Source organism: Rhodococcus tukisamuensis NBRC 100609 (assembly GCF_001894985.1).
Classification (GTDB): domain Bacteria; phylum Actinomycetota; class Actinomycetes; order Mycobacteriales; family Mycobacteriaceae; genus Rhodococcus_G; species Rhodococcus_G tukisamuensis.
In genome coordinates, this window is record NZ_BCXG01000001.1 from 1 (window position 1) to 113,267 (window position 113,267).

General features: G+C 70.1%; 106 protein-coding genes and 3 pseudogenes (1 of these 109 running past the window's edge). 64 read left to right on the forward strand and 45 right to left on the reverse strand.

All coding sequences use genetic code 11. From position 1 onward, the window contains the following. Window positions 1–44: 44 nt before the first annotated feature. Window positions 45–1,541 carry a DHA2 family efflux MFS transporter permease subunit gene (locus tag RT2_RS00005; protein ID WP_072842479.1) on the reverse strand — a complete coding sequence of 499 codons (1,497 nt, stop codon included), beginning with the start codon at window positions 1,539–1,541 and terminating at the stop codon, window positions 45–47. Between the two features lie 227 nt (window positions 1,542–1,768). On the opposite strand from RT2_RS00005, the gene RT2_RS00010 reads away from it, so the two are divergent. Next, a complete protein-coding gene (locus RT2_RS00010) occupies window positions 1,769–2,434 on the forward strand; it encodes a TetR/AcrR family transcriptional regulator (RefSeq protein ID WP_072842480.1) in 666 nt (221 codons plus the stop codon). 28 nt (window positions 2,435–2,462) lie between these two features. Here RT2_RS00010 and RT2_RS00015 read toward each other — a convergent pair whose 3' ends face one another. Together RT2_RS00015 and RT2_RS00020 are read right to left on the reverse strand one after the other, a co-directional pair. After that, window positions 2,463–3,806 carry a hypothetical protein gene (locus RT2_RS00015; protein ID WP_072842481.1) on the reverse strand — a complete coding sequence of 448 codons (1,344 nt, stop codon included), beginning with the start codon at window positions 3,804–3,806 and terminating at the stop codon, window positions 2,463–2,465. Continuing rightward, entirely contained in the window at window positions 3,803–5,200 is a 1,398-nt protein-coding gene (locus RT2_RS00020; RefSeq protein WP_072842482.1) for a hypothetical protein, read from the reverse strand. The genes RT2_RS00015 and RT2_RS00020 overlap by 4 nt, the downstream gene beginning before the upstream one ends. 101 nt (window positions 5,201–5,301) lie before the next feature. Here RT2_RS00020 and RT2_RS00025 point away from each other — a divergent pair, with 101 nt between their 5' ends. Further along, on the forward strand, window positions 5,302–6,054 hold the full coding sequence (locus RT2_RS00025; protein WP_072842804.1) for an isocitrate lyase/PEP mutase family protein: 753 nt from the start codon (window positions 5,302–5,304) through the stop codon (window positions 6,052–6,054). 54 nt (window positions 6,055–6,108) lie between these two features. Here the strand turns inward: RT2_RS00025 and RT2_RS00030 are convergent, their stop codons facing one another. Both RT2_RS00030 and RT2_RS00035 read right to left on the reverse strand, forming a co-directional pair. Beyond that, window positions 6,109–8,310 (reverse strand): AAA family ATPase, encoded by a 2,202-nt coding sequence (locus tag RT2_RS00030; protein WP_072842483.1) that lies wholly within the window; start codon window positions 8,308–8,310, stop codon window positions 6,109–6,111. Between the two features lie 19 nt (window positions 8,311–8,329). Continuing rightward, the gene (locus tag RT2_RS00035) at window positions 8,330–9,436 is read right to left on the reverse strand and encodes an alpha/beta hydrolase family protein (RefSeq protein WP_083576971.1); all 1,107 of its coding nucleotides are present in this window, start codon (window positions 9,434–9,436) and stop codon (window positions 8,330–8,332) included. A 640-nt stretch (window positions 9,437–10,076) separates the two neighbouring features. Here RT2_RS00035 and RT2_RS26770 point away from each other — a divergent pair. The 4 genes and pseudogenes from RT2_RS26770 to RT2_RS00050 all read left to right on the forward strand — a co-directional run. Continuing rightward, window positions 10,077–10,268, forward strand: a pseudogene (locus tag RT2_RS26770) (PaaX domain-containing protein, C- domain protein); the annotation flags it as partial. A 3-nt stretch (window positions 10,269–10,271) separates the two neighbouring features. Continuing rightward, window positions 10,272–10,799 carry a hypothetical protein gene (locus RT2_RS00040; protein ID WP_245709312.1) on the forward strand — a complete coding sequence of 176 codons (528 nt, stop codon included), beginning with the start codon at window positions 10,272–10,274 and terminating at the stop codon, window positions 10,797–10,799. A gap of 67 nt (window positions 10,800–10,866) precedes the next feature. Next, entirely contained in the window at window positions 10,867–12,495 is a 1,629-nt protein-coding gene (locus tag RT2_RS00045; RefSeq protein WP_072842485.1) for an acyl-CoA dehydrogenase family protein, read from the forward strand. Window positions 12,496–12,530: 35 nt separating this feature from the next. After that, the gene (locus RT2_RS00050) at window positions 12,531–14,039 is read left to right on the forward strand and encodes an acyl-CoA synthetase (protein ID WP_072842486.1); all 1,509 of its coding nucleotides are present in this window, start codon (window positions 12,531–12,533) and stop codon (window positions 14,037–14,039) included. 173 nt (window positions 14,040–14,212) lie between these two features. Here the strand turns inward: RT2_RS00050 and RT2_RS00055 are convergent. The 6 genes and pseudogenes from RT2_RS00055 to RT2_RS00080 form a co-directional block, all read right to left on the reverse strand. Beyond that, a pseudogene (locus tag RT2_RS00055) lies at window positions 14,213–14,455 on the reverse strand (DDE-type integrase/transposase/recombinase); the annotation flags it as partial. Window positions 14,456–15,178: 723 nt separating this feature from the next. Beyond that, window positions 15,179–15,973, reverse strand: a complete 795-nt coding sequence (locus RT2_RS00060; protein WP_072842806.1) for a CDP-alcohol phosphatidyltransferase family protein — start codon at window positions 15,971–15,973, stop codon at window positions 15,179–15,181. 47 nt (window positions 15,974–16,020) lie between these two features. After that, the gene (locus tag RT2_RS00065) at window positions 16,021–16,734 is read right to left on the reverse strand and encodes a phosphatidylserine decarboxylase (protein WP_072842487.1); all 714 of its coding nucleotides are present in this window, start codon (window positions 16,732–16,734) and stop codon (window positions 16,021–16,023) included. Window positions 16,735–16,803: 69 nt separating this feature from the next. Next, a complete protein-coding gene (locus RT2_RS00070) occupies window positions 16,804–16,986 on the reverse strand; it encodes a hypothetical protein (RefSeq protein WP_072842488.1) in 183 nt (60 codons plus the stop codon). 78 nt (window positions 16,987–17,064) lie between these two features. Then, a complete protein-coding gene (locus RT2_RS00075) occupies window positions 17,065–17,691 on the reverse strand; it encodes a response regulator (RefSeq protein ID WP_072842489.1) in 627 nt (208 codons plus the stop codon). Further along, complete coding sequence (locus RT2_RS00080; protein ID WP_072842490.1) at window positions 17,688–18,878, reverse strand: sensor histidine kinase; 1,191 nt, start codon at window positions 18,876–18,878, stop codon at window positions 17,688–17,690. The genes RT2_RS00075 and RT2_RS00080 overlap by 4 nt, the downstream gene beginning before the upstream one ends. Before the next feature lie 184 nt (window positions 18,879–19,062). Here RT2_RS00080 and RT2_RS00085 point away from each other — a divergent pair, with 184 nt between their 5' ends. Continuing rightward, window positions 19,063–19,653: a GlcG/HbpS family heme-binding protein gene (locus RT2_RS00085; protein WP_072842491.1), complete on the forward strand. Its 591-nt coding sequence runs from the start codon at window positions 19,063–19,065 to the stop codon at window positions 19,651–19,653. A 2-nt stretch (window positions 19,654–19,655) separates the two neighbouring features. Continuing rightward, window positions 19,656–20,426 carry an ankyrin repeat domain-containing protein gene (locus RT2_RS00090; RefSeq protein WP_083576972.1) on the forward strand — a complete coding sequence of 257 codons (771 nt, stop codon included), beginning with the start codon at window positions 19,656–19,658 and terminating at the stop codon, window positions 20,424–20,426. Between the two features lie 3 nt (window positions 20,427–20,429). Here RT2_RS00090 and RT2_RS00095 read toward each other — a convergent pair whose 3' ends face one another. Then, a complete protein-coding gene (locus tag RT2_RS00095) occupies window positions 20,430–20,900 on the reverse strand; it encodes an SRPBCC family protein (RefSeq protein ID WP_072842492.1) in 471 nt (156 codons plus the stop codon). A 162-nt stretch (window positions 20,901–21,062) separates the two neighbouring features. Between RT2_RS00095 and RT2_RS00100 the strand changes: the two genes are divergently transcribed. From RT2_RS00100 to RT2_RS00140, 9 genes are all read left to right on the forward strand, one after another. After that, entirely contained in the window at window positions 21,063–21,242 is a 180-nt protein-coding gene (locus RT2_RS00100; RefSeq protein ID WP_072842493.1) for a hypothetical protein, read from the forward strand. Window positions 21,243–21,327: 85 nt separating this feature from the next. After that, a complete protein-coding gene (locus RT2_RS00105) occupies window positions 21,328–21,675 on the forward strand; it encodes a GntR family transcriptional regulator (protein WP_072842494.1) in 348 nt (115 codons plus the stop codon). Beyond that, window positions 21,672–22,676 carry a hypothetical protein gene (locus RT2_RS00110; RefSeq protein ID WP_072842495.1) on the forward strand — a complete coding sequence of 335 codons (1,005 nt, stop codon included), beginning with the start codon at window positions 21,672–21,674 and terminating at the stop codon, window positions 22,674–22,676. Before RT2_RS00105 ends, RT2_RS00110 begins: the two co-directional genes overlap by 4 nt. A gap of 88 nt (window positions 22,677–22,764) precedes the next feature. Beyond that, window positions 22,765–23,556, forward strand: coding sequence for an HAD-IIA family hydrolase (locus RT2_RS00115; RefSeq protein WP_072842808.1), 792 nt, complete (start codon window positions 22,765–22,767; stop codon window positions 23,554–23,556). A gap of 204 nt (window positions 23,557–23,760) precedes the next feature. Further along, window positions 23,761–24,231 (forward strand): DUF6764 family protein, encoded by a 471-nt coding sequence (locus RT2_RS00120; RefSeq protein ID WP_072842809.1) that lies wholly within the window; start codon window positions 23,761–23,763, stop codon window positions 24,229–24,231. Window positions 24,232–24,476: 245 nt separating this feature from the next. Continuing rightward, on the forward strand, window positions 24,477–26,102 hold the full coding sequence (groL, locus tag RT2_RS00125; RefSeq protein ID WP_072842496.1) for a chaperonin GroEL: 1,626 nt from the start codon (window positions 24,477–24,479) through the stop codon (window positions 26,100–26,102). 301 nt (window positions 26,103–26,403) lie between these two features. Then, complete coding sequence (locus RT2_RS00130; RefSeq protein WP_072842497.1) at window positions 26,404–27,447, forward strand: alpha/beta hydrolase; 1,044 nt, start codon at window positions 26,404–26,406, stop codon at window positions 27,445–27,447. A gap of 127 nt (window positions 27,448–27,574) precedes the next feature. Then, complete coding sequence (locus RT2_RS00135) at window positions 27,575–28,279, forward strand: TetR/AcrR family transcriptional regulator (protein WP_072842498.1); 705 nt, start codon at window positions 27,575–27,577, stop codon at window positions 28,277–28,279. A 161-nt stretch (window positions 28,280–28,440) separates the two neighbouring features. Then, the gene (locus tag RT2_RS00140; RefSeq protein ID WP_072842499.1) at window positions 28,441–29,775 is read left to right on the forward strand and encodes an anaerobic C4-dicarboxylate transporter family protein; all 1,335 of its coding nucleotides are present in this window, start codon (window positions 28,441–28,443) and stop codon (window positions 29,773–29,775) included. A 20-nt stretch (window positions 29,776–29,795) separates the two neighbouring features. Here the strand turns inward: RT2_RS00140 and RT2_RS00145 are convergent, their stop codons facing one another. Then, complete coding sequence (locus RT2_RS00145; RefSeq protein ID WP_072842500.1) at window positions 29,796–30,908, reverse strand: N-formylglutamate amidohydrolase; 1,113 nt, start codon at window positions 30,906–30,908, stop codon at window positions 29,796–29,798. 46 nt (window positions 30,909–30,954) lie between these two features. On the opposite strand from RT2_RS00145, the gene RT2_RS00150 reads away from it, so the two are divergent. Both RT2_RS00150 and RT2_RS00155 read left to right on the forward strand, forming a co-directional pair. Further along, window positions 30,955–31,788 (forward strand): alpha/beta hydrolase family protein, encoded by an 834-nt coding sequence (locus tag RT2_RS00150; RefSeq protein ID WP_072842501.1) that lies wholly within the window; start codon window positions 30,955–30,957, stop codon window positions 31,786–31,788. Between the two features lie 12 nt (window positions 31,789–31,800). Continuing rightward, window positions 31,801–34,197, forward strand: a complete 2,397-nt coding sequence (locus RT2_RS00155; protein WP_072842502.1) for a serine/threonine-protein kinase — start codon at window positions 31,801–31,803, stop codon at window positions 34,195–34,197. Between the two features lie 236 nt (window positions 34,198–34,433). On the opposite strand, the pseudogene RT2_RS26245 reads toward RT2_RS00155, so the two are convergent. Continuing rightward, window positions 34,434–34,622: pseudogene (locus RT2_RS26245) on the reverse strand (three-helix bundle dimerization domain-containing protein); the annotation flags it as partial. Window positions 34,623–34,793: 171 nt separating this feature from the next. Between RT2_RS26245 and RT2_RS00165 the strand changes: the two are divergent. The 4 genes from RT2_RS00165 (at window position 34,794) to RT2_RS00180 (ending at window position 40,665) form a co-directional block, all read left to right on the forward strand. Further along, entirely contained in the window at window positions 34,794–35,192 is a 399-nt protein-coding gene (locus tag RT2_RS00165; RefSeq protein ID WP_072842810.1) for a DUF7144 family membrane protein, read from the forward strand. A 114-nt stretch (window positions 35,193–35,306) separates the two neighbouring features. Next, window positions 35,307–36,122: a polyphosphate kinase 2 gene (ppk2, locus tag RT2_RS00170; protein ID WP_072842503.1), complete on the forward strand. Its 816-nt coding sequence runs from the start codon at window positions 35,307–35,309 to the stop codon at window positions 36,120–36,122. A gap of 28 nt (window positions 36,123–36,150) precedes the next feature. Next, the gene (locus RT2_RS00175) at window positions 36,151–38,946 is read left to right on the forward strand and encodes a cation-translocating P-type ATPase (protein ID WP_083576973.1); all 2,796 of its coding nucleotides are present in this window, start codon (window positions 36,151–36,153) and stop codon (window positions 38,944–38,946) included. Window positions 38,947–38,955: 9 nt separating this feature from the next. After that, window positions 38,956–40,665: a SulP family inorganic anion transporter gene (locus RT2_RS00180; protein WP_072842504.1), complete on the forward strand. Its 1,710-nt coding sequence runs from the start codon at window positions 38,956–38,958 to the stop codon at window positions 40,663–40,665. 21 nt (window positions 40,666–40,686) lie between these two features. Here the strand turns inward: RT2_RS00180 and RT2_RS00185 are convergent, their stop codons facing one another. Continuing rightward, the gene (locus tag RT2_RS00185; RefSeq protein WP_072842505.1) at window positions 40,687–42,045 is read right to left on the reverse strand and encodes a diacylglycerol/lipid kinase family protein; all 1,359 of its coding nucleotides are present in this window, start codon (window positions 42,043–42,045) and stop codon (window positions 40,687–40,689) included. A gap of 136 nt (window positions 42,046–42,181) precedes the next feature. Continuing rightward, entirely contained in the window at window positions 42,182–44,209 is a 2,028-nt protein-coding gene (locus RT2_RS00190) for a prolyl oligopeptidase family serine peptidase (protein WP_072842506.1), read from the reverse strand. A gap of 36 nt (window positions 44,210–44,245) precedes the next feature. On the opposite strand from RT2_RS00190, the gene RT2_RS00195 reads away from it, so the two are divergent. After that, complete coding sequence (locus RT2_RS00195) at window positions 44,246–45,232, forward strand: dipeptidase (protein ID WP_072842507.1); 987 nt, start codon at window positions 44,246–44,248, stop codon at window positions 45,230–45,232. Window positions 45,233–45,281: 49 nt separating this feature from the next. Next, window positions 45,282–46,691: a dihydrolipoyl dehydrogenase gene (gene lpdA / locus RT2_RS00200; protein ID WP_072842508.1), complete on the forward strand. Its 1,410-nt coding sequence runs from the start codon at window positions 45,282–45,284 to the stop codon at window positions 46,689–46,691. 130 nt (window positions 46,692–46,821) lie between these two features. Here lpdA and RT2_RS00205 read toward each other — a convergent pair whose 3' ends face one another. Then, on the reverse strand, window positions 46,822–48,426 hold the full coding sequence (locus RT2_RS00205) for an MFS transporter (RefSeq protein ID WP_072842509.1): 1,605 nt from the start codon (window positions 48,424–48,426) through the stop codon (window positions 46,822–46,824). A gap of 119 nt (window positions 48,427–48,545) precedes the next feature. Here RT2_RS00205 and RT2_RS00210 point away from each other — a divergent pair, with 119 nt between their 5' ends. Then, entirely contained in the window at window positions 48,546–49,121 is a 576-nt protein-coding gene (locus tag RT2_RS00210) for a TetR family transcriptional regulator (RefSeq protein ID WP_072842510.1), read from the forward strand. 42 nt (window positions 49,122–49,163) lie between these two features. Here RT2_RS00210 and atzF read toward each other — a convergent pair whose 3' ends face one another. From atzF to RT2_RS00230, 4 genes are all read right to left on the reverse strand, one after another. Next, complete coding sequence (atzF, locus tag RT2_RS00215) at window positions 49,164–50,903, reverse strand: allophanate hydrolase (RefSeq protein ID WP_072842511.1); 1,740 nt, start codon at window positions 50,901–50,903, stop codon at window positions 49,164–49,166. Continuing rightward, a complete protein-coding gene (uca, locus tag RT2_RS00220) occupies window positions 50,900–54,559 on the reverse strand; it encodes an urea carboxylase (RefSeq protein WP_072842512.1) in 3,660 nt (1,219 codons plus the stop codon). The genes atzF and uca overlap by 4 nt, the downstream gene beginning before the upstream one ends. A 70-nt stretch (window positions 54,560–54,629) precedes the next feature. Next, window positions 54,630–55,160 carry a carboxymuconolactone decarboxylase family protein gene (locus RT2_RS00225; RefSeq protein WP_072842513.1) on the reverse strand — a complete coding sequence of 177 codons (531 nt, stop codon included), beginning with the start codon at window positions 55,158–55,160 and terminating at the stop codon, window positions 54,630–54,632. Window positions 55,161–55,225: 65 nt separating this feature from the next. After that, entirely contained in the window at window positions 55,226–56,026 is an 801-nt protein-coding gene (locus tag RT2_RS00230) for an SDR family NAD(P)-dependent oxidoreductase (protein WP_072842514.1), read from the reverse strand. 221 nt (window positions 56,027–56,247) lie between these two features. Between RT2_RS00230 and RT2_RS00235 the strand changes: the two genes are divergently transcribed. The 4 genes from RT2_RS00235 (at window position 56,248) to RT2_RS00245 (ending at window position 59,548) form a co-directional block, all read left to right on the forward strand. Continuing rightward, window positions 56,248–57,870 (forward strand): long-chain fatty acid--CoA ligase, encoded by a 1,623-nt coding sequence (locus RT2_RS00235; protein WP_072842515.1) that lies wholly within the window; start codon window positions 56,248–56,250, stop codon window positions 57,868–57,870. A 153-nt stretch (window positions 57,871–58,023) separates the two neighbouring features. Then, on the forward strand, window positions 58,024–58,179 hold the full coding sequence (locus RT2_RS25715; RefSeq protein ID WP_092776094.1) for a DUF6131 family protein: 156 nt from the start codon (window positions 58,024–58,026) through the stop codon (window positions 58,177–58,179). Window positions 58,180–58,331: 152 nt separating this feature from the next. Beyond that, window positions 58,332–58,760, forward strand: a complete 429-nt coding sequence (locus RT2_RS00240) for an ATP-binding protein (protein ID WP_072842812.1) — start codon at window positions 58,332–58,334, stop codon at window positions 58,758–58,760. After that, window positions 58,760–59,548 carry a SigB/SigF/SigG family RNA polymerase sigma factor gene (locus RT2_RS00245; protein ID WP_072842516.1) on the forward strand — a complete coding sequence of 263 codons (789 nt, stop codon included), beginning with the start codon at window positions 58,760–58,762 and terminating at the stop codon, window positions 59,546–59,548. Before RT2_RS00240 ends, RT2_RS00245 begins: the two co-directional genes overlap by 1 nt. Before the next feature lie 55 nt (window positions 59,549–59,603). Here the strand turns inward: RT2_RS00245 and RT2_RS00250 are convergent, their stop codons facing one another. The 3 genes from RT2_RS00250 to RT2_RS00260 form a co-directional block, all read right to left on the reverse strand. Beyond that, a complete protein-coding gene (locus RT2_RS00250; RefSeq protein ID WP_072842517.1) occupies window positions 59,604–59,777 on the reverse strand; it encodes a CsbD family protein in 174 nt (57 codons plus the stop codon). Between the two features lie 135 nt (window positions 59,778–59,912). Next, window positions 59,913–60,251, reverse strand: coding sequence for a hypothetical protein (locus RT2_RS00255; protein WP_139191190.1), 339 nt, complete (start codon window positions 60,249–60,251; stop codon window positions 59,913–59,915). Between the two features lie 56 nt (window positions 60,252–60,307). Next, a complete protein-coding gene (locus RT2_RS00260) occupies window positions 60,308–60,769 on the reverse strand; it encodes a hypothetical protein (RefSeq protein WP_072842519.1) in 462 nt (153 codons plus the stop codon). A 435-nt stretch (window positions 60,770–61,204) separates the two neighbouring features. Between RT2_RS00260 and RT2_RS00265 the strand changes: the two genes are divergently transcribed. Both RT2_RS00265 and RT2_RS00270 read left to right on the forward strand, forming a co-directional pair. Then, the gene (locus RT2_RS00265; RefSeq protein ID WP_371851130.1) at window positions 61,205–61,888 is read left to right on the forward strand and encodes a methyltransferase; all 684 of its coding nucleotides are present in this window, start codon (window positions 61,205–61,207) and stop codon (window positions 61,886–61,888) included. Window positions 61,889–61,955: 67 nt separating this feature from the next. Further along, complete coding sequence (locus tag RT2_RS00270) at window positions 61,956–62,117, forward strand: CDGSH iron-sulfur domain-containing protein (RefSeq protein ID WP_072842520.1); 162 nt, start codon at window positions 61,956–61,958, stop codon at window positions 62,115–62,117. Between the two features lie 35 nt (window positions 62,118–62,152). Here the strand turns inward: RT2_RS00270 and RT2_RS00275 are convergent, their stop codons facing one another. Beyond that, window positions 62,153–63,166 carry an iron-containing redox enzyme family protein gene (locus RT2_RS00275; RefSeq protein WP_217635603.1) on the reverse strand — a complete coding sequence of 338 codons (1,014 nt, stop codon included), beginning with the start codon at window positions 63,164–63,166 and terminating at the stop codon, window positions 62,153–62,155. Window positions 63,167–63,555: 389 nt separating this feature from the next. Here RT2_RS00275 and mbp1 point away from each other — a divergent pair, with 389 nt between their 5' ends. Then, window positions 63,556–63,798 (forward strand): microaggregate-binding protein 1, encoded by a 243-nt coding sequence (gene mbp1, locus RT2_RS00280; RefSeq protein WP_072842522.1) that lies wholly within the window; start codon window positions 63,556–63,558, stop codon window positions 63,796–63,798. An 86-nt stretch (window positions 63,799–63,884) separates the two neighbouring features. On the opposite strand, the gene RT2_RS00285 is transcribed toward mbp1, so the two are convergent. Beyond that, the gene (locus RT2_RS00285) at window positions 63,885–64,433 is read right to left on the reverse strand and encodes a TetR/AcrR family transcriptional regulator (RefSeq protein ID WP_072842814.1); all 549 of its coding nucleotides are present in this window, start codon (window positions 64,431–64,433) and stop codon (window positions 63,885–63,887) included. 395 nt (window positions 64,434–64,828) lie between these two features. Between RT2_RS00285 and RT2_RS00290 the strand changes: the two genes are divergently transcribed. Further along, on the forward strand, window positions 64,829–65,239 hold the full coding sequence (locus RT2_RS00290; RefSeq protein WP_169888086.1) for an STAS domain-containing protein: 411 nt from the start codon (window positions 64,829–64,831) through the stop codon (window positions 65,237–65,239). 32 nt (window positions 65,240–65,271) lie between these two features. On the opposite strand, the gene RT2_RS00295 is transcribed toward RT2_RS00290, so the two are convergent. The 6 genes from RT2_RS00295 to urtA are packed head-to-tail and all read right to left on the reverse strand — an operon-like array spanning window position 65,272 to window position 70,783. After that, window positions 65,272–65,973, reverse strand: a complete 702-nt coding sequence (locus RT2_RS00295; RefSeq protein WP_072842524.1) for a GntR family transcriptional regulator — start codon at window positions 65,971–65,973, stop codon at window positions 65,272–65,274. After that, entirely contained in the window at window positions 65,973–66,686 is a 714-nt protein-coding gene (gene urtE / locus RT2_RS00300; protein WP_072842525.1) for an urea ABC transporter ATP-binding subunit UrtE, read from the reverse strand. Before urtE ends, RT2_RS00295 begins: the two co-directional genes overlap by 1 nt. Next, complete coding sequence (gene urtD / locus RT2_RS00305; protein ID WP_072842526.1) at window positions 66,670–67,512, reverse strand: urea ABC transporter ATP-binding protein UrtD; 843 nt, start codon at window positions 67,510–67,512, stop codon at window positions 66,670–66,672. The genes urtE and urtD overlap by 17 nt, the downstream gene beginning before the upstream one ends. Further along, window positions 67,509–68,609: an urea ABC transporter permease subunit UrtC gene (gene urtC / locus RT2_RS00310; RefSeq protein ID WP_072842527.1), complete on the reverse strand. Its 1,101-nt coding sequence runs from the start codon at window positions 68,607–68,609 to the stop codon at window positions 67,509–67,511. The genes urtD and urtC overlap by 4 nt, the downstream gene beginning before the upstream one ends. Further along, complete coding sequence (gene urtB, locus RT2_RS00315) at window positions 68,606–69,490, reverse strand: urea ABC transporter permease subunit UrtB (RefSeq protein ID WP_072842528.1); 885 nt, start codon at window positions 69,488–69,490, stop codon at window positions 68,606–68,608. The genes urtC and urtB overlap by 4 nt, the downstream gene beginning before the upstream one ends. A 39-nt stretch (window positions 69,491–69,529) precedes the next feature. Continuing rightward, a complete protein-coding gene (urtA, locus tag RT2_RS00320; RefSeq protein ID WP_072842529.1) occupies window positions 69,530–70,783 on the reverse strand; it encodes an urea ABC transporter substrate-binding protein in 1,254 nt (417 codons plus the stop codon). Between the two features lie 447 nt (window positions 70,784–71,230). Between urtA and RT2_RS00325 the strand changes: the two genes are divergently transcribed. The 7 genes from RT2_RS00325 to RT2_RS00355 all read left to right on the forward strand — a co-directional run bounded on the left by RT2_RS00325 (window position 71,231) and on the right by RT2_RS00355 (window position 78,482). Continuing rightward, on the forward strand, window positions 71,231–71,986 hold the full coding sequence (locus RT2_RS00325) for a TetR/AcrR family transcriptional regulator (RefSeq protein ID WP_072842530.1): 756 nt from the start codon (window positions 71,231–71,233) through the stop codon (window positions 71,984–71,986). A gap of 204 nt (window positions 71,987–72,190) precedes the next feature. Continuing rightward, window positions 72,191–73,375: an ABC transporter substrate-binding protein gene (locus RT2_RS00330; protein WP_072842531.1), complete on the forward strand. Its 1,185-nt coding sequence runs from the start codon at window positions 72,191–72,193 to the stop codon at window positions 73,373–73,375. A gap of 15 nt (window positions 73,376–73,390) precedes the next feature. Beyond that, complete coding sequence (locus RT2_RS00335) at window positions 73,391–74,266, forward strand: branched-chain amino acid ABC transporter permease (protein ID WP_072842532.1); 876 nt, start codon at window positions 73,391–73,393, stop codon at window positions 74,264–74,266. Next, window positions 74,266–75,321, forward strand: a complete 1,056-nt coding sequence (locus tag RT2_RS00340) for a branched-chain amino acid ABC transporter permease (RefSeq protein ID WP_072842533.1) — start codon at window positions 74,266–74,268, stop codon at window positions 75,319–75,321. Before RT2_RS00335 ends, RT2_RS00340 begins: the two co-directional genes overlap by 1 nt. Beyond that, window positions 75,318–76,121, forward strand: a complete 804-nt coding sequence (locus RT2_RS00345; RefSeq protein WP_245709317.1) for an ABC transporter ATP-binding protein — start codon at window positions 75,318–75,320, stop codon at window positions 76,119–76,121. The genes RT2_RS00340 and RT2_RS00345 overlap by 4 nt, the downstream gene beginning before the upstream one ends. Continuing rightward, window positions 76,118–76,831, forward strand: a complete 714-nt coding sequence (locus tag RT2_RS00350) for an ABC transporter ATP-binding protein (RefSeq protein WP_072842534.1) — start codon at window positions 76,118–76,120, stop codon at window positions 76,829–76,831. The genes RT2_RS00345 and RT2_RS00350 overlap by 4 nt, the downstream gene beginning before the upstream one ends. A gap of 4 nt (window positions 76,832–76,835) precedes the next feature. Further along, window positions 76,836–78,482, forward strand: coding sequence for a class I adenylate-forming enzyme family protein (locus RT2_RS00355; protein ID WP_072842535.1), 1,647 nt, complete (start codon window positions 76,836–76,838; stop codon window positions 78,480–78,482). Window positions 78,483–78,508: 26 nt separating this feature from the next. On the opposite strand, the gene ramB is transcribed toward RT2_RS00355, so the two are convergent. Continuing rightward, the gene (gene ramB / locus RT2_RS00360) at window positions 78,509–79,921 is read right to left on the reverse strand and encodes an acetate metabolism transcriptional regulator RamB (RefSeq protein WP_072842536.1); all 1,413 of its coding nucleotides are present in this window, start codon (window positions 79,919–79,921) and stop codon (window positions 78,509–78,511) included. A 113-nt stretch (window positions 79,922–80,034) separates the two neighbouring features. Here ramB and RT2_RS00365 point away from each other — a divergent pair, with 113 nt between their 5' ends. The 4 genes from RT2_RS00365 to metE all read left to right on the forward strand — a co-directional run bounded on the left by RT2_RS00365 (window position 80,035) and on the right by metE (window position 86,640). After that, complete coding sequence (locus RT2_RS00365) at window positions 80,035–81,336, forward strand: lipase family protein (RefSeq protein ID WP_245709319.1); 1,302 nt, start codon at window positions 80,035–80,037, stop codon at window positions 81,334–81,336. A 496-nt stretch (window positions 81,337–81,832) separates the two neighbouring features. Further along, window positions 81,833–83,122: an isocitrate lyase gene (gene aceA / locus RT2_RS00370; RefSeq protein WP_072842538.1), complete on the forward strand. Its 1,290-nt coding sequence runs from the start codon at window positions 81,833–81,835 to the stop codon at window positions 83,120–83,122. Window positions 83,123–83,291: 169 nt separating this feature from the next. After that, window positions 83,292–84,188 (forward strand): 3-hydroxybutyryl-CoA dehydrogenase, encoded by an 897-nt coding sequence (locus tag RT2_RS00375; protein WP_072842539.1) that lies wholly within the window; start codon window positions 83,292–83,294, stop codon window positions 84,186–84,188. A 157-nt stretch (window positions 84,189–84,345) separates the two neighbouring features. Further along, window positions 84,346–86,640 carry a 5-methyltetrahydropteroyltriglutamate--homocysteine S-methyltransferase gene (metE, locus tag RT2_RS00380; RefSeq protein WP_072842540.1) on the forward strand — a complete coding sequence of 765 codons (2,295 nt, stop codon included), beginning with the start codon at window positions 84,346–84,348 and terminating at the stop codon, window positions 86,638–86,640. A gap of 95 nt (window positions 86,641–86,735) precedes the next feature. On the opposite strand, the gene RT2_RS00385 is transcribed toward metE, so the two are convergent. Beyond that, the gene (locus RT2_RS00385; RefSeq protein WP_072842541.1) at window positions 86,736–88,253 is read right to left on the reverse strand and encodes an endoglycoceramidase I; all 1,518 of its coding nucleotides are present in this window, start codon (window positions 88,251–88,253) and stop codon (window positions 86,736–86,738) included. 192 nt (window positions 88,254–88,445) lie between these two features. Between RT2_RS00385 and RT2_RS00390 the strand changes: the two genes are divergently transcribed. The 3 genes from RT2_RS00390 to RT2_RS00400 all read left to right on the forward strand — a co-directional run bounded on the left by RT2_RS00390 (window position 88,446) and on the right by RT2_RS00400 (window position 90,503). Then, complete coding sequence (locus tag RT2_RS00390; protein ID WP_072842542.1) at window positions 88,446–89,486, forward strand: NAD(P)-dependent alcohol dehydrogenase; 1,041 nt, start codon at window positions 88,446–88,448, stop codon at window positions 89,484–89,486. Window positions 89,487–89,569: 83 nt separating this feature from the next. Then, complete coding sequence (locus RT2_RS00395) at window positions 89,570–90,133, forward strand: type 1 glutamine amidotransferase domain-containing protein (protein WP_072842543.1); 564 nt, start codon at window positions 89,570–89,572, stop codon at window positions 90,131–90,133. A 148-nt stretch (window positions 90,134–90,281) separates the two neighbouring features. Further along, window positions 90,282–90,503, forward strand: a complete 222-nt coding sequence (locus RT2_RS00400; protein ID WP_072842544.1) for a hypothetical protein — start codon at window positions 90,282–90,284, stop codon at window positions 90,501–90,503. A 31-nt stretch (window positions 90,504–90,534) separates the two neighbouring features. On the opposite strand, the gene RT2_RS00405 is transcribed toward RT2_RS00400, so the two are convergent. After that, entirely contained in the window at window positions 90,535–91,398 is an 864-nt protein-coding gene (locus RT2_RS00405) for a polyphosphate kinase 2 family protein (protein WP_072842545.1), read from the reverse strand. 201 nt (window positions 91,399–91,599) lie between these two features. Between RT2_RS00405 and RT2_RS00410 the strand changes: the two genes are divergently transcribed. The 3 genes from RT2_RS00410 (at window position 91,600) to RT2_RS00420 (ending at window position 94,551) form a co-directional block, all read left to right on the forward strand. Further along, window positions 91,600–93,147 carry a flavin-containing monooxygenase gene (locus RT2_RS00410; protein ID WP_083576977.1) on the forward strand — a complete coding sequence of 516 codons (1,548 nt, stop codon included), beginning with the start codon at window positions 91,600–91,602 and terminating at the stop codon, window positions 93,145–93,147. Between the two features lie 106 nt (window positions 93,148–93,253). Continuing rightward, window positions 93,254–93,949: a TetR/AcrR family transcriptional regulator gene (locus tag RT2_RS00415; protein WP_139191191.1), complete on the forward strand. Its 696-nt coding sequence runs from the start codon at window positions 93,254–93,256 to the stop codon at window positions 93,947–93,949. Next, window positions 93,946–94,551 (forward strand): TetR/AcrR family transcriptional regulator, encoded by a 606-nt coding sequence (locus RT2_RS00420; protein ID WP_072842547.1) that lies wholly within the window; start codon window positions 93,946–93,948, stop codon window positions 94,549–94,551. Before RT2_RS00415 ends, RT2_RS00420 begins: the two co-directional genes overlap by 4 nt. Here the strand turns inward: RT2_RS00420 and RT2_RS00425 are convergent. Further along, window positions 94,548–94,907 (reverse strand): DUF4873 domain-containing protein, encoded by a 360-nt coding sequence (locus RT2_RS00425; RefSeq protein ID WP_072842548.1) that lies wholly within the window; start codon window positions 94,905–94,907, stop codon window positions 94,548–94,550. The two genes, RT2_RS00420 and RT2_RS00425, sit on opposite strands and share 4 nt — an antisense overlap. A gap of 48 nt (window positions 94,908–94,955) precedes the next feature. Continuing rightward, entirely contained in the window at window positions 94,956–95,666 is a 711-nt protein-coding gene (locus RT2_RS00430; RefSeq protein ID WP_072842817.1) for a TetR/AcrR family transcriptional regulator, read from the reverse strand. Between the two features lie 260 nt (window positions 95,667–95,926). Here RT2_RS00430 and RT2_RS00435 point away from each other — a divergent pair, with 260 nt between their 5' ends. The 6 genes from RT2_RS00435 to RT2_RS00460 all read left to right on the forward strand — a co-directional run bounded on the left by RT2_RS00435 (window position 95,927) and on the right by RT2_RS00460 (window position 101,139). Beyond that, complete coding sequence (locus tag RT2_RS00435; protein ID WP_072842549.1) at window positions 95,927–97,138, forward strand: DUF445 domain-containing protein; 1,212 nt, start codon at window positions 95,927–95,929, stop codon at window positions 97,136–97,138. A gap of 83 nt (window positions 97,139–97,221) precedes the next feature. After that, window positions 97,222–97,659, forward strand: coding sequence for a helix-turn-helix domain-containing protein (locus RT2_RS00440; RefSeq protein WP_072842550.1), 438 nt, complete (start codon window positions 97,222–97,224; stop codon window positions 97,657–97,659). Beyond that, complete coding sequence (locus RT2_RS00445) at window positions 97,652–98,560, forward strand: heparin-binding hemagglutinin (protein ID WP_072842551.1); 909 nt, start codon at window positions 97,652–97,654, stop codon at window positions 98,558–98,560. Before RT2_RS00440 ends, RT2_RS00445 begins: the two co-directional genes overlap by 8 nt. 87 nt (window positions 98,561–98,647) lie before the next feature. Continuing rightward, on the forward strand, window positions 98,648–98,938 hold the full coding sequence (locus RT2_RS00450) for a DUF2516 family protein (protein WP_092776103.1): 291 nt from the start codon (window positions 98,648–98,650) through the stop codon (window positions 98,936–98,938). A 139-nt stretch (window positions 98,939–99,077) separates the two neighbouring features. After that, window positions 99,078–100,016 carry an AurF N-oxygenase family protein gene (locus RT2_RS00455; protein ID WP_072842553.1) on the forward strand — a complete coding sequence of 313 codons (939 nt, stop codon included), beginning with the start codon at window positions 99,078–99,080 and terminating at the stop codon, window positions 100,014–100,016. A 76-nt stretch (window positions 100,017–100,092) separates the two neighbouring features. After that, the gene (locus tag RT2_RS00460; protein ID WP_072842554.1) at window positions 100,093–101,139 is read left to right on the forward strand and encodes an alpha/beta fold hydrolase; all 1,047 of its coding nucleotides are present in this window, start codon (window positions 100,093–100,095) and stop codon (window positions 101,137–101,139) included. 78 nt (window positions 101,140–101,217) lie between these two features. Here RT2_RS00460 and purU read toward each other — a convergent pair whose 3' ends face one another. From purU to RT2_RS00475, 3 genes are all read right to left on the reverse strand, one after another. Beyond that, window positions 101,218–102,108, reverse strand: coding sequence for a formyltetrahydrofolate deformylase (gene purU / locus RT2_RS00465; RefSeq protein ID WP_072842555.1), 891 nt, complete (start codon window positions 102,106–102,108; stop codon window positions 101,218–101,220). A 76-nt stretch (window positions 102,109–102,184) separates the two neighbouring features. After that, a complete protein-coding gene (locus RT2_RS00470) occupies window positions 102,185–103,009 on the reverse strand; it encodes a class I SAM-dependent methyltransferase (protein WP_072842556.1) in 825 nt (274 codons plus the stop codon). Between the two features lie 27 nt (window positions 103,010–103,036). Further along, complete coding sequence (locus RT2_RS00475) at window positions 103,037–103,555, reverse strand: GNAT family N-acetyltransferase (protein ID WP_072842557.1); 519 nt, start codon at window positions 103,553–103,555, stop codon at window positions 103,037–103,039. A 98-nt stretch (window positions 103,556–103,653) separates the two neighbouring features. Between RT2_RS00475 and deoC the strand changes: the two genes are divergently transcribed. Next, window positions 103,654–104,319 (forward strand): deoxyribose-phosphate aldolase, encoded by a 666-nt coding sequence (gene deoC, locus RT2_RS00480; RefSeq protein WP_072842558.1) that lies wholly within the window; start codon window positions 103,654–103,656, stop codon window positions 104,317–104,319. 72 nt (window positions 104,320–104,391) lie between these two features. Here the strand turns inward: deoC and RT2_RS00485 are convergent, their stop codons facing one another. After that, window positions 104,392–105,165, reverse strand: a complete 774-nt coding sequence (locus tag RT2_RS00485) for an LmeA family phospholipid-binding protein (RefSeq protein ID WP_083576979.1) — start codon at window positions 105,163–105,165, stop codon at window positions 104,392–104,394. Between the two features lie 113 nt (window positions 105,166–105,278). Between RT2_RS00485 and RT2_RS00490 the strand changes: the two genes are divergently transcribed. Continuing rightward, window positions 105,279–105,878: a type IV toxin-antitoxin system AbiEi family antitoxin domain-containing protein gene (locus RT2_RS00490; RefSeq protein ID WP_072842559.1), complete on the forward strand. Its 600-nt coding sequence runs from the start codon at window positions 105,279–105,281 to the stop codon at window positions 105,876–105,878. Window positions 105,879–105,928: 50 nt separating this feature from the next. On the opposite strand, the gene RT2_RS00495 is transcribed toward RT2_RS00490, so the two are convergent. The 4 genes from RT2_RS00495 to RT2_RS00510 form a co-directional block, all read right to left on the reverse strand. After that, window positions 105,929–106,723 (reverse strand): SAM-dependent methyltransferase, encoded by a 795-nt coding sequence (locus RT2_RS00495; protein ID WP_072842560.1) that lies wholly within the window; start codon window positions 106,721–106,723, stop codon window positions 105,929–105,931. Between the two features lie 45 nt (window positions 106,724–106,768). Further along, the gene (locus tag RT2_RS00500; RefSeq protein ID WP_072842561.1) at window positions 106,769–107,269 is read right to left on the reverse strand and encodes a DUF2505 domain-containing protein; all 501 of its coding nucleotides are present in this window, start codon (window positions 107,267–107,269) and stop codon (window positions 106,769–106,771) included. Window positions 107,270–107,352: 83 nt separating this feature from the next. Next, window positions 107,353–107,856 carry a DUF2505 domain-containing protein gene (locus RT2_RS00505; RefSeq protein WP_072842562.1) on the reverse strand — a complete coding sequence of 168 codons (504 nt, stop codon included), beginning with the start codon at window positions 107,854–107,856 and terminating at the stop codon, window positions 107,353–107,355. 81 nt (window positions 107,857–107,937) lie between these two features. Continuing rightward, window positions 107,938–108,441, reverse strand: a complete 504-nt coding sequence (locus tag RT2_RS00510; protein ID WP_072842563.1) for a DUF2505 domain-containing protein — start codon at window positions 108,439–108,441, stop codon at window positions 107,938–107,940. A 43-nt stretch (window positions 108,442–108,484) separates the two neighbouring features. On the opposite strand from RT2_RS00510, the gene RT2_RS00515 reads away from it, so the two are divergent. From RT2_RS00515 to RT2_RS00535, 5 genes are all read left to right on the forward strand, one after another. Further along, window positions 108,485–109,555, forward strand: a complete 1,071-nt coding sequence (locus RT2_RS00515) for a UDP-N-acetylmuramate dehydrogenase (RefSeq protein ID WP_072842564.1) — start codon at window positions 108,485–108,487, stop codon at window positions 109,553–109,555. A gap of 59 nt (window positions 109,556–109,614) precedes the next feature. Continuing rightward, window positions 109,615–110,871: a L,D-transpeptidase gene (locus RT2_RS00520; RefSeq protein WP_092776106.1), complete on the forward strand. Its 1,257-nt coding sequence runs from the start codon at window positions 109,615–109,617 to the stop codon at window positions 110,869–110,871. Window positions 110,872–111,000: 129 nt separating this feature from the next. Beyond that, the gene (locus RT2_RS00525) at window positions 111,001–111,426 is read left to right on the forward strand and encodes a hypothetical protein (RefSeq protein WP_139280371.1); all 426 of its coding nucleotides are present in this window, start codon (window positions 111,001–111,003) and stop codon (window positions 111,424–111,426) included. Between the two features lie 213 nt (window positions 111,427–111,639). Then, window positions 111,640–113,226, forward strand: coding sequence for a hypothetical protein (locus RT2_RS00530; protein WP_072842567.1), 1,587 nt, complete (start codon window positions 111,640–111,642; stop codon window positions 113,224–113,226). Further along, window positions 113,223–113,267, forward strand: the 5' end (the start) of a protein-coding gene (locus tag RT2_RS00535; RefSeq protein ID WP_072842568.1) for an ESX secretion-associated protein EspG. It continues 720 nt past the right edge of the window; the window shows 45 of its 765 coding nt (coding positions 1–45); it begins with the start codon at window positions 113,223–113,225; its stop codon lies beyond the right edge, outside the window. The genes RT2_RS00530 and RT2_RS00535 overlap by 4 nt, the downstream gene beginning before the upstream one ends.

Genomic DNA, 113,267 nt, shown 5'->3' on the forward strand with positions numbered 1-113,267 from the left:
CAACCGGTCTGCGCCGTGGCTGGGCTGCGGCGCGCAGCCCGGGCTCAGTGCGCCATTGCCAGCTGCTGGCCCTCGGCCGGTGCGGGCAGCTTCCCGCCGGGCAGCAGGAACGCCGAGATCACTGCTCCCGCAGTGAAGATCGCGGCCGCCCACCAGAAGGTGGTGGTGTAACTGTGCACCGCGGCCATCGCCATGGTCTGCGGGCCGGGTTCCAGGCCGGTGAGGTAGTCGGTCGCCGCGGTGGCCGCGACCGTGCTCAGCAACGCGGTGCCGATCGAGCCGCCGACCTGTTGCATCGTGTTCACCGTCGCGGAGGCGACGCCGGCGTCCTCCGGTTCGACGCCGGTGATCGCGCCCTGCATGCCGGGTGCGAAGACCATGCCCATGCCGGTGCCGAGCAGGATCAGCCCGGGCAGGATGTGCAGGCCGTAGGTGCTGTCGACGGTGAGCTGGGCGAGCAGCGCCATGCCGAGCGCGGCGACGACGAGCCCGGTGGTGATCAGCAACCGGGGCCCGACCCGCGGCAGCAGCACCCCGGTGGCGGTGGTCGCCGAGACCACCATGCCCGCGACCATCGGCAGGAACGCCAGGCCGGTGACGATCGGGCTGTACTGCAGCACGGTCTGCAGGTAGAAGGTCAGGAACAGGAACACCGCGAACATGCCGGAGCCGGTGACGAACATGGCCAGGTAGGCCCCACCGCGGGTGCGGTCAAGCACGATCCGCAGCGGTAGCAGCGGGTGTGCAACGCGCATCTCGATGACCACGAACACCGCCAACCCGACGACACCCGCCACCAGCCAGGCGATCGTCGCGCTGTTGGACCAGCCGTGCGACTCCGCATGCGAGAAGCCGTAGACGATGCTGAACAGCGCCGCGGACACCGTGATCGTGCCGGGGATGTCGAGGCGGGGCCGGTGCTCGGACTTGTGTGGCGCCATCATCGTCAGGGCGCCGACCAGCGCGACGGCGGCGAAGACGAGGTTCACGTACAGGCTCCAACGCCACGAGGTCCACTCGGTGAGTACCCCGCCGAGCAGCAGTCCCACCGCGCCGCCCGCACCCGCGATCGCGCCGAAGATGCCGAACGCCTTGGCCCGCTCGCCGGGCTCGGTGAAGGTCGTCGCCAGCAGCGACAGCGCCGCGGGTGCGAGCAGGGCGGCGAACACGCCCTGGCCGGCCCGGGCCGCGACCAGCATCGGGAAGTTCACCGCGGCCCCGCCGACCGCGGACATGACGGCGAAGCCGACCAGCCCGATGACGAAGGTGTTGCGGCGGCCGAACAGGTCGCTGAGCCGGCCGCCGAGCAGCAGCAGCGAGCCGAAGGCCAGGGCGTAGGCCGTCACGACCCACTGCCGGTCGCCGTCCGAGAACCCGAGCGACTGCTGCGCCGCGGGCAGGGCGATGTTCACGATGGTGGCGTCCAGCACCACCATCAGCTGTGCCAGCCCGATGACGGCCAGGACGAACCAGCGGAGGCGGTGCTCTCTGGTCTGCTCGCCCCGCCCGGTCTCCAGTGGATCGATCGTGGTGGTGGTCATGGGAACGCCTTCCATGGATTCGGTGGTGCCGGCGTCTGCGAGGGCCAGGCGTCTGATTGCACCGCTGCGTCTGAGTGCCGAGGTTGAAATGGAGGAGTAATCTCCACTTAGGTCACCGTACGCCCAAGCGGAGGAGATGTCTCCACTTAATTTCGGCCTCCTTTTGCGGACTGCCCGAGATGTCGGGTTTCCGGGGCTGGCAGAATCGAGCTACCAGGGATGACAGAATGAGGATCGTGAGCACCGTCACAGCAGGGCGCAGGCTGCGCGCCGACGCCGAACGCAATCGGCGCAAGATTCTCGACGCAGCGGCCGACCTCTTCGCGACCCGTGGCATCGACATCACCCTCGACGACGTCGCCCGGCACGCAAAGGTGGGCGTCGGCACGGTGTACCGGCGCTTCACCTGCAAGCAGGAACTGGTCGACGGGGTCTTCGAGCAGCGCATGGACGACATGGCCGAGGCGGCCGACGCGGCGTTGCTGCAGGAGGACCCATGGGAGGCCCTGGTCGACTTCCTCGCCCTGACCTGCGAGTGGATGTCTCTGAACCGGGGGCTCGGCGACGTCTTCTTCAGCATCGACGACGGTCGCGAGCAGATCGCGTGCGCGCGCAAGCGGATCGGCCCCGCCATCGAGAAGCTCGTCGAGCGGGCCAAGGCCGCGGGCGTGCTGCGCCCCGACCTCGAGGTGAACGACCTGTTCGCGGTCAGCTGCATGGTCGACGCGGTCATCGACTTCGCCCGACCGGTCGCGCCCGAGGCCTGGCGCCGCTACCTGGCGATCATGCTCGACGGCATGCGGGCCGAGGGGTTCGGGCGCTCGGCGCTGGACATCCCCCCGCTGACCGACGAACAGGTCGAGGCGGCCAAGGCCGCGCGGCACTGCTCCTAGTCGGCATTGCCGGTAGTCGATACCGCTCCTAGGCGGCGGAGACCGGCTCGGTTTCCGGGCGCCGCGCCCGCAGGACCCGGAGGGCCACCGCCATGCCGACGACCACCAGGGTCATGACGAGCGCGAGGCCGCGTGGATCCGGGGGAGTGGGCGACATCATGCCGCGCTCGAGCATCGCGACCGGCGACAGGTTGCCCCAGTAGTCGTCGGACTCAGAGCCCTGCCCGGCGACGCTCAGCGCGGTCGGGACGAACAGCACCGACACCCCGACGACGCCGGACGCCGCGGAGGTTCTCGTCGCCGACCCGAGCGCGTAGCCGGCGACAGGGGCCAGCGCGAGGTACCGGATGCCGTCGACAAACCACAGGTCGTTCGTCGCGACCATCCCCAGTGCGGAGATCGCGGCGAGCAGCACCAGTGCCAGTGTGGCCCGCGGCCACCGGAGGCCGACCACCAGACCGACGGCGAGTGTCGCGGCGACGATCGCCACGCCGATCCAGGTCATGCCGGCTCCAGCGATCATCGTCGCGCCCGCGGCCGCCACCGCGGTCGCGGTCAGCAGCAGTTGGCCGTCGCGGCCGTCGAGGCGGTACGCGGCGAACATCACGGCCAGTGCGAACACCGCGAGCGCGGGCACCGCCACCGCCCAGCCGTCGTGATGCGCCACTAACGCGGCATTGGTGCCCAAACCCGCCACCACCACGATCAGTCCCGAGACCACCGCCCGGGACGGCTGCGGCGCAAGTGCATTCGATGCTCGACGCCCCACCATGGCGCCTGCGATCGAGAAGCCCACCGCGGGTAGCAACAGCCACCACGACGGGGCGGCGACCAGGCCGCTCAGCCCGTCCAACGAGTACGCCGTCGAGCCGCTGCCCTCGGACATGGCCGCAGTCTGGGTGATGTCGACCGCGAGCAGGAATGCCGCGAGCGCACCACCGGCGAGCGCGGCCGACGACGACCGATGTCCCGCGGCCGCCACCGCGCAGCCGCCGAGGGCGAGGCCGGCCCCCACACCGGACAGGTACGGCTGCGCGATCACCCATTCCACTTGCTGCACTTGGTCGCTCACCAGTGTCGCCCAGACGATCACCGAGAGGCCAACGAGGGACACCGGCCGGGCCGCCCGGGTGTCGGTGCGGCGGGAGAGGAGTGCCGCAGTCGCGATCGCCAGCACCACGCCGATCGCCGCGGCCAACGGCCGGCTGGTCGCCACCAGTTGCAGCTCGCCTCGGGTCCCGCCGATTGCGTAGCCTGCCGCGACGGGCGCGACCAGCACCCAGCCCGCGGTCGCCGAGACGAGGAAGGCGATGACGACTTCGAGGGCGGTGACCACCCGGCGGTCGACGGCGGTGTCGAGTCGGTTGGTCATGCGGCGTCGGGGGCGTCGGGGGCATCGGGGGCGGGAGCGGTCCGGGGACGGCCGAGGGCTCGAATCCCGAACGCGCAGAAGGCCACCGCGACCAGCAGCACGATGCCGGTGAGCCGGTCGTCGTAGTGCGGGATGGACAGCAGTTCGCGGTCGAGGACGGCGTCCGGGCCCCGGCTCGTCTCGACGCCCGGCAGCGGCTGGTAGCTGCCGCCGAAGACGGTGCGCGTCGTGGGCACCGTCGCGACGGCGTAGAAGACCGTGGACACGAACGGGATCCCGAGTCCCGTCGCGGCCAACGCGGCGGCTCCGGGCGCGGTGGCGCCCAGGGCGAGACCGGCCCCGGCCCCCACCAGCGCCAGTCGCACCAGCAGCAGCGCGCCGCTGTTGCCGAGGTCCGGCCGCAGCGCGGCGAGCAGCGGAACCACCGCCGCCAGCGCGAGTCCGGCGAGCGGGAGCCGCCAGCGCATCGACGCCCGCAGCCCGACCGCGACCGAGAGCACGGCCACCGTCACCGCGACCCACGGGGCCACGCCGAAATCGGCCACCCCGAGTCGCGGCACCCGCAGGTCCGCCAGCACCGGCGTCGCGGCCGCCGCGATCGCCGTGGCGCCCAACAGGAACCGGCCGTCCGGCCCGTCGACCATCCGGGCGCACACCTCCGTCGTCACCAGCACCACCGCGACCGACACCGCGATCACCGCCCACGCGGTGGACCTGGAGGCGTCCACCGGCTGCTGCCCGATCCAGGCCAGCAGCAGCCGGTTCGACACCGCGATCGCGACCGCCGAGGCGAGCGCCACTCGCAGTTCGTGCGCGCCGGCCCGCTGGACCCGGCTGCCCTCGTCCCGGACCACTGCGCAGGCGACCGCGCCCGCCCCGACCGCCGCGAGCAGCCACCAGGACGGCTCGCCGATCACGGACGTGCTGTACGAGACCGCGGCGGACCCGAACACCGGAGCCGCGAGGAACACCACCGTCACGCCGAGGGTCAGCGTCAGCTGGCCCACCCGTCGCCCCCACACCGCCGCCACCGCCGCGCCCAGGATCGCGCCCGCGGCGGCAGTCTTGAGGTAGTGCAGCGCGGTCAGCCCGTCCAGTCCGGCCACCCCCACCACGGCGAACCGGCCACTGACCAGCACCGCAGTACCAGCCGCCATCGTCGCCCACGCCAGCCGCCGCGACCCTCGGTGCTGCAGCAGCAGGTACACCACCACCGCCAGCACCACCCCCATCGCGACGCCGGTCGGCTGCGCGCTGATGTACCGGTCCAGCTCGCGATCGGACGCGGAGACGGACCAGCGCCCGCCCGGCGGGGCGGTGAGGACGAAGGCGGCCAGTGCGCCGCCGAGCAGTGCGGTCAGCGCGGAGAGGGCCGCGCGGGCATCGACAGGCATTTGCCGACGCTAACCGACAGTTGCCGACGGGCGCGCCAATGTCGCGTCGACGCGGCTGGCGTGCCACGATCTTCACGTTCACACACACGCGAGGAGCCGGCATGACATCGATCACCGAAAAGGCCACCACCCTGCTCGGGCTGCACCGCCCCGGCGATCCGGTGATTCTCCCGACCGTGTGGGACGCGTGGTCGGCAGACCTCGCGCAGCAGGCCGGTTTCCAGGCGCTCACCGTCGGCAGCCATCCGGTCGCCAACTCGCTCGGCAAGCCCGACAACGAGGGAATGAGCTTCGGGGAGGTGATGATCCGCGTCGCGCAGATCACCAACGCCGTGGACCTGCCGGTCTCCGTGGACCTCGAGTCGGGCTACGGACTCGACCCCGACACCCTGATCAACGGGCTGATCGAGGTGGGCGCGGTAGGACTGAACATCGAGGACACCGTGCACCGGGAGGGCGGCCGGCTGCGTGAGGCCCAGGAGCACGCGGACCTGGTCGGCGCGCTGCGCCGGTCCGCGGACGCGTCCGGTGTGCACCTCGTCATCAATGCGCGCACCGACCTGTTCCTGAAGCAGGTCGGCGACGAGGCGGACCGCGTGCAGCGCGCCATCGCGCGGCTGACCCTGGCCGCGGAGGCCGGCGCGGACGTGTTGTACCCCGTCGGGTTCCACACCGACGAGGTGCAGCGGCAGTTGACGGCAGCACTGCCGTTGCCGGTCAACGCGATTGCGGATCCGGCCGCCGGCGACCGGACGAAGCTCGCGGACCTCGGCGTCGGCCGGGTCAGCTTCGGTCCGCTGCTGCAGGGCGCCCTGTCCGCGCACGCGACCGCCCTGCTCGCCCGCTGGCAGTAACGCGAGACGGCGCCCGAGTCCGCTGCGTCCCGACCGGGCGCGGGCTCGGACAGGTCAGCGCCGGTCGGCGTAGGCCTGCAGGTGCGCGACCTGCTCGGCGTCGAGCGAGGGCCGCACCGCCTCACGGGCCGCGGCGATGTCGGCGGCGGTCACGTCGGCGGCGTCCACGCTGCGGCGCATGGCGGCCAGCGCGGCCTCCCGCAGCAGCGCCGCGCAGTCCGCGGCGCTGTAGCCCTCCAGGTCGACGGCCAGGGCGTCCAGGTCGACGTCCGACGCGAGCGGTACCGGCCGGCCCGCGGTTCGCAGGATCTCCTTGCGCGCCTCGGCATCCGGCGGCGGCACGAACACCAGGCGCTCGAGGCGTCCGGGGCGCAGCAGCGCGGGATCGATCAGGTCCGGGCGGTTGGTGGCGCCGAGCACCACCACGTCGCGCAGCGGTTCGATACCGTCGAGCTCGGTCAGCAGCGCCGCGACCACCCGATCGCTCACCCCGGAATCGGACGACTGCCCGCGCCGCGGTGCCAGCGCGTCCACCTCGTCGAGGAAGATCAGTGACGGAGCGGAATCGCGTGCGCGCTGGAACAATTCGCGTACCGCCTTCTCCGAGGCGCCGACCCACTTGTCCATCAGTTCGGCACCCTTGACGGCGTGCACGCTCAACTGGCCGGAACTCGCCAGCGCCCGCACCAGGTACGTCTTGCCGCAGCCGGGCGGGCCGTAGAGCAGCACCCCGCGCGGCGGGTCCACCCCGAGCCGGGCGAACGAGTCCGGGTGCTGCAACGGCCACAGCACCGCCTCGGTGAGGGCCTGCTTGGTCTCGACCATGTCGCCGACGTCGTCGAGGGTGACGCTGCCGACCGCAAGCTCCTCGGTGCCGGACCGCGACAGCGGCCGGATCACCTCGAGCGCCCCGACCAGGTCCTCCTGGCGCAGCTCCGGGTCCTCGCCGGTGGTGTTGGCGCGCGAGGCCGCCCGCAGTGCCGCCTCGCGGACCAGGGCGGCGAGATCGGCTGCGACGAACCCCGGTGCGCGTGAGGCGATCTCGGCGAGGGTCAGGTGGCCGGTCGGGACCTTCCGGAGCAGCAGTTCGAGCAGCGCCCGGCGCTGTGCGCCGTCCGGCAGGGCCAGGGTGAGTTCGCGGTCGCAGAGGTCCTGGCCGCGCACCCGGGGGTCGAGCGCGTCCGGGTGCGCGGTGGTGGCAACGAAGGCCACGCCTGCGGTCTGGACGGCCCGTCGAAGTTCGTCGACGATCAGCGTGGACACCGGCTCGGGCGGCGCGGGCAGCAGCGCGTCGATGTCGGTGACCAGCAGTACACCGCCCGCCCCGCCGGCGACCCGCGCGACGGCATCGGTCACTCGCTGCAGGCGGGTGGCGGAGTCGAGCGCGCCGACCGCGGGCCCGTCGAGTTCCGTCACGGCACGGCCGGCCAGGACCGAGCGGGCCAGCGTCGCCTTGCCCACGCCCGCCGGTCCGGTGACGAGCACCCCGAGGTGGGGTGAGGCCCCCAGCGTCCGTAGCAGTTCCGGCTCGTCCAGGGCGAGCGTGAGCCACTCGGTGAGCTTGCCCGCCTGGGCACCCACGCCCACCAGGTCCGCGACGGCGGGCGGCGCGGCCCGGGGAGCTGGACTCGCCGCGGCCGGTGCCGACGCGGCGACGACGGCCGCGATGCCCGCAGGCGCCGCGGCCGGGAGCGCGCCCGCGGCGCCCCATCCGACGGCCGAGTTCGGTTGCACGCTCACCGGACCCGCCGGATCCACCGCGGCGACGGTGAGCAGTTCCGAGGTCCAGGCGACGCCGAAGGTGCGCGAGAGTGACTGGGTCGCACCCGCGGTGGACGTGCCGGGACCGAGGTCGCGGGGCAGCAGCGAGACGGTGTCACCGACGCTGAGCACCTTGCCGAGCAGCGCCTGCCGCAGGGTGGTCTCGGAGATGGACTGCACCGCCAGCGCGGACCCGGTCACGGTCACGGCTCGCGCGCCGTACACGGTCACCGGCGAGATCACCACCCGCGCATCCTCTTTGAGCGCGGCGTTGGACAGCGTGACGTCGTCCAGCAGTGCGGTACCGGTGGGTGTCCCGCGCGGCGCCCGGGCCACCACGGCGGCGGTGCGGCGGGCGCCGATCACGGCGATGCCGTCCCACTCCCGCAGCCCGAGTGCGGCCAGTGCCTCGGGGTGCAGACGCACCACCCCGCGGCGGGCGTCGGCGGCGGACGTGTTCAACCGGGCGGTGAGCGTGAGTTCCGGGGTGGTCACGCGGACCAGCCTAGTGCCGTCAGCCGCCGAGTTGAGCCGACCAGTCGCGCAGTACCGCGGCGAACTCCGTCGACTCCGGCAGCGGCACCAGGACGTCCAGGGTGCTCGGGGGGAACGGGCCGAGTTCGTCGAGGAGGTGGCTCGCGTTGGCGAGGTGCGCGAAGGTGGTGTTCGCGTGCCCGAGGGCTTCGCGCAGGGCCGTCACCTGACCACAGCTGACGTTGAGGTCCTTGTCCGAACAGGTCAGCAGCACCGGGGTGCCGGCGGCGACCGAAGCGGCCAGGTCGACGGGGTCGAGCGCGTCGGCCTCGGCCAGGAATCGCGCGTTCGTCGAGTTCAGCCCGGCCCGGGCGAGGGTGGGATCCTGCTCGGCCGGGACGGTCGCGGTGGTGCGCAGCGACTCGACGCTCGCGCGCAGGCTCGCGCGCACCGCGTCGGCGTCTGCGGCGGGCATCCGGCCGGACCCGACCGCGGCGTCGAGCTGCGTGTGCAGCTGCGCGGACAGCAGGTCCAGGTAGCGCATCGGCAGCGGCGCCAGCAGGCCGAGCCCGCCGTGCCCGATGCCGCGGTGCGCCAGCGCCAGTGCGGTGAGCCCGCCCTCGCTGTGGCCGAGCAGCACCAGCCGTTCGGCGGGCACGCCGGTGCGTTCGGTCAACAGCTCGGCGGCGGCCGCCGCGTGGTCGACCTGGTCGGTGAACCCGTACTCGGCGAGCTGCTCCGGCGTCAGGCCCGCGAGACCGGTCGCGCCCGCTCCGACCTTGTCGAACCGCAGGCTCGCGATGCCCTGCACTGCCAGTCCGTCGGCGATGCGGCGAAGGGTGTCGGAGACGATTCCGGTCTGGTTTCCGTTGCGATCGGTGGGACCGCTGCCGGGCAGCAGCAGGGCGGCCACCCCGGGCTTCGGCTGCGCCGGGGCGCGCAGACTGCCGTGGAAGGTGAGCCCACCCGAGTCGAAGGTCACCTCGGAGTCCTCCCCGACCGGCACGCTCGACGAGCCCGCGTCCGGCGGGGCAGGCAGTGCCGGGGTGGCAGGCGGGATGGCGGCGGCGGGTGCGGCCGTCACCCCCACGAGGGCGAGCACCGGGAGTGCCGCACCGACCAGCCACCGTCGTCGCATAGTTCGCATGGGGCACGACCATATCGGGCGGAACGGACACCGCCCGGCATGGCCTCCAGGGCGTGTCTCCTAGTCGGAGCTGGTCATCGGCGACACGGGTGCGTTCGGTGAGGTCATGCACAGGCGGACCCGTCCGTATCGGCCGCATACCAACGGAAGGCCGAACGTTATGGTGTCTCTCACCCATGGACCGTGTCGATGTCCGCACGTCCCCGGGAACTACACCTGGATCGCGCTCGTCCGGGGCACCCAGGCCGATCCGCAACTGATCGGCCAGGCGGTGGCCGCGACGAAGACCGACAATGCGGGCGCGGAGGCCGTCGAGTGGCGGATCTCGGCGACGGTCCGGTTGCCGCAACGGTGGCGCCGTCGGCGAACGTTGCAGAATAGCCACCATGTTCTTCAGCTGTGCATTTGCGTCTACTGTGATGTGGGTTCCGGACCGACGAAGGCCTGTCGGAGCTTCGGAATCTGGCGCCCATGGAACTGTTGGCCCGTTGACTTGTGCGTCGCCAGTGGCAGCGCCGATCACGTCGCGCCGGAGCTTCGAGCGTCCGGAACGCTTCGCTCATACGCACCATCTCGGAATTTCCGTGGTGCGCAGGAAGCCGAGGCTCCTCCGCGCTCCTTCAATTGAGTTGGTGCTCGGATGATCGACCTTCCAGGACTGACCGCTCGGGGCGTGATCCTCAGTCTCCTCGTCAGCAATCACCCGGCGCGACCGACGTCGGCACAGATCGTGCGTGCCGCAGGTGCGTTCGGCATCAAGGAATCTGCGGCGCGGGTTGCACTGACGCGGCTGGTTTCCGGCGGTGACCTGGAACGCACACCCGACGGGTTTCGATTGAGTGAACCGCTCCTCGAACGCCGTCAGCGCGTGTTGCACGAGGTCGCGCAGGGGACACGGCCGTGGAGCGGCGAGTGGGAGATCGTCGTCGTGGTCGGTACCGGCCGCGACCCCGGTGACCGTGCCTCTCTTCGCACGCGACTTTCGCGACTCCGGCTGGCCGAACTGCGCGAAGGGGTCTGGCTGCGCCCGGCCAACCTGACGCGAGCACTCGACCTGGATGACGCGCCCGTCGAGGTCCTGACCGGGAAACCGGGTCGCGACGCAGGTGAGCTGGTCGCATCTCTCTGGGACCTCCCGGCGTGGGAGTCGGAGTCGCAAAGGCTGCTCGAGTTGATGGAACTGGCCGAGGGCACGGTGGACCGGTTCACCGTCGCCACCGCGATTGTTCGGCATCTTCTCGAGGATCCGGTTCTGCCACAGGAACTTCGGCCCGAGTCGTGGTCGGCGGATCGCGTGCATTCGATGTGGGGCGCGTATCAGGAGGAGTTCGTCTCGATCCCGGAGGTGGACCACTCCACCTGACAAATATTACCCATTGACTTCATCTGTTTCGAATCTGTAATGTTCGAGACAGTCGAAGGAGGCAGTCATGCAGACACACGAGGTGTTCAACCAGTCCGTACCGCTCTACGGCCACAACGTCGCAGACGATGCGACCTTGCTCGAGGGGCTCGCCCGCGAGGGCGCCGAGTGGGCGATCGACGACGTCAGCAGCCTGGGCGCGCTCGCCGGTACCGAGCAGGTTCAGGAGTGGGGTCGACTCGCGAACGAGAATCCGCCGATTCTGAAGCCCTACGATCGTTTCGGCCACCGCATCGACGACATTGAGTTCCACCCGGCATGGCACGAACTGATGTCCACCGCCGTGGCCAACGGGATGCACGGCGCGCCGTGGAGCGATCCCCGCGCCGGAAGCCATGTCGCGCGCGCCGCCAAGTTCTACGTGTGGAGCAACGTCGAGGCCGGCCACACCTGCCCGATCTCGGCGACGTACGCCTCGGTGCCGGCACTGCGAGACACCCCCGAACTCGCGGCAGTCTACGAGCCGCTGTTGTCCAATGCCCTCTACGAGGGCGGACTGAGGTCTCCGCTCGAGAAGCCGGGCCTGCTCGCGACGATGTCGATGACTGAGAAGCAGGGCGGATCCGACATTCGCGCCAACACCACCCGCGCCACCCTCCAGTCGGACGGGTCGTACCGGATCGTCGGCCACAAGTGGTTCACCTCCGCGACGATGGCCGACCTGTTCCTCGTGCTGGCACAGACGGACGCCGGCGTCACCTGTTTCCTCGTGCCTCGGGTCCTCGAGGACGGCACCCGCAACAACGTTCGCCTGATGCGGTTGAAGGACAAGCTGGGTAACCGGTCGAACCCGTCCGCGGAGATCGAGTACGAGAACGCCATCGGGTGGCGCATCGGTGAAGAAGGCCGCGGCGTACCGTCGATCATCAAGATGGTCAACATGACCCGGCTCGATTGCCTGATCGGCGCCGCGTCGGGCATGCGTCGCGGTGTCACCCAGGCGGCACACCACGCCACGCACCGAAAGGCCTTCGGTAGCCATCTCATTGACCAGCCGTTGATGCGCAATGTCCTGGCCGACCTGACGGTGGAGTCGGAGGCAGCGTCGCTGCTGATGATGCGCCTCGCCGGCGCACACGACCGCGCCACGCTCGGGGACGAGGCGGAGTCACGCTTCCTGCGGTTGGCGCTCGCAGTCGGAAAGTACTGGGTGTGCAAGCGGTGGCCGGCCCACGCGGCCGAGGCGATGGAGTGCTTCGGCGGCAACGGCTTCATCGAGGAATCGCAGATGCCACGCCTGTTCCGTGAGTCCCCGCTCAACGGAATCTGGGAGGGCAGCGGCAACGTCGCGGCGCTCGACGTGTTGCGGGCAATGGCCAAGAGCCCGGATACGGTCGATGCGTTCTTCGGCGAGGTCGCGCTCGCCGGACCGGAGCCGAGCATCCAGCGCGCGGTCGGCGAGCTCCGTGCTCAACTGACGAATCTGGCCGACGCTGAAGTTCTGGCGCGCCGCGTGATCGAGCGAATGGCGCTGGTACTACAGGCGTCGCTGCTGGTCCGGTTCGGCAACCCGGCCGTGGCCGACGCATTCATCGCCACCCGTCTGGACGGCGATCGTGGCAGTGTCTACGGCACGCTTCCGGGCGGCGTGGACTTTGCGGCGATCCTTGACCGCGTCACCCCCCAAGGTCGTTGACGGACCTGGTCCGTCCATTTCGAAGGAGTCGATGAATGCAGGGAATCGGTGACTGGGCTTCCCATCGCGCCCAGTTGAGCGGTGACAAGGTCGCGTTCGTGTCTGGTGATCGCTCATGGACCTACCGGGAGTTCGACGACCGCACGAACCGGCTGGCCAACCAGCTACGGGATCGGCTCGGTATCCGGCGGGGAGACCGCATCGCCGCGGTCATACCTACGTCGGTGGATTGTCTCGAGATCCTCTTCGCCGCAGCGAAGCTCGGCGCGATTTTCACCCCGATCAACGTGCGGCTCGCCGCGCCCGAGATCGGCTACGTGCTGGCCGATCTCGGCGCGGACCTGCTCTTCGTGCATGCCGCGTTCACCCAGGCCCGGGAGGCGGTGAACGAACCGGGAGTCTGCGTGCGCGAGATCATTGCGCTCGGCGACGAGTACGACGCCCTTCTCTCCACCGCTGATCCGACGCCGGTGACGTCGATGACGGACCGTCACGACGTGGCAGTGATCATGTACACGTCCGGAACCACTGGCCGCCCCAAGGGCGCAATGATCACCCACGAGAACCTCCGCGCGAACGCGGCCGCCGTAGTCTCGGCATTCGGCCTGCGCTCGTGTGATGTCACCGTGACGGCACTTCCGATGTTCCACATCGGAGGTCTGGGGCTCTACACCCTGCCCTTCATCTACATGGGTGGGCGCAACGTGATCATGCCGTCGTTCGACCCGGTGGCGGTTCTCGACGCCGTCGTCGCCGAACGGGCAACACAACTGCTGCTGGTGCCGACGATGTGGCAAGCCATCATGGATGTCCCGGACTTGGAAAGCTACGACCTGTCCTCGTTGGAATGTGCCCTCACCTCCGGCGCACCGGCACCGGCCTCGGTCCTGGATTTCCTCGCTCGCAGCGGAATTCCCTTCCGCGAGGGGTTCGGGATGACGGAGTGTTCGCCGTCGGTCGCCTTGCTCGATTCCGAGTACGTCCGCGAGAAGGCGGGTTCGATCGGGCGGCCGCTGTTCGGGATCGAAACCCGGCTGGTCGACGAACTGGACAGGGACGTGCCGGTGGGCACCGTCGGCGAACTGCTTGTGCGCGCCGACAATGTGTTCGCGGGCTACTGGATGCGCCCCGACGAGACCGCGCGCGCACTTCGTGACGGCTGGTTCCACACCGGGGACATGGGCTTCTCCGACGAGGAAGGCTTCCTCACCCTCGTCGACCGGAAGAAGGACATGCTCATCAGCGGCGGCGAGAACGTCTACTCCAGGGAGGTCGAGCTTGCGATTTCCAGGATGCCCGAGATCCGCGATGTGGCGGTGGTCGGTGCAGCGCACGAGAAGTGGGGCGAGACACCTGTCGCCTTCGTCGTTCTGAAGGAGGGGGAGTCGGCGACAGCCGATGAGGTGATCGCATTCACCCGGCAGCGCTTGGCGGGATTCAAGACGCCGACCCGAGTCGAGTTCATCGAGACGCTACCGACGACGGCCACCGGGAAGATCCAGAAGAACGCGCTCCGCGATCGCCTCCTCGGGGGATCGCACTGAGCAGGAGCACCATCAGCAGGGAATGACGACTGGTCGTCCGGCGATTGCCTTGAATCGCTGGGCGATCAGTCGTCATTCACATCAGGGCAGTAGGTAGGGTTGCCGCGCGGACTTCTTCGCCGGCGTGACGCCTGGTGCGGCCTCGATAGGGCACAGGCGCCCTCGTCGGTCCAGTGCGGTTTGATGAACTTCTGCCGGATTCCGTGCTCAGCGCAGACCGCCCGGAGCGACCACCGGTGGGCCCAGGCGTTGTCGGTCATCAGCCGCTCGATTCTCGTGATGCCGTGACTGGCGAAGTAGTCGATCGCGCGGAGCAGGAAACCCGCACAGGTGGAGCCCTTTTCGCCCGGGAGGACCTCCGAGTAGGCGAGCCGGGAGTGTTCGTCGACGAGCGAGTGGGCGTAGTCGAACCCCACCTTCCTCGAGTAGCCCCGTATCCGGTGCCGACGGAGGTTCCTGCTCTGACGGGTTGGCGACGGCACGGGCGGCGATGACGCTCGCAGCTTCGGAAACCTGATTTCGAGGTGGTATAGCCGACCCAACCCGGAGGCGCTGAGTGGCCACGACGAGATCATCTCCATCGCCGCCACCGGACGCCAAAGCACCTCGGCCGATCTCAGCGTGATGCCACCGGCTCCGCACCAGTCGCAACCTGCAGGCCTCCGCCCCACGAACAGAAGGCTCAGGAGTCCATTGACGATCGGACGTCCCGCGCCCGATGAGTCACCAGGTCACCACGATGCCGCTTGCGAGACGGCCAGCTGTCATCTTGGTTCAGACAGTTTCGGTTTCGGACAAGACGTGGCCAATTTGGATGGCGGACGGCTTCATCGGGTCAAAGGCGATGTCCTCGTCGGCGTACGGGCCGTGCAGGGTCGTCGCTGGTGACCTTGCAGTCGCGGGTGCCGGGCTCGAGCGTGACTTCGAGGAGCTGCCTCCCCGTCGACGACCGTACCCGGTACGAACGGAACTGGGGCCGCCGCTGCGTTCTGGGACCGCGACAACACCTTCTTCGCGGGCGAGTACAGCGACCTGCCGGCGGTGGGTGCATCACTGCAACCACCACCGGCCCCGCGCCGGGGTCGGGGTCTCTCGCTGTTCGGCTGTGTCGGTGTCCGAAACGGTGCCAGGAACTACACCTAGCGCGGGCGCCGCAGGCCGAGCCGGGCCGCGGAGCGACCGGGCCGGACCCCGTCGGGTGCCCGACGGATGGCACGGCGCTCGGCCGGCTTGACGTCCCACACCTCGGGCCGGGCGGCGACCCAGCGCTTGGAGCGGACGGCGAACGGGATGTGCGCCAGGTACGCGGCCACCAGCACGATCAGCAGCACGTACGGGTAGGTGATCAGCGCCGCCGCGGTCAGCGCGACGCCGATCAGCAGCAGCGCCGCCATCCGGCGGGGGACCGAGAAGGTCTTCATCGCCAGGGTCGGGATCCGGCTGACGATCAGCGCCGCCGACAGCACGGTCCACACGGCCACCGCCCAGAACGACGACCACCAGCCGTCGCCCCACTGCTGGTACGCCGCGATCGGTGCCAGGGCGATCAGGGCTCCCGCGGGCGCGGGCACCCCGACGAAGAACTCGCTGGTGTAGGCCGGCGCGGTGTCGTCGTCGAGCAGCGTGTTGAACCGGGCCAGTCGCAGCACGATGCTCACCGCGTAGACGAGCGCGACGATCCAACCGGCGTTGGTGCCGTCGAGGAGCGTCACGTAGAGCACCAGCGCGGGGGCGACACCGAAGGAGATGGCGTCGGACAGCGAGTCCAGCTCGGCGCCGATCTTGGTGGTGGCGTCGAGCATCCGGGCGATGCGTCCGTCGAGCGAGTCCAGCACCGCCGCCGCCCCGATCATCGCCAGCGACGAGCCGAGGTCGCCGTCCAGCGCGAACTTGACCGACGACAGGCCGGCGCACAGGGCCAGGATCGTCAGCATGCTCGGCAGCAGCAGCAGCCCGCTGGTGGCGACGCGGCGGGGCCCGTTCACGGAAGCTGGGCGAGGACAGTCTCGGCGCCGACGGCGCGCTGTCCCCGCTCGACCATCAGGGTGGTGCCCTCCGGGAAGTAGGTGTCGACCCGCGAGCCGAACCGGATCAGCCCGTAGGTGTCGCCGATCGGCAGTCGGTCGCCGACCTTGGCGTCACACACGATCCGGCGCGCGAGGAGCCCGGCGATCTGCACGACGGCGATCTCGTGGCCGCCCGAGGTGCGCAGCAGCATCGAGTTGCGCTCGTTGGCGTCGCTGGCCTCGGCGAGGTCGGCGGAGAGGAACTTGCCCGCCTTGTGCACGACGGCGAGGACCTCTCCCGCGACGGGGCTGCGCTGCACGTGCACGTCGAGCACGGACAGGAAGATGCTCACCCGCGGCACCGGGTTCGCACCCATGTTCAGCTCGGCGGGCGGCACCGCGGTGTCGACCAGCGCGACCTCGCCGTCGGCGGGGGAGACCACGACGTTCGCGCGGTTCGGCGGGACCCGGTGCGGGTGCCGGAAGAAGGCGGCGCTGGCGCCCGCGGCGGCGAGCGCCGTGCGGCGGACCCACCGGTGCCGGCGCGCGAGTGCGGCGACGGCGAGCGGGGTGAGCACGAACGGCAGGCCGGCCGGGTGCAGCGGCGGAATCGTGCTACGGACCAGGTCGGCGACGTGCGCGAGGCCGGTCGGTTGCGGTGTACCAAGCGGGGTGGGTCGGCGGGCCACGGGCTCCTCTTACTGTTCGGTGACTGCATCTTCCCCCGGCGGCTACAGCCGCCCGCGGATCACCACAGGCTAGCGGAGGTCAGGGCCTCCGGGGACCCCGCTGCGCTGTCGGGAACCGGTCGGCGGGTCCCCGTCGGGCCCGACCTGCTCCCACAGCGTCGCGAAGGCCGCCCGGGCGCCGGCTCGGTCGCCCACGGTCGCCAACTGCTGCGCGGCCGTGATCGCGGTCATGATCGGGTCCGGTTCGTTCATCTCTAGTGCCTTCCGTCGGATCGGACCCCGACGGTAGGACGGGACACCGACAGGCGGGGTCGGGCGGTGTTCGAGCGTTCAGCGGATCCCGTCGCGGCGTAGTGCGGCCGACACGGCGCCCGCCCTGCTGTCCACGCCGAGCTTGGCGTAGATGTGCGCCAGGTGCGTCTTCACCGTGGCCTCGCTGATGAACAGCCGCCTGCCCAGTTCCTTGTTGGTCAGGCCCTCGGCGAGCAGGGTGAGCAGTTCCGCCTCGCGTGCGGTGAGCGCCTCGTCGGGCCGGCGCATCTGGTGCAGCAGCCGGGCGGCAACCGGCGGGGACAGCACGCTCTGGCCGGCGACCGCGCCCCGGACGGCCCCGAAGATCTCCGGTGGGGTCGAGTCCTTGAGCAGGTAGCCGATGGCGCCGGCGTCGACGGCGCGGACCACGTCGGCGTCAGTGTCGTAGGTGGTGAACACCAGCACCGGCAGGTCGGGGTGCGCCGCCCGGATCCGCCGGATCGCCTCGATGCCGTCGATCCCCGCGCCCAGGGAGAGGTCCATCATCACCAGGTCCGGTACCTGCTCCGCGACCGTCGCGACGGCCTGCTCGCCGGACTCGGCCTCGGCGGTCACCTCGATGTCGGGCTGCGAGTCCAGCAGTGCCCGCAGGCCCGCGCGCACCACCAGATGGTCGTCGACCAGCAGCACGGTGATCGTGCTCATCGCGCGCCGCCCGCCGGGATCAGCGCGGCGACGACGGTGCCCTCGCCGGGGGCACTCTCCACGGTGAGGGTGCCGCCCAGCGACTCCGCCCGCTGCCGCATCGCGTGCAGGCCGAACCCGCCCGCCGCGGAGGCCGGTGCCACCTCGTTCACCGCGAAGCCGCGGCCGTCGTCGAACACGTCCAGGGCGACGGACTCCGGCAGGTAGGTCAGGGTCACCCCCAGAGTCTGCGCGTTCGCGTGACGTTTCACGTTCGCGGCCGCGCTCTGGGTGATCCGGAGCAGCGCGTGCCCGACCTCCGGGGGCAGCGGGACCGGCGTGCCGATCACCTGCAGCCGCGCCGACGGAAAGTAGCCGCGGGCCGCGTCGAGCAGGACGGCGTCGAGGGGCCGGGCCTCGAGGTCCGGCGAGGCCAGGTAGTGCACGAGGTTCCGGGTCTCGGCCAGGTTCGCGCGCAGGGCGGCGGTGGCGATCGCGACCTCCTCGCGGGCCTCGGAGCCGGGTCGGTCCCATTGTTCGGCAGCGGCCTCGAGGTGTAGCAGGCTGCTGGTCAGGCCCTGCGTGACGGTGTCGTGGATCTCCCGGGCCAGCCGGTCCCGTTCGGCGCGCACCCCCGTGTCCCGTTCGGTCTCGGCGAGCCGGGTCTTCGCCTCGGCGACCTGCTCGAGCAGTCGAACCCGCTCGCGGCTGTCCCGTTCGATCTGGCCGTACGCGATCACCACGAGCGCGCCGGTGCAGATCGGGCCGATCAGCACGGCCCACTCGGTCCGGCCGCTGAAGTTGAAGAAGGCGACGCTGGTGACCACGGCGAGCGCCGCAACGATCAGGTACGCCGTCCTGTTCGAGAACGCGCGGGTGCAGAGGAAGAACATCGGGAAGGCGCACCACGCGAAGCTCGGCGCCAGCCACACCAGCACCGCCCAGGTGGTCAGCACCGGCCACACCCAGGGCTGCCAGACGGCGGCCCGGCGGGACAGGAGCACGGTGACGGCGTAGAGCGCGGCCAGCGCGACGATCAGGGCGGCGACGATGACGAACCGGCCGCTGACGCCGTGATAGGTCAGGTACCGGGCGGTCGAGGTCGCCAGCAGGACGTAGAACGAGACGTGGATCGCGACATCGATCGGTCCGCGGAGGTCCCGGTCGGCCGGGACCTGGTCGCCGTCGACGGTGACAGGACTGGACATCGGCTCGATGCTACGGAGCGGGCGCCGTCGCCGGATCGGCCATTCGGATGATCTCCTCGCCCCCGGACGGCCGATCGGGAGGCAGACGTCGGCCCGATGCGGGCGGGAGGTGCCGGCGGCGAGGCTGGAATCCGTCAGCCCGACTGCGCACGGTCGGTCGCACCGCTACCGAAAGGCCCCCACGATGAACACTTCCCGCCGACTGCCCAAGACCCTCGCCGTCATCGTTCCGCTGGCGGCGATCCTCGCCACCGCCGCGTGCGGAAGTGGCATCGAGGAGAAGGTGGCCTCGGCCTCCCCGGTCGCAACCGCTGCTGCCCCGGCGCAGGCTCCCGGCGGCCAGGCCGCGAAGGGCACGGCGACCGCGAACCGGTTGACCGTCGGAGCCGCGGGCACGGCCGCGCAGGCCGCACTCGCGAAGTGCCAGGCCGACGGACTCGGCTTCGTCACCGTGGCCGTGGTGGACCGCAACGGCAACGTGCAGGCGATGCTGCGCGGCGACAACGCGGCCCAGCACACCGTCGAGGCAGCTCGCCAGAAGGGTTACACGGCAGCGGCTTTCGGTGCCAACACCAGCGACCTGGCCGGTCGCGCCAAGGGCGACGGCGCCACCGTCGCGGACCTGGACGGCACCCTGTTCCTGCCGGGCGGCGTCTCCGTGAAGGCGGGCAACGCCTCCATCGCGGGCATCGGCGTGGGCGGGGCCCCGGACGGGATGGCCGATCAGGCCTGCGCAGCGGCCGGTCTCGACGCCATCGCGGGATCGTTGGGCTAGGGATGAACGCTCAGACGAGGCGGGTGGCGGCCGCCGTCGTCCTCACCGCTGCGGTGGCCGCGTGCGCCGCGTGCGGCGGCCCGGACCCGGCGGTGGGCGCGTCGCCGCCCACCGCCCCGGTCCCCGCGGCCTCGCCGGAGTCCGTGCCCGAGCCCGTGCCCGTGCCCGTGCCCGTCTCGACCCCGGAGCTGGAGCGGGCGCTGTTCGTGGCGGTGCGGGCGGACGATGCCGACGCGGTGCGCGCGGCGTTGGCCGGCGGCGCGGCGCTCGAGGCCCGCGGGGACGGTGGCCGGACCCCACTGGTGGCCGCGGCGAAGTCGAACTCGGTGAACGCGGCCCGGGTGCTCGTGGCGGAGGGGGCCGACGTGAACGCGAAGGACGACCTGGAGGACTCGGCATTCCTGTACGCCGGCGCCGAGGGCCTCGACGAGATCCTCGCGCTGACGCTGGCGCACGGTGCCGACGTGAGCGACACCAACAGGTTCGGCGGCACGGCGCTGATCCCGGCCGCCGAGCACGGCCACGTCGAGACGGTGCGCACCCTGATCCGCGCCGGCGTCCCGGTCGACCATGTCAACGAGCCGGGCTGGACCGCACTGCTCGAGGCGGTGGTCTACGGCGACGGGTCGGCCCGCTACCAGGATGTGGTCGGGCAGTTGCTCGCGGCGGGCGCCGACCGGTCGATCGCGGACGCGGACGGCCGGACCGCGCTGCAACACGCGCAGCGCCGCGGCCAGGAGGACGTCGCGGCGCTGCTGCGGGAGGGACGTTGACGGTCAGCGCGCGGCGGGGGCCTTCGACTCGACCTCGGACTTGATCCGGGCGAGGGTGGTGTTCATGCCCTTGATCATGTCCTGCTCGAACCCGGCGGTACCGCCCATCATCTTGTCGACCAGGAACGACGAGATCTTGGTGGTGCCCGTGGGGGCCTCGCGGCGCTCGGTCAGGGTGGTGCCGTTCTCCGTGGGGGTCAGCTCGTAGGTCCAGATGGTGTGGTTCTCCACGACGCGCCACGCGATGGCCTCGTTCGGCTCGAAGCGGGTGACCTTCGAGGAGGTCGGCCACACCAGCAGGCCCTTCTTGTTGACGTTGAACGTCTTGGTGCCCTGCCTGACCTCGCCGCCGAACACCCGCATCATCCGGCACTGGGGGCTCCACTCGCCCATCCGCTTCAGGTCCGAGACCACCGACCAGACCGCGGCGGGCGAGGCGTCGATGTGGATGCTGGCTTCGAGGGTGTTCGTCACTGGCTCTGTCTCCGGTTTCGTCGAATTAGTGAAACTGTGCGTAACGCGTATCTTGCCCGATCTCGCCGATGCGTCAAGGGTCGTCGGCGCGTCCGGGGCGGAGCGTGTAATGCCGGGGGGACGACGGGCGATGAACAGGGTATCCACGTCAAGTCAGACCCGATGCGCACCGGAGTGATCGTCGTGAAGATCCCAGACGTCAGGCGACATGCTCGCGACCAGGCCGTTCCGATCCTGCGGTCGGCGCGTTTGAAGGGCCGCCCAGAGTCCTGGCCGAGCGAGAAACTCGAGCGACTGCTGACCCCGCACGAGATCGACGCCATCAGTCACGGCCGCTTCTGAGCCCTCCCTGTGGTTCGGGGAGGGGTTGGAGTCTCGGCGGCTACCCAACTTGTTCTATTAAGGCTAGAACTATAGTGTGATTGTCGTGCTCATCCGCATAGACCAGTCCGCGGCCACACCGCTCTTCGAGCAGGTGGCCGCGAGTGTCCGTCGTGCCATTGCCGACGGTTCCGCCGCTCCCGGTGAACGCCTGCCCGGCGCCCGGGACCTCGCCGCCTCGCTGGACCTCAACGTGCACACCGTGCTGCGCGGGTACCAGTTGCTGCGCGACGAGGGCCTGATCGATCTGAGGCGCGGGCGCGGCGCGGTGGTCGCCGCCGGTGCCACGCGGGGCCGGCTGCAGGAGGCGGTCCGGGAACTGGTCGCCGAGGCGCGCCGGCACGGGATGAGCGCACCCGAACTCATGGAGCTCGTAGACAAGGAGATGGCATGACCACATCGGCATCGGCCACGCAGCGGGTCTCGTGGCCGCGCGCGCTGGCCGCGGCGCTGGTGCCGCCCGTCGTCGTCGCGGCGGGCGCGTCCGCGGTGATCGCGGGGGCGGCGGGGGAGCTCCCCGACCCGGTCGCGGTGCACTTCGGCGTCGATCTGAAGGCCGACGGCTTCGCCGCGCTCGACACGGTCCGGTGGGCCCCGCTGCTCGGGGTGGCGGTCGCCGCGCTGCTCGTCGTCATCCAGCTCGCGATCACCCGGCGGGACGAGCGCACGGCTCGGGTCGCGGTCACGCTCGGCGCCGGGGTCGGCGGCTTCGTCGCCGCACTGGCCGCGTCGACCGTCCTGCCTCAGCGTGGGCTCACCGATGCCGCGCAGGCTTCGGCGGGTCTCGGCGCGATGCTGCTGGCCGCGGTCGTCGGGCTGGCTGCCGCGGGTGCCGGTTACGCGGCGATGCCCAGGCCGCGTGCGGCCGCGGCCGTCGCGCCGCCGCCGGTCGACGCGCCACGAATTCCCTTGGGCGACACCGAACAGGTCAGTTGGTCCGGCTCGGCCGTCATGCCTTGGTGGCTGGCCGTCGTGGCGGTGCTGGTGCCGATGGCCGTGGTGCTGGTCGTCGCGGGCTTCTCAGTCGGCTCGATGTGGCTGGTGCTCGGTCTGGTGGCCCTGGCCGCGTTGTTGACGGCACTGCTGCTCGCCCCGGTGCGGGTGGTCGTCGACGCCCACGGGCTGCAAGCCCGGTCTCCGGTCGCGGTCAGGCGGATCCGGATCCCGCTGGCGGAGGTCGCCGAGGCGGAGGCCGTCCGGGTGGGCCTGATCAACGGGTTCGGCAGCTTCGGCTACCGCGTCGGTCCCGCCGGCACCGGGCTGATCGTGCGCCCGGGCGCGGCGCTGCGGGTGACCCGCGGCGACGGCTCCCGGTTCACGGTGACCGTCGACGGCGCCGACCAGGCGGCGGCGGTGCTCAACGCGCTGGCCGCGCAGGGGCGCGTCCCGCACTGACGCCCGCGGCCGGCGAGGCGTCGTCTGCCGCTTGCCGGACCCGGGCGCGGGGGACATGGTGGAACCGGGCGTCGGAAGGGGTGTCGCGATGACCGGCAACGGGGAACTCGAGGGCGTGCTGTTCGACATCGACGGGGTGCTGGTCACCTCGTGGCGGCCGCTCGCCGGCGCCGCCGCGGCGCTGGACGCGGTCCGGGACCGCGGGCTCGGACGCGCCTTCCTCACCAACACCACCTCCCGCACCCGGGCGGAGATCGCCCGCGCGCTGCGGGACTGCGGCCTGGCGGTGCGCGACGAGGAGATCGTCACCGCGGCCGCGCTCACCGCGCAGTACCTGCGCCGCACCCATCCCGGGGCGCGCTGCCTGCTCGTCAACCACGGCGACATCGCCGCGGACCTGGCCGACATCGAACTCGACGACCGGCGCCCCGAGGTGGTGGTGCTCGGCGGTGCCGGGCCGGAGTTCGACCACCGCACGCTGAGCCGGGTGGTGGAGCTGATGCAGGACGGGGTCCCGGTGGTCGCGATGCAGGGTGGCCTGACCTGGGCGACGGACGACGGCCTGCGCATTGACACCGGCGCCTACCTGCCCGGGCTGGAGGCGGCAGGCGGCGCGGCCGTGACGGTGATCGGCAAGCCGGAGGCGGCCGGGTTCGTCGCGGCCGCCGAGTTGACGGGCAGCGAGGTCGGGCGCACCGTGATGATCGGCGACGACCTGCGCAGCGACGTGCTGGCCGCACAGTCCGCCGGACTGACCGGAATCCTGGTGCGGACCGGCAAGTTCCGGCCCGCGGTTCTCGAGGCCGCGCCCGCCGCCCCGGACCACATCCTCGACTCGGTGGCGGACCTGCCCGCGCTGCTGGACGAGCTGTCCGGCTGACGGGATTGCGTGCCCGGACGCGACGTGCGCGGCCGGCCTTGCGGGTCCGCCGCAAACCGCAACGAAATCGATACCCGGCGCGCGGAAAGTTTGGGTACCGTCGCCCACGTGTGCGCCGGAGCGCCGGCGCAGCAGACCGAACACTTCTGAAGGAGATCCGTGCCGACTTCGTTCCGCAACCGTTCCCTGTTCCGTTCCCTCGTCATGCGGGCCGGAGCGTCGATGGCGGTCGGGGCCGCGATCGTGGGAGGTGTCGTCGTCGCCGGTTCGGGCGTCGCGTCCGCCGCGCAGGTCAACTGCGTGTCGCCGCCGTCCGCGAACGACATCCGGGTGATCGGCGACGCGAGTTGCGGCGCGACCGCCACCGGCACCGGGATCGCCAACTCCGGCGCGACCGACAGCGGTACCGCGGTCAGCGTGTCCGACGGCGGTTCGGCGACCACCTTCGCCACCGGCTTCGGCGTCGCGCTGGCCGGGTCGAAGGGCGCCGGGCAGTCCTACGCGTACTCCATCGGCGGCGGCATCTCGCGTGCGCACGCGGAGAACGGGCAGACCACCGTCGCCCTCGCCGGCTGGGGCAGCGGAGCCACCGCCCAGGCCGACGGGGTCAACTGCGTGGGTCCGCTCTCCTTCGCGATCAACCTGAACACGGGTGCGGCCTGCGCGATGCGCTAGTCCCGGCGTCGCCGGTTCGGTGCCCGTGACCTTGCACTCGCCACCCCCGAGTGCTAAAAATGCACTTGGCACTCGCGACACGTGAGTGCCAGGTCGGGACGGTGAGACTGGGATCCATCGACACCCCTGGTCGTCCGTCGCGGGCACCGAGCCTGGCCATTGCGCAGACATCGCCCTGCGTGAAATGAGACGACCCGACGAGCGGTCGCCTTGTGTGTCACCCCAATCCGGAGGATCACTTCGCAATGGCAAAGATCATCGCGTTCGACGAAGAGGCCCGTCGCGGTCTCGAGCGAGGCCTCAACGCCCTCGCCGACGCTGTCAAGGTGACGTTGGGCCCCAAGGGTCGCAATGTCGTGCTCGAGAAGAAGTGGGGTGCCCCCACGATCACCAACGACGGTGTGTCCATCGCCAAGGAGATCGAGCTCGACGATCCCTACGAGAAGATCGGCGCCGAGCTCGTCAAGGAGGTCGCCAAGAAGACGGACGACGTCGCTGGCGACGGCACCACCACCGCCACCGTGCTCGCCCAGGCTCTCGTCCGTGAGGGTCTGCGCAACGTTGCCGCGGGAGCCAACCCGCTCGGCCTCAAGCGCGGCATCGAGAAGGCCGTCGAGGCCGTCACCGTCCGCCTGCTCGACACCGCCAAGGAGATCGACACCAAGGAGCAGATCGCTGCTACCGCTGGTATCTCCGCAGGCGACTCGTCCATCGGTGAGCTCATCGCCGAGGCCATGGACAAGGTCGGCAAGGAAGGCGTCATCACGGTCGAGGAGTCCAACACCTTCGGCCTGCAGCTCGAGCTCACCGAGGGCATGCGCTTCGACAAGGGCTACATCTCGGCGTACTTCGCCACCGATGCAGAGCGTCAGGAAGCCGTCCTCGAGGACGCGTACATCCTGCTCGTGAGCTCCAAGATCTCCACCGTCAAGGACCTGCTGCCGCTGCTGGAGAAGGTCATCCAGTCCGGCAAGCCGTTGGTCATCATCGCCGAGGACGTCGAGGGCGAAGCCCTGTCCACGCTGGTGGTCAACAAGATCCGTGGCACCTTCAAGTCCGTGGCCGTCAAGGCCCCCGGCTTCGGTGACCGTCGCAAGGCGCAGCTCGCCGACATCGCCATCCTCACGGGTGGCGAGGTCATCAGCGAAGAGGTCGGCCTCTCCCTCGAGACCGCCGGACTCGAGCTGCTCGGCCAGGCCCGCAAGGTCGTCATCACCAAGGACGAGACCACCATCGTCGAGGGTGCCGGCGACGCCGACGCCATCGCCGGTCGCGTCAACCAGATCCGCGCCGAGATCGAGGCGTCGGACTCGGACTACGACCGCGAGAAGCTGCAGGAGCGCCTGGCCAAGCTGGCCGGTGGCGTTGCAGTGATCAAGGCCGGAGCCGCGACCGAGGTCGAGCTCAAGGAGCGCAAGCACCGCATCGAAGATGCCGTGCGCAACGCCAAGGCTGCCGTCGAGGAGGGCATCGTCGCCGGCGGCGGCGTGGCCCTGCTGCAGGCCGCTCCGGCTCTCGACGACCTCAAGCTCGAGGGCGACGAGGCCACCGGCGCGAACATCGTGCGCGTTGCGCTCGAGGCTCCGCTCAAGCAGATCGCGTTCAACGCGGGCCTCGAGCCCGGTGTTGTCGCCGAGAAGGTGCGCAACCTGCCCGCCGGCCACGGCCTCAACGCCGCGACCAACGAGTACGGCGACCTGCTCGCCGCCGGCATCAACGACCCGGTCAAGGTCACCCGCTCGGCGCTGCAGAACGCGGCTTCCATCGCGGCCCTGTTCCTGACCACCGAGGCCGTTGTCGCCGACAAGCCCGAGAAGGCCGGTGCGCCCGCGGGCGACCCGACCGGTGGCATGGGCGGCATGGACTTCTGAGTCCGTTCCCTCACGTCCGGGGCCCGGGTCGCCTGTTCTGCAGGCTGCCCGGGCCCCGTCGTGTCGGTGGGCCGAGTCGGCCCGGATTGTGACATTGTCGATCCGAGGCCGCTGGACCTGCGCCAATGGTCAAGGAATTGACCATTTTCTCGAATCGCTGGACACCGCGGCGCCGCGCGGGTGAAACTATCGGCGCGAGAGCTCACAACGGTTCCCCTGCAGAGCGGCGGGAACCGTTGGTGCTGTATACAGAGTTATCGAGTAGCTACTCAACGAAAAGTCGACAGTCAAGGTGGGACGTATGCCCAAGTTTGGACGATCCGGTCGAGCAGGTCGGATCGCGGCCGCAGTGGCCGCTCTGACGATTCTGCCGCTCGTTGGCGGCGGCCTCGCCCAGGCCGCGCCGACCTCGGCCACCTCGCCCGAGACCGCCGCGGCGAAGTCCGGCAACGGCTCGTACCTCGTCCGGATCGAGGGCAGCGGCCGTCAGCAGACCGCCTACGTCTACTCGAAGTCGATGGACAAGACCATCCCGCTCAAGCTCCAGCGCCCCGTCGACACGTCCAAGCCGGCCCCCACCCTGTACCTGCTCAACGGTGCCGGCGGCGGCGAGGACAGCGCGACCTGGCAGAAGCGCACCGACATCGCCGACTTCTTCAAGGACAAGGAAGTCAACGTGGTCACCCCCGTCGGTGGCGCGTTCAGCTACTACACCGACTGGGTGAAGACCGACCCCAAGCTCGGTAACAACAAGTGGACGACGTTCCTCACCCAGGAACTGCCCCCCATCATCGACGCCGGGCTCAAGACCAACGGCGTGAACTCGCTGGCGGGCATCTCCATGGCCGGCACCTCGGTGCTCAACCTCGCCATCGCCGCACCGAAGCTGTACAAGAGCGTCGGGGCCTACAGCGGTTGCGCCGAGACCAGCACCCCGGCCGGCCAGGCCTACATCGACATGGTCGTCGACTCGCGCGGCGGCGGCAACCTCGACAACATGTGGGGACCGAAGGACGGCCCGCTGTGGGTCGAGAACGACCCGGTCGTCAATGCGGAGAAGCTGCGCGGCATCGAGATGTACATCTCCACCGGCAACGGCCTGCCCGGCCCGCACGACACCATCGAGAAGACCGGCGGAATGTCGGGTCTCGCCAACCAGGTCGTCGTCGGCGGCATCATCGAGGGTGCGACCCTGCTGTGCACCAACAACCTGTCCAAGCGTCTCGGCCAGCTCGGCATCCCGGCGGTCGTCGACTTCCGCCCGAACGGCACCCACTCGTGGGGCTACTGGCAGGACGACCTGCACAAGTCCTGGCCGATGCTGGCCCGCACGATCGGCCTGTGACACCGAGTCACTGAGCCGCTGAGTTCGACAAGGCGCCGATCCCGCACCGCGGGGTCGGCGCCTTCGTCGTCGGGGTCCGCGAAACCGAAGTTTCAAATCTGACGCCGGATTCAGGTATACCTGTGGGATGGACTCCACCCCGACCGTCGACGGCACCCACGACGAGGACGACACTCGCCCGCCGCCGATGGCGCCACCGGCGCTGCTCCGCGACCCGCCGGCGACCAGGCGCGGCGTGAAGACCCGGGCCGCGCTCGTGACGGCCGCACGGACGGTCTTCGAACGCGACGGCTACCTCGACACCCGCCTCGCCGACATCGCGCGGGAGGCCGGCTGCGCGACCGGGTCCTTCTACACCTACTTCGCGAGCAAGGAGGAGGTGTTCGCGGCCGTCCTCGCGGAGGCGCAGGAGGACATGATGCATCCCGGCATGGGCCGGGTGCACGGCACCGACGACCCGTACGCGGTGCTCGAGGCGAGCAACAGGGCCTACCTCGAGGCCTACCGGCGCAACGCGAAGCTGATGGGGCTGCTCGAGCAGGTGGCGCACGTGGACCCGGTGTTCCGGAAGTTCCGCACCCGGCGGGCGGAGGCGTTCGTCCGACGGAACGCGCGCGGCATCGCGGACCTGCAGGCCCGCGGGATCGCCGACGCGGGCATCGACCCGTTGGTCGCCTCGCGCGCCCTCTCCGGCATGGTGAGCAGGCTCGCCTTCGGCGTCCTCGTGCTCGGCGACGGGCAGGACGACGATGAACCCCTCGACTTCGAGACGTTGGTGTCGGCGACCACCCGGCTGTGGGCGAACGCGCTGCGCTTCCCGCCCCGTGACTGACCCGATCACCCCCGTGACGGGCCCGCCCACCAGACTCGTGGCCGCCCCGGAGCGTCGCGGCGCAACTCCCCGGCAAAATCCCTAGGCATGCGTAACATCCCGCACATCCGCGGGTAAGGCCGGCACGGTCGCTGCCCGACGTCGAGGCAAGGTGGTTGCGTGTGGATTCGGTGAAGATCGTCCTGGAGTTGATCGTGGTGCTCGGCGCCATCGTCATGGGCACCCGGTCGAGCGGCGTCGCGCTCGGACTCTGGGGCGGCGCGGGCGTCGCCGTGCTGGTGTTCGTGTTCGGGGAGGACGTCGGCAGCCCGCCGGTCGACGCGCTGCTGATCATCCTGTCCGTGGTCCTCGCATCGTCGATGATGCAGGTCGCCGGTGGCATCGACTGGATGGTGACGATCGCTGCGGACCTGATCGCCAAGCGGCCCAAGCAGATCACGCTGATCGCGCCGCTGGTCTCGTTCCTGTTCTCGGTCGGCGCCGGCACCTCCAACATCCTGTACCCGCTGCTGCCGGTCATCTACGACGCGTCCTACCGCAACGGGATCCGCCCGTCCCGCCCGCTGTCGCTGTCGGTGGTCGCGACCGGCGTCGCGCTCGCCTGTAGTCCCGTCTCCGCGGCAATGGCCGCCATGGTGACCCTCACCGACGTGGCGCCGTACAACTTCGAGCTGATCGACATCATCATGATCACGCTGCCCGCCGCGGTCATCGGAATCATCCTGTCCTCGATCGTCGTCAACCGGCTCGGCAAGGACATCGAGGACGACCCGGAGATCCAGGCGCGCATCGCCTCCGGCGCAATCGCCGCCCCGTCCGGCGGCATGAGCACGGTGGAACTCAAGTCGTCCACGGCGGGTCGAAACGCCGCCCTGATCTTCCTGCTCGGCGTCGCCGCGATCGTGGTGTTCGGTCTGTTCAAGGGAATTCGTCCGGAGGCCGCCGACGGATCGCCGATGGGCATGACGCCGATCATCGAGATGATCATGTTCCTCGTCGGCACCCTGATCCTGCTGGTGAGCCGGCCCAACGTCGCCGACGTACCCACCTCGTCGGTGTTCAAGGCCGGCATGGTCTCGGCCATCGCCCTTTTCGGCCTGGCCTGGCTGACCGACACCTTCATCAGCGCCCACCTCGAGCTGATCACCAGCACCGTGGGTGACTGGGTCAACGCGTGGCCGTGGATCTTCGCGCTCGGCGTGTTCCTGGTCTGCGTGCTCACCACCAGCCAGTCGACGGCCACCCGGACGATCGTGCCCATCGGCCTGGCCGCGGGGCTGGCGCCCGGACTGCTCACCGGCATGTGGGCCGGCGCCTTCGCCGGTATCTACCTGCTGCCCACCAACGGATCACAGATCGCGGCCGCCAACTTCGACGAGTCGGGCAGCACCAAGCTCGGTACCAAGCTGGTCGACCACTCGTTCTTCGTGCCGACACTCGTCCTCGCGGTCACCACGATCACCGCGGGTTCGCTGATCGGGCTGCTGCTCGGCTGAGCGGTGCGTGGTGTCGCTCGTCAGCCGCGGTCGCGGTAGGCATCCCAGCTGGCCTGGCAGGCCCGCGCCAGTTGGTCGACGCGTTCGGGGTCGGGCTCGGGCCAGTCCACCCCGGGCGCCTGCAGTTGCGCGGTCAGTGCCGGGCCGAGCAGGAACTCGCGACGGAACTCGGCCTGCACCGCACCGAGCGCCACCCCGGCCGCCGCCGCCCGCGGGCCCAGCGCCCGCAAACGTGCACCGGCAGAGATGATCTCCTGGCTGCCGAGGTACGGCTGGTTCAGCGCGACCGCGTCCGGCTCGGTCACCGCGAACCCCGTGCGGTGGGCCGCGGCCAGTGCGCGCAGCGCGGCCGGGTCCATGCTCACCGGGTTGTCCTCGCGGGGCTCGCCCGCATGGTCGCCGCGGTTCGACAGCGCCACCACGTTCGGCAGTCGGTCGGCCGGGGCACGTTCGACGTTCACCGCACCGTCGCGGGTGGTGGTGTGGTTCATGGTGTCGTGGAAGGAGAGCGTGTTGAACTCGACGGCCTCGCCGGTGCGCCCGGCCTTGTCGAAGGCGAGCTCGACCATCCGGTCGACCAGGCGATCGCGCGTCCGCTCGTACACGCCCAGCCCGCGCTCGGCCACCTCGGCGAACGTCTCGGCCAGTCGGCGCAGTCCGGCGTCGTCGGCCGGTTCGCGCAACAGCGGGAAGAAGGAGAAGGTGACCGGCCGGATGGCGTCCACCCCGGTCAGGTCCACCCTGTTCCAGGCGCCGGCCGCGCGGACCCGGGCGAACGCCTCCCGCAGGGTCTCGTAGAGGTCCGCCGGCTCGGCCCGGTTCGGGTCCCTCAACATCCGCGGGTGCGGGTTCTCGACGTACACGATCCGCGGGTCGAGTTGAGCCCACCGCCGCACCACCGGGGCGGTCGAGCAGTCGGAGAAGTCGAACTGCAGCCGGCGGGTGAACTCGGGCGCCAGGAACTCGGACAGCTCGGCCGGGATGGCGGCACCCGAGTGGGGGCAGCTGACCAGCAGATCGGCCTCGGCCAGCGCGTCGTCGAGGCTTCGGTGCTCCGGGTCGGCGTAGAAGGTCAGGTCGTCGGGCGTGTACCTGGTCCCGACGGGCAGGAGCAGCGGATCAGCGGGTGCCATGGGCGGAACACTATCGGCCGGGCCGCCGAGGGGAGAGTATTGACGCGTGGAGACCATTCCGATTCAGGTTCCGGACGGTACGACGATCCCGGTGCGGCTCTTCCCGGGCCGTGAAGAGGCGCCGGTGGTGGTGATCTTCCCCGGGCTCGGGGTGCCGGGCGGCTTCTACGACCCGGTGGCGCAGGCCCTGGTGGACCGCGGATTCAACGCGGCCGTCGGTGAGCTGCGAGGCCAGGGCGACAGCCGGCCGCGGCCCGGACCGGACAGCGGGTACGGCTACCAGGAGTTGGCGTCGGTGGACTTCCCGGCGACCTTCGAGGTGGTGCGCGAGCGGTTCCCCGCCAGCACGCCGTACCTGCTCGGGCACAGCATGGGCGGTCAGCTGGGGGTGATGTACGCGGCGCGGGCGCGGGGCAAGCTGGGCGGGCTGATCCTGGTGGCGTCGGGCTCGCCGTACCACCGCGGCCACGGCCCGGTCCGCGGTGCGGGCCTGCTGCTGGGGTCGGCGGCGATGTCGGTGACCGCGAACGTCGCCGGCTTCTGGCCGGGGGACCGGCTCGACGTCGGCGGATTCGGAAGGCAGTCGCGGGTGCTCGTCTCGGACTGGTCGCGGTTCGCACGCACCGGCGCCATCGAACCGGCGGGCGCGGACATCGACTACGAGGAACGCATCGCGCGGCTCGCGCTGCCGGTCCTGTCGATCTCCGTCGAGGACGACGACCTGGCACCGAAACCCGCGATCGCGAACCTGGTCCGCAAGCTGCCGAAGGCGGATCTCACCACCTGGCACCAGCCCGAGCCGTTGGGGCACAACGGCTGGATTCGCAAGCCGGACACCACCGTAGACCGGATTGAACAGTGGCTGCACGACCGGTCCTGACCGCGAGCCACCATGGACAGGCCGGCGCCGCACCAGGGTGACGCGACCGTCGTCGCCGGTCCGCCCCCGACGCTCGGCCCGGACAACGGGCCGTCGTCCACCGAGCCGCGGGGCATCCGGTCGCGGGGGAGCGGTCCGAACACCGGGTTCGTCGTCGACACCGGCGTGGGGCGACTCGTCGCGCACTGGGAGGAGTCCGGCGCGCCGTCCGACCTGACCGACTACCTGCCGGACGCCGACGCGGTCCGTCGCGCCGCGCTGGTGGAACTGATCATGGTCGACCTGGCCTACCGGTGGCTGCGCGCGCACCGGCCGAAGCGGATCGCGGACTACTGCCTCGAGTTCCCGGAGCTGCTGGCCGCGCCGCTGCCGCCGGAGCTCGTTTACGAGGAGTACCGGGTACGGCGCCTGAGCGGCGAGGCCGTCGACCCCGACGAGTACGACGCGGAGTTTCCGCTGCAGGCCGAACGCTTCGAGTGGCTGCGCGAACACGACCCGCGGAGCGTGGGAGCGGGCGGGCTCGACCTGCCGGGCAGCGAGGACCTCGCGGTGGGTCATCGCCTGGACGACTTCGACCTGGTGACCGAGCTCGGCCATGGCGCGTTCGCCCGGGTGTTCCTGGCCCGGCAACGCTCCATGCAGCGCTGGGTGGCGCTCAAGATCTCCCGCAACGTCGGCACCGAGGCGCAGACCTTGGCCCAGCTCGACCACCCGTACATCGTCCGGGTCTTCGACCAGCGGGTCCTCGAGGACCGGCAGCTGCGGATGCTGTTCATGGAGTACGTGCCCGGCGGCACCCTGCTGGACGTGCTGCGACTGGTCCGCGATACCCCGCCGGAGCACCGGAGCGGGCGGCTTCTGCTCGACTCGATCGACGGCGTCCTCGCCCGTAAGGGGGAGATGAGGCCGGCCGACTCCGGCATCCGAACCGAGATCGCCGCGTTGTCCTGGCCGGAGACTGTCGCCTGGATCGGGTTGCGGTTGGCGGAGGCACTGGACTACGCCAGCGACCGCGGGGTGCTGCACCGCGACATCAAGCCCGCGAACGTGCTGCTCACCGTCGAGGGCGAGCCCAAGCTGGCCGACTTCAACGTCAGTTCCAGCGCCGAGGTGGACGTGCCCGGCGGCGGCTCGGTGATGGCCGGTTCCGTCGCCTACATGTCGCCGGAGCAGTTGGCCGCCGTCAGCGCGCCGGAGGCGGCCGCCGTCGCCCGGATCGACACCCGCAGTGACATCTACGCGCTCGGCGTGATGCTGTGGGAGTTGCTCACGGGCTCGAGGCCCTTTGTCGACGCCCGGTCTGGCGAGTCACCCGCGGTGCTGCTCGAGCGGCGGCGCCGTGGCGTGGACGACGCGAGGCAGTCGTCGCTCCCCGCGGACTGCCCGGCCGCGCTGCGACGAGTCCTGCTCTTCTCGCTCGCGCCCGACCCGGCCGACCGTTGGTCGAGTGGACGCAAGCTGGCCCGGCAGTTCGCGCTGTGCCTGGACCCGCACGCCCGCGACCTGGTCGACCCGCCGCCGGCGAGCAGACGCGCGAGGATGTGGCGGTGGGCGCTGCCCGTCATGATCGCCGCGATCGGCATCCCGAACCTGCTGGCGGCGGGCTACAACTACTACTACAACAGGGAACTCATCGTCTCGGGGCTGTCCGTGCCGGCGCAGCACTATCTCGAGCAGGTGCACCTGGTGATCGGGGCGCTGGCGTTCCCACTCGGGGCGCTGTTGATCCTCTCGTGGTGTCGGCTCGCGCTCACCGTGCCGCGCGGGGTGCGGGAGGGCCGCAGCTACGGACCCGTGGTGCTCGGCCGGGCGCGCGCGGCGACGCTGAACATGGGGCACCGCGCGGTCGTGGTCAGCTTTGCGCTGTGGATGGTGGCCGGGATCGTCTACCCGATCGCCCTGCAGGTCGCGGCCGGCGGCATCCCACTCGGGGCGTACACGCACCTGATCACGTCGTTGGTGGTGTGCGGGGCGGTCGCGGTCGCCTACCCCTTCTTCATCGTGACGTACTACGCGGTCCGGTGCCTGTACCCGATCCTGTTGTCGCACGGCGAGATCCGCAGTGACGACGGTCGCGACATCCGGACCCTGCGCCTCGTCAGCACCCGCTACCTGGCGGTGGCGGCGTCGGTGCCGCTGGTCGGGGTCGCGGGACTCAGTTTCGTCGGAGCGGGTCCGGGCAGCACCGTGAACATGACGGTCCGCGTGCTGTGCCTGGGCGGCATCCTCGCCTTCATCGGGGTCTACCAGTTGTTCCGCCGGATCGACTCGGACCTGCGGGCCCTGGCGCGGGTGGCCACCTTCGGGGTGCCGTCGGGCGCGGTGCCCGGCCACGGCCGGCCCCGGACGTCGCAGCAGTCGCCTTCTTCGCCGCCCTCGATGTCGGGCAGCGGGTCGTCGCCACCGTAGTCTCGGCGTCGGGGCGATGCGGCCCAACGGTTCTTGTGGCCTCAGAAGCGGCCGCGGATCATCAGATCGGGGCCCCGCGGTCAGCCGAGGGACGGAACTGCAGCGGGTGCAGACGGAACTGCAGCGGGTGCAGACGGAACTGCAGCGGGTGCAGACGGCACCGCCAAGGGAGCAGACGGAACTGGAGCGGGTGCAGACGGCACCGCCGTAGGCGCCGCTGTCCCTCGCGACATCTGGTCGGCGATGTCGCGTCGGGCCGCCTTCTCGACGAGAAGGGGCACGTAGTCGCGGATCCTTCCGTTCTCGAAGCGCGCGTGAATGCTGCGCACCGTGTGCTCGATGTCAACCGGTGAGACGGACGGGTATCGAGTGGTCAAGCGCTTGATGACTTGTTCGACTTGGAGCAATTCGTCGTCGCCGGTCATCGATTCATCGTCTGCTCCGCAGGAGCCGTGGTCAAGGACCGAAATGGATTCGGAAACATCACGATTCGGGGCGTCGACGTCGAATGCCTGCATTCGCGACCGACACCGGCGCAATCGGCGCAGAATGGTCGCAGGCGGGTCACTCTGCCCGCCGCAGGAAAGGGGACGGTCATGTCGGACCCAACATCGACAAAGCGGAGCGTTGCGGCGGGAACGTCGATCGGGGCGGCCGCCATCATGGTGACTGTCGGTATCCTCCAGCTGTTCCAAGGCATTGCCGCGGTTGCCAAGGACCAAGTGTTCGTGGTTGGGCTGGACTACGTGTACAAGTTCGACCTCACCACGTGGGGCTGGATTCACATCGGTCTGGGCGTCGTGGTCGCGGCGGTCGGGCTTGCGCTGTTCACCGGGGCGGACTGGGCGCGGGTGTGCGCGGTGGTGGTCGCGGCGATCTCGATTCTCGCGAATTTCATGTGGTTGCCGTACTACCCCTGGTGGTCGGTGCTCATCATCGCACTCGACGTCGTCGTCATCTGGGCCGTCTCGACCTGGGATCCGGATCGCGCCTGACCACGCCGCCGAAAGTGGCGACGTTCGCTCTGCCTGAGCGTGCGGCGAGTCGACTGGGCGAGCCCGGTCGACTCGCCGCCATGGCGTCGCGCGACTGAGGGGAGTACCCGTTCGATGACGGACAATCCGACGACGGGCAAGCCGATGAAGAACGGCAAGCCGATGAAGAACAAGGAGTATCGCCACCACCTCGAGCCGCTGCACGCCGAACTCGTCGCCTTGCAGGAGTGGGTGAAGGCGTCCGGCGCGAAGATCTGCGTCGTGTTCGAGGGGCGCGACACCGCGGGGAAGGGCGGGGTCATCAAGGCGATCACCGAGCGGGTGAGCCCGCGGGTGTTCCGGGTCGTCGCGCTGCCGGCCCCCACCGAGCGGGAGAAGACGCAGATGTACGTGCAGCGGTACGTGCCGCACCTGCCGGCGGGCGGCGAGATCGTCATCTTCGACCGCAGTTGGTACAACCGCGCCGGTGTCGAACGCGTGATGGGTTTCTGCACGGAGGAGCAGGCTCACCAGTTCCTCGAGCTCATCCCGACGGTCGAGCGCGCGATCGTGGAATCGGGAGTCATCCTGCTGAAGTACTGGCTGGAGGTGAGCGAGGAGGAGCAGACTCGTCGCCTGCAGAGCCGGATCGACGACCCCCGGAAGATCTGGAAGCTCTCGGACCTCGACCTGAAGTCGTACAGCCGCTGGTACGACTACTCGCGGGCCCGGGACGAGATGATCCACTTCACCGACACCGGTTGGGCGCCCTGGTTCGTCGCGGTCAACGACGACAAGAAACGTGGACGTCTCAACATCATCAGTCACCTGCTGAGCCAGATTCCCTACGAGCCACTGCAGCGCCCCGACATCACCCTGCCGGAGCGGCAGGATGCCGACGGCTACGAGCCGCCGAAGCTACCACTGCACTGGATTCCGACTCCCTACTGAGGGTCCGAGCAGGGAAGGACGAGCGGCCATGGCGACGATGGAACCCGCGCCGGACGGGGCACACACCGGCCCGACCACGCAGGCCCGCACGGACTGGCACGCCCGGGACGCCGAGACCGTGGTGTCCGCACTCGCCACCGATCCGCAGTCGGGTCTGACGGCGGGCGAGGTGGACGAACGGCGCCGGCAGTACGGGCCCAACGTCATTGCCGCCGAGCCGGCGCCGTCGACGTGGTCGATCGCGCTGGTGCAGCTGAGGGATCCGATGAACCTGATGCTGGTCGCGGTGGCCGTGCTCAGCGTCGTCATCGGGGAGATCCCGACGGCGATCGTGGTCGCGGTGCTCGTCGGGCTCAACGTGGTGCTGGGCACCAGGCAGGAGGTGAAGGCACGCGCCAGCGTGGACGCGCTGGCGAAGATGCAGACGCCGCAGGGGCGGGTGATCCGCGGCGGAACGCTGATCCAGCTCGACGCCACCGAACTCGTGCCGGGCGACGTGGTGCAGCTCGAGGCGGGCGACATCGTGCCCGCGGACGGCCGCCTGCTCACCTCGGCCACCCTGGAGACCCAGGAGGCGGCACTCACCGGCGAGAGCGCTCCTGTCGCAAAGGATCCGCAGACGCTCGCCGCCGCCGACGTCCCGCTCGGCGACCGCAGCAACATGGCCTTCCAGAACACCTCGGTCACCCGCGGCACCGCCACCATGGTGGTCACCGAGACGGGCATGCACACCCAGATGGGTCAGATCGCGTCGATGCTCTCGGCGGTGGCGCCGAGCAGGTCTCCGCTGCAGCGGGAACTGGACTCGCTGACCAAGGTGCTCGGCGTCATCGCGTGGACGGCGGTGGCGACCATCGTGGTCATCGGGATGATCCGGGGACAGGACGTCACGACGCTTCTGCTGCTGGGCATTTCGATGGGGGTGTCCGCGATCCCGACCGGCATGCCGACGTTTGTCCAGGCGATGCTGGCCTACGGCGCGCGGCAGTTGGCCGATGCGAAGGCCGTCGTGAAGAACCTGACGGATGTCGAGACGCTCGGCGCGACCAGCGCGATCAACTCGGACAAGACCGGCACCCTGACGATGAACCAGATGACCGTGCGGTCGCTGTACTTCCACGGCCGGTGGTACACGGTCGAGGGTGAGGGCTACGCCAAGTCCGGGAAGATCACCCAGGTGGCGGGCGAGCCGGTCCCGGACTTCACGCTGCTGGCGTACGGGCTGTGTCTCGACAGCGACGCCACCGTCTCCGACACCGGCGAGGTCGTCGGCGACCCGACCGAGGCCGCGCTGGTGGTGCTCGCGGCGAAGATCGGCGTCGACGCCCCGCGCACGCGGCGGACCTACCCGCGCGTCGCCACGGTGCCGTTCGACTCCGCGTACAAGTTCATGGCGACCTTCCACCACCTCCAGGTCGACGGCGGCACCCAGTTCGTGGAACTGGTCAAGGGCGGACCCGACGTGGTCCTGGCCAGGTGCACGACCGCCTTCCGGCCGGGCCGGCAGACGGTCCCGCTCGACGAGGTCCGGGAGGAACTGGCGGCGGCGAACCGGACCATGTCCGAGAAGGGGCTTCGCGTGCTGGCGTTCGCCGCCCGCCGACTCGACGGGAGCGAGGACGCCGCGGCGGCCGACCCCATGTCGTTGGTCGACGACCTCACGTTCGTCGGCATGGTCGGCATCATCGACCCGCTGCGGCCGGAGGCGATCGAAGCGGTGCGCATCGCGCACGAGGCGGGCATCGCCGTTCGGATGATCACCGGCGACCACGCGATCACCGCATCCGCGATCGGCGCCGAGCTCGGCCTCGGACCCGGCGCGATCGGCGGCCCAGAACTCCAGGCCATGACCGACGAGGAACTGTCGGCGGCCCTGCCCGAACTGCACGTGTTCGGACGCGTCACTCCACAGGACAAACTGCGGCTGGCCGACATCATGCAGAAGGACGGCGCCGTCGTCGCGATGACGGGGGACGCCGTCAACGACGCCGCCGCGCTGAAGAAGGCCGACATCGGCGTGGCCATGGGCTCGGGCAGCGAAGTCACCAAACAGGCGGGCAAGATGGTGCTCACCGACGACAACTTCGGGACCCTGATCACAGCAATTCGCCTGGGCCGCAACATCTACGAGAAGATCGTGTCGTACATCCGGTACCAGATGTCGAAACTCTTCTCGCTGGTTCTGCTGTTCCTCGTCGCGAGCATCTTCAACATCAACGACGGGGTCGCACTCACGCCGCTGATGGTGCTCTTCCAGCACTTCTTCATCACCCTGTTCCCGGTGGCCGTCATCATGCTCGACCCAGCGCCGCCGGACCTGATGAACAAGCCGCCTCGCGACCGCGCGATGCCGATCGCGAACCGGCCGGCGTTTGTCCAGTGGTTGGCGTACGGGGTGCTGCAGTTCGCGCTCACGCTTGCCGCGATGCTCCTCGCCCCGGGCGAGATGAGCACGACCGAGGCGAACGTCCCCATGACGACGGCCTTCGTGGTGCTCTCGCTCGGTTCCGTCCTCGGGGGGCTCGCCATGCGGCGCGACCCGGAATCCGGACTCGTCCCTCCCGTCCTCGGCGCGCTCAAGATCCTGTCGGTCCCGATCGTCGTCACGGTGTTCGCGGTCGAGATCGGCTTCCTCCAGGACCTCCTGATGACGACGTCGTTGACGGGAGATCAGTGGCTCGCCTGCCTCGGCTGGTCGCTGATCGTCCCGATCGTCGTGGAGGCGGACAAGGCGCTGCGGCGTCGGCGTCGCCGCCGCGCGGCGCCGCTCCCGCCGATCCCCGCCGAGGTCGCCGTCGACCCGCAACGGGCCCGCGCCCGCTGACCGCGAACCATGTCCTGGCGAGAAGGTCTGGGCAGGTTGCCCGGGGTCGTGACGGCCCGGGGGTACCGCCGTGAGTGGCTGCGCGCCGACGTCACTGCCGGCCTCGTCCTCACCGCCCTGCTGATCCCCGCCGGGATGGGGTACGCCGAGGCCGCCGGGTTGCCCGCGTACGCCGGCCTCTACGCCACCATCGTGCCGCTCCTCGCGTACGCGCTGGTGGGGCCGTCGAAGATTCTCGTGCTCGGCCCGGACTCGTCGCTGGCACCGCTCATCGCCGCCGCGGTGCTGCCGTTGGCGGTGACCGGGGACCCCGACGAGGCGCTCGCCCTCGCCGGCGTGCTGGCCGTCCTCGTCGGGCTCATCCTCCTCGTCGGCGGGTTCCTGAATCTCGGCTTCGTCACCGAGCTGCTCTCGAAGCCCATCCGGCTCGGATACCTCAACGCGATCGCGCTCATCGTCGTGGTCGGTCAGCTGCCCAAGCTGCTCGGGATCTCGGTCGACGCGTCCGGGGTGCTCGGCGAGATCGCGGAGATCGGGCAGGCCGTGGTCGGCGGGGAGGTCGATCCCCTCGCCGCCGCGGTCGGCATCGGCTCGCTGGCCGTCATCGTCGGGTTCCGGGTGTGGCTCCCCGCAGTGCCCGGGGTGCTGGTGGCCGTGGTCGGGGCGATCGTGCTGTCCGCCTCGGCGGGACTCACCGACGACATCGGGATGGTCGGTGCGCTGCCGAAGGGGTTGCCGCTGCCGACCGTCGGCGGTGTCGACTGGCAGGACGTCGGGCACCTGATCGGGCCCGCGGCCGGTATCGCCCTGATCGCGTTCGCAGACAGCGGCGTGCTCTCGCGCACCTTCGCCGCCCGGCACGGGGAGGACGTGAACGGCAGCACCGAGATGAAGGCGATCGGGGTCGCCAACGTGGCCGGCGGGCTGTTCGGCGGCTTCCCGATCTCGGCGAGCGGGTCCCGGACCCCGGTGGCCGAACAGAGCGGCGCCCGCACCCAACTGGCCGGCGTCGTCGGCGCCCTCGCGGTACTGCTGTTCGTGCTCGTCGCGCCCGGGGTCACCGCCTACCTACCCGATGCCACCCTCGGGGCCGTGGTGATCGTCGCGGCCACGGCGCTGGTCGACGTGCGCGGCATGGTCCGGATGTGGCGCATGAGCACCGTGGAGTTCGGCCTCGCGGCGGCGGCGTTCCTCGGGGTGGCGCTGGTGGGCGTGCTGCAGGGCATCCTCGTGGCGATCGGGCTGTCGTTCGTCGCGGTGGTCGCGCAGGCCTGGCAGCCGTACCGCACCGAACTCGTCGAGACGACGGACCGCCCGGGCTTCCACGACGTCGTGCGGCACCCCTCCGGGGACCGCATCCCCGGACTGGTGCTGGTGCGGTTCGACGCGCCACTCTTCTTCGCGAACGGCCAGATATTCGACGAGTACGTGCGGTCGGTGGTGGCGAAGGCCCCGACCCCGGTCGAGTGGGTGGTCGTCGCGGCCGAGCCGATCACCGGACTCGACACCACCGCCGTCGACGAACTCGTCGACCTCGACACGTACCTGGAGGGCAACGGGATCCGGTTGGCGTTCGCCGAGATGAAGGGCCCGGTCAAGGACCGGCTCATCCGGTTCGGGCTGGGCGAGAGGTTCGACGCGACGCACTTCTACCCCACCGTCGAGGCCGCCGTGAGCGACTTCCGGGCTCGCAGCCCCGGGCACTCGGCCGACAGCTGACGGCCGGCGCGACCGGGAGGTTCAGCCGCCCGACCCGGATCGGGAGCCGGCGCGAGGCCGGGACGCGATCTGCCACAGTCGAACCCAGTCGAAGGCAGGCGCGGAGGTACGCACCCCGGGTCGCGTCCTGGGAACCTGTACCCGCAGGGCGCCGGGTTCGACGGTGCACCGCACCGGGGTACGGAGCAGCAGGGATTCGCCGTCGACCCCCACCGGGATCTCCGGGGTGTCGGCGTCGACGACCACCTCGGCCGCCGTCAGCTGCGTCAGACCCTGAACTCGGGTGCGGCGCAGCAGGCCGACCGCCTGGCGCGTGTTCGTCACCGTCAGCGCGACCGCACCGAGGACGCCGCGGTCGAGACGGTCCCGGTGGCTCAGTCCCGCGAGGTCGCTGTTGCCGTAGGGGTTGTTGCTCACCAGGACCGCCTGCGGTCCGGTCACCACCGTGTCGCCGATTCGCGCGACGAGTCGAGGCCCGGTGTGTCCGGTGAGCAGATCCGGGAGCAGCCCCAGCACGGTGCCCGTCTTGTCGTCCCGGTAGGCGGGGCTTCGGACGATTTCGGCGTAGACGCCGAACGAGGCGTTGTTGACGAAGGTGCGGCCGTTGATGGTGCCGAGGTCGACGCGAAGCTCGACGCCGTCCCGGATCGCGTCCAGTGAACGGGTCGGATCGGTGCGGTCGAGGCCGAGGTCCATCGCGAAGTGGTTGCGGGTTCCGGCGCTGATCACCAGGAACGGCAGTCGGTGTTCGGCGGCGACCGCTGCCACCAGCGCCTGGGTCCCGTCCCCGCCCGCCACCCCCAGCAGGTCGGCGCCGTCGGCCACCGCCTGGCGCGCCAGCGCGGTGACGTCGACAATGCCGGGTCCCTCGAGCAGCGCGACCTCGGCGCCCAGTTCCTCGGCCCGGCGCACCAGGTCGAACTTGGCGACCTTCCCCCCGCCGGAATGCGGGTTCATGATCAGGAACGGGTGTTGTGGTGGCGGCGCGGGCAACTCCGGCATGGCGGCCTCCGAGCGTCCGCCGCGCAGGGCGGCGCGGGCGCACACGAGGGACAGCAGCCCCAGCGCGTACGCGACCAGCACCTCCAGCAGCAGGCCGGCGCGGACGAACATGGCCAGGACGGCGATCGGTGCGAGCACCGCCACGCCCAGGGAGATCCACCTCGCCGCCCCGCGGCGGGTGAGGAACCAGTACAGGGCGGCCACCGTGACCACCACACCGCCGACCCCGACGACGACCAACCCCACCGTGCCCAGTAATCCGGCGGACAGCACGGGCACCGCCGCCGCGCCGAACGCACACACCAGCGCCGCCCACGCCCACCAGCGCCGGGCGCCGTCCCCGGTGACCACCTGTTCGACCGACGGATACTCGGACATCTGATCGGGCCTTCCCGGCGGAGGTGCGACTTGCCGTCTGGTTCATCATCCACCCGGAGGGGGACGATCACAGCGGTATTGCCGACGCCCCGGAACGTAGCCGGCGTCTACTGACACCGCCGCGAGGCCGGAGACGTCAGGACGCCAGCTGCCGCCACAGGAACTCGTAGGTCAGCGCGGACTTGAACGCCTGCTGCGCGTTGTCCGCGGCGCCGCCGTGCCCGCCCTCGATGTTCTCGTGGTACCAGACCGGATGGCCCTGTTCCTCGAGCAGCGCGGCCATCTTCCGCGCGTGCCCGGGGTGCACCCGGTCGTCACGCGTCGAGGTGGCGATCAGGACCGGCGGGTAGGCGCGGTCCGGGTCGGTGTTCTGGTACGGCGAGTACTGCGAGATGAACTCCCACTCGGCCGGGTCGTCGGGGTCGCCGTACTCGGCCATCCAGGACGCGCCGGCCAGCAGCAGATGGTAGCGCCGCATGTCCAGCAGCGGCACCTGGCACACGATGGCACCGAAGAGTTCGGGGTACCGCGTGAGCATGACGCCCATCAGCAGCCCGCCGTTGCTGCCGCCGTGTGCTCCGAGTTGCGCGGCGGTGGTGATCCCGCGCGCGACCAGGTCGCGCGCGACCGCGGCGAAGTCCTCGAATGCCTTGTGTCGACCGGCCTTGAGCGCCTGGGTGTGCCAATCGGGGCCGTATTCGCCGCCGCCGCGGATGTTCGCGACCACGTAGGTGCCGCCGCGCTCGAGCCAGCCCAGGCCCAGGGCGCCGCTGTAGCCCGGCACCATCGAGTTCTCGAAGCCGCCGTAGCCGTACAGCAGGGTCGGCCCGGCCGGGGCGCCGTCGCGGCGGACCGTGAAGTACGGGACCGACGTGCCGTCGTCGGACGTGGCGAAGTGCTGTGTGACGGTGAGAGATTCGGCGTCGAAGAAGGTCGGCGCCTGCTTGAGCGACTCGACGGGCTCGCCGACGTAGCCGTGCAGCAGCGTGGCGGGCGTGGTGTACCCGCTGGAGTTGAGGAAGTACTCGTCGCTCTCGACCGGATCGACGTCGAGGACGTCGGTGGCGTTGAGCGCGGGCAGGCCCTCGAACGGCACGTCGGACCAGCCGTCGGGGTGCGGGGTGAGCACCCGCATCCGGGTCTGCACGTCCCGCAGGGTCACCAGCAGCAGGTGGTGGCGCGTCCAGACGGACTGCTCGAGTGAGGTGTGCGCGTCGGGTTCGAAGAGCACCGTCAGCTCCCGCGACCCCGCCAGGTAGTCGTCGTACCGCGCGGCCAGCAGTGTGCCCGAGGCGAATTCAAGATCCCCGACGGTCCAGGGGGAGCGGGTGCGGACCAGCAGCCACTCGCGGTGCACCGACAGCCCGGCGTCCTCGGGCGTATCGATCCGGACCAGGTCGCCGTCGCCCCGCAGTTCGAAGCGCTGTGAGGAGTAGAAGTCGACGGCGCGGTCGACGAAGTCCCGCTCGAAGCCGGGCGTGCGGTCGTGCCAGGCGGACACCGCCACGTCGGTCTGCTTGCCCTCGTAGACGGGCACCGCCTCGTCGACCGGGGTGCCGCGGCGCCAGCGTGCGGACACCCGCGGGTACCCGGAGTCGGTGAGGGAGCCGTCGCCGGTGTCGGTGCCGACGAACACGGTGTCGATGTCGATCCAGTCGACGTCGGACTTGGCCTCGGGCAGGAAGAAACCGCCCTCCTCGGGCGTCACGAACTCGCGTCGAACCAGGTCGAACTCGCGGATCACGGCGGCGTCGGCGCCGCCGCGCGAGAGGCTGATCAGGGCTCGGGTCTCGTCGGGCCGCAGTACCTGCGAGGAGGTCCACACCCAGTTCTCGCCCTCGGCCTCGGCCAGCGCGTCGAGGTCGCACAGCACGTCCCAACGCGGTGCCGCGGTGCGGTACTCGTCCATGGTGGTGCGCCGCCACAGCCCCCGCACGTGCGTACCGTCGCGCCAGAAGTTGTAGAGGAACTCGCCACGGCGGCGGACGTACGGGATCCGGGCGTCGGTGTCGAGCACCGCCCGGATCCGCTCCCGCAACCCGGCGAACTCGGCGTCGTCGGCGAATTCGGCGACGGTGCGGGCGTTGCGGGCGCGCACCCAGTCCAGGGCGGCGTCGCCGGTGACATCCTCGAGCCAGAGATACGGGTCGGTCATGTCGGACATTCTTGCAGTATCGGGCGATCGGCTAGCGTTCGGCGAATGACCGCGCCGAGCTATCCACTCTGGGAGCAGCACTGCTGCCTGCCGCTGCAGCCGAGCGCCTCGATCGGGGAGTTGCTGCGGTACCGCCGGCCGGCGGGCAGTTACCTCTCGGTCAACGTGGGGTACGCGCCGCAGTCGCTCGCCGAGGCGACCGGCATCGCCGAGAGCTTCCGGGACCAGGCGCGGGAGTACGACGCCGTCGAGCCGATTGCCACCCTCGCGGACGTGGACGCCGTGCGCGCCGGCGGTGGGATCGCGCTGGCCTTCGACCTCGAGGACTCCAACCCCCTGGACGGTGACCCGGCCAACCTCGCGCACTTCTACCGGCTGGGGGTGCGCTCGATGCTGCCCACCTACAACCACGCCAACGCGGCGGGCTGCGGGTGCCTCGACGCCACCGACACCGGACTGACCGGGTACGGCCGCGACCTGGTCCGCGAGATGAACGCGGTCGGGATGATGGTCGACGGCTCGCACTGCTCGGTCCGGACCGGTCTGGACCTGGCCGAGACCACGACGCGGCCGATGATCTACAGCCACTCCAACCTGCGCCGGCTGTGGGAGCACCCCCGCAACATCACCGACGAGCAGGCCCGCACCTGCGCCGAGACCGGCGGGGTGATCGGGATCAACGGTGTCGGCATCTTCCTCGGCGTCAACGGCCCGGACGACCACGCGCGCCGGCTGTCCGCGATGGCCGACCACATCGAGGCCGCCGTCGACCTGGTCGGCGTCGAACACGTCGGGATCGGGTCCGACTACTCGTTCGACCACGAGGACTTCCTAGTTGAGATCGCCACCCACTCGGAGTCCTTCTCCGCGGCGTACACCGCGTGGGGCCCGCTGCAGTGGGTGCCGCCGGAGGACACCCTGACCCTGGACCGGGTGCTGCGCGAGCGGGGGTTCGACGAGCCCGCGATCGAGGCCGTGTACGGCGGCAACTTTGCCCGCGTGGCCGCACAGGTGTGGTCTACCGGCGGGTAAGGAGACCGTCTCGGGACAGCGAATCGGGGCGGGACTACCCTGATGTCTCGTGACCTCACACTATGACGTCGTTGTCCTCGGTGCCGGTCCCGGTGGGTACGTCGCTGCTATCCGCGCGGCACAGCTGGGCCTGAAAACCGCCATCATCGAAGAGAAGTACTGGGGCGGTGTCTGCCTCAACGTGGGCTGCATCCCGTCCAAGGCGCTCCTGCGCAACGCGGAGCTCGCGCACATCTTCCACAACGAGGCCAAGACCTTCGGCATCTCGGGAGACGTGAGCTTCGACTTCGGAGCAGCCTTCGACCGCAGCCGGCAGGTAGCCGACGGCCGCGTCAAGGGCGTGCACTTCCTGATGAAGAAGAACAAGATCACCGAGTACGAGGGTCGCGGCAGCTTCACCAGCGCCAACGCCATCACGGTGACCAAGGCCGACGGCTCCACGGAGTCCGTCACCTTCGACAATGTCATCATCGCCACCGGCACCAAGACCCGCCTGCTGCCGGGCACCTCGCTCAGCGCGAACGTGGTGACCTACGAAGAGCAGATCCTCACCAAGGACCTGCCGGGCTCGATCCTCATCGTCGGTGCCGGCGCGATCGGCATGGAGTTCGCCTACGTCCTGCACAACTACGGCGTGAAGGTGACGATCGTCGAGTTCCTCGACCGCGCGCTGCCGAACGAGGACGCGGACGTCTCCAAGGAGATCGCGAAGCGGTACAAGAAGTACGGGATCGACATCAAGACCTCCACCGGGGTCCAGACGATCACCGACAACGGCGCCGCCGGCGTCACCGTCACCATGGCCAAGAACGGCAGCGACCAGGTCGAGACCGTCGTGGTCGACAAGGTGCTGCAGGCCATCGGCTTCGCCCCGCAGATCGAGGGCTTCGGCCTGGAGAACACCGGCGTCGCCCTCACCGACCGCGGCGCCGCCATCGCGATCGACGAGCGGATGCGCACCAACGTCCCCGGCATCTACGCGATCGGTGACGTCACCGCGAAGCTGCAGCTCGCGCACGTCGCCGAGGCACAGGGCGTCGTCGCCGCCGAGACCATCGGCAACGCCGAGACCCTCGAGCTGGGCGACTACCGGATGATGCCGCGCGCCACCTTCTGCCAGCCGCAGGTCGCGAGCTTCGGTCTCACCGAGGAGCAGGCCAAGGCGGAGGGCTACGACGTCAAGGTCGCGACCTTCCCGTTCACCGCGAACGGCAAGGCACACGGCCTGGCCGACCCGTACGGCTTCGTCAAGCTCATCGCCGACAAGACGCACGGCGAGCTGCTCGGCGGCCACCTCATCGGCCCCGACGTCTCCGAGCTGCTGCCCGAGCTGACCCTGGCCCAGAAGTGGGACCTGACGGTCAACGAGCTCGCGCGCAACGTCCACACGCACCCCACGCTCAGCGAGGCGCTGCAGGAGGCCATCCACGGCCTCGCCGGACACATGATCAACTTCTAGACCCCCACATACGCGAACGGCCCCGCCCCCTGTTGGGAGCGGGGCCGTTCGCGTTCGCGGAGGCACTTCGGGCCCGTGCGTGGTTTGCGGGTCCGGGGACCCGCAAACCACGCACGAGCGGCGGAGCCGCCTAGTGGATGCCGACGGGGGCCTCGTCGGGCAGGTCGCCCTTCTTGGCGCGGACCAGCACCAGCACCACCGGGGTGATGACGGCCAACAGGATTGCTGTCCAGGCGAAGACCGCGGAGTAGCCCGACACCTCGGCGCCGAAGAAGTAGTCGGTCAGCGAGTCGACGAAGTCCTGCACCGGCTGCGGCAGCAGGGCGATCTGGCCGGGGTCCGGGACAGTGGCATTCGCCAGGTCGGTCGGGACCATGGAGTCCGGTACGCCCTCGGGCGGCACCGGCGCCGCGTGGTCGGCCGTGAACGAGGCCTTTGCCGACGCGTAGACGGTGGTGAACAGCGCCGTGCCGAGCGCGCCGCCCACCTGCAGGGTGGCGTTGACCAGGGCGCTCGCGGCACCGGCGTCGTGATTCGGGACGCCGATCAGTGCCAGGTTCTGCATCGGCACCATCAGCAGTCCGAGCCCGAGGCCGAGGATCGCCAGGCCCGGGAACACGTGCGTCCAGTAGGAGCTGTGCACCTCGATCTGCGACAACATCAGCAGGCCGGCCGCCGCGACCACGGGGCCGGTCACCATCAGCGGCTTCGGCCCGATCCGGGTGGACAACTGCGCCGCCACCGTGGACGCGATCACGATGAAGAACGCCATCGGCAGGGAGCCGACGCCCGACATGACCGGGCTGAAACCGAGCACGATCTGCAGGTAGAACGTCAGGTAGAGGGTGGCGCCGAGCAGCGCCGAACCGACCAGCATCGAGCCGATCAGGGCCGCGCCGCGGTCGCGATGCCACGGAATGCTCAGCGGCAGGAGGGGGTTCGCGGTGCGGCGCTCCACCAGCACGAAGAGCGTGAGGAATGCCAGGCCCAGCGCGATGAACGCGATGGTGTCGGGCTGACCCCAGCCGTGCTCGGCCCGGGTGAAGCCGTAGACCAGCGAGCCGAGGCCGAGCGCGATCAGGACCGCGCCGGGCAGGTCGTAGCTGGTGTCACCGTGCGCCTTGGTCTCCTTGACGATCGGGACGGTGACGGCGATCGCGAAGAGGGCGATCGGGATGTTCACCAGCAGGCACCAGCGCCAGTCCACGTACTGCGTCAGGACGCCGCCGAGCAGCAGGCCGATGGCCGCGCCGCCGCCCGAGATCGCGCCGTACACGGCGAACGCCTTGGCGCGCTCCTTCTCGCCGACGAAGGTCGTGGTCAGGATCGACAGGGCGGCGGGGGCGAGCAGCGCCGCGAAGACGCCCTGGCCGGCGCGCGCGACGAACAGTTCGATGCCGGTCTGCGCGAACCCGCCGACGGCCGAGGCGACCGCGAAGCCGGCCATGCCGACGATGAACGAGCGCTTGCGTCCCCAGTAGTCGGCGATGCGGCCGCCGAGAAGCAGCAGCGCGCCGAACGCGAGCGCGTACGACGTCACCACCCACGCGCGGTCGAGGTCGCTGATGTTCAGGTCGGCCTGCGCCGCGGGCAGCGCGATCGAGACGATCGTGCCGTCGAGCACGACCATCAGCTGCGCGAACGCGACGATGCAGAGCACCAGCCAGCGCCGCTCGTGGTTGGGATTGTCGGAGGCCGGCCCGGCGGCGCTCTCGACGGTGGAGATGGTGGTCACGGGATTCCTCGGGGTCGGCGGTTACACGCCACGGCGATCGCACGGACGACCGGCCTGAAGCTACCGAGTCGCCCCGGGACGAGTCAAACGAAATAGTTCGTTCGGTTACGATCGTCACCATGGCAGCCCCGGACGTGAGTGCAACGAAACAGCGGATCCTCGACGCGGCGAGCGCCGAGTTCGGCACCTACGGGTTGGCCGGGGCGCGCATCGACCGCATCGCGTCGGAGGCGAAGGCCAGCAAGGAACGCCTGTACGCGTACTTCGGCGACAAGGTGGCCCTGTTCCATGCGGTGCTCGACGCCAACTTCGCCGAGGCCATGGAGAACCTCTCGTTCGACGGCGCCGACATGCCGGAGCACGCGGTCGCGCTGTTCGACGACATGCTCGCCAAACCCGACATCCAGCGAATGATGATCTGGGGCCAACTGCAGGGCGAGTCGACCCGGATGCGCGAACTGGCCGAGTCGCACCCGAGTTGGGAACGTCGAACCGGCTCGATCCGCCGGGCGCAGTCGGACGGCATCGTCGACGCCCGCTGGGAGCCGCGGGAACTGATCACCATGATGTTCGGCATCGTCTTCGGCTGGGTGGTGGCTCCCGGCGCCGACTGCAACGACGGCCTCGACGAAGACGCCCTCGCGCACCGCCGTGACGTGGTGCACGAGGCCGTCCGCCGGCTCTGCGCTCCCTGACCTGGTAGGCGCCTGCGGCGCTCGTACGAGCAGCGGAGCTGCCTAGCGGGCCAGGTACGCCCGCCAGCCGCCGAACTCGGTGATGTCGGTGGCGCCGGCCACCGAGTCGTGGGTGCAGCTGAACCCGACGACGGCCCGGCCGTCGGCCAGCTCGACGCGGGTGAGCGCCATCGGCGCGGGCAGCGCCGCGAGGAAGGTGCCGAGACCCGCGGTCGACACCCGGAACAGCTCGCCGAGGATCGGCGCGCCCAGCCCGGGTCCGCGGCGCACCAGGCCCGGCTTGGCCGGCGTGGTGTCCAGCGCGGCGAGCCGGTACGCGTCGGTGGTGGTGACGGTGCCCGCGAACCGTGCGCCGAGGTCCTCGAGCTGGAAGTGCAGCGGCTGCCCGCGCAGGTGGGCACCGAACACGGCGAGCTCGACGCCCTCGTCGGCCAGGGTGGGCGCGTCCACACCGGCGAGCCGGGCGGCCAGGTCGACCGCCACCTGGTCGTCGAAGGCAGGGACGACGAACGTGACGCCGAACGGGTCGCCGGTTGCGGTGTCGGCGCCGGGCACCGCAACCGCGGCCATGTCCAGCAGGTTGCAGAAGTTGGTGTACGTCCCCATCCGCCGGTTGATGCCGATCGGGTCCTGTCGCACCGCAGCGATTGTCGGGTGCTCCGTGGTTGTGGGTAGCAGCAGCGCGTCGAATCCCGCCAGCAGTTCGCGTGCCGCGGCCCGGGCGCGGGCGAGTGCGTCGAGGTCTTCGGCGAACTCGTGCCCGGTCGTGTTCGCGGCGGCGGCGACGATGGCGGCCACGGTGGGGTCGGCGCCGGCCGGGCCGGTGGCGAGGAAGGCCCCGACCGCGGCGTACCGCTCGGCCACCATCGCACCGTCGTAGAGCAGTCGGGCGGCGCCGAGGAGCGGCGAGATGTCGACGTGCTCGACGGCGGTGCCACTGCCGGCCAGGGCGGTCACGGTGCGCTCGAAGGCATCGCGGTAGCCGGGGCAGAGGGCCGCCAGGTCCTCCGGCCGAGGCACCGCGACTCGCGGCGCGCTGGGGGCCGCCAGCCGTAGGTCCGCGGGCCAGCGCCTGCTTCGCGGATCGCGCGGGTCCGGGGCCGCCATGATGCGGGCCGCCGTGACGGCGAGGTCGAGATCGGCCGCGAACACGGTGAGGCAGTCGTAGTCGACGCAGGCCGGCACGACGCCGTGGGTCGAGACCACCCCCATCGTCGCCTTGACCCCGACGATCCGGTTCAGGGCCGCCGGCACCCGGCCGGAACCGGCGGTGTCGGTGCCGATTCCGATGTCGGCGATGCCCAGCGCCACGGCCACCGCGGATCCCGAACTCGAGCCGCCAGACACCCGCTCGGGATCGACGGCGGACCGCACCGCGCCGTACGGACTGCGGGTGCCGACCAGGCCGGTCGCGAACTGGTCGAGGTTGGTCTTGCCGAGCACCACGGCGCCGCGGGCCACCAGGCGGGCGACCGCGCTCGCGGTGGCGTCGGGCCGGTAGGCGAACTCGGGGCAGGCCGCGGTGGTGGGCAGCCCCGCCACGTCGACGTTGTCCTTGACCGCCAGCAGCTGGCCGGCCAGTGGCAGCGGCTCGCCCGCGGCCAGGCGGGCCGCCACCGCGTCGGCCTCGGCGCGGACCTCCGCCTCTGGCCGCAGCGTGATCCACACCTCGGGCCGGTCCACCTCCTCGATCCGGCGGTACGCCGCGTCGACGCGGTCGGCGGGGGAGACGCCCGCGGCGCCGCGGGCGTCCCCGGTGCTGCCTGCGATGTCGATGCTCATGCCTGCACCCCTTCGATCTCGGCCTGTCCGATCACCGCGAGCGGGGTGCCCGGCTCGACCTTGTCGCCCGGTGCGACAAGGACCTTCAGGATCGTTCCGGATGCGGGACAGGGGACCGGCAGCTCCAGCTTCATCGCCTCGAGAACCAGCGCGCACCGTCCAGACTCGACCTGCATCCCCGGCTCGACCTCCACCCGCCAGACGCTGCCGACCATGGGTGCCTCGAGCACCACCGCGCCCGGCGGCAGGTCGGCGATCTCGGTCGCGGCCGGCTCCGGGGCCGGCACGAGTTCCACCCGGTCGAATTCGCCCGCCGCGCGCCAGGCGGCCTTCTCGGCCTCGAACGCCGCGGACTGCCGGGCTTCGAATGCCGCGATGGACTCCGCGTTCGCGTCCAGGAAGCTCAGGTGGTCCGCGAACGCGAAGGTGCCGTCGGAGACCTCGGCGTCGAAGCGTCCGGACGCCGCCTGCGCGCGGTACTCCGACAACTGCTCCGGGCTCACGGGCTCCCAGACGATGCGGTCGAAGAAACGGAACATCCAGGGCTTGTCCTGCTCGAAGGGCGGGTGCTGCCGGTAGCCCGACCAGATCGGCACGGTCCGCCCGATCAGCTGGTACCCGCCCGGCGACTCCATGCCGTAGACGCAGAGGTACTTGCCGCCGATCCCGACCGCGTCGGACGGGGTCCAGGTGCGTGCCGGGTTGTACTTCGTGGTCACCAGCCGGTGCCGCGGATCGAGCGGAACCGCCAGCGGCGCACCGAGGTACACGTCGCCGAGGCCGAGGACCAGGTACTGCGCGTCGAAGACGGCGTCACGCACCTCGTCGACGCTCGACAGACCGTTGACCCGTCGGATGAACTCGGTGTTCGACGGCAGCCAGGGCGCCTCGTCGCGGACGCCGTTCCGGTACCTGTCGATGGCCTCGGCGATGGACGGGTCGTCGAAGGAGAGCGGCAACCGGACCGTCCGGCTCGGGACCACGAGGTCGCCGGTCAGCGGCAACGAGTCCTCGATGTCCTGCAACAGTCCGAGCAGGCGGTAGGCCGGCAGCACGTCCGGGTCGAAGTGCAGGTGCAGCGACCGCACGCCCGGTGTGACGTCGATCAGGCCCGGGATCCGTTGCCGCGTCAGCTCTGTCGCGAGCACGTGGACGCGCATGCGCAGGCCGAGATCGAGTTCCATCGAGCCGTACTCGACCAGGATGTTGTCGTCCCCGCCGCGAAGGTACGCCACCTCCGGACGGTCCGGGAGCCGCGGCGAGCTGCCGAGCATGCCGCCGTCGCTGCCGGTCGCCCGCAGTTCGGCCGGCGGAAGGTCGAGCGCCCGTACGGAATCCGACCCCCGCAGCGCCGCCGCGCCGGCGTCGGTGACCGGGACGAAGCGGACCTCGTCGCCGGGGCGGATCTGGCCGAGCTTCCAGCGGTGCGCCCGCGTCACGGTGAGCGGGCAGGCGAAACCGCCGAGGCTGGGGCCGTCGGGCCCGAGCAGGATGGGGGTGTCCCCGGAGACGTTGAGGGCGCCGACGCTGTACGGGTTGTCGTGCAGGTTCGACGGGTGCAGGCCGGCCTCGCCGCCGTCCGCTCGGGACCAGGTGGGCTTGGGTCCGTCGAGGCGGATCCCGGTGCGGTTGGCGTGCGTCTGCACCCGCCAGGTGGTCTCGTAGAACTGCGTCATGTCGGACTCGGTGAAGTACGACGGCGCCGGCTGCGGTCCCTCCGTCACCGCGAGGTGCCAGGTGTGCGTGAGGGTGGGCCGGCTGTCCGGCGGAACAGGTTGTGGCGCAGTGAGTCCTGCGGTGTCCTCGAACAGGCCGAGGACGTCGCCGGTGGCGACCGCCTTGCCCGTGACGCCGCCGAAGCCGCCGAGGGTGAAGGTGGACGCGCTGCCGTGGAAGAGCGGCGCGTTGATGCCGCCGCGGATTGCGACGTAGGTCCGCAGGCCGGTGTCGGTGGGGGTCCCGACGTCGAGGACGGTGCCCGCCGGCACGTTCACCGGCACCCACATCGGCACGCTCACGCCGTCGACGGTCACCGGGGCCTGCGCGCCGGTGACGCACACGAGCGTGTCGTCGGAGAACCGGAGCGCGGGGCCGAGCAGGGTGCACTCGAGGCCGGGTGCACCCGCCGGGTTCCCGACCGCGGTGTTGGCCAGTTGGAACGAGAGGTCGTCCATCGGGCCGGACGGCGGGATGCCCACCTCCCACAGACCGATCCGGCCGGGATGGTCCTGCACGGTCGTCATGGTCCCGGCCCGCAGCACGTCCGCGCGCAGCCCGGTCGGGCGCAGCCCGGTCAGCGATGCGGTGGTGTGGGTGGCGTCGAGAACCGTTGTGTGCGTGCAGATCCGGCGCAGCTGCGGCAGGTTTGTCTGGACGCCGAAGATGCGCGTCTCGGCCAGGGCCGCACCGAGGGCGGCGAAGGCCCCCGACCGCGTCGGCGAGGCCGTGATCACCTTGGCGAGCAGGGGGTCGTAGTGCGAGCTCACCTCGGTGCCGGTGTCCACCCAGGTCTCGACGCGGGTGTGGGCGGGGAACTCGACGCTGGTCAGCCGACCCGCGCTGGGCCGGTAGTCGTGGCCGGGGTCCTCCGCGTACACGCGGGCCTCCACCGCACAGCCGGTGATTGCGGGGCCGGAGTCCGGGAGCCCGTCGAGTATGGCGCGATCGCCCCGCGCGAGTCGCAGCATCCAGGCCACCAGGTCGACGCCGGTGACCTCCTCGGTGACGGGGTGCTCGACCTGCAGTCGGGTGTTCATCTCCAGGAAGGACGCCTCGCCGCGGGCGACGTCGTAGACGAACTCGACGGTGCCGGCCGAGCGGTAGTCCACCGACGACGCCAGCCGCCGCGACGAGCTGAGCAGTTGCTCGACCACGTGCTCGGGCAGCCCCGGCGCGGGGGCCTCCTCCACGACCTTCTGGTTGCGTCGCTGCAGCGAGCAGTCCCGGGTGCCGAGGCTGACGGTGCGGCCAAGCCCGTCCCCGAACACCTGCACCTCGACGTGCCGAGCATCCGCGACGAACCGTTCGAGAAACACTCCGCTGGAGGAGAAGTGGGCCTGCGCCAGGCGCTGGACGCGCTCGTACGCGGCGCGCAGCTCGTCAGCACCGTGGCAGGCCTGCATCCCGATGCCGCCCCCGCCGCCGACGGCCTTGAGCATCACGGGGTAGCCGATGTCCGTTGCGGTCGCGAGGGCATCGGACACCGACGCGAGCAGTCCGCTGCCGGGTACCAGCGGCACCCCGACCGCGCGGGCCGCCTCGCGCGCGGTGTGCTTGTTGCCGAACACCCGCAGTTGGTGTGGGGTGGGTCCGACGAAGGCGATCCCGGCCTGTTCGGCGGCCTCGGCGAAGGCGTCGTTCTCGGACAGGAAGCCGTATCCGGGGTGGATGGCGCCCGCGCCGGTGGCCAGGGCCGCCTCGATGACGGCGTCGGACCGCAGGTAGGACTCGGCGGCCGGTGCGGGGCCCAGACGCACCGCGACGTCCGCCATCTCCACGTGCGCGGCCGCGGCGTCGGCGTCGGAGTACACCGCGACCGTCTTGAGTCCGAGGATGTGCGCGGATCTCATGACGCGGCAGGCTATTTCGCCTCGATTGGCGACCAGGAGCGTGTCGAAGGAATACTCGGCCGGCGATGCATTCACCCTTGTGGACATGCATGTATACGCTAGGCAGAGGGTGTTTCGCCCAGATTGCACGCCGTAAAGCGTGAGTTAGCAAGACCTCTCAGAAGTCGCGGTCGATCCGCAGGGTGTCGATGGTGGTGGCCAGTCCGTCGTACTGCGTGACCAGCAGGCAGAATTCGATCATCCGGCGGTCGTCGAAGTGCGCGGCCAGCGCGGCCCAGGCAGGGTCGCCGAGATTCTTGGTGGCGACCAGTTCGTCCACCGCCGTCATCAGCGCGCGGTGCCGCGGATCCCAGCCCGCCGCCTCGGGACCGGTGAGCACCCGCCCGAGGATCTCGGGGGTGACGCCGGCCCGGCGTCCGAGCCGGATGTGGTGGTCCATCTCGTACTGGCACCCGCGCAGGTGTGCCACCCGCAGGATCACCAGTTCGGTCTCGTGCCGCGAGATCCGGCCGCCGGGCATCAGTCGGCCGGAGTAGTGCAGCCAGCCGCGGAACAGGCCCTTGGTGCGGCCCAGCGTGCTGAAGATCTTCGCGTCCTCGGCGCCGGAGGCAAGGGTCAGCACCCGCCAGATCACCCAGTTGACCGGGCCCAGCTCCCGGAACCGTCCCGGCGCGACTCGCGGCGTCACGGTCGCCGGCGTCCCGGGCGCCGCGGAACCTGGCGATTCGGAGTTCGGTGTCGCGTTGCCAACTGTCACAGTGCCCCTTCGTGTGCCGATCGCGCCCGGGCGGGGACGAGATGGGTTGCCTGGTGCGCGAGCATACGCACGGAGATGGCCCCGGGGACGCGGCGCGGCGCGTAGATGCGGGTCTTGCGGGCGGCGATACCCCGTTCGAACGCGTCGATCACCACCGAGACGGGCGATCCCGCCGTGCCCGAGCCGCCGCCGGCGACCGCGCCGTCGAACGAGATCTCGGTCCGGTCGGTGTCGATCTCGCCGAGGTGGGCGATGCCGACCCGGGTCCCCAGCGGGCGCATCTCCAGGCGGAAGGCATTGCCGAGGGCCTCGGCCCCGGCCCGGGTCGCGGAGTACGCGCCGCGCAGCGGGAGCCGGTTGGCCCTGGGGGTCGACGCGACCACCAGCGCGTAGCCGGCGGGGTGACCGATGTGCGGGCCGGCCGCGCGGAGCGTGAAGTAGGTGCCCATCAGGTTGACCTCGACGGCGCGTCGCATGATCTCGGGGTCGCCGTCGACGAGGCTGAGCGGGGCGCCGACGCCGGCGTTGGCGACCACCACGTCCAGCCCGCCGAGACGCTCCGCGAGGTGCTCGACGGCGTCCTCGACCTGCCGCTGGTCGCGCACGTCGCAGTGCCGCCACGGGGCCCGGCCGTTCGCGGTGGCGACCTGTTCGAGGAGTTCGGGTTCGAGCCCCAGCAGCGCCACCCGGGCACCGCGCTCGTGGAGTCGGCGGGCGAGGCCGGCACCGATGCCGCGGGCCGCGCCGGTGATCAGCACCCGTCGCCCGGTCAGGTCCGCCTCGAGGTTGCGTGCCATCTGCTCAGTCCCCACGTCTTGCCACCGATAGGCCCAACGTCTTGCTACCGATTGGTAGGGAAACGCTAACACCGGGGTGGGGTGACCGGGGAGAATCCGTCAACTAATTGGCAGGGGCGGCGACGGGCGGGGTATGCCACCGCAGTGTCGCCCGTCACATTGCGGTGGCATACCCTCCACGAACACGACATTTCAGGTAACACGCCACACAGGAGCAGCCCATGCTGAGCACGATGCAAGACGCACCCCTGTCCATCGCCCACCTGCTGCGCCACGGCAGCACGGTGCACGGCGACGCCGAGGTCGTGACCTGGACCGATTCGGGCGCCCGCCGGGTGAGCTACGCGCAGGTCGGCAGGCGGTGCGCCGCCCTGGCCCACGCGCTGCGCGGGCTCGGCGTCACGGGCGACGAGCGGGTGGCCACGTTCATGTGGAACAACTCCGAGCACCTCGAGGCGTACCTGACGGTGCCGTCGATGGGCGCGGTGCTGCACACCCTCAACATCAGGCTCTTCCCCGAGCAGTTGGTGCACGTGGCCAACCACGCGGAGGACCACGTGATCATCGTGGACCCGACGCTGATCCCGTTGCTCGCCCCGCAGCTGCCCCAGCTGACCACCGTCAAGCACGTGATCGTCACGGGCACGTCGACCGCGGGACTCGAGGCGCCGGCCGGCGTGCAGGTGCACACCTACGAGGGCCTGATCGAGGGGCAGCCGGAGGAGTTCGACTGGCCCGAGGTGGACGAGCGCAGCGCCGCCGCGATGTGTTACACCTCCGGCACCACCGGTGACCCGAAGGGCGTCGTGTACTCGCACCGTTCGATCTACCTGCACTCGATGCAGGTGTGCATGAGCGACGGTCCGAACCTCGGCCAGGGCGACCGGGCGCTGGCCGTGGTGCCGCAGTTCCACGCGATGTCCTGGGGACTGCCCTACGCCGCGTTCATGATCGGCGCCTCCCTGCTCATGCCGGACCGGTTCCTGCAGCCGGCTCCGCTCGCCGAGTTCATCGCCGCCGAGCGTCCGACCTTCGCGGCCGCGGTGCCCACCATCTGGCAGGGGCTGCACCTCTACCTCGAGCAGCACCCGCAGGACATCTCCTCGATGCAGGAGGTGCTGATCGGCGGTGCCGCGGTGCCGCCGGCGCTGATGCATGCCTTCGAGGACGAGCACAACGTGTCGGTCCTGCACGCGTGGGGCATGACCGAGACCTCGCCGCTGGGCTCGGTCGCGCGGCCGCCCGTCGACGCCACGGGCGAGGCGATGTGGAAGTACCGGTACAGCCAGGGCCGTTTCCCGGCCTCGGTGCAGGCGCGCCTGGTCGACGACGAGGGCAAGGTGGTGCCGAACGACGGCAAGAGCATCGGCGAGCTCGAGGTGCGCGGGCCGTGGATCACCGCGTCCTACTACGGCGTGGACGCCGCCGACAAGTTCGACGACGGTTGGCTGCGGACCGGCGACGTCGGCACCATCACCCCGGACGGCTACCTGGCGCTGTCCGACCGCACCAAGGACATCATCAAGTCCGGCGGCGAGTGGATCTCGTCGGTGGATCTCGAGAACGCGGTGATGGGGCACCCCTCGGTGGCCGAGGCGGCGGTGATCGGTGTGCCGGACGAGAAGTGGGACGAGCGGCCGCTGGTCGCGGTCGTGTTCCGTGAGGGCAGCGACGCCACCGTCGCCGATGTGCAGGCGTTCCTTGCGGACAAGGTCGCCAAGTGGCAGCTGCCGGAGAACTGGGCCGTCGTGCAGGAGGTGCCGAAGACCAGCGTCGGCAAGTTCGACAAGAAGCGGATCCGCTCCGACTACCAGGACGGCGCACTGACCGTGACGCGGCTGTAGGTCGCGGGTGGGGAGGGGCGGTGGTGCCGGCAGGCATCACCGCCCCTTTGCGTTTGCCCCCTTTGCGTTTGCCCCCTTTGCGTTTGTCGCGGACGAATCGGGGTATGCAGATCGAACAGGGTCCCCCGAGACCCGCGGCGATTGGAGTTCGTCATGATCATTCTCGGCGTCATCTTGCTCATCCTCGGGTTTGTGTTCGGCATCCCGGTCCTGTGGACCATCGGAATCATCCTGCTCGTCGTCGGACTGATCCTGATGCTGCTGGGTGCGGCCGGCCACGCGGTGGGCGGTCGGCGGCACTACTACTGACGCCACCGCCTACTTCTGAAAAGGGCTGTCCACGCTGTGGGTGGTCATGCTGGGTGTCGAGCGGCAATCGTCCCAGTTCGCAGTACCCTCAGCCGTGCGTGGTGAAGTGCGGAATCGAGTAGCCACTCGACCGATCAGGCGATGGAGTGCACATGGCAAATGACGATGGGCAGGGGATCGCTGTGATGTATTCCGGTGCCCCGGTAGAGCTCTGCGTCATCGCCGACTTTGCGCAGTTGCCGGTTCTCCGCGCGATGGCCGAAACCATCGCGGTACTGGGCGAGTTCAACCTCGACGAGGTCAGCGACATCAAACTGGCCGCCGACGAGGTGTGCACGGACCTGATCAAGGACGCACAGCCCGGGGCCCAGCTGACCTGCCGCTACGAGTTGACCGGCGGGGTGCTCCGGGTACGGGTGTCGACGACTACGCGCGGGGAGCGGATGCCCAGTGAGGAGAGTTTCGGCTGGCACGTGCTGCGGGTGTTGACCGATTCGATCTCCGTCACGCACACACCCCTCGGCAAGGCCGGGTATCGCAGCACTGTCGAGTTCGACAAACTGAGGGGTGGCGACATTTAGTGGCGAATGGTTCGGGCGGTGGTCCCGGCCGGCGTGTCGCCCCGTCCGACGAATACAGCGACGTGACAGTGCTGTTCGAGCGAATGAACGGCGACGACGCTGATTCGGCGTTGCGCGACGAGATCGTGTCCCGTTGTCTTCCGCTCGCCGACCACATCGCGCGACGATTTCGAAACCGCGGCGAACCGTTCGACGACCTGCTCCAGGTCGCCAGGCTGGGTCTGGTCAATGCGGTCGACCGATTCGATGTGACCCGTGGGTCGGACTTTCTCTCCTTCGCGGTACCAACGATCATGGGCGAGGTGCGGCACCACTTCCGTGATGCGGGCTGGGCAATGCGGGTGCCGCGGCGGATGAAGGAACTTCATCTCAGCATCGGGAGGGCGGTTGCCACCCTGTCGCAGCGGCTCGGCCGCGCCCCGTCGGCGCGCGAGATCGCAGCGGAACTCGGAACAGGCGAAGCCGAGGTGGCCGAGGGACTGATCGCGGGCAGCGCCTACCGGGCGATTTCCATGGATACGACGGCGGGCGACCAGGAAGACGACGTCTCACTGACGGACACCCTCGGCGTGGAGGACCCGGATCTCGAGAAGGTCGAGAACTTAGCCTCGATCAAACCGGTTCTCGCCAGGCTGCCCGATCGCGAACGCACCATCCTCACCCTCCGGTTCTACGGATCCATGACCCAGAGTCAGATTGCCGAGCGCATGGGCATTTCGCAGATGCACGTCTCCCGAATCCTGGCGAAGACCCTCGAGTTGTTGCGCGAGGAGCTGACCGAGAACTGAGGACGACGGACGTCCGCCCGGCCGTGTTCTTCACTGACGACCGGGCGCCGCAGGGTCAGTCCTTGAAGGCGTCCTTGACCTTCTCGCCGGCCTGCTTCAGGTTGCCCTTCGCCTGATCCTTGTGACCCTCGGCCTCGGTGTCCTTGTCTCCGGTGGCCTGCCCGACCTTCTCCTTGGCCTTGCCTGCCAACTCTTCGGCCTTGTTCTTCGCCTTGTCGACGGCGCCCATGGGTTTCTCCCTTGTGTGTTGACCCGGCCGCGGGTTCGCGAACGGTCGGCCGCGTCGAAACCATCTTCGCGAGGCGGCCAGAGTCTCCGGATACCCCGCCCGGCGGCATCCAACCGTTCTCGGTGGGATTCGTTGTCACTGCTCGCCGGCGACGCCGTCGTCCCGGTGATGCAGGCGGCTCGACGTCGACTGTGCGGCGTCTTTCGCGGCGTCCGCCAGGTTCCGGGCCGCCTGCCGTGTCGCGTCGGCGGCCGACGAGTCGGCGGCTCGGTCGAGGACCTCGTGGGCCTTGGCAGGCAGGTCGACTTCCCGCAGCCGCTCCCTGGCCTCCGGGACGTGCTCCTTGACCGACTGGGCGACGGCGTGACCGGCCTCGACCGCAACCTCACGCGCGCGTCTGGTTCCGTCGACTGTCGCTCCGATGGCTGCGCCTGTTGCGGCGCCGATGATCATTCCGATCCATAGTTTGCGCATGGCCTTGTCGTACCCCTTCGGCTTCGTGTGGAAATGCGGCTGATTCGTGAGTGGTCCTACGGGCGTCCGTCGGGGTTGGACCGGCTGTCGGTGCCCGGACTCCGGGTCTCGGTTCCACGGGGGGCCTCAGATCCGGGTGATGCGTTGCCCGACTCGGGATCCGGTGACTTGATGTCCGGATCGATCTCGTCCGCGCGTTGCCACTTCTTGTCCAACTCCTCGCGGGACGCGGCCGCCTCGGAGCTGTGTGCGCCGGCGCGTTGTTGCAGGCGATCGGCTTCGGCTGCCTTGGCGTCGGCTTCGGCTGCCGCCGCGCGGGCCTTGGCGTCGGTCTCCTCGGCCAGTGCCTCACGTTGTCCGACCTCGAACGACTCCTCCCGCGCCTGGTCCCGGATGTTCGCGGCTTCGCCGCGGCGATGTTCTGCGCGTCGGTTGGCCAGCGCCCAGACGGCCAGGGCCACGATCACTACGACCACGACCGCGACGACGATCCATACGACGGTGTTTGTGGTGTCCATTTCGGCTCCTCAACTCGGGATTTCTTCAGTGGGTGTGGACTTCACCGGACATTGCGCCCGGCGGTACTCGCCGAGTTCGTCGTTCCAGTTGCAGGGAGAGCCCGAGTTTCTCGGCTGCCGCGGCCACCTCGGTGTTGCACAGTCGGGGCTGCCCGGTGTCCGGGCCGACGAGGAGGAACTCTTTCTCGACTCCGACGGACGGACAGGTGGCACCGGCGCTCCGCACGTCCGGTCCGGGCGTCTGCTCAATGCTCATACTCGAGGTTGCCCGCCACAGCGCCCGGCAAACCCCCCCGCCGCAGTGCCCGCCAAACCACGGCGCACGCCGAACGCGGGTTTCGGGGCCCCAGGGGTGGGCATCCGTCGCGTACACCGTTCGGTAGTCGCAAGGGGGATGAAGTGGACCGGACCGCATCGTTCAACTCCTCCCCGTCGATACCGGAGGCGGACCCGCTGCCGCCCCGAATTTGCGTGCTCCCGGGGGTCTACCGCCCACAACAGGACACCCGCCTGATCGCGTCGGTGCTCGCGGCGACCTCGCTCTCCGCGGGAAGTCGGGTGCTCGACTTCTGCACGGGTAGCGGCGCCCTGGCCATGGTCGCCGTCCGGTCGGGAGCGGCTCACGTCACGGCCGTGGACACCTCGGCGCGGGCCGTCGCGGCCGCCTGGATCAATGCCCGCCTGCGGGGCCTGCCGATCCGGGTCCGACGAGGTGGCCTGGTGGCAGCGGCCGAGGCGGGGCCGTTCGACCTGGTCGTGTCCAACCCGCCGTACGTGCCCGGCCCCGAAGGCGCCCTGTCCGGCCCGGCTGGGCACTCCGCCCGCTGGGACGCGGGACGAGACGGCCGCGCCGTGCTCGAGCCCTTGTGCGCCGCCGCCGCCGAACTGCTCCGGCCGGGCGGATCCCTCCTGGTCGTGCACTCCCACGTGTGCGGAGTCAGCCGCACCCTCTCACGCCTGCGCGGCGGCGGACTCGATGCCGCGGTGGTGGCGCGCAGCCGTGTCCCGTTCGGCCCCGTGATGCGGCGACGGTCCGCATACCTGCAGACCCACGGCTACTGCCGGCCCGGCCAGGACTGGGAGGAACTGGTGGTGATTCGTGCCTGCAAACCCGCGTGACGTCGAAACTCCCGACAGCGCCGACTATCCGGAGTGGGACTCCCCGGCGGTCGAGCGGCTTCGCCGGGTGCGAGGTGGCCCGGCGTTGGTGCGGGGGCCGGTGCGGATAACCCTGCCCGACGGAAGGATCGTGACCTCCGACCGGTTCGTGGTCGCGATCTGCATGTGCCGGCGCAGCGGAATCTATCCCCTCTGCGACACCAGTCACCGGCGCTGCCGGCCCCACTGAGCCGTGCCTCACCGAGCCGTTCAGTGCATCTCCGCTCAGCGCATCAGGTGATTGTCCGACCGGTGTGGACCGCTCACGGGAAGCAGGGTGCTGGCACCGCGTTGCCACTTCTGCATCAGATATGCGGCCAACCGGTCCTCGAGCAACTCGGTGGCCTGAACGCCGAACACCACGTCGGCAGCCAGTTCGGGCTCGCTTTCGAGGAGCGCGCCGACGACGTCGTCGCGCAGGACCTGTTCGTGCACGGCATCGGCCTCGACATGCTCAGTGTAGAAACGGATGCACTCCTCCGGGGCCTGCATTCGCTCGAGCGCGGCGACCAACCGACCGGCGCTGGGCGGTGTGGTGATCTCGACCGCGGCGAAGTGCCCGACCAGCGCCCCGCGCAGGGCCCGGTGCAGCCCGTACAGCGACATCAGATTGACGATCGCCAGCGTCTCCGGGGGGACCTCGTCGAGATAGCCGAGATAGCGGTGGTCGAGTTCGGCGGCCCGGAGCAGGTCCTCGAAGAGAGTGGCATGCATCCGTTCGGGCCGCCCGGCGCCGAACTCGTCGTACTCGACCGCGACAAACGCGCACTTCGCGCGGCCCTCCAGTCGAGGGATGGCCCAGGCCTGCGGATCGGCCTCCTTGAGCTGATAGATCGATCGATGTACGAAATACTCCCGCATCTGGTCCCACGTGCCCTCCTCCAGGAGGTAGCGCGAGACACCCGCACCGCCGGGCGGCTCGGTGGCGGCGGCGTCCAGTGCCGTCTCGGCGTCCGCACCGCCTGCCACCTCGTCGCGAACACGCGCCAGGAAGAGGCGCTCCATTTCTCCGCGCAGCCGGATCAGGTCGGGATCCCATTCCCACTCGGGGTCGACCCCGGCGAAACCCCGGTAGTGGATTTCGTAGCAGACCTGCAGTGCGAGTTGAAGATCCCCGCCGAGAGGGTGGGCGTGGCCGACGGCGGGTGGCAGGCGAGTCGACGCGCTCCGGTCGCCGGAGAGCGCGGTGACAATCGCGCACGATATCGGCCCTCGCGGCATGGGTAGCGTCGCAGACATGGCTCGGGGATACCACGGGCGGGCGAGACGAAACCTCATCTGGCGGCAGGCAGGTCCTTGCCTAAGGCGATGTGACCTCCGAGCGCGCCACGACGCGTACCCGGTCAGCGCGATCTCCTTGGAATCGCCCTGCCGGCGCAGGTCCTCGTAGAGCTCCTGTCCTTGAGATGTGGATCGGATCCCTTGCGAGGCATGGCGGTCCTCCTTCGGTCGAGACGGATTGGGTGGTGTGGTCCCCGTGTGCCCAACCTCGCGCGGCGGTACACATCGTCAGCGACTCGCGTTCGTGGCGCTTGCCCCCGACGCATTGAAGGGTCGACGGGTTTGTTGAAGGTAGGCGCCGGGTACTCCCGAGGAGCACGAAACGGACAACCAGGAGGTGCATTCCCATGGCAGACAACAAGTCCGGACCGGCCGAAGGCGTCAAGGGCGTCGTCGAAGGGGTGAAGGGCAAGGCGAAGGAGGCGGTCGGGGCCGTGACTGGCAACGACAAGCTGACCCGAGAGGGGCAGGCCCAGCAGGACAAGGCCGATGCTCAGCGTGACGTCGCGGAGAAGGAGGCGGCTGCAGAGAAGGCCCGCGCCGAGGCCGCAGCTCAGGAAACCCGTCAGCGCTCCGAACAGGACAGGTAGTCCGGACCGCGAGCACGCATCGGCAGGGGGACGGTCCCGTGGAGAACGATCCGACGGACACAGCCAGGACGATCAGCCTGTGAGCTTCAGTCAGGCTCGCCGCGATGATCTTCGATCAGCAACTGCGCCATGCGCTGTGCGCGGCGAGCCGCTGCCGTGTCTCCCTCGACCGCGGCGATGATCGATCCCTTCATCAGAATGTGCCAGGAGCGGGCAAAACCCTCGGGGTCCGTCAGCCCGGCGCGCTCTGCCCGTCCGCTGACGATGCTGCGAATGGTGGCCAGGTGCGCGATACATGCCTGGCCGGCGGCGCTGTCGGGGCCCAGTTCGAGCAGGATGCTGATGAACGAACACCCGTCGAATCGGTCGGCATCGCCGAACAGGTCGTCGAAGACATCGAAGATGGCCAGAAGCTGTTCCTCCGGAGTGCCGCCGCGTACCCGAGACTCCTCCTCCACGAGCGCGAAGGTCCACTCCGCCTCGCGCTGCTCCAGGAAGGCGAGCACCAGATCATTCTTGGTTCGGAAGTGTTGGTAGAGAGTGGCTTTGGCGACACCGGACGCGGAAACGATCTCGTTGACCCCGACATCCCGCACGCCTCGCCGGGAGAACAGGCGGTACGCCGTGGCGAGGATGCGGTCGCGGGCACCGCCGACCTCCCTGCGGGCACCGCCGACCTCCCTGACAGCCGGTGCCGACGGTCCAGTCATCCCTCCACGGTACCCGGATTTCGCGGTGTACAGACCGGTCTGGCAGTGGTAGAAAGAAGAGGTGGAGCACCACCAAGGTGCGCAGTCTTGAATGTCGTGCGCAGTTTTGAATGTCACGGCGCACGTTCGCGCAGTTCGCGCCCCGCACTTCCGATGTCCGCTCCCCGGTCAGTTCGATCCCTGGTCAGGGATCGTGAACGCAATGCCCGACGGGCATGGCGTCCCGTGGACTGAAACTGAGACATGACCAACGGAGGTCCGTCGTGGCCGCATCCCGGACGCTCCACTACACACTTGCGGTTCCGCACACCGACCGTCCGATGTACCGGCCGCCGGATTGCGGCTCTGGGTGCTCTCTCGCCACCGTCGTCACCGTCTACGGGGATCTCGACGCGTCGACCCTTCCAGAATTCTGTCGGGTGCTCGACGGAGCCCTGTCGACGAGCTACCACGGTGTGGTTGTCGACCTTTCTGCGGCAGAGTTCATCAGCATCTCGGCTGCCGGTGAGCTCGCCGGAGCGCGGAAACGGGCAGACTGTTACCACCTCGACCTGCGTCTGGTGACCTGTTCGCGGGGTGCCGAACGAACGCTGTCGGTCACCGGTGTGCGTCCGTTGTTCCGACACCACGACTCGTTGAAGTCGGCGTTGGGGGAGCGCGATCCCTCGGCGAAAGTCACTCGGCGAACGAACATCTCGGGGCGCACGCAGACGCTGCCGTTCGCCGTGTAGCTTCCCCTCCGACCGGCCCTCGCCGCACGCCCCTACCCTCGCATCGCCGACGCCATCCGCGCCATCGACAGCGCCTCCCCGGCCCGCGCCACCACCACCTGGCGAGACTCGTCGATGTGCCGGCGCAGGGCGTCGTGGGCGGCATCGAGGCGGCCGTCGAGCACGAGTTCGGCCAGGTGCACGTGCTCGTCGACGGTCGCCGCCATCCGGTCCGGCGTCAGGTAGTCGAACATCCGGACCGGGCGGACCTTCGCGTTGACGGCGACCAGCGCATCGGCGAGCGCCCGGTTGCCGGCCGACACCAGCAGCGCGGTGTGGAACTGCTCGTCGAGGCCGACGAACCCGGCGTCCGGCTCCGGCATCCGGTCGCGCAGCGCGTACCACCGGTCCAGTTCGGGGCCCAGGACGTCCGGGTCGTGCCGCCGGTCGGCGTCGCCGCTGATCCGTGAGATGCCCTGCAGTTCCAGGACCGTCCGTAGTTCGTAGAGACCGGCGAGCTCGTCGAGCCGCGGCCGGTACGGGAACAGTCCGCCCTCGTCGCGCTGGATCAGCCCGTCGGCGAGCAGCCGGGCCAGCGCCTCGCGGACCGGGGTCCGGGACACGCCGTACTGGCCGGCCAGGCGTTCCTCGCCGAGCCGTTCACCGGGGGTGATCAGGCCGCACATCAGGTCCGACCGCAGGGACAGGTAGACGTGATCGCTGAGGGACCCGGATTCGGGTCGTCGGGTGCCCATCAGATCGCCATCGCGGATCGGACCTCCGACACCGCGCTGCGCACGTCGGTGCCCGCGGCCGCGCCGCCGGGACCGGACGAGGCGATGCGGCCGGAGGCGAGGACGTGGTAGCGCCGCGCGGCGTGCAGGGCGAACCCGATGTGCTGCTCCACCAGCAGCACGCCGAGGTCGCCGCGACGGGTGAGTTCGATGACGGTGCGCTCGATCTCGGCCACCACGTTCGGTTGGATGCCCTCGGTCGGCTCGTCGAGGATCAACATCTTCGGCTCGGTGATCAGGGCCCGCGCGATCGCGAGCTGCTGACGCTGGCCGCCGGAGAGCAGCCCGGCGCGCCGGTCGAGCAGGCCGGTCAGGGCGGGGAAGAGGTCCAGGGCCTCGGCCACCAGGGCCCGGCCCCGCCGCCTGCCGTCGGCCACCAGCTGCAGGTTCTCCGCGGTGGTCAGCTGGCCGAACGACTGCTGGCCCTGCGGGACGTAGGCCAGTCCCCGCGCCACCCGGGCGCTGGGCCGCAGCGCGGTGACGTCCTCGCCGTCGAACCGCACGGTGCCCGAGCGAACCGGTAGCAGCCCGACCGCGGCGCGCAGCAGCGTGGTCTTGCCGGCGCCGTTGTGTCCGAGGACCGCGGCGACGCCGTCGGACGGCACCTCCAGCGACACCCCGTGGATCACCTCGGTTCGCCCGTATCCGGATCGCAGGTCAACGAGTTCGAGCATCGTCTGTCTCCTCGGTCGTGGTGTCGGCCGCCGCGGCGGTGCCCAGGTAGACCTCCTGGACGCGGGGGTCGGCCTGCACCTGTTCGACGGTGCCCTCGCTCAGCACCCGGCCACCGTGCAGCACGGTGACCGAGGTGGCGAAGGCCCGCATGAAGTCCATGTCGTGTTCGACCACCACCACGGTGCGTTCACCGCCGATGCGCCGCAACAGGTTTCCGGTCTCCTCGCGCTCCTCGTGGCTCATCCCGGCGACCGGCTCGTCGAGCAGCAGCACGTCGCAGTTCTGCACCAGCAGCATGCCGATCTCGAGCCACTGCTTCTGCCCGTGCGCCAGGATTCCGGCCTGGGTGTCACGCAGCGCCGCGAGACCGGTGGTCTCGAGGGCCTCGTCGATCCGCGGTTCGACCGTCCGGCGGCGGCGCAGCATGGTCAGGGCCCCGCGGCCGGCACCGGCGGCGATGTCGAGGTTCTGCAGGACCGTGAGCTCCTCGAAGACGCTGGCGGTCTGGAAGGTCCGACCCACGCCGAGCCGCGCGATCTGGTGAACCTTCTTTCCCACCAGTTCGATTCCGGACTTGGTGACCGATCCGCCAGCCGGCACCAGGCCGGTGATGGCGTCGACCAGGGTGGTCTTCCCGGCACCGTTGGGGCCGATCAGGAAGCGCAGGTCACCCTGCAGCAGCGTCAGGTCCACCCCGTCGACCGCCGTGAACCCGTCGAAGCTCACCCGCAGGTCGCGCACCTCGAGGTATTGGCTGGACATGCCCGCGTTGCCGCCGAATGCGGGCGCCGGACCCGTCGTTGCGGTGGTCGTCGTGTCGGTCATCGAGCGAACTCCATTTCCGTCTCCACGGCGGGCGCCGCCGCCGTCGGTGTGTCGGCGGACCTGCGCCTGCGGCGCAGCGCGAAAAGTCCCGCCACCCCGGCCGGGAAGAAGCCGACCACCACGATGAACAACAGGCCCTGGGCGTAGACCCAGCCGGACGGGAACGTCTCGGAGAACGCGCTCTGCGCCCAGGCCACCCCGATCGCGCCGAGCACCGGCCCCAGCAGGGTGGCCCGGCCGCCGATCGCGACGCCGATCAGGAAGGCGATCGACGGCACGATGCCCACGTCGGCGGGGGAGATGATGCCCACGATCGGCACGAACAGCGCGCCCGCGATGCCGGCGAAGAAGGCCGCGGTCACGTACGCGACGAGCTTGACGTTCGCCGGGTCGTAACCCAGGAACCGGACCCGCTCCTCCTGGTCGCGGACCGCCACGAGCAGTTCCCCGTAGCGGCTGTTCATCAGCTGGCGGGTCACGGCGACCACCGCGAGCAGCACGCCGGCCGCGATGAAGAACAGCATCCGCTTGTTCGCGGGGTCGGCCAGGCTGAAGCCGAAGAATGTCCGGAACCTGTTGAGTCCGTTGCTGCCGCCGGTGCTCTGCTGGCCGATGAGCGCAATGGCGAAGGCCGCGGCCAGGGCCTGGCTGAGGATCGCGAAGTACGCCCCCTTTACCCGGCGCTTGAAGACACCGAGACCGAGCACGAAGGCCACCAGGGCGGGCAGCAGCAGGATCGCCAGGATCGTCACCGCCGGGGACGCGAACGGCGCCCAGTAGCCCGGCAGCGTCCGGATCCCCGCGATCTGCATGAAGTCCGGGACCTCGGAACCCTTGAGTTCGGCGTCGGCGATCTTCAGGTGCATGGCCATCGCATACGCGCCGATGCCGAAGAACACGCCCTGGCCGAGGGTCAGCATGCCGCCACGTCCCCAGGCCAGGCCGATGCCGACCGCGACGATGGCAAAGCACAGGAACTTGGCCAGCAGGCTGAGCCGGAAGTCGCTGAGGACGGCGGGTGCGAGGCCGAACAGCGCGGTGGCGGCCAGCGCGAAGCCCGCCCAGGTGCGGCGTGGGCCGCGGGTCAGGATGCTCATGCGAGGCTCCTCGTCTTGACTGCGAACAGTCCTTGCGGACGGACCTGGAGGAACACGACGATGACCACGAAGACGATGACCTTGGCGATCGACGCGGTGGTCGAGTACTCGACGAAGGAGTTCAGCAGGCCCAGGGCGAAGGCCGCGATCACGGCGCCCTTGAGCTGTCCCAGCCCGCCGACCACCACCACCAGGAAGGCGTCGATCAGGTAGGACTGCCCGAGGGTCGGGCTGGTCGACCCGATCAGGGTGAGCGCGACGCCGGCAACACCCGCCAGGCCCGAACCGATGAAGAACGTGGTGACATCGGTTCGGCGGCTGGAGATCCCGCTGGTCTCGGCCAGGTCGCGGTTCTGCACCACCGCACGGATGCGGCGACCCATGGGTGAGCGTTTGAGCGCCACCGACAGGGCCGCCACCGCGGCGATCGCCAGGACGAGAATGAAGATTCGAGTCCTCGGCACCACCGCGCCGAGGATCTCGACGCCGCCGGACAGCCAGCCCGGCGCGACGACGTTGACCGCGGGGGCGCCGAAGATGTCGCGGGCCAACTGCTGGAGCACCAGGCCCACGCCGAAGGTGACCAGCAGGGTGTCGAGTGGCCGGTGGTACATGCGGCGCACCAGCGTCATCTCCAGTGCGACGCCGAGCGCGCCGCCGACCAGGAAGCCCACCACCAGGGAGATGAGCAGCGATCCGGTGGAGCTGGAGATCACCTGCTGGACCACGTAGGCGGTGTACGAGCCGGCCATGATGAACTCGCCGTGGGCCATGTTGATCACGCCCATCTGACCGAAGGTCAGCGACAGCCCGAGTGCGGCCAGCAGCAGGATCGAGCCGATGCTCAGACCGGTGAACAGCTGTCCGACAACGACGTCCATTGACGTCCTCCTGAAGGTGGTGGGGGTGTGGTCGTCGGGTCAGCCGCCGAGGCCGGAGGCCCAGGGGTAGGAGGTCAGGTACGGGTCGGGCTGGACCGGGGAGCCGGAGTCCCACACCGTGTAGATCAGCCCGTCGGGCCGCACCTCACCGATCCGGGCGGTCTTGGTGACGTGGTGGTTCGAGCCGTCGATGGTGACCAGGCCCTCGGGGGCGTCGAAGGTGACTCCGTCGGCGTGGTCCTGAATGTCATTGGTGGCGAACGAGTTCGCCTTCTCCACGGTGTTCTTCCAGAGGTAGACGGAGGTGTAGGCCGCCTCCATCGGGTCGGAGGTGGGCTTGGCCGCGCCGTACTTTGCCTGGTAGGCGTCGACGAAGGCCTTGTTCGCGGGCGAGTCCACGGTCTCGTAGTAGTTCCACGCGGTGAGCTGGCCCGCGATGTTCTGCGCACCGATGCCGCCGACCTCTTCCTCGGCGATCGAGACCGAGACCACCGGCATGTCGGCGGGCTCGAGTCCGACGTTGGCGTACTCGCGGAAGAATGCGACGTTCGAATCGCCGTTGAGGGTGTTGAACACGGCGTCGGCGTCCGCGGCGCGGACCTTGTTGACGATGGTGGAGAAGTCGGTGGACCCGAGCGGGGTGTAGTCCTCGCCCTTGATCTCGATGCCGTTGGCCTCCGCGTACGCCTTGATGATCCGGTTCGCGGTCTGCGGGAACACGTAGTCGCTGCCCACCAGGTAGAGGGACTTGACGCCCTTCTGCTTCAGGTAGTCCAGCGCCGGCACGATCTGTTGGTTGGTGGTGGCCCCGGTGTAGAAGATGTTCTTCGAGTCCTCGAGGCCCTCGTACTGGACGGGGTAGTACAGCAGGGAGTTCCGGTCCTCGAAGACCGGCAGCATCGCCTTGCGGCTGGAGGAGGTCCAGCCGCCGAAAACGGCTGCGACACAGTCGCTGCTGATCAGCTTCTCGGCCTTCTCCGCGAACACCGTCGGTTCGGAGGCGCCATCCTCGGAGACCACCTGGATCTTCTTGCCCAGCACCCCGCCCGCGTTGTTGATCTGCTCGACCGCGAGCGCGATCGAGTCCCGCACGGTGACCTCGCTGATGGCCATGGTGCCCGAGAGGGAGTTGAGCGAGCCGATCTTTACGGTGTCGCCGGAGGTGTCGACGCAGGACGGGGCGGTGGCGGCGGACGCCGTGTCGGAGGCCTTACTGCCGCAGCCGGTCAGCACCAGGCCGACGGCAGCGAGCGCGGCGGGGGCGGCGAGGGTCCGCTTCGAGAAGGTGCGCATGTACAGGCCTTTCGGTCGAGGGACTGATTCGTGGAGGGATGGTCGTGGCAGCGGTGATTCGCGGAAGAGCGCTGGCGAGCCCGGTGACGGCAGCGGTTGTATACGCGGCGTGTGTACCGGGCTGTATTCGAGGACAGTAGGCGGAAGTTGTTGCGGCTGAATGTCTGTCGGTGACGAGTTGGTGACCGTGATTGCATCCGTGTGAACAAGACTTCACCGGGCGTCCGCGGCGGGGCGGCGTTGTCCGCGTCATGAAGGTCGAACCGAGTCGCCGACCTCGCAGCCGGGATCGGGTGTGCGCCACGGATCCACGGGATTTGCGGCCTCCGGTGGCGGTGGCTCGTGTACGCTCCCAAACGATCAAGCAAGCGTTCGATCGGCGGCGTCGGACGGAACGGTGTCGCTTGGCGAGACGTCCGACCGTGGCGGCGCCACGAGGGGGACCCGATGAGCACCGCCCGCCGCGACGAGATTCTCCTTCACGCCGCGCAGCTGTTCTGCGAGCGGGGGGTCGCCGGCACCACCGTCCGCGACATCGCCGATGCGGTCGGCATCCTGTCCGGGAGCCTCTACCACTACTTCGGTTCCAAGGACGCGATCGCCCTCGAGATCGTGGTGACCTTCCTCGACGACCTCAACGAGCGTTACGAGGCGACGACCGACCCCGCGCTGTCCGCGCGGGAGCGGCTCTCGCAGATGGTCGCGCAGTCGTTCGCGGCCGCGGCCGACCACCCGTTCGCCACCGAGATCTACCAGAACGAGGGCTGGCTGTCCGCGCAGCCCGCCGAGAGCCGGATCGCCACCTCGGTCGCCCGCGCCCACGACTTCTGGCGGTCGGCAATCGGTCTCGGTGTGGCCGAGGGGGAGTTGCGCGACGACATCGACCCCGAGCACTTCCATCGGATGATCCGCGAGTCGGTCTGGTCGACGGTGCGGTTGTCCCGTCCGACCCTGCGGGAGTCGGCCGAGCAGTTGCGTCACGAGCTCATCACCGTGTTCCTGGACGGGTTTGCCAGCCCGGGCGCCGCCCGGCCGGCGGCCGGGCCGCGCCGCCCCGTCGCGCCCGTGGCGGCGGACGTCGGGAGTGCCGACCGGGCCGTTGCCGGTGCGGACGCCGGTGCGGACGATCTCGCGGAGCTGAGGCGCGACCTGCGTGAGCTCAAGGACGCCGTGCGCGCGCTCCAGCGCGGCCGCGAGGGCTGACCCGGGGCCCACCCTCCCCTGCCCGGCGGCCCGGACTCTGCCCCGGCCGTCGGGGTCCCGATCGGTCGGCGCGTGGCGGCCGGTTTACCCGCCTTTGACTTTCCCGTGTGACCCACGGCATACTCGCCCTGGCCAAGCGTCCAATCAAGCGCTTGATTGATTCGCCAAACTGGTGAAGGTTCGTGGCGACGACAGGAGTCGACTGTGAGAATCGGAAAGGCCGCGCCGCTACTGGTGGCCGCGGCCCTGGGGTTGACGGGCTGCGCGTCGGTGACCGTGATGTCGCCGGAGACGATCGTTATCGGGCTCGACGAGGACTCGACGGGGCCGGGCGCGTCGTACAGCACCATCGCGGGGCAGACCGTCCGGATCGCGGTCGACCTGCTCAACGAGCAGGGCGGAATCGACGGCAAGCGCATCGAGCTCGTCGTGGAGAACGACGAGAGCAGTCCGACCAAGACCCCGTCGATCATCCGCAAACTCGTCGACCAGGGCGCGAGCGCGGTGCTGCTCGCCACCGGCAGCGGTTCGGTGCTGCAGGCGAAGTCGGTGCTCACGCAGTCGCAGATCCCCGCCATCGCGCCGGTGGTGCTCAGCGACGCCTTCGCTTCGGCGCCTGGCAACGACTACTCGTTCATGATCCCGAACTCCCTCAAGCAGTACGCCGAGGTGTACTGCGGGGCGTTCGAGAAGCTCGGCTACCGGACGCTCGGCATCCTCGGCGACGCCAGTGCCTCCATCGACGGCATCATCAAGACGCTGCGGCCGGCGCTGGAGAAGTGCGCGACCGTGACCACGGTGGAGAAGGCCCCGGTCGACGCCGCCGACCTGACCGCGCAGGCCTCCCGGGTGGTCGGGACCGTCCCCGACGCCATCCTGGTGGCCAGCATCGGCGGCCACTTCGAGATCCTCGCGCACAACACCCTCGCGAAGATCGCCCCGGACACCCAGCGCTTCTCGCTCGCCTCGATCGGCAACCAGCCCAAGTCGTGGGCGCTGGCCGACCCCGGCGCGCTCGACGGCATGGTCTACATGGGCAGCCTCAGTTCGGGCAACCCGCGCACGGCTGCGCTCACCGAGAAGCTGCGCGCGGTCAAGGGCCCCGACTACGTGCTCACCGCCTACGACGCCCAGGCGTACGACGCGGTGATGATGTTGGCCCGAGCCATCGAGATCGCCGGCGACCACACCGACCGCGTCAAGGTGCGCGACGGCCTGCGGCAGGTATCGGGCCTGCCCGCGTCCTTCGGCCAGGACCGGCTGACCCTGTCGTTCAGTCCCGGCGACCACCTGGCGCCGGACAGCCTGTGCGGCCTGGTCCTGGTCGACTTCGGTCCGGACAACCAGCCCAGTGGCCCCTGGGATTCCTACCAACCGCCGTGCAGCTGACGAAGGAGTCCCCGGATGACTGACGTACAACTCTGGCTCGCCGCCGTCGAGATCGGCGCCTTCTTCTCTCTGATCGCCCTGGGCATGTACCTGGTCGTGGTGGGAGCGGACTTCTTCAACTTCGCCATGGGGCCGTATGCGATGGCCGCGGCCATGGCCTGCAGCGCCGTCGTGGTCAATTACGGTGTGCCGCTGTGGCTTGCGCTCGTGCTCGGTGTGGCCGTGGGCGTCGTGCTGTCGGTGGCGACGGACCTGCTCGTGGTCCAGCAGGTCCAGAAGCGCTCCGGCCGGGGAGAACTCCCGGCACTGGTCGCGGTGACCGCGGTGCTGTTCGCGGTGCAGCAGCTCTCCGGCACGATCTTCGGGCGCACCCCGCTGCCCGGCCAGAAGCTCCTCGACGCCGAGCCGTTCACCGTCGCCGGCGCCACCGTCGACACCGCCTCCGTCACCCTGATCGGGGGCACGCTGCTGGTGTTCGCGGTGGTGGGGATCTGGCTGCAGACCTCGCAGACCGGTCGCCTGCTCCGCGCGGTCGGCGACAACCCGGACGCGGCGCGGGTGCTCGGGCTGCCGGTGGCCCGGATCCGTCTGGTGGCGTTCACGGCCGCGGGCGTCATCGCCGCCGTCGCGGGACTGCTGTTCGCGCCCAAGGCCGGCGTGCAGTTCACCAGTGGGCTCTCCTGGACCCTGACCGCCTTCCTGGCGCTGGTGATCGGCGGTACCGGCCGGAGCTGGGCGCCGCTGATCGGCGGCATGCTGCTCGGGTTCGTCCAGGTCTTCGCCCCGTTCTACTTCGGTGCGAGCGCGGCGCAGACGGCGATTCTCGTTCTCGCGCTGGTCTTTTTCGCCTTCCGGCCGGAGGGCGTGTTCTCGAGGAAGGTGCGCGTCTGATGACCGTCACAACACGTTGGTCCGGCACCGGACGCAGGTCCGGCCGGACCGGTACTCCCGCCGCCGCCGCGCCGCGTCGCGGGCGGAGGGCCCTGACCGGCATCGCGGTCGAGACCGCGATCACCCTCACCGTGGTGGCCGTCGTGCTGGCCTGGATGGGGCCGAGCCTCTACCGGCAGGACCTGGTGTTCCTCGCCGCCACCTACTCCCTGATCGCCCTCGGCATGTACATCCCGTTCGTGATGGCGGGGTCCCTGTCGATGGCCTACAGCGCGTACGCCGCCATCGGCGCCTACGGGGTGGCACTGATCTCGGTGCGCACGGGGCTGTCGATGTGGTGGGGCTGGATCCTCGGTGCGCTGGTCGCGGCGGTGGTCGCGGTGGTGCTGAGCCTGGCCACCCAGAAGCTGTCCGGCTTCTACCTCGCCGCCGTGACCCTGCTGTTCGGCATGGCCTTCGAGCACTGGCTGATCGACGGGCCCGCCTTCACCGGTGGCTCCGCCGGCATCTCCGGCGTCGAGGCCGTCACGATCTTCGGCTGGCAGCCGCCGCGGTACGCCCTCGTCGTCCTGGCCATCTTGTTCGTCTGCCTGGTCGCGGTGGTGGTCGACCGGCTGCGCAAGTCGGTGTGGGGGTTGACGTTGCGCGCCTCGCGGGACAACAAGAACCTGGCCCGCTCCTCGGGCGTCAACCCGGCGCACCTGACGGTCGTCGCGCTCGCGGTCGGCGCCGCCATCGCGTCCACCGGCGGGTCGCTGTTCACGGTGTCCGTGCAGGCCGTCACGCCCGAGACCTTCACCCTGAGCATCGTCTTCCTGGCCATCTTCATGCCGATCATCGGCGGGCGGAACTCGGCCTGGGGCGCCCCACTGGGCGCGGTGATCGTGGTGGTCGTGACCCTGAACATGCCCGGCTACCAGGGCAGCGGCGAACTGCTGCTGGCACTCGCGGTGCTGGTGATCCTGATCGCGGCCCCGGGCGGGGTCATCGGCTGGGCCGCGTCGGCACTGACGCGGCTGGTACCGCGGTCGAACAACGGAAGGGAACAGCTGTGAGCGAGAGTATCGGGACGTCGCTGCTCGAGGAGACCGCGCTGCTCGAGATTCGGGGACTGACCAAGTCCTACGGCGGACTTCGTGCGGTCGACGACGTCTCCTTCACCGTCGCGCCGGGCGAGGTGATCGGCCTGGTCGGACCCAACGGCGCCGGCAAGACCACCCTGGTCGACTGCATCTTCGGCACCCAGCAGGCCGACGCGGGCACCGTGCGACTGTCCGGGCGCGCGCTGACCGGCGGCAGCGACCGGCGCGCCCGCCAGGGACTCTCGCGCACCTTCCAGCACCCGCAGTTGGCGCTGGAGCTGAGCGCGGTGGAGAACATCGTGCCCGGCATCTACGGGCACCGGATGCGCTCGCCGCTGCACTCGCTGTGGTGGGCGCTCAAGGGGCCGTTCGAGGACCCGTCCGTCGCGGACCGGCGGGCGCGCGCCGTCGCGGCCGAGTACTCGATCACCGACACCACCAGCAACTGCGGCGACCTGAGCCTGGGTGGGCAGCGGCTGGTGGAGGTGGCGCGGGCGATGGCGACCGACCCGCAGGTGCTGCTGCTCGACGAGCCGTTCGCCGGTGCCGACCACAACGGCATCGTGGCAATCGCCGGGGCGGTCCGTCAGATCCAGCAGCAGGGACGCGGGGTGGTCCTGGTCGACCACAACGTCGACCTCATCGCCGAGCTCGCCACCACCGTGGTCCTGCTCAACTTCGGTGCGGTCGCATTCCACGGCAGTCCCGCGGAATGCCTGGCGAGCGACGCCATGCGTGAGGTGTACTTCGGTGCGGGAGAGGAAAACACATGACAACGCTGGAGGTGCGCGACATCTGCGTGCGCTACGGCTCGGCGGTGGCGGTGCACGGCGCCACGTTCACGGCCCCGTCCGGCACCGTCACCGCGGTGGTCGGCCCCAACGGTGCGGGCAAGACGAGCCTGTTCGGGGCGGTCTACGGCTCCACCCGCGCCACCGGCTCGGTCACCGTCGACGGTCGGCGGGTGGACAACCTGCCCGCGGCCCGTCGGGTGCGGGAGGGCTTCGCCTACGTGCCGCAGGGCCGGCAGCTGTTCATGAAGATGTCGGTGCTCGAGAACCTGAGGGTGGGCGCGGACCTGCTCGGACTGGGCAAGGACTCCGTCGACTCCGCCCTCGACCGGTTCCCGGTGCTGCGTGAGCGCGCGCAGTCGTACGCGGGCGTGCTCAGCGGCGGCGAGCAGCAGATGCTCGTGCTCGGCCGGGCGCTGCTGGCGACGCCGAAGGTGCTGCTGCTCGACGAGATGACGACCGGCCTCGCACCGAAGATCGTGGGACAACTGCGGACCCTGGTCACGGACCTCGCGGCGGAGGGCGTGACCGTCCTGATCGCGGAGCCGTCGCTCGCCGCGCTGGGGCCGATCGCCGCGCGCGGCTACGTGATGCAGCGGGGAGAGCTGATCGTCGCCTGCGACGACCCCGCCGAACTGGACACCGCATACAAACAGTCGATGGGCGTCGTCGACGCCGCGAGGGGGAACTGACCTGATGGACCAGCAGACGACCACCGGTATCGAGGTCGGTGAGTTCGCGTCCGCCCCGGAGAAATTCCTGGGTGTGAGCATCAGTGAGATGGTGCGGCACTGGGCGTTGACCACCCCCGACGCGGTGGCATTCGTCAGCCCCGGCACGCGCGTGACGTGGGCCGAGTACGACGCTGCGGCGGACCGCGTCGCGTCGGCGTTGGCGGTACTTCCGGACGAGCACGCGCCGGTGGCGCTGTACCTGCCGGACACCATGGTCTTCCACGCGGCGCTGTGCGGCGCCTACCGGGCCGGGCGCATCGCGGTCGGGATCGGATCGCGTTCGGGCATCAAGGAACTCGCTCACCTGATGGGCCGGGCGGGTTGCCGGACGCTGATCACCACCGGCACCCTGCGGGGTCAGGACAACGCCGGACTGGTCGACGAGTTGTCCACTCGGGCAGGCATTCCCGACAACGTCGTGTTCCTCGACGAGCGCGGCGGCGTGGACGTGCAGGTGGCCGACGGGCCCGGCGCGCGGCGCAAGGTGCAGGTGACCGAGCGCCGGTTCGCCGCCACCAGTCCACAGTTCTCCATCTCCGACGTCTCGATGCTCAACTCCACCTCCGGCACCACCGGACTGCCGAAATTGGTCACCCAGACCGAGGAGCGCTGGATCGCCTTCTCCCGGGTGGCGGCCGCGGCCGGCCGGATCGGCCGCAGCGACGTGTTCTTCGGGGCCGTGCCGGCGCCCTTCGGCTTCGGGCTGTGGACCTCGCACTTCCTGCCCGCGCTGCTCGGCGCCCCCAACGTGGTGATCGAACGCTTCCACGTCGACACGATGATCGACCTGCTGGTCAGCGAGCGGGTGACGGTGCTCAACTGCGTCAGCACCCAGTTCAAGATGCTGCTGCGCTCCGAGCACGGGCGCACCGCGGATCTCGGTGCGCTGCGGGCGATGTTCACCGGCGGCGAGGCGGTGCCGTACTCCGAGGCGCTCGCGTTCGAGGAGCGCACCGGGGCCGCGGTGCTGCAGTTCTACGGATCCAACGAGACCGGGGCGGTGAGCGTCACCACGGTCGACGACGACCCCGATACCCGGCTGCGTACCTGCGGGCACGTCATCGACAACATGCAGGTGCGGGTGTTCGACGATGCCGGCGCCGAGGTTCACGGAGACCAGCGCCGCGGCCAGCCCGGCGTCAACGGCCCGCTGATGTGCCACGGCTACTGGGACGACGACGACGCCAACCGGGAGCTCTACACCGACGACGGCTGGATGCTGCTCGGCGACATCGTCGAGATCGACCGGGAAAACCGGGTGCGGGTGGTCGGGCGCAAGGCGGACATCATCATTCGGGGTGGCAAGAACATCTCCGCCGTGGAGGTGGAGGAGTTCGTGCGCGCCCACCCGGCCGTGGTGCTGGTCTCCGTCGTCGGCGTCGAGGACGAGCTGTTCGGGGAGAAGGTCTGCGCGGTCGTGGTCACCGAGGACGGCTCGGACCTGCCGACCGCGGAGCTGACCGGCTGGCTCACCGCGAACGGCGTCACCCGCGAGTACATCCCCGAGCACGTCGTCACCGTGGACCAGCTGCCGATGGCCCCCGGCGGCAAGGTCGCCAAGGGCGAGGTGAAGTCGCTGGCCGCCGCCCGGGTCATGGCGACCGCGTAGCCCGACGCGGGCGGGGGTGACGCGGCTCAGTGGATCAGGTACGGCGAGACCGAGCTGCGGTGCTCGTTGATGTCGATGTCCTTGCCGAGCGGTGGGAAGGCGCGCTGCGGGCAGTTGGTCCGCTCGCAGACGCGGCAGCCGGCGCCGATCGGGGTGGCGATCTCTCGGTTGTCGAGGTCCAAGGCGTCCCCGTAGACGCTGCGGCCGGCGTGCCGCAGCTCGCAGCCGAGGCCGATGGCGAAGGTCTTGCCCGGCTGGCCGTACCGCACCGCGCGGCGCTCGACGGTGCGGGCCACCCACAGGTAGCTGCGGCCGTCCGGCATCTGCGCGATCTGGGTCATGATCTTGCCCGGGTACGCGAACGACTCGTAGACGTTCCACAGCGGGCAGGTGCCGCCGCTGGACGAGAAGTGGAAACCGGTGGCGGACTGGCGTTTCGACATGTTTCCGGCACGGTCGACGCGGACGAAGGAGAACGGGATGCCGCGCTGCTTGGGCCGCTGCATCGTCGAGAGACGGTGGCAGATGGTCTCGTAACTCTGCGAGAAGAACGCGGAGAGCCGTTCGATGTCGTAGCGGAACTCCTCGGCCACGTCGTGGAACTGGCCGTACGGCAGCACGGTGGCCGCGGCGAAGTAGTTGGCCAGGCCGAGCCTCGCCAGCGAGCGTGACGCGTCGGAGGTGAAGCTGCCCTCGTCGACGAGCTTGTCCAGCAGGTCGCCGCACTCGAGGAAGGCGAGCTCGGCCGCGAACTTGAACACCCGCTGACCGCCCGAGAGGTGCGGGGAGATCTCCAGGACCCGGCCGACGGGGTCGTACCGGTGCAGGACACCCTCGCCGAGGTCGATGCGCTGGACGATCTGCACGTCGTGCACGGTCTCGAGACGGCGGGCGATCTCGCCCGCCACGTCGCCGCGGTGGAAGCGCATCCGCGCGGTGAGGTCCTCGGCGGCGGTGTCGAGCTCGTGCAGGTAGTTCTGACGCTGGTAGAAGTAGTCCCGCACCTCCTCGTGCGGCATGGTGATCGAGCCGCTGCCGCTGCCGTCGCTGTACCGGTCCTCGGTGGCGGCGGCCAACTGCATCGTGGTGTTCCGGTACCGGCGGTGCATGTTGACCATCGCCTTGGCCAGGCTCGGGTGTGCGGAGACCATCGCGGCGATCTCGTGGGCGTCGGCCTCGATGCCCATCTCCTGGTCGAGCGCGACCTCCCGCAGCTCGGCGATCAGGCGGGTGTCGTCCTGCGAGGAGAAGAAGCTGGTGTCGACGCCGAACACCTCGGTGATGCGCAGCAGCACCGGCACCGTCAGCGGGCGCACGTCGTGCTCGATCTGGTTCAGGTAGCTCGCCGAGATCTCCAGGGTCTGGGCGAGCGCGGCCTGGCTCATCCCACGTTCGCCGCGCAGTTGTCTCAGTCGCGCTCCCACGAAGGTCTTGGCCATTTCACCAGGCTACGAGGGGTTCGAAGGCTTGGCAACCTATGGTTTGCAGAATTAGCGGCGCGTGCCGCGGGCGGCTCCTACGCTGGTGTCAGGTACAGCGAGGGGCGGCCGAGATGGTCATCTCGAGGCGCCGGGTCCGCACCCCACGGGTCCGGCGACGCCGGGCGAACGGCGGGTCCGTTCGCTCGATGACCGCGGCGGCCGGGGCGGCGTTGCTGGTGTGCGCGCTGCTGGTGCCCGGCGCGGTCGCGGACCCGGATCCCGGCCCGCCGCCGCCGCGGCACGACGCCGCCGCGGTGGCCGCGACGCCGCTCGGCGACCGGTGGTTCGACCCGCCGCCCGGCTTCGGGTCCGCGGCCGCCGGCGCCGTCCTGCACACCCGCCCGGTGGTGGTGTCGCCCCTCCCCGCCCCTGCCGTCTCCACCCAGCTCCTGGTCCGTTCCACCGACGCGAAGGGCCGGCCGGTGCCGGTCGCGACCACCGTCATCGTGCCGTCCGCGCCGTGGTCCGGGGCGGGGCCGAGGCCGGTGCTGGCCTACAACATGGCCATCGACTCGCTCGGACAGGCCTGTGCGCCGTCCTGGACGCTCACCCATGGTGGCACGCTGGAAATTGTTGCCGTGCAGTACTTCCTGTCCCGAGGTGACGCAGTCGTGGTAACCGACCACGAGGGGCCGAGGCAGGCATACGCGGCGGGCCGGATGGCCGGTCACGCGGTGCTGGACGCGCTGCGCGGCGCCGTGCGCACGCCGGCGCTCGGACTGGTGACCGACGCGCCGATCGCGATCGCCGGGTACTCGGGCGGCGCCATCGCCAGCGGCTGGGCGGCGGAGCTGGCGCCGACCTATGCGCCCGAGCTGAACATCGTCGGTGCGGCGTTCGGCGGCACCCCCGCCGACTACCGGATCCTGCTGGAGTCGATGAACGGGAAGAACCTGGCGTCCGGGGTGCTGCTGGGGGCGACGCTCGGGGTGGCCAGGGAGTACCCGGAACTGCTGTCCCTGTTCAACGAGAACGGCTGGCGTCTCGCCGAGGCCGCCCGGGACTTCTGCCTGCCCGCGCTGGGAGCCGCCGGAGCCCTGCTGCCGGTCCCGGTGCAGGCGCTGTCCGACGTCCCGCACGTCGTCGACACCCCGATTGCGCGGGAGGTATTGGCGGCGAACCGGTTGGGTGGGGCGGCGCCGACCGCCCCGGTGTTCCTCTACCAGGGGCAGCAGGACGTCTGGATTCCGCGGGAGAGCTCGGAGCACCTCTACGACGACTGGTGCGCGCGCGGTGCCAGGGTGCGACTCGAGGAGTACCAGGGCGAGCACCAGACGGTCGCACTGTCCGGTGCGCCGGTGGCCGCCGCGTGGCTCGACGCCCGACTCGCGGGTGTCCCGGTCGCGCCCGGTTGCAGCGCTCTCGGCAGGTGAGCGGCCCGGCGGGCCGCTTCACCGGATCACACACCTTTTCACCGGATCACACACTGAATGCACGCCCAACGGGTGTGTGAAACGGGCAAAAGGGGTGTGCGGGTCATCGACTCAGTCAGAACCCCGCCGCGGCCGGACCGGCTCGTCGGCCCGCCCGCTTCCGTGATTGCGATCACAGCCGGCCCGGCCGAGGTGCCAGATTCCGCACAGCGGCCGCCGCTTCGTGTGAATCGACGCCCCCGTCTCGCCACCGCCGCTGCCTGCCGGTTTCCCCTACTTGCCGGTAACTTTCCGGCCGACGGGGCCGCTGAAACCCGTGCCAGAACTTAGCTAAGTTAGCAACGGGGGGTGGAAACCTAGCTAATATTGGCATTAGCAACAGGTAGACGGCGGTTTTTGGTTGTGCCACTCTCGGTAAGTACACCAGAAGGGCCTGGCAAGGATGTGAAGCAGTACATCCGTACCGGACCAGCAGATACAAGAGAGTGGAGCCTCGATGTCGACCACCGGCACCCCGAAGACCGCAGCTGAGATCCAGCAGGATTGGGACACCAATCCTCGCTGGAAGGGCGTCACCCGTAACTACACGGCCGAGCAGGTCGTCAAGCTCCAGGGCACCGTCGTGGAGGAGGCCACCCTCGCTCGCCGTGGCTCGGAGATCCTGTGGGACCTCGTGAACAACGAGGACTACATCAACTCCCTCGGTGCCCTCACCGGCAACCAGGCCGTGCAGCAGGTGCGCGCCGGCCTCAAGGCCATCTACCTCTCCGGCTGGCAGGTCGCCGGCGACGCGAACCTCTCGGGTCACACCTACCCGGACCAGAGCCTCTACCCGGCCAACTCGGTGCCGCAGGTCGTCCGTCGCATCAACAACGCGTTGCTGCGCGCCGACGAGATCGCCAAGGTCGAGGGTGACACCTCGGTCGAGAACTGGCTCGCCCCGATCGTCGCGGACGGCGAGGCCGGCTTCGGCGGCGCGCTGAACGTCTACGAGCTGCAGAAGGCCATGATCGCGGCCGGCGTCGCCGGTTCGCACTGGGAGGACCAGCTCGCGTCGGAGAAGAAGTGCGGCCACCTCGGTGGCAAGGTGCTCATCCCGACCCAGCAGCACATCCGCACCCTGACCTCCGCGCGTCTCGCGGCCGACGTCGCGGACGTCCCGACGGTCGTCATCGCGCGTACCGATGCCGAGGCCGCCACCCTGATCACCTCCGACGTGGACGAGCGCGACCGCCCGTTCCTCGACGGCACCCGCACGGCCGAGGGCTTCTACGGCATCAAGAACGGCATCGAGCCCTGCATCGCTCGCGCCAAGGCCTACGCGCCGTACTCCGACCTCATCTGGATGGAGACCGGCGTGCCGGACCTCGAGGTCGCCAAGAAGTTCGCCGAGGCCGTCCGCAGCGAGTTCCCGGACCAGCTGCTGGCCTACAACTGCTCCCCGTCCTTCAACTGGAAGCAGCACCTGGACGACGCGACCATCGCGAAGTTCCAGAAGGAGCTCGGCGCGATGGGCTTCAAGTTCCAGTTCATCACCCTGGCCGGCTTCCACTCGCTCAACTACGGCATGTTCGACCTGGCGCACGGCTACGCCCGCGAGGGCATGACCGCCTTCGTCGACCTGCAGGAGCGCGAGTTCAAGGCCGCCGAGGAGCGTGGCTTCACCGCCATCAAGCACCAGCGTGAGGTCGGCGCCGGCTACTTCGACAGCATCGCCACCACGGTCGACCCGAACACCTCCACGGCGGCGCTGAAGGGCTCCACCGAAGAGGGCCAGTTCCACTAAGAGCTGAGCCGCCTCTCCGAGATCTCAACGCACTGGTCGGGCGGTCCGCAATTCGCGTTGCGGACCGCCCGTGCCGGAGTCCGAGGCTTTTGGAAGTACCCGGCGAGTTACCCATGTGCTCGCCAAATCTTTTGTCACCGAAGCGCAGTCAAGGTTGAGGAGATACGACGTGACCAGCGAAAAGATTCAGCGCGTCGGCGTGATCGGCGCCGGGATCATGGGTTCCGGAATCGCCGAGGTGTGCGCCCGCGCCCATGTCGACGTTCTGGTGTTCGAGCAGACCCGCGAGCTCGCAGCCGCCGGCCGTTCACGCATCCTGCGCTCGCTCGACCGTGGCGTGAGCAGCGGCAAGATCACCGAGCGTGAGCGTGAGCAGGCCGCCTGGCGCCTGCGCTTCACCTCCGATCTCGGCGACTTCGCGGACCGACAGCTCGTCGTGGAGGCCGTCCTCGAGGACGAGAAGATCAAGAGTGAGATCTTCGCCGAACTCGACTCCATCGTCACGGACCCGAACGCTGTGCTGGCGTCCAACACGTCGTCGATCCCGATCATGAAGCTCGGCATCACCACCAAGCGTCCCGAGCGCGTCATCGGCATGCACTTCTTCAACCCGGTTCCGGTCCTGCCGCTCGTCGAGTTGGTGACGACGCTCAAGACCAGCGCCGCCGTCGCCGAGCGCGCGGAGGCCTTTGCCAGCGACATCCTCGGCAAGCAGGTCGTCCGGTCGGCCGACCGTTCGGGCTTCGTCGTCAACGCGCTGCTGGTTCCGTACCTGCTCTCCGCGATCCGCATGGTGGAGTCCGGTTTCGCCACCAAGGAAGACATCGACAAGGCGACGGTCCTCGGCCTCGCGCACCCGATGGGTCCGCTCGCGCTGACCGACCTGGTGGGCCTGGACACCGTCAAGTCCATCGCCGACTCGATGTACGAGGAGTTCAAGGAACCGCTCTACTCGGCGCCCCCGCTGCTCCTGCGCATGGTCGAGGCCGGACTGACCGGAAAGAAGTCGGGTGCCGGCTTCTACGAGTACGGCGAGAACGGCCGCGCCAGCAAGCAAGCCAGCTAGCCAGAGACACACACTGGTATGCGCCCCGCGCCCGTGCGCCTTTTCACAGCTGTGACAGTGAAAATGGTGCACGGGCGCGCAGCGCATCACGGGCAGTGACATTTCGGCGGCAGTGAACATCTAGACGGCAGCGACACATCACGGAGAGGTCGACACGATGACCAGCAGCGCAGCCACCTACGGCTCCAGCATCCTGGGCTACCCGCGGATCGGACCCCGACGCGAACTCAAGCGCGCACTCGAGGCGTACTGGCATGGCAAGAGCACCCAGGCGGAGCTCGTCGCGGTCGGCCGCGAGCTGCAGGAGCAGACCTGGAGCGAGCTCGCCGCGACCGGCCTGACGCAGGTGCCCGGCAACACGTTCTCCTACTACGACCACGTCCTCGACAACGCGATGCTCTTCGGGGCGGTGCCGACCCGGTTCGCGCCGCTGCAGGGCGAGCTCGACGAGCTGGACTTCTACTTCACCATGGCCCGCGGCCGGCCCGACTTCCCGCCGCTCGAGCTGGTCCGGTACATCGACACGAACTACTACTACCGTCAGCCCGAGCTGGACGAGGGCACCGAGTTCTCGCTGCACTCCGACGCCCTGATGGACGAGTTCGCGCGGGCCAAGGCGCGCGGCATCGAACTGCGTCCCGTCGTGCTCGGCCCGGTCTCGCTGCTGCTTCTCTCCAAGGTCGGTCCTGGTGCGGCGGAAGGGTTCTCGACCCTCGACCTGCTCGAGCCGCTGCTGGTGCAGTACGAGGCGCTGTTCGAGAAGCTCGCCAAGGCCGGCGCCACCTGCATCCAGCTCGACGAGCCGGCGTTCACCCAGGACCGCACCGCCGACGAGCTGGACGCCCTGCGGCGCGCCTACGCGACGCTCTCGCATGCGCCGCTGCGCCCGCGGATCCTGGTCACCGGCCCGTACGGCAACCTCGGCGAGGCCCTGCCGATCCTGGCTGCCACCCAGGTCGAGGCGCTCGGTCTCGACCTGGTCTACGGCAAGGTCGGCCCAGAGGAACTGGCGAAGATCCCCGGGCTCAAGCGCAAGCGCATCTACGCCGGCGTCGTCAACGGCCGCAACGTCTGGCGCAGCGACAACGTCAGCAAGCTGACCTATCTCGCGGCCCTCAAGGACGTGATCCCGGACCTGGTCGTCTCCACGTCCTGCTCGCTGATGCACGTCCCGTACGACGTGCTGGCCGAGTGGGACCTCGCCGGCGACGTCGCGGACCGGCTGGCCTTCGCGAAGCAGAAGGTCGGCGAGGTGGTCTCGCTGGCCAAGGCGCTCAGCGAGGGGCCGTCGGAGCGCTGGCGCAAGAAGCCGACGTCGGTGCACTTCAAGCAGAAGCACGAGGTGCGCCAGCGGGTCAACAACATCAAGGACTCGGACCGGGTCCGTGCGCCGTACGAGGAGCGTCGGGTCGCGCAGCAGCAGCGGCTGAACCTGCCGAAGGTGCCCGCGACCACGCTCGGTTCGTTCCCGCAGACCGACGCGGCCCGCACCGCGCGGTACGAACTCGTCGAGGGCCGGCTCGGCCGGGACGAGTACGTCAAGCGCATCCAGGACGAGATCGAGCGGACGATCCGGCTGCAGGAGGACATCGGCCTCGACGTCCTGGTGCACGGTGAGCACGAGCGCAACGACATGATCCAGTACTTCGCCGAGCTGATGGACGGATTCGCGTTCACGCACAACGGCTGGGTGCAGGCCTACGGCAGCCGCTGTGTGCGTCCGCCGATCCTGTTCGGCGACGTGCTCCGGCGCGGACCGATGACCGTCGAGTGGGCCACTTACGCGCAGTCGCTCACCGACAAGCCGGTCAAGGGCATGCTCACCGGCCCGGTCACCATGCTGGCCCGCTCGTTCGTCCGGCAGGACCAGCCGTTGCACGAGACGGCCGACCAGCTGGCGCTGGCGATCCGAGACGAGGTCGCGGACCTCGAGGCCGCCGGCATTGCGATCATCCAGGTCGACGAGCCGGCGATCCGTGAGCTGCTGCCACTGCGGGCGGGTGGGCGGACCGAGTACCTGGGCTGGGCCGTCGACGCCTTCCGGCTGGCGACCGGTGGCGCCAAGCCGGAGACGCAGATCCACACCCACCTGGCCTACACCAGTCAGGCCTCGGTGGTCGATGCCATCGAGCGGATGGACTGCGACGTCACCGCGATCGTGGCGACCCGTTCGATCTCCTGGGTGCTCGAGGCCATCAAGGAGCGCAAGCTCACCCACGGTGTGGGACCCGGTGTGTACGAGAGCCGCTCGGCGCGGATCCCGGACATCGACGAGCTCGACGAGTTGCTCAGCGAGGCAGCGAAGTCGGTGGAGCTGGACCGGCTCTGGGCGAACCCGGACGGTGGTCTCAAGACCCGGCACTACTGGCAGCTCGAGCCGGCGCTGCGCAACATGGTGGCGGCGGCCCGGCGGCTGCGTCGCCGGGACGAGCTGGCGAGCAGCGCGTCATAGGCGGACGCGCCGGTAGGTAGAGAAACGCGGAGGGGCCCGGACCGAGTGATCGGTCCGGGCCCCTCCGCGTCGTACGGGGTGGGGTTTGCGAGCCGCTACGCGCCGGAGCTGCCCGCGCTGCCGGAGGATCCGGCCGAGCCCGAGTCTCCGTCGCCGGCGGGCAGTTCTGCGCCGGCGGAGCCGGGACGGTTGACCTTGACGGTGACGGGGCCGGTCCCGCTGGCTTGGACGGTGACCAGACGGGCACCCGGCGCCGAGGTGATCGTGCCGCCTTCCGCCGCGGCCACGTAGCCGTCGGGGTAGTGCAGGTCGGAGACGTAGATCTCGGTGGGCTTGGTCGAGGACTTCGGGGTGTACCGGTAGATGAAGTCGCCGTTGTCGGCGTTGAACTTCATCTTCCCGGGAGTGCCCGCGGTGGCCTGCGGGTAGGTGCGCACCAGCTGCGGGCCGATCGCTCCGAGGAACGGGTCGGTGCCGCCGCCGGGGCCGAAGATGCTGCTGTAGTGCCAGTACTGCCAGCCGACGAAGCGTTCGTCGGCGCGCTTGAGGGTGTTGGCCAGCACGGTCGGGTCGCCGTCACCGAACTCGGTCACCACGGTGGGGATGTCGGCGCGCTCGGTGACCGCGTCGATGTTGGCCCAGGTGTTGCCCTGCGTAGTGGTGCACAAGGCCTTCAGCCCCTCCGGCAGGCCCAGGTAGATCGCGAGCTGGCTGGGAATGCAGTAGTCGTGCGGGGCGAAGACGATGTTCGGGTCGGTGATGGGCGGGGTCTTCGGCGGGTTGGCCAGGTTGGACGGCATCAGCTGGTTCCAGGTGACGTTCGGTTCCCAGTAGACCGGGACCGCCGGGTCGGCGGCGCGGACCGCGTCGGTGAGCTTCTGCATCGCCGCCTGGTACTTCCGGTCGAAGTCCGGGCAGCCGCCAGGGAAGCAGGTGAGGAAGGGTGAGCCGGGCCACGGCTCGTTCATCAGCTCGATGCCCATCACGCCGGGCTTGCCCCTCACCTCGGTGGCGAGCGCGGCGAGCGCGTCGCCGAGGTAGTCGAGGGCGCCGTGGGTGTTGTTCCAGACCTCGTCCCAGCCCCTGTTCATGCTGGGCATCAGGTTGTAGAGCGGGAAGCCGGGGTTCGGCTCGCCTGCGGTGGGCCGGGCCTCGATCGCCCAGGCGGGAAAGCCGTTGCCGGTCCAGGGCTTCGAGAGCCCGTCCTGGTGGTTGTCGAGCAGGACCTGGATGCCGCGGGCGGCGAGCACGTCGACGGTGTCGGCGACCCGGCCGAGGTAGGCGTCGTCGATCTGGCCCCGCTCCGGCATGATCGCGTCGAACGAGACCCCGAGACGGACGGTGTTGAACCCGTGCTGGGCGAGCAGGTCGGCATCCTGAGGCGTGACCGTGAGACCGTCGCCGGCATTGAGGTACGGCGCCTCCTTGTCGACGTTGTTGACGCCGTGCAGCAGGACGGTGCGGCCGAACTCGTCGACCAGCGCGCTGCCCTGGGAGTGGAGTTTGCCCGCGGGCGCCGGGGCGAGGCCCTGGGCGCCGGCGACGAGCGGCGCCGCGGACATGAGGCCGCCGATCACCGCGGTTGCGATTCCTAGCGAAAGTAGCCTGCGCATCTGTCTCCTCGGGTTCGGCCAGTGGAGGGCATCGGGTTACGGTCGACGAAGTTGGACGGTTGTCTAGTTCGCGACAGCGTAGCTGGCAAATTGTGTGATGCAAATCTCATTGATCACGTGTTGAGATTTTGATCACAACTAATTAGTTGCGCGATTGTGCGGCCGGCCCGGTCGAGGGGTAGGTATTTACCCATGCTTACTGCTTCCGCCTACGCGGCGACCTCGGCCGATGCGCCGCTCGAGAAGACCGCCGCGGAGCGTCGTGACCTCGGCCCGCTCGACGTGCTCATCGAGATCAAGTACGCCGGCATCTGCCACTCCGACATCCATACCGCGCGCAATGAGTGGGGCGGCACGCACTATCCCGTCGTGCCGGGGCATGAGATCGCCGGGATCGTGGCGGCCGTCGGAGACGAGGTGACCAGGCACGACGTCGGTGACCGCGTCGGGGTGGGTTGTTTTGTGGACTCCTGCGGCACCTGCGAGGCGTGTGTCTCGGGCGACGAGCAGTACTGCGTCTCGCGGGTGGTCCAGACCTACAACTCCCGGACCCCGGACGGCGAGTACACGATGGGCGGCTACTCCTCCCACATCGTCGTCACCGAGTCTTTCGTGCTGTCCGTGCCGGACAGCCTGGCCCTCGACGTCGCGGCGCCGCTGTTGTGCGCGGGAATCACGCTCTACTCGCCGCTGCGCCACTGGGGCGCCGGTCCCGGCAAACGTGTCGCGATCATCGGGATGGGCGGACTGGGGCACGTCGGGGTCAAGATCGCACACGCGCTCGGCGCCGAGGTGACGGTGCTCAGTCAGACGCTGAGCAAGCAGGACGACGGGCTGAGGTTCGGGGCCAGTCACTACTACGCGACGAGCGACCCGGCGACGTTCAAGGAGCTCCGCTCGCGGTTCGACCTGATCCTCAACACCGTGTCGGTGAACCTCGACATGGACGCCTACATGTCACTGCTCGCAGTCAACGGTGCACTCGTCGAGCTCGGGTTGCCGGAGAAGCCGATCGAGGTGCGCGGATTCTCGCTGGCGGCCAACCGGCGCAGCCTGGCCGGGTCGATGGTCGGTGGGATCGCGCAGACCCAGGAGATGCTGGACTTCTGTGCCGCCCACGGGATCGGTGCGGAGATCGAGGTGATCGCCGCGGACCAGATCAACGAGGCCTTCGACCGGGTGGTGCGCAGCGACGTGCGCTACCGCTTCGTGATCGACACCGCGACGCTCTAGGCCCCCGGACTCCGGGCTGCTGCCCCTGGTCGCGGGTGCGTCGGTCGGGCCATACTGGGTCAGGCGTTGCGAAGGAGTCGGGGATGACCAGGCAACTCGAAGGCCGCCGCGTGGCGGTACTGGCCGTGGACGGTGTGGAGCAGGACGAACTCGAGGAGCCGCGCCGCGCGGTGGAGTACGCGGGCGGGACCACCGAACTGCTCTCCGTCGGGCCGGGTGACATCCAGGCGTATCGCGCGGACGTGATCACCGCGGACCGGTTCCCGGTGGACGCGCTGGTCTCGCGGTCGAGTGTCGACGACTACGACGGGCTGATCCTGCCCGGCGGAATGCTGAACGCCGACAGGCTTCGGCTCGACGAGCATGCGATGGCGTTCGTCCGGCATTTCATGCGCGTCGGCAAGGCGGTTGCCGCGATCGGTCACGCCCCGTGGCTGCTGATCCAGGCGGGTGCGGTCGAGGGGCGCACCCTCACCGGTTCGCCGAGTCTGCGGGTGGACGTCGTCAACGCCGGCGGCCACTACGTCGACGAGGCGGTGGTGGTGGACCGGAGCCTGGTGACCAGCCGCGGCACCGCGGACCTGCATCACTTCTGTGCCGCCACGGTCGGCAAGCTGACCCAGCATCCCCAGCCTGCCGGCGCCTGAGGCAACCCCAGCCTGCCGGCGCGTGAGGCAACCCCAGCCTGCCGGCGCCTGAGGCAACCCCAGCCTGCCGGGGCTCGAGCCCTGTCGAATCGTGGGAGCCGGGCGTACCGTCGAGTTGACCACAGGTCCGTCAGGTGAGGGGTCAACGATGAAACTGAACTTGTTCGCATCCTGGATGGGCTTCACGCTCACCCTGATCGCAGTGGCGGCCGCCGGGTCGTTCATCGTTGCGGCCGGGTCCGGGTACGGCGGTTGGGCGATCATGGCGGGGGTGGTCTGCCTGGTCGCGATCGGCACCGCCATCGGTGTGGTCGGCGGCACCATCCATCACGACCACAGACTGCACCTGGAGACGCCGCACTTCCCCTGACCGTGCACGCCCACGGATCCGGGGCGGTGGCTCAGGACTGCGCCAGTCGCGCCTTCTCCACCTCGATGTCGAAGTTGGCGGGCGGCCAGTCCAGGTCGAGCCGCTCGAGTGCGTCGATGAGCAGTTCGGTGACCGCGAGCCGGCTGTACCACTTGCGGTCGCACGGCACCACGTGCCACGGCGCGTAGTCGGTCGAGGTGCGGTCCAGCATGGCCTGGTAGGCCTCCTGGTACTTCGGCCAGTACCCGCGTTCGGTGACGTCGCCGGGGTTGTACTTCCAGTGCTTGTCGGGGCGGTCCAGCCGTTCGGCGAGGCGCTCCTTCTGCTCGTCGAGCGAGACGAACATCGCCACCTTCACCAGCGTGGTGCCGGCGTCGACGAGTTCGCGTTCGAAGTGGTTGATCTCGTCGTAGCGGGGTTCCCACTCCGCCGGCGGCACCAGGTTGTGCACCCGCACCACCAGGACGTCCTCGTAGTGGGACCGGTCGAAGACTCCGATCTGGCCGTTCCGGGGGAGTGCCTTGCGGATTCGCCACAGGTAGTGGTGCCGCTTCTCCTCCGCCGTCGGCACCCCGAACGAGGCGTGGTCGACGCCCTGCGGGTCGACGTGGCCGATCACGTGCCGGACCATTCCGCCCTTGCCCGCGGTGTCCATGCCCTGCAGCACCAGGAGTACTGACCGGTGCTCGTGCTCGGACCGGCCGTTGGCGTACAACTTCTCCTGCAGCGACGACAGGTAGGCGCCGCGTTCCTCGAGGAGCTTCTCGCCCAGTTCCTTGTCGCCGACGAACCCCGGCGTGCCCCTGGTGTCGACCCCGGACACCCGGGTGTCCGGGGTGACTCGGACCGCCTCGACGGCGGGGACGTCCCAGCCCTGACTGGAGTTCTTGGCCATGGGTTCAGGGTGTCATGTCCGCCGGGATTCGCATCGAAACCAGGCCGGGCGAGTCCGGCTAGTGTTGACAGTGCAGGTGGGCTGCCCCGCACACGATGCCTGTTCCGTCACGTTTCGGACGCCGGGGTGGTCGGCCCGTGGCGGTTGCGTGGGAGCGGGCATGCGAGTGGAGAATGACGACGACGTGGTCGGGGGTGCCCGGTGAGTGCGTCGGCCCAGTCCGCCGAGGTCGGCAACGGTCGGCGGGTGCATCGGACCCGGGTGCTGATCATCGGGACCGGGTTCTCCGGGCTCGGCATGGCCATCCAGCTGGTCAAATCGGGCCGACGCGACTTCGTGGTGCTGGAGAAGGCCGACGAGGTCGGCGGCACCTGGCGCGAGAACACCTACCCGGGCTGCGCCTGCGACGTGCCCTCGCACATGTACTCGTTCTCGTTCGAGCCGAATCCGGACTGGTCGCAGATGTGGTCCGGACAGCCGGAGATCCTCCGGTACCTGCGGGCGCTGGCCGACAAGTACGACCTGTACCGCAACATCCACTTCGGCCGTACGAGCACCGGCGGGCGGTGGGACGAGGCGGAGACCCGTTGGCATGTCCGCACCACCGACGGCACCGAGTACATCGCGCAGTTCCTGGTGTCCGGGATCGGTGCGTTGCACATCCCGAGCCTCCCGGCGCTGCCCGGTGCGGAGACCTTTCGTGGGACCGCCTTCCACTCGGCGCGGTGGAATCACGACTACGACCTGACCGGCAGGCGGGTCGCCGTGATCGGCACCGGCGCCAGCGCCGTGCAGATCGTGCCGGAGATTGTCGGCAAGGTCGAACAGCTGCAGCTCTACCAGCGCACGCCGGCCTGGGTGGTGCCCCGTAAGAACTTCGACGTGGATCCGCGGCTGCGCCGGGCCTTTCGTCGGATCCCCCTGCTGCGCAGGATCTTCCGCCTGGGTATCTACTGGACGTCCGAGGCGTTGGCGCTCGGGCTCAACGGGCACTCGAATCTGCTGGCGCCGCTCGAGCGGGTCGCCAAGCGCAACATCGCCAGGTCGATCGACGACCCCGGCCTGCGACGTCGGCTGACGCCCGACTACCGGATCGGCTGCAAGCGAATTGTCGGGTCCGACGACTACTACCCGGCACTGGCCCGGCCGAATGCCGAAGTCGTGACCGACCGGATCGAGCGGGTCACCGCGACCGGCATCGTCACGGCGGACGGCACCGAGCGTGAGGTGGACGCGATCATCTATGCCACCGGGTTTCACGTGACGGATGGATTCGGCAGTGTCAACCTGGTGGGCGTCGGCGGCCGCGAACTTCTCGCGCGGTGGAACGAGGACGGCATCGCGACGCACCTGGGCATCACCGCGGCGGGCTATCCCAACGCCTTCTTCCTGCTGGGGCCGAACACCGGGCTCGGCCACAACTCCGTGGTGTTCATGATCGAGCAACAGATCCGCTACGCGCTGGACGCGATGCGCCTGGTCAATGACAGTGGGGCAGAGGGGATCTCGGTGCGCCCTGGGGTGCAGGATCGGTTCAATGTCGACATCCAGCGCAAACTGTCGAAGGGGGTGTGGACGAACGGCGGTTGTGTCAGTTGGTATCTGGACGTGAAGGGTGTCAACCGGACCATCTGGCCGGGGTTCACGTGGCAGTACTGGCTACGCACCCGCACGGTCGACCCGGCGGATTTCGACCTGATCGGTGGCCGCGCAGCCTCCCCGGTCGACGCTGTCGGCGCGAGGTCGTGAAGTGTCGAAGCCGATGCCTCTTGTTAAAGTCCTTTTGCCACATACTTACTCGACCGTGGCATGGAATGGGAGTTGAGTTGCCGCGACGCCGACCGGGCTGGTGCAGGTGACCGCGCTCGAGGAGCGCGCGCCGGGGCGGCGCGGCCGTCCGCCGCAGGCGGGCCTGGCCGCGGCCCGTCGCGAGCAGATCCTCTCGTCGGCCGCGCAGTCGTTCGCCGAACGCGGTTACGAGGCCACCACCGCGGCCCACCTGGCGGCGCGGGCCGGGGTCGGCCTGGGCACCGTGTACCGCTACTTCGACAGCAAGCGGGAGATTCTCGACCACGTGATGGACCGGTGCCTCCGTGAACTGGTGGACATGGTCGACGGACAGGCGCTGCTGTTGCCCGTCGACTCGGTCGACTGCCTGGTCGAGCGGATCTGCGGGTTCTGCAACCGACTCTTCGGGGTGCTCGAGGACTCGCCGCACCTGCTCCGGTTGGTCCTGGTCGAGGCCAATGCGGTCAAGGGCCACGGGAGTCGACGGTGGGTGCGCGGTGAGCAGGAGTTGGCCCGACTGGTGGCCGTTGCGCTCGACGACGGTGTGGCCCGCGGCTGGCTGCGGTCGGACCTCGACGCCGACGCGGTGTCGCGGGCGATCCTAGGCCTGCTCTGGCCCGCGCTGTTGCGGGGCCTGCGGTGCGGCCCCCGCGGCGCGGATCGGACGCGTCAGAACGAGGCGATCGTCGCGATGGTCTCGTTCGGGCTTCGCGGCCAGGGCGCCGTTCCGGGGTCGGTGCACGCCGCGGGGTCCGCGCGGTGACCGGCCCGGTGCGCCGCGACCAACTGGTGCGCACGGCGTCCGACCTGTTTGTCTCGTGCGGCTACGCGAACTGCTCGGTGGCCGACATCGTCGAGGTCGTGGGGCTGGCGCACGGCACCTTCTACAACTACTTCGACGGCAAACGTGAGGTCTTCGACGCCGTGATCGACCGTGGACTCGAGCTGATCCGGGAGCGGATCGTCGAGGACCGACTGCGCGAGGCCCGCACATTGGACGAGTTCTTCGACGTGTTCCGGGCGGTGGCGGACCGCCTGCACGCGCTGGTCGAGCACGAGTCGGCGCTGGTGCGTTTCGTGGTGTTCGAGGCACCCGCCGTGGCCCCGGCGGTGATGGATCGACTGCTCGCGCTGCTGGCACAGTTCGGTGAACTCGCCGCGGACGCATTCGCCGAGGTGGTGCGCAGCGGAGACCTGCGGGCCGGCCTGGACTACGCGGTGGCCGGCGAGGCGATGGCGGCCACGTTGCTGCTCGCGGCGACCGGGTCGCTCGACGAGGACGGCCGCTCGGGCCACGACCTCACCCAGCCGCTGGTCGACTTCTTGCGGTCCGGGATCGCGGCGGTGCCGGTCGGACACATCTAGTCGCCGGGTTCGCCCAGCCGGTCCTCGGACAGCGCAGTGAAGGGGCGTCCGGAGACCGCCTCGACCAGGTGGCTGCCCCACAGGTCGACGGCCGTGACTCGCGCGACGCCGACGCCCTGGGGTGTCTCGATCTCCAGTTCGGCGCCGGGGCACGGCGAGTCGGCAGGGCCGAGTGCGTCGGTCAGCCCACGGACCCGACCCTGCCAGAGGTAACGGCCGCTGATCGGCTCGAAGTGCCCGGACAGCTGGACGTCCAGTGTGAGGGCGGGGCGATGGCCGACTGTGACCAGCGCCCGTCCGGAGTAGCCGTCGGGCCGGTTGTGTTCCGCGCCGGTGCCGGCGTCCGCCTCGCTCACCCCCACAGGGTATCTGTTACAGCGAGTTACACGAGGGTGGAGGGGAGGTCAGCGGTCCTCGGCGGCGTCGGGCACCAGCGGGTGCGGGATGGTCTTGAACCGGGCCGGCGACCCGGCGACGGCGGCGATTCCAGTGACCCCGCCCCAGGTCATCATGGTCAGGTAGTCGATGAGGTCCTCGGCGGTCATCGACTTGTTGGAGATCCACCAGTGGGTGGCCAACTGGACCGCCCCGACGATCCCGTAGGCCCACGGCACGGCGCCGCCCGAGTCCATCTCCATCAGCCGCAACCGCTCGCCCAGCACGGCGGAGAGCAGTTCGGCGATCATCCGTTCCGACTCGGCGACCACGTCGCGGTTGGGGCCGGCGCTGTTCGCCATCACGTAGAGGTACACCTCGGGGTCCGAGGCCACCGTCTCCACGTAGGCGGTGATCGCCACGCGGGTCAGTTCGTACTCGTCCATGTCGCCGCCGATGGCCGCGTACATCCGGGGCGCCAGGATCGTCTCGACGTACCGCATCATGGTCGCGCTGGTCAGGTCGTTCTTGTCGTTGAAGTACCGGTACAGCACGGTCTTGGAGACGCCGATCTCCGAGGCGATGTCGTCCATGCCGATGTCCCGGCCACGGGCGCGGATCGCGGCGATGGTCCCGTCGACGAGTTCCTCGCGCCGCGCGATCTTGTGGTTGCGCCACCGGCGCTTGCGGCCGTCAGGCTTGTCTGTCGTGGCGTCCGTCGTCGTGGCATCCGTGGCCATCCCGTCGTCCCCGGGATCGGCCTGCGTGGCCTCGGCGTGGCCGGGGTCCTCTGTTGTCGGCGCTGTCTTCTTCGGCACTGGGTTTGCCACATCCGTTCAGATTCGATCTTCCGACCAGCTTAGAGGTGTGTTTTCCGTGTGGGCCTGCGTCCCCCGTGGTGTCGCGGAGAAATCCCGCCGGCGCCGGGATTCGGCACAATGGCGACGTGACGCAAACGACGGTGACGGACGACCTCGCCAAACGACGCGACCTTCGCCGTATGAAGCTGCTCGCGACCTCGTTTCTGGTGTTCGCCAGTGTGGTCTACCTGTTCTGCCGCTGGCAGGAGACGCGTGGCGCCGGCGAGTGGGTCGGCTATGTGCGCGCGGCCTCGGAGGCGGGCATGGTCGGTGCGCTCGCCGACTGGTTCGCCGTGACCGCGCTCTTCCGGCACCCGCTGGGCCTGCCGATCCCGCACACCGCGATCATCCGGAAGAAGAAGGACCAGCTCGGCACGAGCCTGAGCAGCTTCGTCGGGGAGAACTTCCTGGCCCCCGACGTGGTGTCGGAGAAGGTGCGGGCGGCGCAGATCCCCGTGCGCGTCGGGACCTGGATGGCAGAACCCGCGCACGCCGCCCGGGTCGCGGCCGAGACGGCGACGATCCTGCGCGGCTTCGTCAGCGTCCTCCGCGACGAGGACGTCCAGCAGATCATCGACCACACCATCGTGCGGCGGCTCGCCGAGCCGGCGTGGGGGCCGCCGATCGGGAAGGTCCTCGCCGAGCTGATCCGGGAGAACCGGCAGCTGCCCCTGCTCGACCTGCTCGCCGAGCGGGCCCACCAGTGGGCGCTGGCAAGCCAGCCCACGATCGACCGGGTGATCGACCGGGACAGCCCGTCCTGGTCGCCGAAGTTCGTCGACGCCATGCTCGGCGAGAAGATCTACCGCGAACTCGTCGAGTTCACCTGGAAGGTCCGGTCCAACCCCGAGCACGAGGTCCGCCAGGCGGCAAACCGGTTCCTGGTCGACTTCGCGGATGACCTGCAGCACGACCCCGCCACCATGGCGAAGGCGGAGAAGGTCAAGGCCGAGATCATGGGCCGGGAGGAGGTGACCAGTGCCGCGGAGGCGGCGTGGAAGGTCGCCAAGCGGATGATCCTGGAGTCGGTGGACGACCCGGAGAGCGCGCTGCGCGCGAAGACCCGCGACACCGTGATGCGGCTGGGGGAGCGGCTGCGCGACGAGCCGGACCTCGCCGCCAAGGTGGAAGGCTGGCTGGACAGCGGGGCGCGTTACGTCAGCGCCAACTACACCGCCGAGATCACCGGCATCATCACCGACACGGTGGCCCGGTGGGATGCGGACGAGGCCAGTCGCAAGATCGAGCTGCAGGTGGGACGCGACCTGCAGTTCATCCGGATCAACGGCACCGTGGTCGGCGCCCTCGCCGGACTGGGGATCTACGCGCTCTCGCAGCTGATGTTTGCCTGATCGACACCGACTGCTAACAAGAGTGCTTGCAATAGTTAGCACCCTCCCGTAGCGTGGATTCCACCCACCAGTCAGGGAGTGCGATGACCGACGAGCCCAAACCGAACGGCGACAGTGCCGGAGACGTGGCGGCGCGGGTGGTCAGCTCGGCGGCGCAGGACATCGGCAGCTTCATCAAGTCGCAGCGCGAGGCCGCCCAGGTCTCGCTGCGTCAGCTGTCGAAGTTGGCCGGCGTGAGCAATCCCTACCTGAGCCAGATCGAACGTGGGTTGCGCAAGCCCTCGGCCGAGGTGCTCGGCCAGATCGCGAAGGGCCTCCGGATGTCGTCGGAGGTGCTGTACATGCAGGCCGGATTTCTCGAACAGCGCGCGGCCAGTCCGGTGCGCGACGCCCTGCTCACCGACGTGGCCATCACGGAACGTCAGAAGCAGGTGCTCCTCGAGATCTACGAGTCGTTCTGTCGTGAGAACAACCCCCGTCTCGATTCCTCATCCGTTGAACAGGAGAACACCAATGACTGACCTCAGCTTCGACAGCGTGAAGACCCCCCTGTACGCCGCCGTCGGCGCGGGCGACCTGGTCGTCCAGGCCGTCGCGGACGTCGTCGCCCAGGTGCGCCAGCGTGCCGACGAGGGTGTCGACGCCAGTGCCACCGTGGACGGTGCCCGTGAGCGCTTCGCCAGCCTCGCCGACGACCTCAACGAGGGTGTCGAGGCGCTGCGCGAGCGCCTCGCCGGACTGCCGTCCGAGCTGCCCGAGGAGCTCGCCGAGCTGCGCGAGAAGTTCACCGCCGAGGAGCTGCGCAAGGTCGCCGAGGCGTACCTGAAGGTCGCGTCCGACATCTACACCTCGCTCGCCGAGCGCGGCGAGGAGACCGTCGAGCGGCTGCGCAACCAGCCGGCCGTCGAAGAGGGCATCGAGCGCGCCGAGTCCGTGCTCGGCGACGCCGCCACCCTGACCGAGGAGGCCCTCGGCACCGTGGCCCGCCAGACCCGCGCCGTCGGCGAGCAGGCCGCCAAGCTCGCCGGTCGCGCCGCCGAGAAGATCAGCGACGTCGCGGACGAGGTCAGCGACGCCGTGTCCGACGCGGGCGAGAACGTCGCGAGCCGCTTCGTCGGTGCCGGCGAGAAGGCGGAGTCGACCACCGAGTCCGCCGCCAGCAAGGTGAGCGCCGCCGCCAAGGCCGCCCCGGCCAAGGTTGCCGCGGCCGCCAAGCCTGCTGCCGCCGCCAAGCCCGCCGCCGCGGAGCCGGCCGCTGCCAAGCCCGCCGCCACGAAGCCGGCCGCTGCCAAGCCGGCCGCCACGAAGCCCGCCGCCGCGAAGCCGGCCGCTGCGGCGGTTGCCAAGCCCACGGCCGCGGCCGTCGCCGCCTCCAAGGCTCCGGCCAAGAAGGCTCCGGCCAAGAAGGCGACCGACGCGTAGTCGTCGACTCTCAGGTCCGGCCCCGCCGGACCCGCCGAGACCCCCGTGCACACGCTGCGCGGGGGTCTCGCCCGTAGAATGGGTGTCGTGTACACCGTTTACGGCCTCCAGGGCATCATCATGCTCGCGCTCCAGCTGATCGCGCTCGGCGCCGGAGTCTTCGCGGTCTTCCATGCGCTTCGTCAGCGGACCGACGCCTTCACCGCGGTGGAGAAGCTCAGCAAGCCGATCTGGCTGGGCATCCTCGTCGCCTCGCTGCTGGTGCTGCTGCTGCCGCTCGGCATGTTCATCTGGGTGATCGCAGTCGTCGCGATCTGCGTCTACCTCGTCGACGTCCGTCCGCGGGTGGACGAGATCCAGCGCGGTCCCCGCTGGTAGACCGCGGTCGTCGCCGCTCCGAAAAATAAATGCGAACTTGAGTCACAGACACCATTGACAGGGGGTGTCGTCGCGTCGCATGGTGGAGGCAGGTAGTAGGCGCTGCTGCGTCCTACGGGACCTCCAACGAGGAGCGGCAATGTCGACAGTCCACGACCACGAGGTGTCCTCGGGACGGCCAGGATCGCGGCGGCCCCGGGCCGGAGATCGTCAGGAGACGGCGAGCAGGCTGCTCGCGTCGGCGGCGCGCAAGTCCTACGACCCGCTGGTCGAGGTGGACTGGGCGGCGCCCGTGCCGGAGGACCTCTACGGCATGACCCCAGAGTGGTGCAGCCTCTACGGCACGGACCTCTGGGAGACGATGACGCAGCAGCAACGCGTCACCCTCACCAGGCACGAGGCCGCGAGCGTGGCGGGCACCGGAATCTGGTTCGAGATGATCCTCATGCAGATGCTGCTGCGCGACATCTACCTGCACGACCCGGCGACGCCGCACGTGCAGTTCGCGCTCACCGAGATCGCGGACGAGTGTCGGCACTCCACCATGTTCGCCCGGTCCGCACAGCGCTTCGGCGTCCCGTCGTACCAGCCGAAGAACTGGATCCGTCAGTCCGCGAGGCTGTTCAAGGCCACCGCGTCCGGTTCGCTCGCCTACGGCGGGACATTGTTCGCCGAGGAGATCCTCGACATGATGCAGCGCGACTTCATGAAGGACGAGCGGGTGCAGCCGATCACCCGGACGGTCAGTCGGATCCATGTCCTCGAAGAGGCGCGGCACATCAAGTTCGCCCGGGAGGAGACCCTGCGCCGCTCCGCGCACATCTCCCGGTACACGAGGGCGCGCATCCGTCTGCTGCTCGGCATAACCGCGTACTTCGTGGTCACCAGCCTGGTCAACCCCAAGGTCTACGTCGCCGCGGGGCTCGACCCCCGGCAGGCCCGGGCCGCGGTCAAGGCGAACCGCCACTACCACGACAAGATCCGCGAGGGCAGCGCCAAGACCGTCGAGTTCCTCTCCGCGGCAGGGCTGGTCGGCGGCCCGTCGACCCTGTTGCTGCGGCGCGCGCACATCATCTGACCGCGACCCGGGTCGGCCCGGGTTCCACCCGGCGGTTCACACGAGTAGTTCACCCACAGCACACGGAGGTAGACAGGTGGCGGCACAGTCACGTGGCACGGCGCGACGGATCCTCGTCGGCGTCGCGGCCGGAGCGGCGCTGATCGGCGCGGGCGCGGCATGGCGTTCGCGGCGCTCCGCCGCGTCGCGAGTTGTCCGGGCGGAGGCGAACCCCTATCTCGGCGATCCGGTCGCAGTACCGGAGGTGTTCGAGGTGACCTCGGCGGACGGCACCTCGATCAACGTGCACGCCTACGGGGACCCGTCGGCGCAGCCGATCGTGCTCAGTCACGGCTGGACGTGCTCGACGGTGTTCTGGCATCCGCAGGTGAACGCGCTGGCCGGGGACTTCCGGGTGATCACATACGACCAGCGCGGCCATGGCCGCAGCGCGCGCGGCGTGCATCCGCTGACCGTCGACGTACTGGCCGACGACCTGTCCGCCGTGCTGGCGGCGACGGTGCCCGCCGGCCGCAAGGCGGTGTTGGTGGGCCACAGCATGGGGGGTATGAGCATCAACGCCTGGGCGGCCCGGTACCCGGAGCAGGTGGGGGAGCGGGTCGGCGCGGTGATGCTGGCCAGCACCGCCACCGACCATCTCGTCGACGAGTCCACGCTGGTCCCGCTGCTGCGCCGGCTCAAGACGGTCCCGGACCCGGTCGGCCGCGCAATCCTCGGGTCCACCGTGCCGATGGCCCGGCCGCTGGCCGGTACCGTCGCCACCCGGCGGATGATCCAGTACGCGGCGCTGGCGCCCGGGTCGACGGCCGACGAGGTCGAGTTCTGCACCCGCATCGTCGCCGAGTGTTCCGGCCGCACCCGGGGCGGGTGGGGCGCGGCCATGCACGGGCTCGACCTCCGGGTCGGGCTGGCCAACCTGACCGTGCCCACGACGGTGCTCGTCGGCACCGCGGACCGGCTCACTCCGCCGGGGCACTCGGTGCGGATCGCAGACGCCCTCGACAGCCTCGGTCACCTCGAGCGGCTGATCCGGTTGCCCGGCATCGGTCACATGGCCACGGTCGAGGCCCCGGACGAGGTGAACGCGGAGATCCGTCGGCTGGCAACGCGTATCACTGCCTGAACGCCCGTTCGGCCCGTCGCCCGTCCGACTTCGCCACCCGTGTGAACGGAACCGTTCACACGGGTGGCGCTGTTCGGTTCAGCTGAAGACGACGGTCTTGCGGCCGTGCACGAGGATCCGGTCCTCGAGGTGCCAGCGCAGCCCGCGCGAGAGCACCAGCTTCTCGATGTCGCGTCCCTGCCGGACCATGTCCCGGACCTCGTCGGAGTGGTCCACCCGGATCACGTCCTGCTCGATGATCGGCCCGGCGTCCAGTTCGGCGGTCACGTAGTGGCAGGTCGCGCCGATCAGCTTGACGCCGCGGGCGAAGGCCTGGTGGTACGGGCGCGCGCCGACAAACGACGGCAGGAAGCTGTGGTGGATGTTGATGGCGCGGCCGGCCCAGTGCGCGCACAGTTCCTCCGGCAGTACCTGCATGAACCGGGCCAGCACGACGGCGTGCGGGTCGTGGGCGTCGACGAGTTCACGGACCCGGTCGAAGGCGGGGCCGCGCTCGGCCGGGTCCTTCGGGAACGGCACGTGGTGGAAGGTCAACCCGTGTGCCTCGACGACCTCGGCCAGGTCGGGATGGTTGCCGATGACGGCGCAGATGTCGGCGGGCAGCTCGCCGCCGGCCGCCCGGCCGAGCAGGTCGTGCAGGCAGTGCCCCTCCTTGCTCACCAGCAGCACCACCCGCTTGCGTTCGCCCGAGTCCTGAAGCGTCCATTCGGTTTCCGGACCCAACTCGGCGGCCACCGCCCGGAACCGTTCGCGCAGCTCGTCGACGCCGATCTCCAGCGACGACGCCCGGACGGCCTGCCGGGTGAAGAACCAGCCGGTGTCGGGGTCTGCGTGGTAGGCCGCCTCGACGATGGAACCGCCGACCTCGGCGAGGAACGTCGAGATGCGGGCGACGATGCCGGTGCGGTCCGGCGTGCCGAGGGTGAGGACGTAGCGACGGTCGTCGTCGGGGGCAGCGGGGCTACTCATGCGCCCAGTCTCTCAGGTGCGCTGTCGGCAGGGGGACGCGATTCACTCATGGCGGAACGGTACGGCCGCGGACCTGTCAGCGGTCGAGAACGGCGGTGCCGATCAGGGTGGTGGCGTCGATCGTCTCGACGTCCCGCTCGGTGAGCAGCGCCAGCAGGTCGAGCCGGACCTTCTCGACGACGGCGTCGTCGCAGCCGAGCAGTGGCGCGCGCAGTGCGCCGCCGAGGACCAGGTCCCAGACCAACTGGGGTGTCGCGGGCAGCAGGTTGGACAGCTCGGTGACCTCGACGGTGTGTGCGCCGAATCCGGTCAGCCAGTCGGTCAGGGCGTCGGCGGTGTCGAACCGGGACAGCGGCGACGGGTCGGCCCCGCTCGGCGCGGCCCCGGGCAGGTGCCGGGCCAGCACATCGGTGTACGCCCGCCTGAGGTCCGTGAGGGCGCCGCGCCGCCACACCGTGACGCCGACCTTGCCGCCCGGGCGCAGCAACTGGACGAGCCGGTTCACCGACTGGTCCACGTGGGGGAGGAAGAACACCCCGTACGAGCAGGCCAGGGCGTCGTAGCCGGCGTCGGGCACGGTGCTCGGCGGCTCCCACTCGGTGGCGTCGGCGCGGACGAAGTCGAGGTTGTGCAGGGCCCGGTCCGAGGCCACCAGCCGGCCCTCCTCGAGCAGGTCGTCGGCGAGGTCGACGGCGTGCACCAGCCCGTCCGGACCGACGGCCGCGGCGGCGGGCAGCGCCGAGGCGCCGGCGCCGCTGCACACGTCCAGCACGGCGTCGCCGGGGCGCAGCCGCAGCTGGGCGATCAGCGACTGACCGGCCGGGCCCCAGATCTGCGGGGTGAGGCGGGTGAATTCACGGATGCCGGCGTTGAACACTGCCGCCAGCTGCTCGGCGCTCATGCTGCCACGGTAGTCGCGGCCGGGTCGTCAGTCCTCGTAGAACGCGGGGGCGTACCGGAACTCGCCGGTCATGTCGGGCGTGTATGCGTCGAGGGTGCGTACCTGGAAGTGCGAGACCCAGTCCGGGACGCCGGGGTCGATGTACAGCGTCGAACCGGGGACGAAGCCGAACTTCGGGTAGTAGTCCAGGTGGCCGACCAGCGCGACCAGCGGCTCGCCGAGTGCGTCGGCGGCGCCGAGGCTCGCATGCATCAACGCGGCGCCGACGCCGTCGCGCTGATGCGCGGGCAGCACCCCGATCGGGCCGAGCGCCAGGACCGGCCGTCCGGCGAGGGTGGCCCGGGTCAGGCAGATGTGTCCGAGGACCGCGCCGTCGACGTCGGCGACCAGGGACAGCGCCGGCAACCAGGCGTCCGAGGCGCGTAGTGCGGAGACCAGGTGGGCCTCCATCGGTTCGCCGCCGTCCGGTGCCTGGTCGGCGAAGGCCGCCCGGTGAACCGCCGCGATCGCGGCGACGTCGGACGGGTGCTCGCGTCGGATCAGCATGGGACCATGGTGTCGGCTCCGGAGTGCCCGGCGCAACCGGTTTGCGGCGACGCGCGAGGTGACGCGGACGGGTTCGGTGCTGTGCCAAGCTCTTCGGTATGTCTGCAGCCCTCACCCGCGCCCGCGTCGCCGCGATGGTCGATCACACCCTGCTAAAGCCGGAGGCGACCGCGGCCGACGTCGCCGGGCTGATCGCGGAGGGGCGCGAGCTGGGGGTGTACTCGGTGTGCGTGTCGCCGTCGATGCTGCCGGTGCGCGCCGAGGGCCTGCACGTGGCCGCGGTCGCGGGGTTCCCGTCGGGCAAGCACCACTCGCTGGTCAAGGCGGCCGAGGCGCGGCTCGCCGTGCAGCAGGGTGCGCACGAGATCGACATGGTGATCGACATCGGCGCGGCCGCGGCCGGCGACTACAACGCGGTCCTCGCGGACATCCTCACGGTGCGCGAGGGCATCGACGACGCGACGGTGCTCAAGGTGATCCTCGAGACCGCCGCGCTGACCGACGAGGCGATCGTCGAGTGCTGCCGGTCGGCCGAGCGCGCGGGGGCCCACTTCGTGAAGACCTCCACCGGTTTCCATCCAGCGGGCGGGGCGTCGGTGGCGGCGGTCCGGCTGATGGCCGAGACGGTCGGCGGCAGGCTCGGGGTCAAGGCCAGCGGCGGCATCCGGGACGCGGAGACCGCGCGGGCCATGATCGAGGCCGGCGCCACCCGGCTCGGCCTGTCCGGGACCCGCGCGGTGCTGGACGGGTTTCCCGCGGCCTGACGCACCGGCCCGCGCGGCCTCGGGGCGGCGCGGGCCGGTGAGCCGCGGAAGTCCGGGTCCGCGCGCCTCGTTCTAGGTGAGCAGCGAGCAGCTGCTCGGCGCCTGAGCGCTCGCGTCGCCCTTCGGCATGGTGTACGCGCCGCCGGCCAGCGACATCTGCAGGCCGCTGTCGGTGACGGTCAGCGAGTCCGGGGTCATCCCGAGCGGGTAGATCTGCAGGCTGCTGGTCAGGACGTCGACGATGCCACTGACCAGGTCGGTGGGGATCCCGAGTCCGAGCAGCTCGGCGCCCACGGTCTCCACATTCACGGCGCCCGCGTCGACCTGCGGCTTGACGGTCAGCTCGGCCAGGCCCAGGACCTGGAACTGCAGGGTCCCAGCGGCCGCGTCGGAGGCGACGTCGGTGACCAGGTTGCCGAAGGGCTGGGCCTGGATGGTGGCCAGGATGCCGGCGGTGGACCAGTCGATGTCGGCGGTGGAGCTGCCGATGCTGCCGCCTGAGGTGTCGGTGGCGGTCAGGTCGACGTCGTTGACCCGTGCGGTGACGTCCATGTCCTGGGCCGGTCCGAAGCTGGAGCCGGCGCTGCTGATCGTGATGTACGGGACCTTCTTGTCGATCGCCTGCAGCAGCATCGGCTTGGCGCTGAGCCCGACGTCGACCTGGGAGCCCAGTTCACTCTGGAACTGGTCCGCCATGCACTGCTTCACGTTGTGCCGAATGTAGAACTCGGCGCCGACCAGCGCCGCGACCAGTGCGACGATCACGACGAGGGCGATCGTCAGGGCCATGTTTCGCTTCGGGCCCGACGTCGGGGGACGGTACTGGGCGTTCGCGGTGGTCGTCATGGCAGGGATTCTTCCCGAAAAATCTGTGTGGGCTCTGAGAACACGCCCCGAATTCGACGAGCCGAGCCCCACAGGATGTGACGTGGAACACAGTTGGACGTACTGTGTCGAACATGGACGACCGAGCGCATCGGCATCACCGGCAACAGGACCGCGATCTCTACGCGCAGGCCCGGGAGCAGGACGGCTACTTCACGGCCGCACAGGCGCGGGCCGTCGGGTTCTCACGGGCCGACATCGGGGCCGCGATCGTCGCCGGGTCGTGGGTGCCGGTGGAACCGGGCCTGTACCGGTTGACGCAGTGGCGTTCGACCGATCTGGAGGAGGTGGCCCGCTGCTGCGTGTGGTTCGACGACGCGGTGGTCTCGCACCAGAGCGCGGCCGAACTGCACGGACTCGGCAGCCTGCACCCGCAGTTCCTGCACGTCACGGCGCCCACCGAGATCTACCACCGGATGGACCGGGTAGCCGTGCACCGCAGCACCCTCGGTGCCGACGACTGCGAGCACACCGGCGGCTTCCGGATCACCACCCCGCTGCGGACGGTGCTCGACCTCGCCGAGGGCGGCGTGTCGCAGTGGGTCCTCGACGAGGTGGTCGGCGACGCATTTGCCATCGGCAGGCTCCGACGGAGCGACCTCGAGGCCGCGATGGCCGGTCGTTCGGAGCGCGTCGAGCAGCGGATCGGCCGGGCGCTCGCCGCGACCTCCTGACCGGTACCGCGACCACTCGTCCGCAACCGCGCGCCGCCGGGTCAGCCAGGTCAGCCGCGTGGCGCGACCAGCGACCACGGCACGGTGAGCACGCAGTCCCGCATTCGCCGCCTCGGCACCGCCACGGGCAGGCCCTGCCCGCGCATCGACTCCAGCGCCACCCGCCAGCGCACCCGAGGCCCGAACGGGGCGTGCGGTGCCGCGTTCGCCCACGCCCGGTCCGCGGCGACCAGCAGGTCGTGGATGCCCTCGCCCGGGACGTTGCGGTGGATCAGCGCCTTCGGCAACCGTTCGGCAACGTCGCTGGGGCGTTCGACGTCGAAGGGGTCCCAGGCCAGCGTCAGCGTCAACGGGCGGTGCGCATCGAGCAGCACCCAGGCGCAGCGTCTGCCCAGTTCGTCGCAGGTGCCGTCGACCAGCAAACCGCCGGGGGCCAGCCCGGACTGCAGCTTCGACCAGGCGCCGGAAACGGCCTCCTCCGGGTACTGGCGCAGCACGTTGAACGAGCGGACCAGGGTCGGGCGCAGACCGGCGAGTTCGAATCCGCCGCGCGCGAAGCTGACCCCGTCGCGGCTCTCGACCACCCGGTCCGGGTCGATCTCCAGGCCGACGACGCGAAGGTCGGCGCGGACCGTGCGCAGCCGCGACGCCAGCTCGAAGGTGGTGTCCGGCCGGGCCCCGTAACCGAGGTCGACGACCAGCGGGTCCGCGGCCTCGCGCAGTGCGCGGGCCACCTCGTGGCGGTGCCTCAGCCAGCGGTCGCTGCGCCGGAGTCGGTTGATCCCGGTGGTACCGCGGGTGATGACGCCGTCCGGTTTGGGCCGGCTGGACGCGGCGCGGGGCATAGGTCTACCGCTTGGGGGTCTGCTGTTTGGGGTCTGCTGCCGGATCTACTGCTTGGCGAGCCAGTCGGCGGTGACCTGGGCCTCGGTGCGGAACAGGTCGACGAGGTTGACCAGCATCACCTGTTCGAGCTTGCCGCCGACGAACGGGATGAACACCTTGGCCTCGGAGGAGGTGCGCAGGGTGCAACCGGTGTCGGTGCTGAACAGCGACATCGTGCCGGTGAGGCTGCCCGGGCCCGCGGGGATGGACGCGTGGTAGGTGCCGGTGACCGGCTCCCCGAAGGGGCTGTAGTGCTCCTTGCGGGTGATCACCATGTCCTTCTTCATCACGGTCTGCGCGATGTCGGGCAGACTGTCGCGCGGGATGATGTGGTGCAGCACCAGGTCGATGCCGTCGTCGCCGATCTCGAGGCTCTCGACGCGGTTGTCCGAGTACTTGCGCAGTTCCTCGATGCGCGCCTCCCAGTAGTCCCGGTTGGTCAGCGCGGCGTACACCTGCTCCGTGGAGTGGGTGTAGCGGGCGGAGTAGTCGATGCGACGAGCCATGACGGGCAGGGTACCGGCTCGGCCTCGAAGGCAGGTACACCCGCCCGGCCGTGCGGGTGTACCTGCGGTTGACGGTTGCTCGGTCAGGCGTTGGCCGCGGCCCACTCCTCGACGACTTCCTGGTCGCGTCCGAGGATCCCGAGGATCTGCTCGGCGACCATGCCCTCGATGGTGCCGCCGATCAGCTTGATGCTGACCTCGACCTCGCCCTCGACGGTCAGCGTGCAGCCGTCCGCGGACCCGGTGAGCACTGCGGTGCCGCCCACCGTCACAGGCATGCCGGTGGTCACCGCAGTGAAGGTGCCGTCGGCGCGGCCGTCGGTCAGCGGGCCCCACACCTCGCCGCGGACGATGGACAGGTCGCCCTTGATGACCTTGCTGACCATGCTGGGCAGCTTGTCCTTGTCGATCTCCTGGGCGATGCCCACGTCGATGGTGCCGTCGCCTGCGGTGAGGTGATCGACCTTCAGGCCGTTCTCGGCGCCCTGCTCGACGCGGTGAAGCCAGAAGTTCTCGTCGGTGAGCGTCCGGTGGACGGTCTCGACGGGCAGAGAGTAGGTGGTGGTCAATTCGATTTTGCGCGACATTGCACGGAGGCTACCCGGTCGCGCCGACGGGCGGTCGCGGTGTGCCGCATACCTTGTCGCGGGTTCCGAGACGATTCGTTCTCAGGTGTGCGAGGAAAGCCACCCGGCGGTGAAACGGTCCTCGTTCTCGAGCAGTTCGGTGACCTGCTCGGCGATGACCGACTCGATCTTTCCGCCGATCAGGGGCATCTTCACCTCGACCTGCCCGTCGAGCCCGACCGTCGACCCGTCGCCGTCGGTGGACAGGGTCAGCGTGCCGGACAGCGCAGCCGGGACGCCGTCGACACGTGCCGTGAAGGTGCCGGTGGCGCGGCCGCCGGCGAGCGGACCCCAGGTCTCGGTCCGGGTTATCACCAGGTCGCCGGGTCGGACCGTCGTGACGATCGACGGCAGGTGCTCGGCGGGGATCGCCTGGGTCAGCTCCACGTCTACCGTGCCGTCGCCCACGGTCAGGTGGCCGAAGCTGGCACCGTCGCCACCGACCTCGACGAGGCGGGCACGCCAGTACTGCTCGCCGGTGAGTGCCCGGTGGACCTGGTCCACGGACTGGCGGTACGAGCACGAATGCAGGATGCGGCGGGCCATGCCCGGCACGCTACCGTTTCACCCCGTGCAGGCATTACAGGACATGGCGACGGAATTCGGTGCCGAACTCGAGACGGACGTGCCGCTGTCGCGGTTCACCACGCTGCGGCTGGGTGGTCCGGCGCGCGCGATGCTCACCTGCCGCAGCACCGACACGCTGGTCGCGGTGGTGCGTGCCCTCGACGCGTCGGGCACCCCGGTGCTGATCCTCGGCGGTGGCTCGAACCTGCTGATCGCCGACGAGGGGGTGGACGCGGTGGTGGTGCGGGTGGCCAACGCGGCCACCCGGCTCGGCGCCGACCACGTGTACGCCGAGGCGGGCGCGGTGTGGGACGACGTGGTCGCCGAGGCGGTCGGCGCGGGACTCGGCGGTCTCGAGTGCCTGTCCGGGATCCCCGGGTCCGCGGGTGCGACGCCGGTGCAGAACGTCGGCGCGTACGGCGTCGAGGTCGGGTCGCTGCTGCGCCGGGTCCAGCTGCTGGACCGGGCCACCGGTGAGGTGCGCTGGGTGAGCCCCGACGAACTCGGCCTCGGTTACCGGACCAGCGTCCTCAAGCACTCGGACGCCGCGTTGGTGCTCGCGGTGGAGTTCGCCGCCCGGCCCGACGGGCTGAGCGAGCCGCTGCGCTACCGCGAGCTGGCGACCGCACTGGGCGCCGACGAGGGCGAACGCCGACCGGCCACGAAGGTCCGCGAGGTGGTCCTCGGGTTGCGGGCGGGCAAGGGCATGGTTCTCGACGTCGCCGACCACGACACCTGGAGCGCCGGCTCGTTCTTCACCAACCCGGTGGTCCCGGCCGACCGGCTGGCGCCGGTGCTGGCGGCGATCGAGGCCCGGGTCGGCGACGGGGTGCGGATACCTCAGTTCCCGGGCGACGGCGGGACCAAGCTGTCGGCGGGTTGGCTCATCGAACGGGCCGGCTACGGCAAGGGCTACCCCGGGGGGGACGCGGCGGCGCGGCTGTCGACCAAGCACACATTGGCCCTGACCAACCGCGGCGGCGCGTCCACGCAGGACCTGCTGGCCCTCGCCCGAGATGTCCGGGACGGGGTGCAGGACGCGTTCGGGGTGCGGCTCGAACCGGAGCCGGTGGCGGTGGGCTGCACGGTCTGAGCCGGGAGCGGGAGTTCGGTCCGGCTGGGCACTCCGCGGTCGCAGGTACCGTGGATTTCGTGCGCAACCTGGGTATTTGGACAAGTCGGACCCGCAAGGGTCCGTTGATCGTGCTGCTGCTGGCGGCTGTCGTCGCGCTGCTGGCGGGATGCACGATCGGGGGCGACGGCTCCGGCACCTCGAATCCGGCCGCGGCGCCGCCGCCGGTCGCGGAGGTGACGCAGGCACCCGCGGCGGACGCGCAGGACGTGAGTCCGACGGCCCCGGTCTCGGTGACCGTCGCCCGCGGCACCCTGGCGGACGTCGCGCTGGTCAACGCCGCAGGCACGCCGGTACAGGGCGCGCTGACACCGGACCGGACCGCATTCCACACCACCGAACCGCTCGGTTACGGCGCGGCCTACACGTGGTCCGGCACCGCCACCGGGACCGACGGCAAGGTGGTGCCCGTGCAGGGCACCTTCCGGACCGTCGCCCCGGCGTCCACCACCTCGGCGAACATCAACATCGGGGACGGCCAGGAGGTGGGCATCGCGGCGCCGATCGTCCTCAAGTTCAGCGACCACGTCGCGGACAAGGCCGCGGTGGAGAAGGCTCTCACCGTCACCACCAACCCCCCGACCCCCGGCGCCTGGGCCTGGCTGCCGGACGACAACGGCTCCCGCGTGCATTGGCGCCCGCAGAACTACTGGGCGCCCGGCACCACCGTGACAATGGTTGCCAAGCTGTACGGCGTCGACTACGGCGAGGGTGCGTACGGCGCCGACGACCTCAGCGCGGACTTCACGATCGGCCGCAGCCAGATCGTGAAGGCCGACGCCCCGAGCCACCGGATGCAGGTGGTCCGCGACGGTGCGACGGTGATGGACATCCCGGTCAGCTACGGCGAGGGCGACGAGGACCGCAACGTGACCCGAAGCGGGATCCACATGGTGACCGAGAAGTACGAGGACTTTCTGATGTCGAATCCGCCGTTCTACGAGAACGTCCGCGAGCACTGGGCGGTGCGGATCTCCAACAACGGCGAGTTCATCCACGCCAACCCGCAGACCACGGGCGTGCAGGGCTCGGCGAACGTCACCAACGGCTGCATCAACCTCTCCCTGTCCGACGCGCAGGCCTACTTCGGCACCGCCATGTACGGCGACCCGGTGGAGGTGACCGGTACCCGTATCGACCTGTCCGCCGCGGACGGCGACATCTACGACTGGGCGATCGACTGGTCGACCTGGCAGTCGATGTCGGCGTTGCCCGCGGGTGGTGCGGCCGCCGCGGCTGCTCCCGCCGTCGCACCCACGACGGCTCCGATCAGCTGACCCGGCCGCCCGACCGGCCGGGCGGAACCGAGCGGGGTTGCCTCACGTCAAGGCAGATGAGGGGTCGAAGCTGCGGTCCCGTCGCGGCTGCGGAGGGGACGCGTGACGACGTCGGCTCCGCAAGGGGAAGTGCGGGCCCGTAGCGAGGCGTTGCGGGGCGGATCGACGACATTCGGGGACCTGCACCGGCGCACGGACCGGTTGGCCCGGGCGCAGGCCGACCGCGACCGCCTCGCCACCGGCGCGCAGGTGTCCGGGTCGGTCGAGGGGTTCGTCGATGGTGCGGTGTCCGGCGGGGTGGGCCGGTTCGGGTCCGAGTTGCCGCTGGGCAGGATCGCCGCCGAGGCGGGCGTGGGCGCGGCCGGCTCCGCCTCGAGCGCCGTGGTCGCGGGAGACGGGCTGTTCTGGCAGGACGTCACCTCGGGCAGGGTCGAAGGCGCGATCGGCGGCACCCACGACAGCATCGACGCGGCCCGTCGCGGTGAGGGTCGACCGAGGTGTGACGGCCGAGTCACCGTGCCCGCTGGATCGGCTCGCCGGAACGTGGAACCGTGACGGACCGGTCCGCGTCTATCCATGGTGAGCCGTCTCAACAGAGTCTGAGTGGGAGTGGTCGTGTGCGTACGGGGGAGCGGACGTGGGGAAGCGTCCGCGGCGCGTCGACACCCGCTCGGGTTCGGTGACGGTGGCCGGTGAGGCAGCTGCGCAGGGGGCAGCTGCCTCACGGGGGCTCGGAGAGATCTCGGTCCGTGACGAGGGGGATTTGAAATGTCGTTGCCCAGCCTGGAGGACCTGACCAGTTCGCTCGAGAAGCTGGCGTCGCGCGCCGTCGACGACCTGACCGCGCTGACCCGCGACCCCGGCAACTGGATCGTCGACGTGGTGTCGGGTTTCGATCTCGACGAGCGCAGCCGGGTCCGTGCCGAGCAGGCGGCGGGCAACTCGGCACGGTCCGACCTGTACGGCCTGCAGGACGATCTCCGCTCCCGGTTCGCGGGAACCTACGACCCGCCGTCCCTCTCCGCCACCGAGAGCTTCGACTCGATGTCGCACGAGCAGATCAGGGACGCGGTGGACGCGATGGACGCGGAACCCGTCCGCGCCGGCGCCGAGGGCTGGGCAAGGATCGGTGCTGCGCTCGCCGACGGTCTCACCGGATTCCAGCAGGCCATCGAGCGTGAGATCGCAGACGGCTGGGGCGGAGTCGCCGCGGCGGCCGCGTCCGCGGCCACCGAGAACTACGGGTCCGCATCGGCGGAGTTGGCCCGGGCCGGAAGGCTGGTCGGGACCAAGATCGAGGAGGCCTCGACCGGGATTGCCCAGGTGAAGGCCACCATGCCCGCGGTGCAGGGCACGGGGTTGCTGGAGCAGGTGTTCGACGCGGTCGTGCCGTCGGCCGGGATGCTGAAGAACGTGGTGCACGGCTCCGACGAGGCACGTCAACAGGCGATTCAGATCATGAAGACCGTCTACACCCCGGTCATGCAGCAGGCCGACGCCAACGTCCCCGTCCTCCCGCGGCCGCTCGACCCGACGGCACGTCCGCCGGTGCCGCACCGACGAGCGGCCGACCCGGCCGACCCGGCCGACCCGGCCGACCCGGCCGCCGACCCCGCCGACGGCGGCCGGCTGGACGGCGGCCGCATCGGCACTTCTCCGGGTGCGCCGGCGTCGGGGGATCCGTCGCAGCAGCGGCTCGGGAGCGAGGCGCCGACCGGCAGCGAGGACGACGGTCCGGCCGGCCGGACCGACCCTGGCGACTGGACGGACTCGACCGGCCGGACCGCGGACGGTGACCCGTCGGTGCCGGGCGCCGACGGCGACGAGGACCCGAATTCGATTGTCTCGGAGACTGATCCGTCCTCGGCGTGGACCGCGCCGGCGACCGCGGGCGCGGCCGACGCTGCGGGCGGCGGGTACGGGGTGGGCGGTGAACCCAGCCCCGGACCCGGACCCGGCCCCGGACCCGGCCCCGGGACCGGGACAGGGGTCGGGACCCCGTACCCGTCGGGAGGGGGTGCCGGCGGGGGCGCCCCGGCGGGCGGCGCGGGACCCGGTGGGTATTTCCGCGGGCTGGGCGGCGGGCAGGGCTCGCCGGGTGGGGTCGGTGGTGCGCCGGGTTCGCCCGGCGGCACCGGCCCGGCCGCGGGCGGGGCCGTCGGTGGATCGGCTGCGGGGGTGGGACGCCCGGGTGCGGCGGGTGCGGCGGGTGGCGGCATGATGCCCGGCGGCGCCCGTGCCCACGGTGAGGACGACCGGGAGCACAAGACCCCGGGCTACCTCGTCAACGTGGACAACGGCAACGAACTGGTCGGCAGGCTCCCGCTGGTCGCGCCGTCGGTCATCGGCGAATGAGCCAGGGGCCATGGCGGCTGACCGCACTCGAGTTCGCGGTG

Coding starts and splice junctions, on each gene's coding strand:
- RT2_RS00530 (WP_072842567.1), top strand. CDS start 111,640: ATGTCGTTGCCCAGCCTGGAGGACCTGACCAGTTCGCTCGAGAAGCTG.
- RT2_RS00335 (WP_072842532.1), top strand. CDS start 73,391: ATGACTGACGTACAACTCTGGCTCGCCGCCGTCGAGATCGGCGCCTTC.
- RT2_RS00455 (WP_072842553.1), top strand. CDS start 99,078: ATGTCGACAGTCCACGACCACGAGGTGTCCTCGGGACGGCCAGGATCG.
- RT2_RS00240 (WP_072842812.1), top strand. CDS start 58,332: ATGGCAAATGACGATGGGCAGGGGATCGCTGTGATGTATTCCGGTGCC.
- RT2_RS00485 (WP_083576979.1), bottom strand. CDS start 105,165: ATGACGACCACCGCGAACGCCCAGTACCGTCCCCCGACGTCGGGCCCG.
- urtA (WP_072842529.1), bottom strand. CDS start 70,783: ATGCGCACCTTCTCGAAGCGGACCCTCGCCGCCCCCGCCGCGCTCGCT.
- RT2_RS00405 (WP_072842545.1), bottom strand. CDS start 91,398: ATGGCCAAGAACTCCAGTCAGGGCTGGGACGTCCCCGCCGTCGAGGCG.
- RT2_RS00475 (WP_072842557.1), bottom strand. CDS start 103,555: ATGCTGATCCGACGCGAGCACCCGTCCGACGTCGCCGCGATCGCGGCG.
- RT2_RS00470 (WP_072842556.1), bottom strand. CDS start 103,009: ATGAGCGCCGAGCAGCTGGCGGCAGTGTTCAACGCCGGCATCCGTGAA.
- RT2_RS00080 (WP_072842490.1), bottom strand. CDS start 18,878: ATGTCCAGTCCTGTCACCGTCGACGGCGACCAGGTCCCGGCCGACCGG.
- RT2_RS00090 (WP_083576972.1), top strand. CDS start 19,656: ATGAACGCTCAGACGAGGCGGGTGGCGGCCGCCGTCGTCCTCACCGCT.
- RT2_RS00325 (WP_072842530.1), top strand. CDS start 71,231: ATGAGCACCGCCCGCCGCGACGAGATTCTCCTTCACGCCGCGCAGCTG.
- RT2_RS00180 (WP_072842504.1), top strand. CDS start 38,956: ATGTCCTGGCGAGAAGGTCTGGGCAGGTTGCCCGGGGTCGTGACGGCC.
- RT2_RS00515 (WP_072842564.1), top strand. CDS start 108,485: ATGGCGACGGAATTCGGTGCCGAACTCGAGACGGACGTGCCGCTGTCG.
- RT2_RS00195 (WP_072842507.1), top strand. CDS start 44,246: ATGACCGCGCCGAGCTATCCACTCTGGGAGCAGCACTGCTGCCTGCCG.
- RT2_RS00390 (WP_072842542.1), top strand. CDS start 88,446: ATGCTTACTGCTTCCGCCTACGCGGCGACCTCGGCCGATGCGCCGCTC.
- RT2_RS00085 (WP_072842491.1), top strand. CDS start 19,063: ATGAACACTTCCCGCCGACTGCCCAAGACCCTCGCCGTCATCGTTCCG.
- RT2_RS00235 (WP_072842515.1), top strand. CDS start 56,248: ATGCTGAGCACGATGCAAGACGCACCCCTGTCCATCGCCCACCTGCTG.
- deoC (WP_072842558.1), top strand. CDS start 103,654: ATGTCTGCAGCCCTCACCCGCGCCCGCGTCGCCGCGATGGTCGATCAC.
- RT2_RS00400 (WP_072842544.1), top strand. CDS start 90,282: ATGAAACTGAACTTGTTCGCATCCTGGATGGGCTTCACGCTCACCCTG.
- RT2_RS00070 (WP_072842488.1), bottom strand. CDS start 16,986: ATGAACGAACCGGACCCGATCATGACCGCGATCACGGCCGCGCAGCAG.
- RT2_RS00010 (WP_072842480.1), top strand. CDS start 1,769: ATGAGGATCGTGAGCACCGTCACAGCAGGGCGCAGGCTGCGCGCCGAC.
- RT2_RS00495 (WP_072842560.1), bottom strand. CDS start 106,723: ATGCCCCGCGCCGCGTCCAGCCGGCCCAAACCGGACGGCGTCATCACC.
- RT2_RS00365 (WP_245709319.1), top strand. CDS start 80,035: ATGGTCATCTCGAGGCGCCGGGTCCGCACCCCACGGGTCCGGCGACGC.
- RT2_RS00020 (WP_072842482.1), bottom strand. CDS start 5,200: ATGCCTGTCGATGCCCGCGCGGCCCTCTCCGCGCTGACCGCACTGCTC.
- RT2_RS00210 (WP_072842510.1), top strand. CDS start 48,546: ATGGCAGCCCCGGACGTGAGTGCAACGAAACAGCGGATCCTCGACGCG.
- RT2_RS00250 (WP_072842517.1), bottom strand. CDS start 59,777: ATGGGCGCCGTCGACAAGGCGAAGAACAAGGCCGAAGAGTTGGCAGGC.
- RT2_RS00290 (WP_169888086.1), top strand. CDS start 64,829: ATGTACCGGCCGCCGGATTGCGGCTCTGGGTGCTCTCTCGCCACCGTC.
- RT2_RS00350 (WP_072842534.1), top strand. CDS start 76,118: ATGACAACGCTGGAGGTGCGCGACATCTGCGTGCGCTACGGCTCGGCG.
- RT2_RS00385 (WP_072842541.1), bottom strand. CDS start 88,253: ATGCGCAGGCTACTTTCGCTAGGAATCGCAACCGCGGTGATCGGCGGC.
- RT2_RS00500 (WP_072842561.1), bottom strand. CDS start 107,269: ATGGCTCGTCGCATCGACTACTCCGCCCGCTACACCCACTCCACGGAG.
- urtC (WP_072842527.1), bottom strand. CDS start 68,609: ATGAGCATCCTGACCCGCGGCCCACGCCGCACCTGGGCGGGCTTCGCG.
- mbp1 (WP_072842522.1), top strand. CDS start 63,556: ATGGCAGACAACAAGTCCGGACCGGCCGAAGGCGTCAAGGGCGTCGTC.
- RT2_RS00175 (WP_083576973.1), top strand. CDS start 36,151: ATGGCGACGATGGAACCCGCGCCGGACGGGGCACACACCGGCCCGACC.
- RT2_RS00035 (WP_083576971.1), bottom strand. CDS start 9,436: ATGCGAACTATGCGACGACGGTGGCTGGTCGGTGCGGCACTCCCGGTG.
- RT2_RS00045 (WP_072842485.1), top strand. CDS start 10,867: ATGCAGACACACGAGGTGTTCAACCAGTCCGTACCGCTCTACGGCCAC.
- RT2_RS00230 (WP_072842514.1), bottom strand. CDS start 56,026: ATGGCACGCAACCTCGAGGCGGACCTGACCGGGCGACGGGTGCTGATC.
- RT2_RS00255 (WP_139191190.1), bottom strand. CDS start 60,251: ATGCGCAAACTATGGATCGGAATGATCATCGGCGCCGCAACAGGCGCA.
- RT2_RS00190 (WP_072842506.1), bottom strand. CDS start 44,209: ATGTCCGACATGACCGACCCGTATCTCTGGCTCGAGGATGTCACCGGC.
- RT2_RS00075 (WP_072842489.1), bottom strand. CDS start 17,691: ATGAGCACGATCACCGTGCTGCTGGTCGACGACCATCTGGTGGTGCGC.
- RT2_RS00440 (WP_072842550.1), top strand. CDS start 97,222: ATGACCGACGAGCCCAAACCGAACGGCGACAGTGCCGGAGACGTGGCG.
- aceA (WP_072842538.1), top strand. CDS start 81,833: ATGTCGACCACCGGCACCCCGAAGACCGCAGCTGAGATCCAGCAGGAT.
- RT2_RS00430 (WP_072842817.1), bottom strand. CDS start 95,666: ATGGCCACGGATGCCACGACGACGGACGCCACGACAGACAAGCCTGAC.
- RT2_RS00130 (WP_072842497.1), top strand. CDS start 26,404: ATGCCCAAGTTTGGACGATCCGGTCGAGCAGGTCGGATCGCGGCCGCA.
- RT2_RS00015 (WP_072842481.1), bottom strand. CDS start 3,806: ATGACCAACCGACTCGACACCGCCGTCGACCGCCGGGTGGTCACCGCC.
- RT2_RS25715 (WP_092776094.1), top strand. CDS start 58,024: ATGATCATTCTCGGCGTCATCTTGCTCATCCTCGGGTTTGTGTTCGGC.
- RT2_RS00355 (WP_072842535.1), top strand. CDS start 76,836: ATGGACCAGCAGACGACCACCGGTATCGAGGTCGGTGAGTTCGCGTCC.
- purU (WP_072842555.1), bottom strand. CDS start 102,108: ATGAGTAGCCCCGCTGCCCCCGACGACGACCGTCGCTACGTCCTCACC.
- groL (WP_072842496.1), top strand. CDS start 24,477: ATGGCAAAGATCATCGCGTTCGACGAAGAGGCCCGTCGCGGTCTCGAG.
- RT2_RS00165 (WP_072842810.1), top strand. CDS start 34,794: ATGTCGGACCCAACATCGACAAAGCGGAGCGTTGCGGCGGGAACGTCG.
- urtB (WP_072842528.1), bottom strand. CDS start 69,490: ATGGACGTCGTTGTCGGACAGCTGTTCACCGGTCTGAGCATCGGCTCG.
- RT2_RS00145 (WP_072842500.1), bottom strand. CDS start 30,908: ATGGCACCCGCTGATCCGCTGCTCCTGCCCGTCGGGACCAGGTACACG.
- ramB (WP_072842536.1), bottom strand. CDS start 79,921: ATGGCCAAGACCTTCGTGGGAGCGCGACTGAGACAACTGCGCGGCGAA.
- RT2_RS00050 (WP_072842486.1), top strand. CDS start 12,531: ATGCAGGGAATCGGTGACTGGGCTTCCCATCGCGCCCAGTTGAGCGGT.
- RT2_RS00435 (WP_072842549.1), top strand. CDS start 95,927: ATGAAGCTGCTCGCGACCTCGTTTCTGGTGTTCGCCAGTGTGGTCTAC.
- uca (WP_072842512.1), bottom strand. CDS start 54,559: ATGTCCACAAGGGTGAATGCATCGCCGGCCGAGTATTCCTTCGACACG.
- RT2_RS00260 (WP_072842519.1), bottom strand. CDS start 60,769: ATGGACACCACAAACACCGTCGTATGGATCGTCGTCGCGGTCGTGGTC.
- RT2_RS00505 (WP_072842562.1), bottom strand. CDS start 107,856: ATGTCGCGCAAAATCGAATTGACCACCACCTACTCTCTGCCCGTCGAG.
- RT2_RS00295 (WP_072842524.1), bottom strand. CDS start 65,973: ATGGGCACCCGACGACCCGAATCCGGGTCCCTCAGCGATCACGTCTAC.
- RT2_RS00445 (WP_072842551.1), top strand. CDS start 97,652: ATGACTGACCTCAGCTTCGACAGCGTGAAGACCCCCCTGTACGCCGCC.
- RT2_RS00155 (WP_072842502.1), top strand. CDS start 31,801: ATGGACAGGCCGGCGCCGCACCAGGGTGACGCGACCGTCGTCGCCGGT.
- urtE (WP_072842525.1), bottom strand. CDS start 66,686: ATGCTCGAACTCGTTGACCTGCGATCCGGATACGGGCGAACCGAGGTG.
- RT2_RS00120 (WP_072842809.1), top strand. CDS start 23,761: ATGCGGGCCGGAGCGTCGATGGCGGTCGGGGCCGCGATCGTGGGAGGT.
- RT2_RS00110 (WP_072842495.1), top strand. CDS start 21,672: ATGACCACATCGGCATCGGCCACGCAGCGGGTCTCGTGGCCGCGCGCG.
- RT2_RS00135 (WP_072842498.1), top strand. CDS start 27,575: ATGGACTCCACCCCGACCGTCGACGGCACCCACGACGAGGACGACACT.
- ppk2 (WP_072842503.1), top strand. CDS start 35,307: ATGACGGACAATCCGACGACGGGCAAGCCGATGAAGAACGGCAAGCCG.
- RT2_RS00395 (WP_072842543.1), top strand. CDS start 89,570: ATGACCAGGCAACTCGAAGGCCGCCGCGTGGCGGTACTGGCCGTGGAC.
- atzF (WP_072842511.1), bottom strand. CDS start 50,903: ATGAGCATCGACATCGCAGGCAGCACCGGGGACGCCCGCGGCGCCGCG.
- RT2_RS00025 (WP_072842804.1), top strand. CDS start 5,302: ATGACATCGATCACCGAAAAGGCCACCACCCTGCTCGGGCTGCACCGC.
- RT2_RS00005 (WP_072842479.1), bottom strand. CDS start 1,541: ATGACCACCACCACGATCGATCCACTGGAGACCGGGCGGGGCGAGCAG.
- RT2_RS00060 (WP_072842806.1), bottom strand. CDS start 15,973: ATGCTGACGATCCTGGCCCTGTGCGCCGGCCTGTCGTCGGTCAAGTTC.
- RT2_RS00510 (WP_072842563.1), bottom strand. CDS start 108,441: ATGGCCCGCCGCATCCTGCATTCGTGCTCGTACCGCCAGTCCGTGGAC.
- RT2_RS00100 (WP_072842493.1), top strand. CDS start 21,063: ATGCGCACCGGAGTGATCGTCGTGAAGATCCCAGACGTCAGGCGACAT.
- RT2_RS00340 (WP_072842533.1), top strand. CDS start 74,266: ATGACCGTCACAACACGTTGGTCCGGCACCGGACGCAGGTCCGGCCGG.
- RT2_RS00115 (WP_072842808.1), top strand. CDS start 22,765: ATGACCGGCAACGGGGAACTCGAGGGCGTGCTGTTCGACATCGACGGG.
- RT2_RS00185 (WP_072842505.1), bottom strand. CDS start 42,045: ATGTCCGAGTATCCGTCGGTCGAACAGGTGGTCACCGGGGACGGCGCC.
- RT2_RS00275 (WP_217635603.1), bottom strand. CDS start 63,166: ATGTCTGCGACGCTACCCATGCCGCGAGGGCCGATATCGTGCGCGATT.
- RT2_RS00490 (WP_072842559.1), top strand. CDS start 105,279: ATGGACGACCGAGCGCATCGGCATCACCGGCAACAGGACCGCGATCTC.
- metE (WP_072842540.1), top strand. CDS start 84,346: ATGACCAGCAGCGCAGCCACCTACGGCTCCAGCATCCTGGGCTACCCG.
- urtD (WP_072842526.1), bottom strand. CDS start 67,512: ATGACCGACACGACGACCACCGCAACGACGGGTCCGGCGCCCGCATTC.